The sequence below is a fragment of the Caballeronia sp. J97 genome (assembly GCF_905220305.1).
Classification (GTDB): domain Bacteria; phylum Pseudomonadota; class Gammaproteobacteria; order Burkholderiales; family Burkholderiaceae; genus Caballeronia.
Genome location: NZ_CAJMZL010000017.1, coordinates 56,262 through 154,423, shown reverse-complemented (window position 1 = coordinate 154,423; position 98,162 = coordinate 56,262). Strand labels below are relative to the sequence as shown.

Below are 98,162 nucleotides of genomic sequence, written 5' to 3'. Positions count from 1 at the left end.
TTAGGCGGCCGTATCCGCGTTCAAATCAAGCGAAGCAGATGGAGGCTGCGATGGTATCTGAACGTTTCGAAGATCCCTTTGTCATTTCGCAAGACGTCTAAATGCCAGCGCCTATTGCGTGTACAAGGCTGAGCGACGATCCAAGTCACTTGCGATGCTCTCCAATTCCTCCATCGTGATCGCATCCGTAGAATCCGCAGCGCGCAAGCTGACAATAATATCCCTGAGCCTTCTAAGCTGAATCTCAAGAACGCGTTGAGACTTCGCCGACGATGAATCTCGTCTCTCGACCGCTGCCCACCACTCGGAGAGCCGGCCAGCACCAAGGCGGATAATACGTGGCGACCGGACGAAGCAGTCGTAGCACAATACTGCCGCCAACCACACGTCCAAGTAGTCGTTGGCACCTGCTGTCGTACGTTCGATCAACTCGACATGCGAAATCAAAACCTCTCTTCTAAACTGCTTCAACTGGAGGGACTGGCGCGCGGCTCTGCTGCGCTTTAGGACGTCGTCGATCTCCCGACCGCCCTCTGCGTACCGCTGTGCGGCGCTTCTTAGGTTCCCGGCTCGCCTATCCATTTCGGCGAGTTGTTGATAAGCATCTGCACGGTTGATTAGGATATCTGAGGCAGGAATCTTGTCCTCGGTAAATTTAGTAATTTCTAGAAGACCTGTCCAATCTCCGAGTTCCGACTTCGCCGTGACCCAAAGGGGCAAAAGCTCCGCCCGCTGACAACCAAGCTCATGTGCTTTCCGGAGTGCGATCTCGCTCTTCTTGAAGTCAGGGGGTACTGTCATTTGATATGCACGACCTAACAGGCATTTGATGTCCCTGTTTTGATACTTTCGGTCGAGAAGTTCCGCAACGTCGAGTGCGTCGCTTGACTGACCCAGATTCCATAAGTCTGTCACCCGGCGAATTTCTGGACCCAAGTCAGATCGGACGACTGGCGCGGCTTTTCGAGCGCGAACACAGTCCGCCTCGATTTTTTTCGGGTTTCGAACTTTGAGTCTTAACAAGTCCCGCATCATCCTAATACTTCCCGGGATGGTCACAAGCGCCCCGCCAGGAAGATTTACGTCGGCATGCGACAGCAAATGGTACTTTCTAAGCTCTGCGAAATCATCACGGACCTGTTGCACGCTACGTGACAGCACCGTGCTGAGTTCAGCAAGAGTGCTTTGAGTCAGTACGCACAAAGCAAAGAGCACATTCCTTGTGGCGTCTGGAAGCTGATCGAGTTCCCGATCAAACGCAAAACGGCGGACGTCCTCCCCATCAGCACCTTTCCACTTGGTTAGCGCCTGGTCCAACGTCTCGCCCAGCGACACTAGCCGCAGAACAGATGATGCAAACGTGGGCGATCCCTCTGTGACTTCGTGAAACCGTTTAATCTGTTTGGAGTTCCGCTCAGCCACCGAGGGAAGACTGAGGGCAGCACTTGTGACTTCGACGAAGTCGCAGAAATCGTCAAGATCAAGACCTTTCACACGTAAAACTTGGCCCGGCGCTGCGCCAAGATCGAGTCGCGCTGTCAATACCGCTCGAGACCCGACGACCGATTTCCCCGCCGTATGAGCGAACAGGGAAATAAGCGTATGAAAGAGATCTTGCTGCAGATCGGGTTCAAGCGAGTCAATGTCATCCACCACCACCAAGGCTGGCAAGATGCGGAGCGCGTCGATCGCGCGATCCATGAGCGCCTCGCGTCCTGCCTCCAACGGCACGTCTTCCTGCAAAGCGCCAAGCTCCAAACAAATGGTTCGCAGCACGTCCTCGACGTCGGCGAAGTCCACTCGACTTGACGGAACGTATTGACCGTTCACCGCCGTATAAAATTGGCGCTTCGCGCTGAGCCATATTATTCGGTGAAACCCGAATGGAGAAGCGCTCGCGACTTGGTCACAAAACTCGTGCGCCAGTGTGGTCTTTCCTACCCCTCCGATGCCAGCAAGAAGTTTGACAGAGTTGTACTTGTCTAGGAACCATTTCCAAAGGGAGCCGAGGTAGTCTTCACGACCGACAAATTCAATGAAACCCGGGTCACGATCTGCAAGGTTCGAGGCCATAACTGCTACAGGCGTTTGCGCCATGGCCATATGGTGAATAGCACGCTTACCAGGCGCGAACAGAAAAGCAAAGTGTTCGGACGACTCTGCACGAATGCATTGATCTGCGAACCTGAAGTAGATGTCCCCTTTGCCATAAGGTCGCTTTCCGCTCGGCTTCTCGGGCGCATCCTTACCGAATTGAGCCGGAAGTTTCTCGTAGCCTCGCTGCGGTATAAATAGGATGCCCACGGCCCTATCAGCGGTCTCGCGTGTTGTGAAAGTTCTGAAGCAACATTCCACTTGTTGCCCAGTCGCAGCAAGAAACCGCTTATTCAGCTCATCGCAATCGAATCCGTCTGAGAAGCCCACAATGTCACGCGGTGAGTTCCGAACGCCTGCGACGATGTAACCGCCGAACGAGTTGTAGAAGGCGGCGACGTCTTTCATAACTTCCGCCATCGCACCGTTGAATTCCGCAAGTTCTTCTGCGGTCGGCTTGCGTGATGATGCCAAGCTTGGAAGCTTAAGCTTGTAGTCCCAAAGTTGGCGCTCGTACTCCAAAGGCTCGCCATTCGGAAGAAGAGCGCGGAGGACTTCCTCGTCCAACTGCCCGCACCGCACGAATCCATGTAGTCGCGCTTTATGCGCGAAGACGCTCTCGTTTGCCGTAGTCATTTTTCTTTTGAAAGATTGTCCTGAACTCGAGCAGCTAATTCTGGGGTTTGCGCCCGAGGCGCTGCATGTCTTGCTCTATTGTATGATATATGCTGACTTGGACCGGATTTTCTACGGCATAAACAGCTGTGATAGCAGGCTCGCACCATCGGAGAACGTGGCCGCCGGACGTGCGACACGCGATTGATCAGTGCAAGCGGCCATAAAGCGTCTCGCAGCCGTCCGACCATAAATCGCCCGCGAGCATCAACTGAGGCCGACTTGCTTCCGTCCCGAAGTCAGTAGCCTCCGAAGTGGAACGGTTCTTAGAATGGCGGCTTTCAGAGTTGCACGAGCGGCAACTATTGGCCGGAAGCGCCATCGGACCGTGGCTCTGCGGATCCGACGCTGAGCTCGGCGACGTCAGCTGTCTGGCGGGTGGTATCAACGCGAACTGACGGCCAAAAGTGGTCCTCGAAGATTCTTTGAAAGCCGACATCCATAGGGCTGAAGTATCCTTGATAGCGGCCATTCACGCCGTTAGAGCGACCACAGTGGCACCGTCGTCAACGGTCGCCAAAAGCAAGGTGGTAGGAGGACGAGATCATCTTAAGGATCAGCATGTCGCAGATCTCGGGGGAAACTGCACGCGGGGAAGATCTCAAAACTGAGGTACAGACGGAACCCCCACGGCTTTCGAACTTTGCCAGTCCGTTGTCCGTTGGAAGTGAACCAGCAACCCCCGTTCCGTCGCTAAAGGCGTAACCAGCTCATCGGCCCAAGTCGAAGCCCGTGAATCTGACTCTGGGAGTGGAAAATGGATGTCTTCCGTCGCTGCGGGAATTGCAAAAGACGATTCAAAGTACGGCCGCAATGCCCCAATCAGCTGTACTGCTCCAGTCACGAATGTCAGCTCACGCGACGAAGGCTCTGGCAGAAAGAGCGGATGCAGTCTGACGGCGACTATCGGGAGAATCAGCTTCGAGCCAGTGCTGATTGGCGAGCGCGAAATCCCGATTATTGGAGGTCTTATCGGGAAAAGCATCCGGATTATGTCGATCGCAACCGTGAGCACCAGAGGAAGCGGACATCAAATCGACGTGCTGCTGCAAACATGGACGTCTGGCGGCTCGACTCCTCCCTGCGATCGGGAACGTACATATTGACGGCCGCACCTAGCCTGTCGCACGCAAAAATGAACGGGTGGATTGTTCACCTCACAGTGCTGAGAGGCCCGGGGGCTTCGTACGGAACGATTGCAAATAGATGACTCGTGCCACCTAACGTTACGCGCTGCTACTCTGATTCCGACGCGAAGCGCTCCGGTCCGTAGGGCGTCGATTGGAAGTTCGCTCGGACGAACCTACGGTTCACATGAAGCGGGTCATCGGACTGGTGGCAGGAATGGCAGGCGATTCTGAAACAATGGTGTCTGAAGACGGCCTCCATACGAGAGCTGCCGAGTATGTTCGTATGTCGACCGAACACCAACAGTATTCCGCAGAGAACCAACGATCAAAGATTCGAGACTATGCCAATCAGCATCGGCTCAGGATCGTTGCGACTTATGCAGACGAGGGGAAGAGCGGCCTTAGGTTAGACGGGCGCGCAGCACTTCAGCGGCTCATCCATGACGTCGAAGCACGCACTGCCGACTTCCAACTCATACTGGTATATGACGTCAGTCGCTGGGGACGATTTCAGGATGCCGATGAGAGTGCCTATTACGAGTATGTGTGCAGGCGTTCCGGCATCAATGTTGTTTATTGTGCTGAGCAATTCGAGAACGATGGATCTCCTGTCTCAACTATCGTTAAAGGTGTCAAACGGGCGATGGCCGGAGAGTATAGCAGGGAGTTATCAGCGAAAGTCTTCGCCGGTCAATGCCGATTGATTGAGCTCGGCTTCCGACAAGGAGGGCCGGCCGGCTTCGGCCTAAGGAGAGTTCTTCTCGACCAAAGTGGGCTGGTCAAGTCGGAACTTGGGCGCGGAGAACGTAAGAGCTTGCAAACCGATCGGGTGGTCTTGATGCCAGGACCTGAGAATGAGACCGGAATGGTTCGTTTGATCTACCAGTGGTTCATCGAGGAATCTCTACCCGAAGCCCAAATCGCGGCGAGATTGAACTCTATGAATGTTCGGACCGACCTCGATCGTGTGTGGAGCAGGGCGACGGTACATGAGGTCCTCACCAACGAAAAGTACATTGGCAACAACATCTACAACAGGGTTTCGTTCAAACTCAAGAAACTCAGGGTGGCGAATCCGCCAGAAATGTGGATTAGAAAAGACGGAGCATTTAAGCCGGTCTTGTCGCCAGACATATTCTACATAGCCCAAGGGATCATCCGAGCACGTGCGCATCGATACTCTTGCGACGAATTGTTGGGGCGTCTGAGGGAACTCTATCAATCACGCGGCTTTCTTTCTGGAATTGTGATTGATGAAACCGAAGGGATGCCGTCGTCTTCTGTCTACTGTTATCGTTTTGGCAGTTTGGTTAGAGCGTATAAAGCCGTAGGATTCACTCCAGACCGGGACTATCAATATGTCGAGTTAAACCGACTTCTTCGCAGACTGCATCCAGAGATCGTAAATAACACGGAGCGATTGATCGCCGAGATTGGTGGTGAGACTGTGCGAGATCCTGCCACGGATGTGCTGTACATCAATCGAGAATTTACGGTTTCGATCGTCTTGGCACGCTGTCAATACGTGGGTTTGGCGAAACGAAGGTGGAAAGTTCGATTTGATGCGAGCTTGCTTCCCGATATAACTGTTGCCGTAAGAATGAAAGACGGGAACGAGTCGCCTCACGACTATTATCTGCTACCGCGTGTCGACTTTGGACAACGTGATATTCAACTGGCCGAGCGTAACTCGGTGGAACTCGAAACTTATCGCTTTGACACACTTGACTACCTTTATCGCATGGCTGAACGCGCGCTCCTTCGGAGAGTAGCATGAATGCATGCGTCAATCCACTCGTAATCCGAACTGTCCCGATCGAACGCATCGAGATACTCAATCACCGCGATCGTAACAGTCGAATATTTGAGGAGATTGTTGGGAACATTCAGGCGATCGGGCTCAAAAAGCCGATCGTAGTTACTTCGCGAATAGCATCAGACGGCACTGAGCGCTTCATCCTAATTTGCGGAGAGGGACGCTTGACGGCGTTCACGTCTTTGGGAGAGCGCGAGATTCCTGCATTAGTAGTCGATGTCGACGATGAAGACGCCCTTATCATGAGTCTTGCGGAAAATATCGCGCGTCGCCAATACCGTCCACTTGAACTCCTTTTCGGCATCCGGCAATTGGCTGAAAAAGGATACGGAGCCAGAGCAATCGCTGAAAAAACGGGCTTAGCTGCATCATACATCCAAGGAATTCTGACTTTGCTCAAGTACGGTGAGGAGCGCCTACTCGTATCGGTTGAGAGTGGGGCGATTCCATTGAATGCTGCGCTGTCGATCGTCCGTGCGGGCGACGATGATAACGCTGTCCAAAGCGCACTTCAAGAAGCATACGAAAACGGGCAACTTCGCGGAAGGCAACTAGTTCGAGCTCGGCATGTGATTGAAAAGCGGCAATTGCTTGGTAGGTCGATGATCCACAAAGCGCCAGGGAAAAGGTCCACGCTGACCGCGAGCGGACTGGTCAGAACATACCAAAACGAGGCCAAACGGCAGAAGGTACTCGTGCGAAAAGCAGACTTCACGCAACAGCGCCTGCTCTTCATTGTCGGCGCGCTGCGCCAACTGTTCGCCGACGAGAATTTCGTGAATCTGTTACGCGCTGAAGCAATCAGCTCCTTACCCAAATACTTGGCCGACCGTGTATGGCCCGGGAGCGCAGCATGAGCCGAATTCAACTGGCTTTCATTCCAGAGCCGATTAGTGTCCCGCTAGAATCGGTCCTACCGTCAAGACAGCCAACTGCTGGACTAACAAGCTCACGGAAGTTCAAGCAGATTGTCTCATCGATCCAGGAGGTTGGCCTCATTGAACCACTCTCCGTCATGCCTGAGGACAAGAATCTCGGAGGCTTCGTCCTTTTGGACGGGCATCTGCGACTTATAGCGTTACGATCGCTTGGTATTTCACATGCAGCGTGTCTGGTATCGACCGATGACGAAGGTTACACCTACAACAATCGGGTGAATCGACTATCGGCTCTGCAAGAGCACTACATGATTCGACGAGCGATGGAAAGAGGTGCGTCGCCCGAGCGCTTAGCTAAGGCACTTGGCGTCAATCTCTCTCATATCATCAGTAAGGCGACCTTGTTGGACGGAATCTGTCCCGAGGCGATCGATCTTCTCAAAGACCAACAATTCTCCCCAAGCCTTTCTCGGGTGATTCGGAGAATGAAGCCTACTCGGCAGGTGGAATGCATTGAGCTTATGCTCGCGGCGAACAACATTACTGCAGCCTATGCGGAGGCCCTGTTGGCCGCGACTCCGACCGATCGGCTAGTCGAAGGGAAGCGACGTCCTCGCCGCGTCGTTGTGAGTCAGGAGCAGATCGCGAAGATGGAGCGCGAAATGGGCAATCTGCAAAGCAGGTATAAACTCGCAGAACAGAGTTTCGGTCAGGATGTCTTGAACCTAGTGCTGGCTCGCGGTTACCTGGCAAAATTGCTCGAGAATGAAGACATAATGCGGTATCTCTTAGTTCATCATCCAGACTTGGTGAAGGAATTCGAGCTAATCCTCGAGTCGGTATCGCTTGAGCAAGCATGAGTATGCGCCGCCCGTGAACGAATCAGTTATTGCTATTTTCGCGTGCATTCGTTACGACTTTCGCGGTCTGAGCGCGTCACGACAGAGTGCCCACAATTCGATCACGTCGGAACTCGTTAAATTCAGCGCAAGTGTTTCGGTGAAGATATTTTCAACTTGGGGGCAGCGTCTCCTTTGTTTGACGTGTTCTTTGCAGAGTTTCAAAGCGAGTTGGCCAAGCTGAATGCGCGTCATCCAGTCAAAGGATATTTTCGACCGTGCATGCCACACGCGCGCAGATTCGACTAGGTGATAAAGTGACCATGATTGCGTAAGTCCATACGACACTAGCGTTGCACAGACTAGATAGCAGACGCAATGTACCCGCATGTCGTCGGTGTTGAGTTGAACGTTGGATTCGTGCATAGACCATCGTATAAGAAGTGACATTTAGGGACGACGCGTGAGCAATCGGCAGACGCACTGGCCTCGCCTCGGTAGTAGAGAGATTACGGCATCCTGCAAACTCCATCTACGATCGTGTTTGAAATGCAGCGTTTCGCTCGGACGAGGATAATCGTTCAAGGCGAATACACGCGATCCTGAGTTTCAGGCAATCGTCAGTCGAAATTTCGAGGCGAATGCGGATTGGTTGTGTCAGCGTCGAGTAACTGACCCGCACAAAGCGCTCGCGAATGACGCGAATCTCGTTGCGGGCCGGCCCCAACTTCGTGATCGCATTGGATGGTTCCGCTGCGCTAGCGGATTTTGACGGGTGCGGATTTCGTACTGAAGCATCGGTGCATCGTGTTTTCGAGCGTCGGCTCCGCTTCCCATGCCGGCCACCGAAGCTTCCGATTGGCGAACGGCGGCAGTGGGTCGCGTGTAGCCGTTCGCAGTTGGGGCGAGCATCGTTCGAACGTTCGGATGACGACTGGCGAGACTCGGCCAACTTCGGCTGCTCGCATGGGCAGAAGCACCGGACTCCGGCGTCGACTTTACGTTGGATAAGAGCCGGTATTGCAGCGTTTCGACGTCTTCTCAAAGGGGATACACTGAACTTCTTACCTCCGCTTGGAAGCCAACATGTCAACCGACGGAAAGATGACACCTCCGGTTACCGACGCAGTGCAGTTGTCACGCGTACGTATGGACGAATTGTTGACGCGTGTTGGGGCCGGTCTGCCACCCGACGTTCGACGCGAGCTCGCCGCTGGACTGGAAGCGATACTCGTCGACGCGATAAGCCAGTTCTCCTCGCACCGACCAGATACAAACGACTTCCTGTCCATCGCTGAGGCTGCTACGCAGCTATTCGTGTCGCGTCCGAACATCTCTAAGCTGCTGGAGCAAGGGAAGCTCGAACTTCATCATGAATCGGGGATCGACCGGTTTGTCACAAAGGCATCAGTGCTGGACTATCGTGCGGCGCGAAACGCGGCAGCAGACGCTTATCAAGCTTCGGCGTCCGGCGAAGAATGAGCTCGTCACCGACCACGTCACTTCATCAAGAGACGTGAGGTCGGTCGCGGGTCGAACGGCCGACCAGGGTCGATTTCGCGCGACCGCGTCGGTCAGTGACCGGCCAATGCGCGTTGTTCGACGCTCCGCCATCTGGTTCCGGCCACATCCCTAAGCGGTCGCTCACGGATCGGCGCCGGCCAAATCAAAGCAGATGGCCCTCAGCAATTCCCAGGGGAGAGGTCACCGCAAGCGGATCTGACAAAATCGCTTGCTCCGCACTGGCAAAACGCCGCCGACGCGACAGGCGTCGCTTATCGTGGCTATGCGACAGACCATCTGCCGATCGCGAAGGGATTGAGCGGGCGAGTGCAGCACGGCGAGTTCGCCGGCTCCCCGTCCCGACTCTGCTACAAGCATTCCTGCGCTTGCTCAGGTAACGCGCACAAACTCTCCTTCGGCGAAGAACCACGCCGACATCGTCCGTGCTAGTTCGAGCACGGCCTCCGCGTCGGTCCGGCCGGAGGACGCGCGCACGTGGAACGAATGATCGGCGTCGTCCACCACATGCAGCTTGGCGCGTGGCCCCAGCGTCTCGACGACCGACCTCAGTAGGTGAAGCTCGGCCAGCTTGTCGCGCGTGCCCTGCAGGAAGAGAATCGGCACCGTGACGTCCGTCAGGTGCCGTGCCCGCTCCACGCCGGGCGCGCCCGACGGGTGCAGCGGGAACGCGACGAAAGCGAGCCCACGCACGCCGTCGAGCGGGGAGATGGCCTGGGCTTGGGACGTCATGCGGCCGCCGAAAGACCTGCCGCCCGCGAAGAGCGGCAGGGCAGGCAGCCGCCGGCGGGCCTCTGCGACGGCTGCCTGAACGGTAGCATGTGCCACGGCCGGCGAGTCCACCCGCTTGGAGCTCCGCTCCATGTACGGAAATTGGTAGCGCAATGTGGCGACATTGGCCGCCGCAAGCGCGTCGGCCAATGACGACATGCCGGCGTGCTGCATGCCCGCCCCGGCACCGTGCGCGAAGACATACAGGGCTCGCGCGTTCTCCGGCACTCGGAGGAGCGCAGAGACCTTAGTGCCGTCGGGCAGTGCCAGGGAAAGCGATTCTGAGTCGTCCATCGTATTCACGTCGTGTCGTTGTGGCCTTTGCGCCGATTCTGTGTCAATGAGACATCGGGGAGCGTCTGTGGCGGCCTCCGGCAAGGCATCGGGCGGGTGGAGTTTGCCGGCCGATCCATGGAGCGCGCGCCCATCGTGAACGGCGCCGCAGTTGGGCTTTGCCGGTTGACGACCGCAAGCCCGACCTGTGGGCCGCAACGTGATCCGCGCGTTGAGACATCTGCGTAATAGCACGCCTGCATCATTGTCAGCGAGCTGTTACGACACTGCAATCAGCGTCAAAGGAAGTTCTCGAAGGCGCAGTTCATATATCTGGCTCTCTGGAAGAGCATGGCCGGCTGCAAGGTTCTGCGCCCGGCCACAATGCGACGTTCGACATTCGCGTGAAGATGGTTAACAATCTCGGCTTTAATAACTTACCAGACTGAACGCGGATACCGGTGCCGAAACATAGGACAGGTTTCTCCGCTCTGTTTCGATTGCATAAATATGAGTTCTCCCATATCTTCAAAAAAAATTGATGGGCCCTTCTGGCTGTTGGTCGTAGCTATCGTTGCCATGATCGGTGCGGGACAAGTGTCGGTCTGGCTCAACCAGCGTCCTGGGGAACGCTTAGTCAAGATGGTCGAAATTGGCGCCGCAATGTTGGCGGCGGCCGGTGTCATGCTTGCAACGTACATCAGCTATAGACAGTCAAAAGATGCCCTCGATCGAACTGCGGAAGAAAGGAAGCGTGACAAGCTGGAAGAAACATTTCGTCTAATCGAGAAGTGGGATGACCCTCACTTCCTATCCGCTCGAAAGCTAAGCGTGGCGCTCGGAAAAGAATCGAGCAAGCTTAGTCCGGAAGCAGTGATTTCCAAGGTGGACGAAGACCCTGAACTCCGCAGTTCCATTTCGCTGATGCTGAATTACTTCGACTTCATCCGGTTGTCGATCAAACATGGACGACTCGATCTCGAAATTATGAAAGCGCAGCTTGGCCCGGTGGCGCTCTTAACCCTTGACAGGTTTGACGCATGGATCAAGAAGCAAGCCCCAGTCTATCAGCAAGATATTGCTGAGTTCCGCAAAATCATGTCCTAAAAGTGACGGTGACGGATGCTGTCTCGATAGCCGCCATTAGGTGCGCGGCCCCGCGATCGTCCGCAGTGGGTCCGGCTCCGGCCGCGCCGCGTAGCGAATAGCCCTAGCAACTCCAGGCAATCTGCCCCGCAGCACCTTCGCCGGTCCAAATAGGCCGCCGGGTGTTTCAACAGCGCCGCAGTCGATCGTAAAGAAAGCGATGTACCCATACCGCTCACGCTGCGACAGACGCGCTTGCCTTGATTTTCGTCAAACAGTTAGAGCCCATCGGCTTGCTGCGGCGCCCACAGCGCGAGTGTCCTCACTCACCGTAGGCGAACCGAATCAATTGTTCGGCGGTCCATCCGTGGAATTGCATGCGCTCGTCGTCAGCGAGCAGCGCATCGAAACTCCGAAAAAAGGCGATGCAATGCGCCGTGTTGTCTTTATCGAAGGGCGCGTCGAACGAGGCGGCAACGGTGATTTCGGCCGCGCTCTTTGCAGATTCGTACAACTCGCGGGCTTGGTATTTTCCGATAAAGTAGTCCATGTTCGCTCTTATTGGCAGCGCGTCAGCGAACTTAAGTGCCGCCAAGACCGATGGATTAGGCACGGCACGCCCATTACAATGACGCCGGGCAATGGAGGGCGGTGCCCGCAATAATCTGAAACAATGCCCGACGAGGGGATCGGACGGTGGATAGTGGGAAGCAAAAGGAACAGTTCAACGTGGCGTACGTGCGCGCGATCGCAGCGCAGGCTGGGTTTAATCCATCTCAGCTCGATGTTGACGATGACAGCGTTGACCTCGAACTGAGTGGTCGCGGTTTTTGCGGGCGCGTTCGCAACCCAAAGTTGCAGTTCCAGCTGAAGAGCACGTCACGCGACTGCGTTTCTGGCAGCGTCATTCGCTACCCGCTTTCTCGAAAGAACTACGATGATCTGCGCGGCGACAACCTGATCTGTCCGCGGTACCTCGCCGTGCTGTTAGTGCCCGAAGAGCCTACGGAGTGGGTGCAGCATCATCCAGAACACATGAGTCTGCACAATGCTTGTTTCTATGTCTCCCTTAGAGACCTGCCTGATACCGCCAATACTTCGACCGTTACCGTCAGCGTGCCGCTATCGCAGCGTCTCACTACGGAGGCCCTCAAGGATCTGATGATGCTTGCGAGCTATTCGGAGAGCGAGCGATGAGGCGCGATGAATTGCTCAAACGGCTCGCCGACATAACGCCGGATCAGTTGGCGGCCTACTTGAACCTGCGCGGGTGGCGGAAGGACGCCGACTTAGGCGAGATTGCTTCCGTTTGGCATCGTCCGGAGGCGGAGCAGGAAGACGCAGAGGTTCTACTGCCATCACTTCGACAACGAGCCAGAGATTTCGCCAGCCGCCTTGTCGATGCCGTCCTTTCGATCGCTGATTTTGAGGGGCGGGCCGTGGCTGACATCGTTGCAGACGTCGTTGGACACTTCGCTGATCGCATTCGGGTTCGCGTTTTCCACTTTGATGTCGAGGGAGGGACCATCCCGCTCGACGACGGCGTTCTGCTGAATGAACGAGTTCGCGATTTGATCGAGGCGGCGGCATTCGCTTCGACATCAAAGCGTAGTCAGTACACCGGGCGCAAGCCCGACGAAACGTTGGAATATCTGCGGTCCTTGCGCTTGGGTCAGACGGAGGTGGGAAGTTATGTAGTGAACGTCATCGCGCCATTACCGCTGCAAGACACGACGCAGTTGGTCTTGCCGTTAATACCGGCTAGAAACATTGTGACGGCTACATTGGCGTCCGGCCTGTACGCGCTCGACGAGGCGATCGACAAGATTGCCGCGGGCGGTAGGAAGCATGCGCTGGACGAGGCGGTTCGGAATGGCGCAAGCGCAAACCTGTGCGATGCGCTCGTCGGACTGAGCGGCACGGACAAGAAGCGCGGTTTTGAAGTCGTCATTGCCTCGGCGGGCAGCGGTTCGGTGCCGACACCACCCGCCCGGTTCGTGTTCGATCCGGACAAAGTTGAGCGGGTTGCGGAAGCCGCGATGTATTACAAACGGGAAGACTTTACGCTCTACGACCGGACCATCACTGGATCGGTCGAGAGGCTAGACCGCCCCTCGGCAAACGATACCGGCATCGTCACCGTCAATGCAAGCGTTGACGGCCAAGCTAGGAATATCGCCGTCGCGCTCGGTAAAGAAGAGTATCAGCAGGCAGTGCTCGCACACTTCAACAAGCACCTCGTACGTTGCCATGGCGACGTCCGTATAACCGCACGGGCGGCCCGTTTGGTGGACCCGCGCGGCTTCCGCGTTATCAATAACGACGAGCTGCTGTAGCGCACGTCACGCTGGTCCGCGGCCGGGCTGGTGGCCGAGGGGCAATGCGATCTGCCAAATGAGTAGGTAGCTCCGCGCCGGAAGCTTATTCCCGCGATCTTGGAGACATATGTTCGCCGAGTTCAGATCGGTCCGCATGAAAAAGCGCTATTTGTATTGTTTTATGCCGACCGCGCGGCGCATTGTGACGGTGATGCCTTGTCGCGTGCGCCAGTAGCGTTCTCGTGGGTCCGCTCCAAGCGTGCGTTGTCGGTGGACAGCCTGCGCCATCGTCCACTGGTCACCGCTTTTAACGTCCTGCAACTTATCCCACGATATCGGCATCGATACCGCCATGCCAGGACGGGCGCGCACCGAAAACGCGGCCACGGTACTGGCGCTTCGGCCATTGCGCAGATAGTCGATAACGATCTTGCCGACTCTGTTTTTCGGACCGAGCTCGGCCGAAAACCGCTGCGGCACGAGGCGCGTCATCTGCTGTGCGACCGCCTGCGGGAAGAGCTTCACCTCGTCCCATTCTTGTCGACGAGCGAGCGGCACGACGATGTCAAATCCCTTGCCGCCACTAGTCTTTGCGAACGAGCGAAGACCCAGTTCATCGAGCACGACTTTGACGAGTGATGCTGCTTCCAACATCACGGTCCAGGGCAAGGCGGGATCGGGATCGAGGTCAGAGATGACGCGATCGGGATGCGCGGGATCGGGCGCCACGCCGTTCCATGAGTGAATCTCAACGACGCTCATCTGAGCCAGGCCAACCAACGCATCGGCGGTGTTGGCGACCAGCAGCGGCTTGTGTCCCGGATACACACTCACGGGCAGCTCTTCTACGCCGGGAATGCGGGCGTGCTCGAAATGCTTCTGAAAAAACAGTTCGCCCGCGATACAGTCAGGCGCGCGCACGAGCGGCCCGACGAAGCGACACATTCTCGCAGCGCTTCGTCACAATTTCGATTGCACACCTGACGGGCGCCGTCAAGGCGCAGAGGTGGCTGCGGGCTTTGCAGCCTTTTGTGCGTCCGCCTTCCGTTGGGCGTTCTGATAATTATTGGGATAGTCCACTTGGTTGCCAGCAGGCTGGTAGCCATTCTTCTCAAGCTCGCTAAGCTCCGCGTTCTTCTTGGCGCGCCGAGCTTTCCTATCCGCTTTCTTTTGTTCTTTCTGCAATTGTTTTGCTGATGGGGCACTCGCGCTATCCGTTGGCTGAGCGCCTGCTGGCGTCGCCGCTCCCGCGAAGAAGAGCGCACTTCCGGCAAGGAAGGTTGCTGCGAGGCGAATTGAAGGCATCTTGTTCTCCCGGGTTGAACGCGGCGCTGTCTGACGGCGGCACGCGTGATAACTGGAGTGTAGGTTATGGCTGCGTGGCTTGCTTCGTAGTACAAGCGGCGTCGCTCTGTGCGGGGAAATCTTCGCCGCTTGATTGCTCTCTTCTGCAGTTCGGAGCATCGCCCTTGAGTCAAATGTAGCCACCGTCTGATCGGCGCAGCGTGCTCGATCAAGGACCTTTTGTCATGAAACCAGACGTCAAGCGGCTTACGGGCTCCCCGTGGGCGCCCACGGCACCGATTCCTTATCCAAGGGGTCGCGGGCGATGCAACGCTCTGTGGAAGATATCGTATTTATTTGAAAAAGCAAGTAAAAATAAGTAGGCAAAACGCGCGGGCGTTTGGCTACCGTCGGACCGAAATGGCAGGCGGTAGGGTTTTCACCGCCTTAAATGCTTGATAAATCAAGTATACACTCGCGCGAGCATGCGTGATTATTCAACTAAAAAATGCGCCTTGAATCGGTGATTGCCCGTGGCGACTCAAGCTTGACAGCGCCCAATACCGTGAACTACCGTTACGTCTGTCTCGCAACAAAAGTTCGCTATCCGATCAACGAGGCTGGAATGACAAGACTAGAAGGGGTGCTGACCGCCCTCGTGACGCCCTTTTCCCCCACTGGCGATTTGTCGGTGCCTGAGTTGCGGCGCCAGGTCGAGCGTCAAGTGAGCTACGGAAATGGGATTTTCTGTGGAGGGACCAACGGCGAGTTCTTTTCTTTGCACACAGCGGAGAAATTCGTCCTTGCGCGAGAGTGTGTGGAAGCTGCTGCCGGTCGGGTTCCTGTGGTCGCTCATGTTGGCGCGATTACTCCGGCTGCGACGATCGCTCTGGGTAGAGACGTGGCGGCGCTTGACGTCGACGCCATTTCGGTAATCACGCCGTGGTTGGTGCCGCTTCGACAAGACGAACTCGTGGAGCACTTCTCACGCATTGCCGATGCGATTGACAAGCCGATCTACCTCTACAACATCCCGCCTTTCGCCAAGAATCGACTAGAACCCGAGACGGTCGCGACACTTGCGCAACACGGCAATATCCGTGGAATAAAAGACAGTTCGGGAGACTGGGACAGCATTGCCAGATTTTTAGACGTGGCCAAGGAAAGTCCCGACTTTAAAGTCATGAGCGGCCCCGATCATCTAGCTCGTGAAGGATTTATGGCTGGGTGTTCCGCCTGCGTTTCCGGCCTTGCCAACCTCGTGCCGCACTCGGTCAATTTGATTTGGAGCCGCTTCAAGGCTGGCGATTCGGAAGGATCGCTCGCGGCACAGGACGTCGTGTCAGCCCTTCGCGCCGAACTTCATGCACTCGGATTTGCCCCCGCTGCTGTCAAGAAAGCGCTGTCCCTTGCAGGCGAGAACGTGGGCAGCACACGGCATGTATCTAGATTTTCACTCGAAGCCACCGAGCAAATCAGACGCATCGTAGACAAGTATTTTAAAGATGCGGAGCACGGCTAGATCCCAGATTCGCTGCAGCGCGGCGGGCAGATAACAGAACGATTAGGAGACGACATGACTGATATGACAAAGCGAAGGGTACTTTGCAAGGCTCTGGCGGCCGCAGCGGTTTCTGCCCCTTTTGTAAGACCGGCTTGGTCACAATCGCAAAAGGTTTGGAAGATGACGATGGCCTCACCGCTGCCGAGCACCCATCCGGGATCGACCTTTACTGTTGCCGCGATCGAAGCGATTAAGAAGGAAACCAACGGAGCCGTCCAGATCGAGTATTTGGCAAACAGCGCTCTTGGTAGCGAGCAGAGCGTTTTCACTCAACTAAGATCGGGAGCAATCGACTTCGCGCTTAGTTCGTCGTCGTTCTTGTACACCGTTGTTCCCGTGGCCGGCACGCCGTGTCTTTCTTACGCGTACAACGACTACAAGACGCTTTGGGCCGCACTCGACGGCGACCTCGGTCAATACATCAAAGAAGCACTAAATAAGACCGGCGCTACTGCTTTCAAGATGATTGATAACGGGTTCCGACAGATCACCACCAGCACCAAGCCGATTGCCACTCCAGCCGATCTTAATGGCGTGAAGATCCGAATTCCTCCAAGTCCCCTGTACACGACGATGTTCTCGGCACTTGGTGCGTCCCCTACGACCATCACCGTCGGCGAAGTCTACAGCGCTTTGCAAACAAAGGTGGCTGACGGCATGGAAGGGTCGCTCATATTCTTGGAGTCGCTCAATATCGCGGAGGTCCAAAAGTATTGTTCGAAGACCTCTCATTGTTGGGAGGGCCTCTGGCTCATGGCCGGAAACAAGACGTGGAACAAGTTGCCCGAGGACGTGCGGGCAGTAGTACAGCGAAACCTCGAGGACGCAGCTGTGCGTCAGCAAAAGGAGTTTGCTAGGGCGAGCGGCGAAGCGGAGGCGAAGTTGAAATCGAAAGGAATGGTCGTAAGCGATCCGACGAAAGCACCTTTTCGCGAAAAGCTCGTGAGCGCTGGCTATTACAAGGACTGGAAGGCGAAATTTGGACCTGAGGCATGGGCCAAGATTGAGAAGTACACAGGGCCCCTCGGGGCGTGACAGGCGACCAGTCGTCGGTCAATACAGCCCAAGAAAGTGGAAAGGGATCGGCAGCGTGACCCGATTTGCGCGTCGTAGGCGATTTCCACGCCTGACGTCCCGATTGAGGTAATGCGGTCTACGAGCGATCTCGCGGTGGATTCTGATAAGGGTACTAAGGTCATGAAGAAGCGGAAAACGGCTGAGGAACTGAGAAGTCATCGCTGGTTTGGAGTCAGCGATCTTCGTTCCTTCAGCCAGCGGTCACGGATGAAGCAAATGGGTTTGGACATGATCGACTTCGCCGGAAAGCCGATCATTGCAATCTTAAATACCTGGAGCGGACTCGCACACTGCCATGCTCATTTTAAGAACCGCGTCGAAGACGTGAAGCGAGGGGTGCTTGAGGCCGGAGGCTTTCCGGTAGAGATTCCGGTGATGGCATTGCCAGAGAATTTCGTCAAGCCCACCACCATGTTGTACCGGAATCTGTTGGCAATGGAGGCAGAGGAGTCGCTGCGTTCATTGCCGATCGATGGTGCGGTGCTCATGGGCGGCTGCGACAAGACTACGCCCGCTCTTGTGATGGGCGCGATTAGTGCAAATCTTCCCGCGATTTTTATGCCGGCAGGACCCATGTTGCGCGGGAACTGGCGCGGCAAGATATTGGGCTCAGGTAGCGATATTTGGAAGTTCTGGGACGAAAAGCGGGCAGGCGAGATCAGCGACGCCGATTGGAGTGAGATGGAAGCAGGTATCGCTCGCTCGGACGGTGTCTGCATGACGATGGGCACGGCCATGACGATGACCTCACTCACGGAAGTCCTCGGCTTGTCGCTTCCAGGTGCGTCCTCGATCCCGGCTCCGGATGCAAATCATCGCCGTATGGCAGCGGAGTGTGGCCGGCGTGCAGTCGATCTTGTTTGGGAAGATTTGAAGCCCAGCGACATTCTGACGTCCACTTCGTTCGACAACGCTATCGTGACGAGCGCTGCGTTAGCCGGTTCCACCAATGCGATCATTCATCTCATTGCGATGGCGCGCCGGGCAAACATCCCGCTTGAGCTTGAGCGTTTTGATGCGTTGTCGCGAGATATACCCGTAATAGCAGACATCCGGCCGTCCGGGAAGTACCTCATGGAGGACTTTTACTATGCGGGCGGTTTGCAGGCTTTGCTTACAAGGATTAGCGATCGCCTGGATCTCTCTCAAAAGAATGTCCTAGGCGGAACTCTGGGCGACGCGCTGCAAGATCAAACGGTCTACAACGATGACGTTATTCGTACCGTTCAGAACCCCGTTTCGTCAGCGGAAGGCTTGGCTGTCCTTCGTGGCAACCTTGCTCCTGGCGGGTGTGTAATGAAGCCATCGGCGGCTGATCCCCGATTGCATAAGCATTGTGGCCCCGCGCTAGTTTTCGCCAATTACAACGAGATGGCGGCAGAAATTGACCGCGAGGATCTCGACGTTACCCCCGATCACGTCATCGTTTTGCAAAATGCGGGCCCAAAAGGCGGACCCGGAATGCCGGAGTGGGGCATGCTGCCGATTCCGACCAAGCTCGTGCGGCAAGGTGTACGCGACATGGTTCGTATATCCGACTCAAGGATGAGCGGAACAAGCTATGGCGCGTGCATTCTGCATGTGGCGCCGGAGAGCTTTATCGGCGGACCGCTCGCGCTTGTCCGCAACGGTGATCTGATCGAAATCGACGTACCGGCGCGCAGCATTCGGCTCGTAGTATCAGACGAAGAGCTAGAAGAACGAAAGGCTGAGTGGACGCCTCCTGAACGTATTTATCCACGGGGCTATGGAGCGATGTTCTCCGCGCACATTGGCCAGGCCGATAGTGGCTGCGACCTCGACTTCTTGCAGGCCCCCGGTACGGTACCAGAGCCCGAGATTCACTAAATGACTCGGGTTGGATCAGTTTATAAAATCCGCTAGCAAAAGAGATTCGTACTGCGAATTTCAAATTTGTCTTATTCAACCACTGACTGGAAGGAAACCATGGCGACGAATCGTTTGCGACAAATCCTTGAGAACAATGAGTTCGCGCTGGGAACGTTTATGCAGTTCCCCAGCCCTGAAATCGTTGAAGTGCTCGGATACACAGGCTTCGACTTCCTGATTCCGGATCTTGAACACTCGACCTATGAGACCTCGCAGATTGCCATGCTTGCGCGAGCAGGCAAGTCTGTCAATCTGCCGAGCCTAGTCCGGATGTGGGGCGTCGACCCTCGAATGATCATCCGCGTGCTCGATATCGGCGTCGAAGGTGTGCACTTCCCCCGCGTATCCAGCGAGGAGGAAGCGAAGTCGATCGTCAAGTACGTGCGGATGCCTCCTATCGGTGAGCGTGGCGTGTGCCCGGAGACCCGAGAAGGCCATTACTTGAGCTTGCCCCTTGACGACTACGAACGCAGAAGTACCGATGTTGTAATCGGCGTGATGATCGAAACGAAGGAAGGCTTGGAGAACGTCGAGAAGATTTTGGCGGTACCCGGAATCGACCTCGTGCAGATGGGCCCGTACGACCTTGCGTTCTCGCTCGGATTGCCGACGAAGGGGCGAAGCGTTGGGGACGTCTGTGCCGACCCGATCATCGTTGAAGCGAACGAGCGAGTGATTAAGGCGGCAGAAGCCAATGGAGTCAAGGTGATGCAGTTCACCAGCTCAGTTGAGGACGTCAGCAGAAAGCTGGAGGCGAACCCGCAGCACCGCATCTTCTGGTATCTGACGGACGGCATCATGATCACCCATGCATTCCGGGACGTAACGCGCAAATGCGAAGCACTGGGCTTTCGTAAGTGAAAGGGCGGTTGCGCTCGATCGCACTGACCGGAATGAAGTTGCACGGCCCGTCACGTATTCAAGGATGACGATGCGTGTACGTTCAGGCGTGTAGCGGCGCATTTCGTACGTTGCGCCTTTGGTAGGGGCGCAACGCATCACGAGATGATGTATGAGAGCGTGGTTAGAGCGAGTCGCTGCGGATGACGACCCAAGTTCCGAGAGTCCTCGTTCGCGGTGACGAAATCTCGAGATCAATGCCGCTTTCAGCAAATCTGAACCAGTAAACAATTCAGGGGTGGTTCATGTACGAAAATCTGCTCGCCAATATTCCGACCGAACTTTGGATCGGCGGCCAATGGCGGGAGTCCTCGGACAAATCGCGTTTTGACGTTCTGGATCCGGCAACCGAGGACGTCATCGCGTCGGTAGCGAGCGCCACCGTTGATGACGCTGCAGCGGCTGTCGATGCTGCGGCCGACGCTGCTGCCGAATGGGCTGCGCGTTCGCCACGTGAGCGCTGCGAAGTCCTTCGTCGCGCTTTCGAGTTGCTCACCGCCAACGCTGAACGCTTTGCCAGGCTAATCACCTTGGAAAACGGCAAGGCGTTGCCCGATTCCCGCAGCGAGGTTGCCTATGCCGCCGAATTCTTTCGGTGGTTCGGTGAAGAAGGCGTTCGCAACTTGGGGCAGCTCTCCCGCGCCCCCTCATCCGGCGCGCGTATCGTGGTTCAGCATAGGCCGGCGGGCGTCGCCGTGTTGGTGACGCCTTGGAACTATCCGGCTGCGATGGCGACTCGAAAGATCGCTCCGGCGCTTGCAGCAGGTTGCTCCGTGGTTCTCAAGCCCGCATCCGAGACCCCGCTTACCATGCTGGCACTCATGCCACTTCTGCAGGAAGCCGGTGTGCCGGCGGGTGTGGTCAACGTTGTACCGTCGCGACGGTCGGGGGCCGTGGTTTCCGGCATGCTCCACGATATGCGCGTGCGCGTGGTCTCATTCACTGGTTCCACGGAGGTAGGTGTCAAGCTTCTGCACGAGGCGGCTGATAACGTCGTGCGGCCGGCAATGGAGCTTGGTGGCAATGCGCCCTTCATTGTTTTTGAGGACGCAGACCTCGACGAGGCACTCGACGGCGCCATGATCGCCAAGATGCGTAATCAAGGCGAAGCCTGCACGGCGGCGAATCGCTTCTATGTGCACGAGTCTGTGCACGATGCGTTCGCTCAGAAGCTCTCTTCAAGAATGAATGCCCTCAAGATGGGTAACGGTCTTGAGAACGGCGTAACGCTTGGGCCGCTTGTCAACGGAGATACTCGCGACAAAGTGCAAGAGCTGGTAGAGGACGCCATCGCGAAGGGCGCTAAGGTCACCGCGGGCGGGAAGCGACCTGATGGAAAGGGCTTCTTTTATCCTGCCACTGTGCTCACGCATGTCCCGGTTTCAGCCAACCTGGTACGCGAAGAAATTTTCGGTCCCGTCGCTGCCTTGCAGACGTTCAGCACGGAGGCGGAGGTCATTGAACTCGCCAACAAGACTGAATTCGGCCTTATCGCGTACGTGTACACGCGAGACATGAAACGTGGTTTGAGAGTCTCCGAGAAACTCGACTTCGGTATGGTCGGTCTCAATCGAGGCGTTGTTTCCGATCCTGCCGCGCCGTTTGGCGGGATGAAGCAGTCCGGACTCGGCCGCGAGGGAGGACATGAGGGTCTGATGGAATTCCTGCAGACGCAGTACATTTCGGTCGAGTGGTAGTAGGGCTGCGAACAGTTGATCAAGGTCGACTGTTGGTCGACACATTCTTCTCAGCCAACTCAGCGTGTCCCGTGCAACGGCCCACTAGCGAGTCGAGCAAGCAAGTTCGGTAGCCGCCACACGAATGGCGTCGTCGGCACCTCGAGCGATCGTTGTCAGGAGCTTTACGAATGATTGAGCGCAAATTGGGCGGTAGCTTTATGGCGACGGGTCTGAGATTCCCAGAAGGTCCAATCGCGATGCCCGATGGAAGCGTGATCCTGGTCGAGATCGCAGCGGGCACGCTGACTCGCATTGAGACAAATGGCCATAAAGAGGTCATTGCGGACCTCGGAGGGGGGCCGAACGGCGCGGCACTTGGTCCCGATGGACACGTCTACGTATGCAACAACGGTGGTTTTGCTTGGCATACAGAAAGCGGATTTACGCGCCCTATCGGTCCCTCTGCAAATTATGTAAAGGGTAGCATTCAGCGGGTGAACCTTGCGACAGGAAAAGTCGACGATATCTACACCGGATGCGATGGTGAGCCATTGCACGGGCCCAACGACATCGTCTTTGATAAACACGGCGGCTTTTGGTTTTCAGATTTCGGAAAGATTTTCGAAAACAGAATTATGCGGGGGGCAATCTATTACGCCCGGATGGACGGATCGACGATCCGACGTGCAGCGTATCCCGTACTTACGCCCAATGGCGTCGGCCTATCTCCAGATGGCAAGACGCTTTACGTTAGTGAAACTGAAACCAGCCGTCTCTGGGCGTATGACGTAATGGAACCAGGCTTTCTCAAGCAGGAAGCTTGGCCATCCCCTAATGGGGGGCGCCTTGTACATGGGCTGGCAGGATATCAGCGCTTTGACTCGCTTGCCGTTGAAGAGGGCGGCAACGTCGCCGTGGCGACGTTTGTTCGAGGTGGTATCAGCGTTTTTTCGCCGACCGGCGAACTCACCGAATTTCATGAGGCGCCTGAACGCTTCTGTACGAACATTTGCTTTGGTGGCGATGATCGGCGCACCGCATTCATTACTTTATCAGGATACGGGAATTTGCTTGCCGCGCCTTGGCCTCGAGCTGGGCTAACGCTTGCCTAATAAATGAACTCACTTTGCAGAAAGCCCGTGCGGAGCCAAAAACTGAGCAAAAGGATGGAGACAAATGACACAGCTATATAGCCAAGCCGCTGAGTCGGCAGATGAACCTCGCAGCCATCGAGGCATCATCGAATTTCTTGACAGGTCGATCGGGTACGTGTCGGAAGTTCCGGCAGGAATGCTGGTCATCGCAGAGATCATCGTACTGTTCAGCGGCGTCACCAGCCGCTATGCATTTCATCAACCGTTGACGTGGTCTGACGAGCTAGCGTCTGCTCTGTTCGTATGGCTGGTGATGCTGGGGTCGGTCATCGCCCTTAGACGATCTTCGCACATGCGTATGACCGCTGTCGTTAATAATGCATCGCCGCGTACGAAAGCCTTTCTCGAACTCGTCGCCATCGTCGCGTCCGGCGTATTCCTCGTTATTCTTGCCTACCCAACCTTCGAGTTTGCAACTGAGGAGGCCGGCGTGACGATGCCTTCGTTGGGAATATCTGACGTATGGCGGGCAGCAGCGCTGCCCTGTGGCGTCACATTGATGTTTCTTTCCGCGCTTTTCAAGCTGGTTGTCGTCTCAAATTGGCGCATGCTGCTGGCAGCACTCGGCGTGGTTGGTCTCATCATTGCGTCTTTGTGCCTCGCTCAGCCATGGCTTCAGGGTTTAGGCAACGCCAATCTGCTGATTTTTTTCGTCGGCGTCGTCGCTCTTCTGGTGTTCTCGGGTGTACCGATCGCTTTCGCTTTTGGCCTTTCGACACTCGGATACTTGTCCCTCACAACTTCGACACCGATGACGGTGGTGGTCAGCCGTATGGACGAAGGAATGTCGCAGATTCTATTGCTGGCCATACCGTTATTCGTGTTTCTTGGGCTGCTGATGGAGATGACCGGCATGGCGAAGGCCATGGTCCATTTTTTAGCTTCGCTACTCGGGCACGTACGGGGCGGACTTTCCTACGTGCTCATTGGCGCGATGTACCTTGTGTCTGGCATCTCCGGCTCGAAGACTGCAGACATGGCGGCGATTGCGCCCGTGCTGTTTCCCGAGATGAAAAAGCGCGGAGCCCACGACGGTGACATGGTCGCGCTTCTTTCTGCCACGGGTGCTCAGACCGAAACTATTCCACCAAGCATCGTGCTCATTACGATTAGTTCGGTAACAGGCATTTCCGTTGCAGCTCTATTTACGGGAGGTCTTGTGCCAGGACTCGTGCTCGCGGCGACACTCGGAACAGTCGTGTGGTGGAGAGGAAGACGTGCTGACACGGCCGTCGTCGAGCGAGCGAGTTTGCGTGAAGTGGGCCGTAGTTTGGTCGTCGCCATCCCAGCATTGATCCTGCCCTTTGTCATCCGTGCGGCAGTTGTCGAGGGCATTGCCACTGCCACAGAGGTGTCGACGATTGGCATCGTCTACTGCGCGCTGATAGGACTGGTTGTGTATCGTCGATTTGAGCTCCGGCGTGTCTGGTCAGCGCTTGTCGCAACGGCCGCGTTGTCGGGCGCGATCCTCTTGATCATTGGTACAGCAACGGGCATGGCATGGTCGCTGACGCGTTCCGGATTCTCGGGGCAACTCGCGCAAGTCATGTCGACCATGCCGGGAGGATCATTAACGTTCGTTGCCGTTTCGATTCTAGCGTTCATCGTCCTTGGCAGTGTTCTTGAAGGCATCCCAGCTATTGTGCTCTTTGGGCCTCTGCTGTTCCCGATTGCGGCCCAACTAGGTGTCAACCCAGTGCAATATTCGATGGTCGTCGTATTGTCCATGGGCATCGGCTTGTTTGCGCCGCCGTTCGGGGTTGGTTACTACGCCGCATGCGCAATCAGCGGTGTCCATCCGAACGAGGGCATGCGGCCAATTATTGGTTACATGCTGGCGCTGGTGGCCGGAACCGTGCTCGTCGCAGTCGTGCCATGGCTGTCGACAGGTTTTTTGCCGAAATGAGGAAGAGTTCAAAGTCTCGGAGCTGGGTTGCTTTACAGATATAAAACGTGACGCCCTAAACTCTGCTCCGAGAATATAGTAAAGAAGATAATACGGCGTAAGACGCGTGTGAACGCTATCGAGATATCGATGACGTCGCATCTAAATGAAATCTACACATTATGTAGTATGCCTAAAAACATCGACGTGATTATATAAGGATATCGCATGAAAAAAATCTTGACGTTGTCGTCTCTCATGTTGGCGATGCCGTGCGCTTATGCCCAGAGTAGCGTGACGCTGTATGGCATCCTCGATGAGGGACTCACCTTCGTGAATAACGTAGGAGGACCGACAGGCGGCAAACGGTTTGCACTCGATTCGACCAGCGGTATTAGCGGTAGCCGGTGGGGTTTCACGGGAAAAGAAGACCTTGGGGGCGGGCTGAAGGCGATCTTCACACTAGAAGGTGGCATTAATCTGAATAACGGGCAGTCAGCGCAAGGTGGAACGTTTCTCGGACGGCAGGCGTTCGTTGGGCTTAGTAGCAGTCAGCTTGGTAGTCTGACGCTCGGTCGCCAGTACGACATGATCACTTATTTTCTGCAGCCTTTTACCTCGGGTGGGTCGCAGCAGGCCGGATCGGTTCTGTTTCTTCACCCTGGCGATATCGACAACACGGGAAATTCGCTTCGCGTGAACAACGCGATCCGCTACATGAGCGCGAGCTATGCTGGCCTGACCTTTGGTGGTGAATACAGCGTAGGCGGTCAGCCGGGCAACGTGACGGGAAACAGCGGGTATTCGCTGGGCGCTACCTACGCCAATGGCCCGTTGAGCCTCGGCGCTGGGTTTGCATACTTCAAAAACCCGACATCGGCTACGCCAGGTTCGGGGCTATTCACTAATAACGCCAATGGTGCATCTTTCCTTGCGAACTCGTTGAATCGCGGTTACTCCAGTGCATCTTCGTGGCAAGTCGTGGGCGCGGGGGCGGGCTACACCATCGGTGGACTGACCGTTACGGGTGCGTGGACCAATATCCAGTTTGCAGGGTTGGGTGGGACGTTCGGTGGTGCAATGGCGCGCTTCAACAATTACGACGTTACTGCACGATATCAAGCGACGCCAGCGCTATCATTTGCCGCTGCTTACGACTATCTCAACGGCGCGGGGGTAACTCAGACCAACGGCCAGACTGTGGGCAATCAGCACTACAACCAAGTCGCACTGTTGGGTGATTATCTGCTTTCCAAGCGCACGGATGTCTATGTTGAAGGCACCTATCAACGTGCATCAGGTACGTCGTCGACAGGTGCCGCGGCTGTAGCCGATATCGGCAATATTGGAGACTCCACCAACAACCACCAGTTCGCTGCGCGCATAGCGTTGCGGCACAGGTTTTGAATTTTGCGCTAGGTCACGGCTCGGATGACGGCCGCATCGGCGTTGGGAAGCCCACTCGCATCCGATCGAAAGAGTTGGTCTCGATACTCTGCCCGAACTTGTCGCTGTCGCTACATAATTAGCGGCTACGCAGGTACTCGGATCTTGACATAAGAGTCACGCGATCGGTAATGTTCGGAAACAGAACGTTCGCTCGCAATCCGAGCACTTGGGAGATGACTGTGAGCCAGACGCCGGCCAATCCAAAAAATGCAGTTCTTTCAGTCGTTAAGGCCTTTGCAGTGCTTCGGGCCTTCGTTCCCGGAAACGACCAACTCACTATTTCAGAGATTGCGACTCGCACCGATCTGGATCGAGGGACGGCCTTCCGTCTTGTGCACACGTTGCGCGAGCTTGGATACATAACCCCTGTGTCCGGGACGAAGCGATTCCGACTGACGCTCAAATGTCTCGAACTCGGCTACACCGCTTTGGCGCACCTGAACCTCAAGGACCTCTCCCGCCCGATTGTCGCAGAGCTTGTTGCTCAAGGGGCAGACGCTGCTTCGCTTGGAATGCTCGATGGGACCGACGTTGTCTTCGTGGAGCGCGCCCAGGCCACATTTGGACGCAATCTGGATCGCAACGTCGGAAGCCGTATCGGAATCTATGCTTCTGCGCTCGGCCAAGCGATCTTGGCATTTGAACCACCGGACTACCAACGGGAAGTTCTGGAGCGCTCTGATCGACGCCGTCTGTCGGAGAGAACGATCACAGATGTGGACGAACTGCTCAAAAAGCTTAGCGAAATCAGAGCGCGAGGTTGGGCCGCCTCGGACGGTGAGAACGCCTTTGGTCTAAGAACCATCGCTGCGCCGGTCTTTAACAAGGCGGGAGAGGCCGTTGCTGCTATAAGCGTTACGAATCAGGCGGGCGACACCACGATGGAGAGCTTCATCGAGGAGGCATTGCCGCACCTGCTTGCCGCTGTCGCGGAGCTGAGTCAAGCCGCCTGCTTGGGTGAACCGTCTTGAACCTTCGAAGCGTCAAAGCCGTGAAAGCGAAGCTGACGGAAAAGGACCTCAAGATGGTCGTGGCTTCCGAAAGCACGGCGCGTCCTAGGTGCAACAAGTACGAAGCGTTGACCCCTGAATCCTGGAGTTCTAACTAGAGGTGTGAGCGAGGTATTCAGAATCTTCGCCTGCCCTTTCCCTTTTTTTTGTTGGTAGAGCGACGATATGAACAGACAATCGATCCTTGTTACGCGCGAGATTTTCCCTGAGGTGCTCGATAAACTGCGCACACATTTTTCAGTGGAAGCCAACCAAGAAGACGTCGCATGGAGCCTCGAGCAGATTTGCGAGCGCGCGAAAGGAAAGGCCGGCCTTCTTACAAGCGGTGGGGAACGGATCGATGCAGGATTGCTCGAACAATGTCCCGACCTGAAAATCGTCGCCAATACCGCGGTCGGATTCAACAACTTTGACCTCGACGCAATGACGGCTTGCGGCGTGCTTGGGACTAATGCGCCAGACGTTCTGACAGAAACTACGGCGGATTTTGGATTTGCATTGCTCATGGCGACTGCTCGCCGTATCGGTGAGAGTGAGCAGTATATTCGAGCTGGAAAATGGAGCCGGGGCCGTATCGACTTTTTTGCAGGCTCGGACGTTCATGGGAGCACGTTGGGTATTCTGGGAATGGGACGCATTGGCCAAGCGATAGCGAAGCGCGGTGCTCACGGGTTCGGCATGAAAGTCCTATATAACAACCGTTCGCAACTTGAATCTCATCTTGAGCAAGCCTGTAGTGCGAGCTTCGTCAGTAAAGAGAAGTTGCTACGCGAAGCCGATCACCTTGTGCTCGTCCTGCCATACTCAGCTCAGGCGCACCATTGTATTGGTGAGGCTGAGCTGAGTCTGATGAAACCGACCGCAAATTTGATCAACATCGCGCGTGGTGGAGTTGTCGACGATGCCGCGCTTGCCCACGCTCTGCGCGAGAAGAAGATCGCGGCCGCTGGACTAGACGTGTTCGAAGGGGAGCCGAGTGTCCACCCGGACTTACTCGCCGTGCCCAACATCGTTCTCACGCCTCACATCGCGAGCGCTACGATTCGCACCCGTAAGGCAATGGCACACCTTGCCGCCGATAACCTGATCGGCTACTTGGTGCAAGGAAAACCGCTGACACCATTGAATCCGCAAGTCCTGCAGCGGTGCAGTGGGAATGATTGAAGCGACAGTCGCGTTAACGCATCCTGCCGATCGCCGGCGGTACGCCTCCTAGTCATTGACCAGGGCTTGCGCCGACAGGCCGCAAAGTAATTGCGAAATGGCGGTCGCTCGCAAGATGCGTCGCGTGCTCCGTGTCGAAGATCGCAGGGCTGTACCTGTCGTTCGGGCAAGGCTGGGCCGGAGCACTGCCTACGAAGGCCTACGCCCTACAGGAGATGAGCGAGGCCGCGCAATCCATTCGGCGCGATGAGTGGTCTTGATCCGTCCATGTTCTCACTAAGCGATAAGGTTGGCATTCGCGGTCTTCACCGGAATGCCGATTCCCAGTGTAGCGGAATCGAGCCGGTCGGACGAATTACAAAGTCTGTCGATGTCACTTGTGAGCGGTTGCTCGGGACGACCCGGGTGTACGGGTAGTGACGTTTTCTTTTTCAAGATCGACGTCGCCCATACCTTCGTTGAGGCGGTTAAGAAAATAGACGAGCGAAACTTTGTCGTCGAAACGAAAGCCTTCGAGCGACTGCCGATAGAACTCGTAGATCTTGGGCTGGAGGGCCTCCCAGAAAGTTCGTCCCTTTTCTGTCAGTACGACATTCTTCGCGCGCCTGTCCGCAGTGTCGGTGATGCGATGGGCGTGTCCGTCTCGTTCTAGTCGCTTCATTACGCCGTCAAGGCTCTGCCGGCTGACGACCAGATACTCCGCCAGATCAGAGAACGACATTCCTTCAGATGCCTGCGGGCGCGAAAGCGCGCCTAGGACAGCCCATTGCACAGTTGTAATGCCAAGGGTCTTCGTTGTCTGTCGGTCGAGCGTGTTGCCCGCTTGGAAAAGTCTGAAGAAAAGGCGATTATGGATCGAAGAAACCGATTCTTCGTACGAAGGGTCAAATTTGGTCATAAATGGGGCCCGGCTCAGCAACACTGTTGCGCATTCTGCAATTATAAAGCGCTGCGGATGCTCGACGATTCCTTACTACGTGCCATGTCGAGTCTAAGCGGCACTCGCTGGAATGCCCAGTTCGCAACGGATATTCTCGGCTCGTCAGAACTACCGGTATTTACCCTCGTTACCTATAGCAACTACTTGATATTTTACCAGAACAATGAGGTAGTCGCGTGCCAGAACATTGTCGTGCGTAATAAAAAATACGTCATGTACTTGACGTAGTTTGCGGGGTTGCATATGCTTGTCTCATGCAACACACCTAGAGAGACAAAATGGAGATGCTTCAGAAGGTACTTACACCAATTAGAGTCGGCGAAGTCGTCCTGTCGAATCGGATGGTCATGGGCGCAATGCACACGCGGCTCGAAACTCTCGATCGGCCAAACGAGCGTCTCGCGGCGTTTTATGCGGTCCGAGCCAAAGGGGAAGTCGGACTGATTCTGAGTGGCGGTTTCTCACCAAATCCCGAAGGCGTCATGGAAGAAGGCGGTCCGCTATTCAATAGCCCGTCGCAGCTCGAAGAACACCGTGTAGTGACACGGGCGGTACATGAAGCGAACGGCAAGATCATTCTCCAGATTCTCCATGCTGGCCGGTACGCCAAAGTGCCGGAATGCGTCGCGCCGTCTCCAGGCAAGGCGCGCATCAACACGTTTTCCCCCCGCGAGATGAGCGTGGAGGATATCGAGCGTACGGTGTCTGATTTCGTGCGGACCGCAGCCCTCGCCATTGAGGCTGGCTACGACGGCGTAGAGATTATGGGCTCGGAAGGCTACCTTCTTAACGAGTTCACTGCCGAGCGCACTAATCATCGCGTTGACGGATACGGCGGAGATTGTGAGGGGCGCATCAAGTTCCCGCTTGAGGTGATCCGCGCAGTACGCGAGTGTATTGGTAAACGGGCGATTCTCATCTATCGGATTTCTTCGATCGACCTCGTTGAAGGTGGTGCAACGGGCAACGAGGTTGCAGAGTTTGCGAGCAAGGTTGAAGCAGCGGGCGCGGACGTGATCAACACTGGGATCGGTTGGCACGAATCGGCAGTGCCTACTATCGCGGCGACAGTGCCACGCGCTGTCTGGCGTGAGGCGATCCGGAACGTGAAGTCTGCCGTGTCAATCCCGGTGATGGCTTCCAACCGCATCAACACGCCGCAGATTGCTGAGGAACTGATTGCTTCTGGCGTGGCTGACCTGGTTTCCATGGCGCGGCCATTGTTGGCCGATCCCGACTTTGCCAAGAAAACGCGCCTCGGCATTACCGATGAGATCAACACCTGCATTGCGTGCAATCAAGCGTGTCTGGACCGTATTTTCACGGAGCGGACAGCTACGTGTCTCGTAAATCCCCGGGCGGGCCGCGAAATCGAGTTCCCCGATGGTCGGTCCACGGAACCTAAGCGTATCGCAGTCGTTGGAGGTGGGCCCGCCGGGATGAGCTTCGCCATCAATGCGGCGGAGCGAGGGCACGAAATCACACTTTATGAAGCGGACCCCGAGCTCGGAGGGCAGTTAAACCTGGCCAAGGCTGTCCCGGGCAAAGCAGAGTTCCATGAAATGCTGCGGTATTTTCGCACGCGTATCGACAGGCTCGGCGTGAACGTGCAATTGGGCGTACGAGCCAGCGCCGAGCAAATTGCCGCGGCAGCGTTTGATGAAGTGGTAGTTGCAACGGGTGTTCGCCCTCGCATTCCTGACCTGGCTGGTGCGGACCACCCGAAAGCTGTGTCGTACATCGACGTCCTGACCCGCAAGGTACAGATTGGACAACGAGTGGCAATCATCGGTGCGGGCGGGATCGGATTCGACGTAGCTGAGTATTTGCTGGGCGAGTCGCGCGAGTCACTTGAGGCAACAGAATTTTTCCGTGCGTGGGGCGTCGATCCCACGAACGTCAAAGCCGGCGGACTTACAGCTCTTTCCGAACATACGAAGGCGAAGCGAAAAGTCTGGATGTTTCAAAGGAAGAATGAGCCTCTTGGCAAACGGCTCGGAAAATCGACCGGGTGGATCCTGAAAGCGAAGCTTCGCACCGCTGGTGTCGCCATGATTCCCGGAGCCGTCTACGAGGCGATTGACGATTCGGGCCTCCACTACTCAGTTGAAGGCGAGAAGCACCTCCTAGAGGTTGATCACGTTGTTCTGTGCGCTGGCCAGAATTCAAATCGTGATCTTTTTGAGCGTCTAACCGAGCTCGGACTGAGTCCACTGATTATCGGAGGGGCGGATGTCGCCAGCGAACTGGACGCGTTGCGAGCGATTGAGCAAGCGACTCGATTGGCGGTGAGCTTGTGAGGCCCATCGCGTAGGCCGGATACAAACAGTTTGACGCGCGCTTTCACATGGCGGGCCAAGCATCAGTTAGTAAGTTGTCCTATTGGAGAAAGGAAATGCGAGGTTTAAAGGAAAAGGTCGTCGTAATTACTGGCGCTGCCGGCGGTATCGGTAGGTCACTAGTTCGCCGGTTTTTGGAGGAGGGCGCCTTCGTCGTCGCAGTAGACGTGAATCCTGACGCGCTTGAGACGCTCGGTCGCGAACTTGAAGCGCACGCCGCAAATATCTCGCCTGTTCAGCTCGATATTACAAGTCACGAAGCCGTCGTGAAAGCAATGAAGGAAGTGGCTGCTCAGCGCGGTGGCATCGATGTGCTCGTCAACAATGCTGGTTGGGACGTTGCCATGCAGTTCCTCGAAACGGACCCGTCTTTCTGGCAGAAGGTGATTGCTATCAATCTTCTGGGCCCGCTGAACTTGCACCATGCAATCCTCCCTTTCATGACGAATCGGAAGCAGGGCAAGATCATCAACATCTCGTCGGATGCAGGCCGAGTTGGGTCTTCGGGTGAATCTGTCTACTCTGCATGTAAGGGTGGAGTGATCGCGTTCAGTAAGACCATCGCGCGTGAGTGTGCGCGGAACAACATCAACGTCAATGTTGTCTGCCCCGGTCCGACTGATACTGCTTTGCTGCAGTCCTTCCTCGGAGAGGGCGAGTTTGGCCAGAAGATTTACGAAGGGCTCAAGCGGGCTATTCCGCTCAAACGCCTGGGCCAGCCCGACGACATCCCCGGCGCAGTGGCATTCCTCGCCAGCGACGATGCGAATTTTATTACTGGCCAGGTGATCAGCGTCTCTGGCGGTTTGACGATGCATGGGTGAATAACATGTCCGAATACACTGACATTCTTTATGAAGTTCGCGATGGCGTTGCTCGTATCACGATCAACCGTTCCGAAAAATACAATGCGTTTCGCGGCAAAACCTGCGATGAGCTCATCAGCGCGCTGAATGCAGCGTCATGGGATAAGGCCGTTGGCGTTGTCGTGCTGACCGGGACGGGCGATAAGGCATTCTGCACCGGCGGCGACCAGTCCGCTCATAACGGCGGTTATGACGGTCGGGGCATTATCGGCCTGCCGGTCGAAGAGTTGCAGGGCGCAATTAGGGATTGCCCAAAGCCTGTTATCGCAAGAGTCAACGGGTATGCAATTGGCGGCGGCAACGTACTCGTTACGTGCTGCGATTTGGCCATCGCGTCAGATAAGGCGCAGTTGGGCCAAGTTGGCCCCAAAGTTGGCTCCGTCGACCCGGGATTCGGAACGGCGCTGCTGGCCCGAGTTGTAGGCGAGAAGCGGGCGCGTGAAATCTGGTATCTGTGCCGCCGATACACCGCAGCCGAAGCCTTAAATATGGGCCTGGTGAATGCAGTCGTTCCGCACGATCAATTGGATGCTGAGATCGACAAGTGGTGTCAGGAAATCCTGGCCATGAGTCCTACGGCGCTGGCAATTGCCAAGCGGTCTTTCAATGCAGACTCTGATTCGATCCGCGGAATTGCTGGTCAGGGAATGCAAGCTTTGTCGATGTACTACGAGACTGCCGAATCTCAAGAAGGCGTGCGAGCGTTCCTTGAAAAGCGTAAGCCAAGGTTTCGAGAGGTTTATCAAGGTAAGGGCGAGAAGGACGGAGGAAACAACCCATGACAATCCGTCTGCACTTTGTCGGCAGCGTCGCGGTGGTAACCGTCGACCGGCCGGGGGCCCTTAACGCTCTGAACTTCCAGATGCTTGAGGAATTCTCCCGGTCTATCGACGAGATCAGGGAATCTCACGCGGCCGGCGTAGTTGTCGTCGGCGCGGGCGACCGCGCGTTCTGCGCAGGTGCAGACGTGGTTGAACTGCGCGGAAGAACTCCCGAGCAACATCGCGGTGGCGCCGATTTCGGACAACAAGCGTTCGCCAAACTTGCGGACCTACCGCTTCCCAGCGTTGCGGTAATCCGCGGTCCTGCGCTTGGCGGAGGCCTCGAGTTGGCCATGGCGTGCACTTATCGTGTGGCGATCTCGGGGGCGAAGCTCGGGCTGCCGGAAATTAAACTCGGGCTTATCCCGGGTTATGGCGGCACGCAACGTCTGCCGAGGATTGTCGGTACCGAAAAAGCACTGGAAATGATTACTTCGGGGCGAGCGATCTCGGCGGACGAGGCACATCAAATTTCCCTTGTCGATGACGTCGTGCCGGAAGGAGACGCGGTCGAGATCGGTATCCGTTACTTGCACACCGTGTCTAACGGATATCCCGCCTCGGTGCATCTCGCGCGACAAGCCGTGAAAGCCGCGTCGACGCTCGACATCCAGGCAGGGCTGCAGTTGGAGGCAAAACTATTCGCTCGAGCCGTGGAAACGAGCGATGCGCGCGAGGGCATGCAAGCCTTCGTAGAGAAACGGGCTCCTGAATTCCAGGGCCGGTAGTTCAGGAAAAAAGCCTAGGTACCTAGCTTTTGCAGGCTGGGAGATCAGCTCCCCAATCTCCTTCAGCCTGGCCGACCCTCGAGAAGAAGCTATTCCATCTGTTTGCGCGGGTACCGTCCGATGCGGCGCGTACGTGGTGTTCCCACCACCGCGCGCTTTCAACGCCTTCCGGATGGTGACAGTCTGATATCCGACATCGTCCACCGTCCGAAGGCCCACCCTGACCGGCGTGTCGCTGTCTGGTCGGTCATGCATCAGAGACATCATGCAAGATCAAACGAACACTTTTTCCGGCCTGAAGGTGGTGGACTTCGCCAGCTATATCGCGGGACCGGCCGCGACGACGATCCTCTCGGATTTTGGCGCAGCAGTCATTAAAGTGGAGCCCCCGGGGACCGGCGACCCATATCGTCAGTTTTACAGATCGGCATCGAATCCAGTCAGCGAGGAAAATTATCCATGGCAGCTGACCAATCGGAACAAGAAAAGCCTCGCGCTCAATCTCAAGTCTGCTGAAGCCGCCGGCGTAGTTGAGCGCCTGGTTCGATGGGCCGATGTGGTGGTCGTTAATTTCCCGCCAAATGTACGCGAAAAGCTGGGCCTGTCCTACGAAAAGCTGTCAGAGCTGAACAGCCGACTGATTTACGCAGATCTCACCGGCTACGGTACTCGAGGACCGGAGGCGGATCGGCCTGGCTTCGATGGCACCGCCTATTGGGCGCGTTCCGGGCTGATGCATGTTACTCGCGACGGCAATAGTCCGCCGACGTTGCCGATTCCAGGTATCGGTGACCACGCGACCGCAAGCACACTTTACTCGGCTATTGTCACCGGTCTTTACCGTCGTGAAAAAACGGGAAAAGGCAGTCATGTAACTACATCTCTGATTGCTCAGGGCGCGTGGGCGTCGGCAGTGTGGATCGAAGGGGGCTTAAACGGCGCGCGGATCCATGGCTCACAGTCACGCGGTGCACCGCAGAACGCGCTTTTCAACTCATATCAGACGTCCGACGGCAGGTGGCTTCTGCTCGTCCTTTTACAGGATAAGGATTGGACCAACCTGGTCAGCGCGATGCAACTATCACCGTTGCTTGAGGGTCACCGTTTCCAGGATGCGACGGGAAGGGCGATATACTCAACTGCGCTGGTGGAGCTTTTGGATCACGCATTTTCCCAGCAGCCGCTTGAATATTGGAAAACGACGTTTGACGCAGCGAGAGTCATATACGGCGTTGTGCAGGTAATTGAAGAAGTGGTTCGCGACGAGCAAATGTACGCGAATGACATCATCGTGCCACTGGCCGAACCCACCGAGTATGCAACGCACACCGTCAGCAGCCCAATACAAATCGTTGGAGTAGACAAGGTCGTGCCACGTCGAGCTCCCCAGCTCGGCGAACATAGCGCTACGATTATGGAACAGCTTGGTTACAGTGAGCACGAGATCTCCCGATTCCTTAGGGACTCCGTTGTTCAGCAGCACAGCTGAGGCGCTCCTCGCGGTCAGGACGCAAACCCTTGTGCCCGATGTGCACAAGGGTAATTGAGCCTATTGCCCTGCGGTTATTGCTACTGGACCGAAACGCCCCCCGCGATCAAGCGAACAACGTGAAAGCGCGCGGCGCCGAGACGAGCTTGGTCGGTCTTAAAGCGCACCTCAAGCCGTGTACTGGTTGGCTTGCGCGAAGCGATATGCCTCGCGCTGTTCCTCGGCTAGTAGCGTCGGCAACGTTTGTCGTAAGTATTGAACCCAAGTGTGAATCTTTGCGTCGATATAAGTCCGGGAAAGATAAAGCGCGTACAGACTCATTTCTTGCGATCGGTAGTCCGGCAACACCCAGACTATGTCTTGATTGCGCAGTGCGTCCATGGCTGCGTAGATAGGTATGAGCCCAATGCCCATCCCATGCCGAACGGCTTCGACGAGCGACTCCGTGGTATTGGCCTCGAACTCTGAGGGACCTAGGTGAACAGTATTTGCATCGGGGGGGCCGTCAAACGTCCAGACGTTCATCGGAAAGACAGGTGAGTTAAGGCGCAAACATGTGTGACCCGATAAGTCTTGCGGACTAGCCGGAACTCCACGCTCTCTGAGATAGCTCGGAGAGGCGCAGGCTATACTGAACGCGGTTCCGATCTTTTGGGAAACCAAATTTGAATCGGAGAGAGAGACCGCCGCGACGAGAGCAACGTCGTAACCATCTTCGATCAGGTCGGGAAATCTTTGAGCCAACGTAAGTTGAATAGCCACGTCAGGATAAAGCTTTCGATATTCACTGATAGCGCGAACCACATAATGATGACCAAGGCCGGTTGGGGCCTGTATTTTCAGCCTGCCGGATGGCTGAGAAGAAGCATTACGTGCCTCTGCCTCAGCGTAATCGAGTTCCGGGATAACCTGCGTGATGCGTTGAAAATATCGCTCGCCCGCTTCGGTAAGCGACAATCTGCGCGTCGTGCGGTTTAGAAGACGAGTCTGTAGGTGCGCTTCAAGGCTTGAGACCGCACGGGACGCGTAAGCTGTTGTGACGTTGAGATCTTCGGCGGCGGCGGTAAAGCTACCAACCTCAACAATACGCATGAAGACACGCATATGTTGCAACATATCCATCTATTTCTCGCATCCTGCTGGTAATATGGCGCTTGGGGTTCTAGATTTGTGCGGGGGCAGCGACGCATATCAGTGCATCGGCCGGCCTTGGGTATTTCCGCTCGAAAAAGTCGCCTCATGTGGGAGAACTCGTTCAGGCATCGCTGTCGGAGTTCCTCCTGATGGTTACGCTGCTTTTTCGCTTTATGTGCGAAAATCGAGGGTTCGTTGCCAGGCTGACCCCCGCGGCGGTTATCAGTAGACCGATCACGGTGGTCGGCGATATCGGCTCTGAAAACAACAACCATGCAAACACAGCAGTCGTCGGTGGAACCAGATAGAACAGACTTGTGACCGAAGTCGCAACACCGCGATGTATAAGCATGTACAGAAGCGAACTGCCACCGAGAGTCATGCCAAACACGGACCACGTCATCGAACCGAGGAGTTCATATTTTAGGTGGCCGTGTTGAGACCACGAGAATCCTTCTGTCTCCAGGAGGCAAAGAGGAAGTGTCACGATAAACCGCAGCAGCCATCTGGATGATGCTGGCCGTCCTCACGTCACACTGCTTGATGAATCGCTTTTGATACAAAGTCCCTATGGTCATGGAAGTTAAAGCCGTGACGGCGAATATGACGGTCGGGAGACGAACTTCCCCGACATGCAACTTTTGGCTAACGACGAGTAGTAGGCCAGCAGATCCGAGCCCAATGCCGAACCATTGCACCGAAGTCATCTGATTGCCACGGCTCGACATCCACGCGGCGGTAAAAACCGGTTGCGAGCCCACAATTAGAGATGTTAGCTCGGCTCCCATTCGTCCTTTGATGGCTGCCCGACGCCACCCAGGTAGATGGCCTGCACCATTATTCCGACAACGGACAAGTGAACAAACTGCATTCGTTCCGTCGGGAACCTGACGTTGAATGATAGAGACCATATCAGGAAGCATGCAGCAGATAGGCCATAGCGGAACGTCAGAAATTTGAACGGCGGCGCGTACGGCATGCCGTAGCGTGCAACAAGGAAGCCTGTGCTCCAGATCAACACGAAGGCAGCCGGTGCAAATAAAGCAAGGCTCCGGGGCCACACCAGTCTCTCGCTTGTGATCATTGCAATCGACGAAGGGCTGGTCAAAAAATGCGAGCCCTTATGCAGTATGAGTTGGAATTCGCTCGTGGTTATTCGCGGGCTCTATTTGCGATTACTTTGGCTGCGTGGGAGCGGAGCCTGAACTTTTGCAACTTGCCTGTCGCCGTGCGTACCAAGGGCTCGAAGATAACATGGCGAGGTGACTTGAAGCCGGGGAGCTTCGTCCGGCAAAACTGAACGATCTCGTCTTCAGATAATGTGCCAACGTGTTCAGCCCTCAGTTCAATCACAGCGCAGACAACCTCTCCCCATTTTGGATCGGGCACTGCCACAACGGCTGATCCCGCGACAGCAGGGTGTGTCGACAGGACTTCCTCCACTTCAAGGGAAGAAACATTTTCGCCACCGGAGATGATGATGTCTTTTATCCGGTCCTTGATTTCGATGTAACCGTCATCATGTAGTACGGCAAGATCACCGCTGTGATGCCATCCGTTCAGAAACGCCTCGCGTGTCGCATCTGGGTTCTTCAAGTAGCCTTTCATCGCGAGATTTCCGCGAAACATTACCTCGCCCAAGGTCTTTCCGTCCCTCGGTACGGGCTGGCAGCTAACCGGATCCGCCACGATCATCTGGTCTGAAACAACGGATCTGACACCTTGGCGACCTTGGTGCGCGAGCCGTTCCTGCACGGGCATCTGATCCCAATGGTCTTGTGGCTCACACATTGTGTTGACACCGTGCTGCTCGGTCATACCATAAACATGGAGGAGGTCGAAGCCCAACTCCTGAATCTCGCGCAGGATACCTGATGGCGGCGACGCGCCTGCGCAACCGATGTAGATCGGGGTCTCGGGTTTGGTCCAGTGCTTGGGTTTCCCTGAAATGAGAAATCCAAGGACCGTGGGGGCGCCACAGAGATGAGTCACTTTGTGGGCCTCGATTGCGGCGTAGACGTCCTCTGCAATTACTTTGCGGAGGCAGACGCTGGTCCCAGCGACCGCCGCTAGCGCCCAGGCGAAACACCAGCCATTGCAGTGGAACAGCGGGAGCGTCCAAAGATATACAGGATTGCGGGCATTCAGCTTTGCGTATAGCGCCGTGCCGAGCGCATTCAAGTATGCGCCCCGATGATGATAGACGACGCCCTTCGGATTTCCCGTAGTGCCGGAAGTGTAATTCAGTGCAATTGCGTCCCACTCGTCGGATGGGTAACGAAGCTCCAGATCTTCCGGCGCACTATCCAGGAATTGTTCGTACTCGACCTTTCCAGCTGATCCGGCTTCAGGCAGATCGTCGTCACGAATGTCGACGATTTTTATTTCAAGGCCGGACAACGCTACTGCTTCCTGTGCTACGTCGGCGAATTGCTGATCGATGAGGAGGACCCGAGTTTCCGAATGCTGAAGAATGAACGCCATCGCCGCGGCGTCAAGCCTGATGTTGATGCAGTTCAGTACCGCACCTGAGAGTGGGACACCAAACTGCGCCTCAAGCATTGCGGGGATGTTCGAGGCGATGATCGAAACCGTGTCTCCCAGTACGATCCCCTGCGCGATGAGACCGCGGGCGAGTCTACGGCACCTGTCTGCGTACTGAGACCAACTGTATCTGCGCTCCTTGTAAATCACGGCCGTGCGAGCAGGGAAGATGTCCGCTGCGCGGTCGAGTAGCCTCAGGGGCGTCAGGGCCTGAAAGTTCGCGGCACATTTCTCCATGCCGAGCTCAAATTTGTTGCTCATGGTTGTCTCACATGTCGTCGTTATTTCGTTCGCCCGTGGCTGGCAAGACGGCCACGCGCATGCTGCGCAACTTCAAAACCGGTGATGTCATGCCATCGTGAATTCCCAGAGGGCGAAAGACTGCTCTGTAGCGTGTGTCGCTGCGGTCATACGCTTGTCTCCATCCCTTACTACAGAGCGTCAGCTTGCTAGCCGCTGGGCTTCACATACATCTCAGAAGAGGGCGCACAATCGGCAGTTTCGCGCGCAGGGAGAGGCGCGCACCGGATCTGTGGTTGAAAGGCCTCGGCTCCAGGGGTACTGTGGAACTAATGTAGGTCAGGGGCGACAATGTGTCAAGAACCTGATGTAAAAATCAGGCGATGTCGGGTTTGTACGCACAGAAATAGGTGAAAATGGCCGTAATAATGACAAGGACTAGTCATATCGACAGCGGGTTTCTTTTTTTTGCTGTGCAGCAATTTCCGGTTCTCAGAGACTTGTAGCGAGTGGAGTCAGACCGGAGTTGGGCGCAAGCGTAGTGGTCTGAGTCTCGGGAGTTCGCTACCTACCCACGAGGCTATCTTGTGCGGCAAGGTCAGTGATTAGTAGTGCAGATTTATGAAGTGACGGCCAAGACGACGGTGTGGCCAGCTGTCAACAAAAGGGGCGTCGAAGGGAATTTGACGGTCCCATTCGGAGGGGAAATCGCAATCGCCGCTGCTTGGCGACGGTGGACCTCGCGCGTAAATTAATATGGGAGGGCTAGGGAAATGCGACAGATAGACATCGACGAACTTGCGGATACGGCCAGATTCAATCGCTTCCACTTCACTGTACTGATGTGGTGCCTTGTGGTGATTATCATCGACGGCTACGACATTGCCGTTGCCGGTGCTGCGCTTCCGTCGATCATGAAGGACATGGGCGTGACTGCATCGACCGCGGGTTTCATGGCGAGCTCAGCCTTGTTCGGGATGATGTTTGGAGCAATATTCTTGGGCGTTATGTCCGACAAAATCGGTAGGCGCTGGACGATTTCTGTCTGCGTTTTTCTTTTTAGCGTTTTTACCGCGCTCGCCGGGGTTATGCATGATCCAATCTCGTTCAGCGTGGCTCGCTTTATCGCTGGTCTAGGAATTGGTGGCGTCATGCCAAATATTGTCGCGCAAATGACCGAATACTCGCCACGCAGAATCAGGAGTTTCATGACTACGGTAATGTTCTCCGGATATGCAATCGGTGGAATACTGGCGGCTCTGATTGGCAAGCAGTTCATAGCCGATTTCGGGTGGCAGATCGTCTTCTTTGCTGCGGGCGCGCCCGTCTTAATGATTCCGTTCATCTTGAAATTTATGCCGGAATCGCTTTCGTTTCTTGCAGCGAAAGGGGAACAAGAAAATCTCGCGGCAATTGCGGCTCGAATCGCGCCGGACGAAGCGTTCTCGTCTGGCGATTCGTTTTCTTCGCCCAGAAGGCAGCGCGCGCCTTCCGCCACGATGGCCGAGCTTTTTCAGAACGGACGGGGGCTGAGCACTGTGATGTTTTGGATCGCTTTCTTCACAGGTCTTTTCATGATTTATGCGCTCAGTACCTGGTTGACGAAGCTCATGGCAATGTCTGGCTATTCACTTGGATCGGCGCTAAGTTTTGTGATTGCACTGAACGTTGGGGCGGTTATCGGGTCCGTAGGGGGCGGCTGGCTAGCGGACCGATTCCACATCAAATGGGTCCTCGTATCCATGTATGCATTGGGAAGTGTCTTCCTGTACCTGATGACAATGAAAACCTCCACTGAGGTGCTCTATCTGATTATCAGTGCCATAGGTGCGTGTTCGACCGGCGCGCAGATCGTGGCATATGCGTATTGCGGGCAATTCTATCCGACCGCTGTGCGTTCCACCGGGGTTGGCATGGCCTCTGGCATCGGGCGCCTGGGCGCAATCACTGCGCCAGTAATCATCGGATTGATCGTGTCACTCAAGCTTCCACTGAGCCAAAACTTCCTCGTGATTGGTAGCGCAGGCATTGTGGGGGCTCTCGCGCTCGCCTGTATTAATCACCGAGTGTCCGCGTCCTCCACAACCGACGCGGAAACGGCCAACGTGCCCCTGCCGAGGCCTAACGAGCGAGCGCAAATTGACATGTCGTAGGGCTGGGACTGCATCCGCAGGTGTCATTCAAACAGGTACATGGCTCCAAAAAATGTCAATATCTTGACGAGAACGAGCCATGGATTTACAGTTCGGAATAGTCGGGATGATGCCATTGCCACCTTTCGGGGCTTGTGCAAAGCAGGCACCTTGGTGGTCGTCTAGCAAGTTGTCTCGACGCACCCGACGAGGAAGAGGGAAACAGGATATGAATGCCAGTGGTATTGAGCTAACTATCAAGGGAGCGATCGCAAGACTCGTTCTCAACCGACCCGAAAAGCTGAATAGTCTGGACGAGTCCGCGATGTTGGAATTCCAAACGGCGGTGGATGCTGTTCAAGCGGATAAGGAAGTGCGCGTCCTCGTGATCACCGGTGCCGGCCGGGCATTTTGCGCTGGCCAGGATCTCGCGGACCCAGCAATGCAGGTTGTTGACGGACGACTGCCGGACATCGGCAACCTGGTTGAGCGTCTGTTCAAACCGCTCGTGCTCAAGCTGCAGAATTTGAGCGTACCGACCATCGCTGCTGTCAACGGCCTTGCTGCCGGGGGCGGCGCTGCGATAGCGCTTGCATGTGACATCGTTGTCGCAGCGAAGTCAGCGTATTTCCTCCAGGCGTTCTCCAGGATTGGGCTCACGCCGGATACGGGCAGTACCTGGTTTCTCAGCCAGCGTCTCGGCGTGGCGCGAGCACTCGGTCTCACGATGTTGGCTGACAAGCTGCCTGCTGCCAAGGCAGCAGAATGGGGGTTGATCTGGGATGCGGTTGACGATTCCGACTTCAAGGCAGATGTCGACGCATTGGTCGGCCGCGTGGCTGCGCTGCCTACGAAAGCGCTCGTCCGGACGCGTCAACTCGTGCACGCCGCTCATAGTCATACCTTGGAACAACAGCTTTCGATGGAAGCGAGTTTCATCCGCGAAATGGGATGGACTGAGGACTATAAGGAGGGCGTCAAAGCGTTTGCTGAAAAGCGGACGCCTAACTTCAAAGGCAGTTAGCGCTTGTTTGCAGGCAAATGAGCGATCGAGGGTTTGTCAGCCGGTTCGACCGCTCAGGCAGATGCGGGAGCGGTTACGGCCTCTGTTCTGCGTCTTTCCATAATGTGTCTAAGATTTGAGCCGGGACTTGGTCGGCATACCGTGTCCCTGAGGGAGGAAAGGTCCCTGCCCGCCCTTCAACGTAGCCAAACGCTTCGTCGGCCGAGGAGCGCCAGTTTGGTGCGACGCCTCCATGTCTCGCTGTTTAGAGCGCCCGCTTTCCCGGCATCGCTGCATCAGCACTGCACACCCGATCTGGAATTCGCCCGACTCTCGGGCTAGCCCCGCAGACCTGAACTTGCCGAAACCGGCTCCCGAGGCCAGGTCTGGCCAGCCGCAGGCCATGAGAAGGGACTTCTTGCGCCCCCGTCGCAAGAGCGCAACGCCGCAACTGCTTCGGCACAAGAATTGAGGCTATCCAGAGGCTGTCCCCACATATTTTTCGGTATCCCGCCAATCGGCGCGCAGCAGTCGCATGCGGACGATACGGGGCGGTCGTCTCTCAAAAAGCCCCAAATTCGGCGATCCCAAACGCACAATATGTCAAGTACATGATACATTATCAGAAGGCTCGCTTGCGACTCCACTCAAAGGGCGCGCGTGCTTTATCGAGGTTAGCGAAACTTGGAGGAGATGAGATGGATATGGGGCGGATTCGTTGTGAGCGACTGCGCGGACGGGTTACGACTGCACAAACAGCGGCTGAATTCATTCAGAACGGCATGACTATCGGCATGAGCGGGTTTGGTTACGCCGGAGACTGCAAAAGTGTTCCCTTTGCATTGGCGGATCGGGCCAGATCTGAGCCTATCCACCTGACGGTCATCGCGAGCGCATCGCTCGGACACGATATCGATAAGACTTTGGCTGACGCGAAAATCACAGCTCGAAGAATGCCTTTCCAGTCGGATTCGGGCCTTCGTCGCATGATTAACGCGGGCAGCGTGATGTACTCAGATCTGCACCTTTCCGAGATGGTAGAGCAGATGCGCAGTGGATTCCTTGGGCAAGTTGATGTTGCAATGATCGAGGCTACGGCTATCACGGAGAGCGGTGGAATCATCCCTACAACATCTGTGGGTGCGTCCGCGGATTTCGTGTCGATGGCCAAACATGTGATCGTTGAGATCAACTTGAATATGCCCGAAGCGCTCGAAGGCATGCACGACGTTTATGTACCTGCGAGCCGACCTTTCCGCCAACCCATTCCACTTACCTCACCAGAGCAAAGAATCGGCTTGCCTTACATTCCGGTCGATCCAGAGAAGATTGTCGCAATCGTCTTCACGCAGATGAATGATAGTCCGGCCAAGGTATTGCCGAGCGATGTTGAGACACGGGCCATCGCACAGCATCTCAATCATTTCCTTCTCGATGAGGTCCGGACGGGCCGCCTCATGCCGTCATTGCAGCCGTTGCAGATCGGCGTGGGTACGCTCGCGAACTCAATGCTGAATGCGATGGCGGAGTCGCCGTTCTCGAACTTGAGTATGTATTCTGAAATCCTTCAAGACAGCACTGTTGAGCTGCTGGATGCTGAAAGATTGACATTTGCATCCGCCTGTGCGATCTCCTTGACGAGTTCCATTCAGCAACGGTTTCTTGACGAAATCGAGCGATACAAAGCGAAGCTTGTCTTCAGGCCACAAGAAATTAGCAATCACCCGGAGGTAATCAGAAGGCTTGGTGTCGTAGCAATCAACACAGCGCTCGAATGTGACATCTACGGGAACGTCAACTCAACCCATGTTGGCGGCACGCACATGATGAACGGCATAGGAGGGTCTGGAGACTACGCGCGCAATGCGCATTTATCGATCTTCGTAACCAAGTCGAACGCGAAGAACGGAGATATTTCCAGCATCGTCCCGATGGTGTCACACGTCGACCACACGGAACACGACGTCGACATCATTGTCACGGAGCATGGGGTTGCGGACCTGCGCGGCCTTGCACCTCGCGAGCGTGCTGTTCGCATCATCGAAAACTGTGCTTCTCTGCTATATCGCGAATCGCTGCGCGACTACTTCAAGCGCGCCAGTGCGAACGGCGGACAAACCCCGCACATGATCGAATACGCACACGATTGGCACGCCAGTTATCGGGACAGCGGCTCCATGCGTAGTGCGTCGTTGGTAGGCAACGAGGCCGTCTAATTTGTTCGAGAGCAAATGATTGACAGTGACCAGTTTCCGCCGGTCCTTCGCCGTCGCATTTGCTGACCATCACATCTTGTTCTATCAAAATCGGGCCTTCTCCAGGCTTGTAACCAAGAGGCGTCCGCTAAGGAGGAGATGAAGTGAATCCATATATCGATGAAGATCTCACGGCACTGGCAGAGCATGTTCGACGTTTTGCTGCGAAGCGCGTCGCGCCGGGCTTTCTGGACCGTGATGAGAATCGTGTGCTCGATCGCAAGCTGATGCGTGAGATGGGGGAACTGGGCCTGATTGGGCCAGAGCTACCAGTTGAATATGGCGGGCAGGGGCTCGGAAGTCTTGCGGCCGGAGTGATTCACGAAGAGATATCCCGCGCCGACATGAGTCTCTCATACATTAATCTTCTTGCCTCGCTTACTGGGCAGATTCTGGCGGCGCATGCCGCGCCGGATATTGCGCGTTCGTGGCTCGAGCGTGTTACGGAGGGAGCGGCTCTGCTATCTATCGCGCTGACCGAACCTGGCGGAGGCTCGGATGCTGCGAAGTTGCGTCTGCGAATGGAGCGGGTGGGCGGCGACTATATCCTTAACGGCGAGAAGACGTCCATCTCGGCGGCAGACCAGGCGGATGCGTCTGTTGTCTTCGCAAGAACAGGAAGTGCTGAAGACGGCGCTCGCGGTGTCTCGGCCTTGCTGGTACCTATGGATCTTCCCGGTATTACGCGAACGCGTTTCGATTGTCACGGCCAGCGGGCAATTGGACGTGGGTCGATCTTCTTCGAGAACGTTCGTGTTCCGGTTGACCACCTTCTGGGCGAAGAAAACAGAGGTTTTGCGCAGGTCATGCAAGGCTTCGACTATTCGCGCGCGTTGATCGGTTTGCAGGTCCTCGCGGTCGCGAAGATCAGCCTCGAGGAGGCTTGGGAATTCGCCGCGCAGCGCAAGGCTTTTGGAAGTCCGATCTCCGCCTTCCAAGGGGTGTCACACCCTCTCGCCGAATACGAGACGCAAATCGAGGCGGCGCGTCTTCTGTGCCTTCAGACGCTATGGCTCAAAGATCACGACTTGCCTCATACGGAGCAGGCCGCGATGTGCAAGTGGTGGGCCCCGAAGTTGGCGTACGACGCAGTGCATCAATGCTTGCTGTCGTTCGGCCATGGTGGCTATGACCGCGGTCCGCTGGAGCAGCGCATGCGCGACATTTTAGGTTTCCAGATCGGCGATGGGACGGCGCAGATCATGAAGACTGTCATTGCTCGCGCAAGGGCTGGGCGCGCTGCGGTGCCATTCTGAGGATATAAATTGCCGGGGGCGGATCCCTGTGAGATGGGCAGCACGGATCAGTCTGCACGCATCGGGACGATTTGCGCGTTGTTTCGCAAAACGTTTGACATGCCACGGACCTTCCCATCTTGCCCTACGGCTTGCTCTGCCCGTCGATTGTCCGCCTGCCGCTCCTTGTCTTAAGTGTCGCGTATTTCTATCGAAGCCGCGAGGATGTTGAAGATTATTGCAACTGGGTTGAATGACACTCGCAATGTGGCTGCTTATACCGCGGATTTGGTCGGTGTTAAATGAACAGGCGCCATTCGCTACGTTTCAATGATCGGCGAGACGGAGTGGTCCCAACGCAAGCTACCGGCTTGAGCATCAATATATCCGTTGCGCGGCGTACAAACCGCCTCAACATCGGTTAGAGCTTTAAGTTGCAGGGAGAACCGGTCCGTTTTGAACTTGTTTTCAGGAGCTTTCTCATGAAAGTCGCGTTTGTCGGCGCCGGAAACATGGCATCAGCGCTGATTGGGGGACTTATAGCAGACGGTGTAGTGGCGAGTGATTTGTATGCGATCGATCCTGGCGAGGTAGCGCGTACGCAACTCGAGAATAAGTTTCACATTAGAACTGGCCCTAGGCCGTGCACCAAACTTGCTGAATATGACGCTATCGTCTTAGCTGTCAAGCCGCAGATTGCGCGGAATGCCGCCCAAGCATTGGCGCAGTACCTCGGCGCGGGACAGTTGCTCATAAGTATCAGCGCGGGCGTGCGTTGCGCGGACTTGCGGCGGTGGCTGAATGGCCACGACTGCGTTGTGCGAGCGATGCCGAACACGCCTGCGCTTATCGGCTTGGGGGTGACCGGCCTAACAGGTACGCCCGGAGTTGACGAATCTAGCCGCCACCTTTCGTCCAAGATTCTCGGTGCGGTTGGCAGCATTATGTGGTTCGCCGACGAGTCGTTGCTCGACGCCGTTACCGCTGTCTCCGGTAGCGGTCCTGGCTATGTCTTCTACTTTATTGAGGCGCTCCAGCGAGCCAGCGAACTGCTTGGGCTTGATGCCAAGCAAGGGCGAGCGCTGTCTGTTGCAACGTTTGTTGGTGCAGCACAACTCGCGGCACGATGTGATGATTCAATGATGATGCTTCGAGAGCGCGTCACTTCCAAGGAGGGAACAACAGCATGCGCGGTGGAATCGTTCGAGGCGCACGGAGTCAAGGAAGCAATAATACAAGGCGTGTTGGCTGCAGCGGCAAGGGCGATGGCGATAGGCGAGGAATATGGCAGCGAGTGAAGGCTTCCAGCACCCTGGTGGCCGGCGGGTCGGCATTGCGTATATGTTACGTTCGTTGCCATCGAGACAGTGAAACATAGTTTTGCGCGTTTAATTCCCCGCCCAATGGTGATGCGCAGTTGCCGCTGAAGGAAAGCGACGCCGGTGCCAAGAGTGCCGTAGATAAAGGGAGCACACGTCGTCGATATGCACGGTCGACCATCGATTACGCCCGGAGTCGGTGAGACGCAGCGTCTTCGAGTGCCGCGCGTCAGCGACTAAAATGGGGATCTGATAGTTATCGCCGCTTAAATTCCTGCCGGTCCCCTTAGTCCAACGAGTCGCATACGACTAGACGTCGGACACCGTTTGCTTGATTCACTCTTAGATCAATAGCGAGTCCCGAGTACGCTGGTCGAGAGATCGACTACGCTGACATCTCCGGCCGGCTAGTAGTTGGGGACTTTGGGTGCCTGACGGATGTTGTTCGAGTTCGAGCAACTGTTGTTCGAACAGAACACGCTCCCCCTATTTTCGTTCTGTCAATCGATCTTCGCGGACGGTCCGAGTGCCTTGACGACGAAGTCTAGGAAGCTATTAAGCTTCGGAGTTACACGACGGTCGGCGGCGTAGTAGACATGAACGGCTCGCGATGGAGGCGGGTAATCTGGAAGTACGACCACCAGTCGGCCGTCGTCCAATGCCGCTTGTGCGAGTGCTAGAGGTTGTAGCATGAGTCCTGTTCCGGCGAGGGCCGCGCAGAGTTGTGTTTCGCCATTGTCGAATACAAGTCGGCTGGATATTGGGACCACGACGCGGCCGTCAGGACCATCGAAGGTCCACTTTCGTCGCATTTCCGTGAAAGCTGACCCGAGGCATTCGTGCTGCTGGACGTCCCAAGGCGTTCGAATAGCCGGTCTGCCGGCGAGATATGACGGCGCGGCACACAGGACCATAGGGTACGGTGCGAGCGGGCGCGCGATCAAACCGCTATCCGAGGGTTCTCCGGTTCGGAAGATTGCATCGTAGCCTTCCTCAATGAGGTAGACGTCGCGATTGGTGAGCGTGAACTCGACCGCAACCTTCGGATACGCCTTGAAGTATTCCGGTAATCGCGGGGCCAGGATGTGGAGGCCGTAAGTCACTTGCGCATTGATACGAAGGCGACCAGTGGGTACGCCGCGAGTCTCGGCTGCCAAGTTCTCAGCCATCTCGACCTCGAGCAGAATCGATTTCGCTCGGTCGTAAAACGAGCGGCCAAAATCTGTGACGCTCTGGCGTCGAGTTGTCCTATGAAGTAGCCGTACGCCGAGATGCTCTTCGAGTTTTTGAATCTGCTTGGCTACCAACTGGGGCGACATATTCAATGCATCCGCCGCGGCCGTGAACGATCCGTGTTCCACCGTTTTCACAAACACCGACATGCCCGCAAACCGGTCCATTTTAAACACACAGTTGTAAATGAAACGCCATTATAGCGGTTTATTCGGCTAATTTTGCATCGTAGAATTTGTCCACTAGTCGCAACGAGGCGATTCTGGAACTCGATCTTGTGCAGAAAGTGGGCGCAGCCCGTCGTGCTTTGAGCCTCGATGCACCGAGGTGCAGAAATGCAGCCGCGCAATGGGCGCCTCGACGACGACGCTCACATACGAAAGCGCCGCGCCTCGACAAACCTGGCCAGAGTAGGAAATTTAAGAACAGGTCTGCCTTCCGGCGGCCGAATAGTTGGGAGACACATCATGCATTTCACCGTTTATTGCCTGGACCAACCCAACATGGTCGAGCGCCGCCTCGAGAACTACGACGCTCACAAGGCGGTACCTCAAGACGTCGCCTATCAAGACGCTCATCTCCGGGCCGCTTACTCAGCTCGACGGCGAGACGATGATTGGCAGCTTCTTCCTCTATGAAGCTGAGCGCATTGAGCAGGTCCAGCAATTCCTGAAAGACGACCCGTTCAACAAGGCAAACATCTGGCAGTCCATCGACGTTCGGCCGTTCATCAAGCGAGTCGACAACCGATAACGGCTTTTCCGGGAAGCAAGACACGAATGCCAGCATGCGGCCGGCAGGGGAAAGCTCAACCTTACGGTGTCGGCGGCTGGGCAAAACGAGATACACGGTCATCGAAAATGCCGGTGACCCAAACTCAAATTCTTAAGATTGGACACAGCTATGGACACGGGTCTGGAAGGGAAAATCGTTCTGGTCACAGGTGGTGCGCAAGGCATCGGCCGCGCGACCGCGACAGCATTCGCGAAAGAAGGCGCTCGCCTGTGCCTGATTGACATCGATGCAAACGCACTGGAGGAAGTGCAAACTGAACTCCGAAGCCTTGGTACCAACGTCACCATCGCGCAAGCCGACCTCTCGAAGCCCGACGGCGTCACTGCAGGTATCGACTCGGCGCTGAAGTCGTACAACGGTCAGGTCGACGTGCTGGTGAACAACGTCGGCGCCGGCAAGGTGCGCACGTTCGAGGAGCTTTCGGATGAGGAGTGGGACTTCACCATGAACCTCAATTTCATGAGCTATGTGCGCGCTTGCCGCTATCTGCTGCCGGTCCTCCGCTCGCGGGAGGAGGCCGTCATCATCAACAACGCCTCCGACCTGGCGCGTCAGCCGGAACCCGTGCCCATCGATTACTCGGCTTCGAAAGCAGCTGTCCTCGCACTGACAAAGGGTCTCGCTCGCGCCGAAGCGCCGAAGATTCGCGTCAACGCAGTCGCACCCGGCCCGGTGTGGACCCCGTTCTGGACCAAGCAGGGTGGATTTGCAGACACGATGGGCGAGTTTCACGGCATGGAGCCACGCGAAGCGGTCGAGCACGAGCTGAAGCTGCGCAACCTTCCGCTGAACCGTCTCGGCACGCCCGAAGAAGTCGCAAACGTCGTCGTTTTCCTGGCGTCGGACCTCGCATCATTCGTAACCTCGGCCGTTTGGGGTGTCGACGGCGGCAGCATCCGCAGCCTCATCTAACGTACGCAGCGCCGCTATCAAGACGTGGTACGGCGCGAAGAAAACAGAGGCGATTCGGAAGTTCCGAAGCGCTCTCAGATTCAACAGGAGACATCCATGAACGAAACCCTGACTCTCGACGAGACGGCAACGCCGCCGAGGAAGTCGATGGCGGTCAAAGCGACCGCAGCCAGCACGATTGGTGCGGTGCTGGAAACCATCGACTTCACCGCATATGGTGCGGCGGCCGCCACCGTCTTTCCGAAGCTCTTCTTCCCGTCGGTCGACCCGAATATCGCTATCCTCGCAGCATTCGTCACGTTCGGTGTGGGCTTCTTCGCCCGCCCGCTTGGCGGCATGCTGTTCGGCTCCCTGGGCGACAAGATGGGCCGCAAGAAGGTCCTCATCTACACGCTCGGACTGATGGGTGTGTCGACCTTCTTGATGGGCTGCCTGCCAACGTACGCCATGGTGGGTTTCGCCGCACCTCTGGCGCTCACGCTCCTTCGGTTCCTGCAAGGACTCGCGCTTGGTGGCGAATCGACCGGCGCGCAGGTTTTGACTGTCGAGCACGCGCCCGATAACCGCCGAGGCTTCTACGGGTCCCTCATCAATATCGGTGCATCAATTAGCGCGGCACTGGCAACGGGCATGTTCTTTGTCCTATCCAGCAGCCTGAGTCCGCAGCAGTTCGAGTCGTGGGGCTGGCGCGTTCCCTTCCTCCTGAGTTTTCTGCTGGTGCCGGTCGGAGCGTACATCCGCTCAAAGGTTTCAGAGACGCCAGCGTTCGTGGAAACGCAAGCTCAGCATAAGGAAGAGCGGGTTCCGCTGTTCAAGGTGTTCAAACAATACCCGGGCCCCATCATCCGCCTGCTCATCATTTGGTGCGCCACACCGGCTCTCTATAACGTGGTCAATGTGTTCTCGCTGAGCTACATCACGAAGAACCTCGGTTTGTCTGGTCAGACGGCGTTTCTGGGTCTGATGGTCGCCAACATCGCCGCGACCGTCGTCCTGGTGTCTTGCGGCGCTCTGAGTGACCGCGTTGGCCGTAAGCCAGTGATGGTCGTCGCGTCCATCGTGATGTTTGCCATCGCCTTGGCGTACTTCCCGATGTTGCATACGAAGAACTGGTACATCATCTTCGCCGCAATGACCATCGCTGCCTGTTCAATTCAGGCACAAAACGGTGTGCAGCCTGCGTTCTTCGCAGAGCCGTTTCCGACTCGTGTCCGTTACTCGGGCTCGGCTATCGCCTACTCGGGCGGGGTGCTCATCGGCGGTGCACCGACGCCGTTCCTTCTTGCCTACCTGATTCAAAAGTCGGCAGGCGAGGTCTGGATTATCAGCGCCTTCGCTGCAGTCGTGGTCGGTGCCGCCTTCATCGCGATTCTCTGCAGCCCGGAGACGCGTCATCTCAGTCTCAAGCGATAACTCGCTCTCTGAGTTCGCTCGTCACTGCGGCGGACTCCGGTTCATCTTGGATAGTTGAGGAACACACGTGCGTACGATTGCCCTCGAAGAGCATTTCACCCACCCGGACATGTCGGTGTACAGCGCGAATACCGCGACGATTGCCGAGCCGCAGGTGTGGGAAGACGCGATGCGTCATCTGCTCGATTTCACCGAACTGCGTATTCCGGCCATGGATGCAGCCGGTCTCGACATGCAGGTCCTTTCGCTGAACGCCCCGGGCATTCAGGCGGAGAAGGACACGTCGGTTGCTATCAGCCGCGCGAAGTTGATGAACGACCGGCTGGCAGAGGTAATCGCAAAGCACCCGACGCGCTTCTCCGGCTTCGCCGCGTTGCCGACGCAGGACCCGAACGAAGCAGCTAAGGAGCTCGAGCGCGCAGTCACGGAGCTCGGTCTGAAGGGTGGTGTCGTGAACGCCCATACACAAGGGCGCTATCTAGACGACCCGTCATTCAACGTGCTTTGGGAGCGGCTGGTCGACCTCGACGTCCCGCTTTATCTCCACCCGGCCAATGGCGTTGACGCACCTCACGTGCTATCGGGACACCCCGAACTCGTCGGGCCAATGTGGAGCTGGGGTAACGATACCGCATCGCATGTGCTGCGTTGCGTCTTTGGAGGCGTATTTGACCGCTTTTCGGAGGCAAAGCTGATGGTGGGCCATATGGGCGAGGGCTTGCCGTTCGCTCTGTGGCGCCTCGATTCGCGCTGGTCGTGGCACTTCCACCACGGCATCGCGCTCAAGCGCGAAAAGCCGTCCGATTACATCCGTCAAAACCTGTACATCACGACTAGCGGTGTTTGCGACTACGCTCCCCTTCAATGCGCACTCTCCGCGATGGGCGCAGACCAGGTGCTCTTCTCGACCGATTACCCGTTTGAAGACCTGCCGACCGCGACCTCGTTCTTGCGCGACGCACCTATCGATGAAGAGGTAAAGGCAAAGATTGCCCACGGCAACGCCGAGCGACTGCTGAAACTCTGACTAACGCGCGGCACTTTAAAGAATCAATGAAGGAGTAGGTATATGAGAATCGGAATCATCGGAGCAGGGTTCATTGGACGCGAACATATCCGCGCTGCTAAAGCAGTGAAGGACCTCGAGGTTGTCGGCTACGTGGACCCCATGGCCAAAGCGGACCATCCGGGGCTGCAAGGGCTGAAGTACTACGACGGGCTGAAAGAACTCTTCAAGGACAAAGTCGACGGCGTCGTCATTGCACTTCCCGACCAATTCCACGTCCCGGTCGCCAAAGAGTGTCTCGAGAATGGTGTTGCGGTGCTACTGGAGAAGCCGGCAGCAACCAGTCTCGCGGAAGCGCTCGACCTTTCGCGTTCGCCCGGCGTCGAGACGCGACTGCAAGTTGCTCATCAACGTCGTCACCATCCGGCCTCTCGAGTCATCAAAGACGCTATCGGTCGTGGTGAGCTCGGCAAGCTCATAGGCGTAGGCGGAGTCTTTGCGCTTCGCAAAGACGACAACTACTTTGTTGAGCGCCCGCGTGGTGTCGGTCTTGTCAACCTAATTCACGACCTGGACTTGCTGCAATTCTACTGCGGTCGGATCACGAGCGTCAGCGCATCAGTGTCGCACGCGGCGCGCAGCGCTAAGGAGGAGGACACGATTGCTCTCGTCATGGACTTCGAAACGGGCGTTGTTGGAAGCTTCGTCGCAACCGACAGCGCGCCTTCTCCCTTCGGCTGGGACCAAGCTACCAAGGAACTGCCTTCGATTCCCTACGATGAAGACGGTACGACGTACACGCTGCTCGGTACAAAAGCGTCGCTGACTGTGCCCGACTTACGGTTGTACAAACACGGAGAAGGGCAGGCATGGCATCAGCCGCTGCAGCACGATCTGCTCGACGCGGCAGGCAGCAATGCCTACGAGAACCAGTTAAATCACTTTGTCGAGGTCATGCGTGGCGACGTCCGTCCCATCTGTGGCATTTCGGACGCGGTCGCTACGCAAGCGGCACTCGACGCCGTATTCGAGTCGGGTCGTCAAGGCTGTCGCATTTCGACGGACGAGCTCGTTGGTGCAGCAAGGTAAAGATTCTTTAGCCCAGAGACCCGGCGCGCAGATGCGCCGTCAACTGAACGCCGGGCTCCGTGCCCACCAATGTTAGATGGAAGAGGAGAGAAAAAATGAGCTTGAAGATTGTCGTTCTAAATGGCCCCAACTTGAATCGGCTCGGTCAGCGGCGCCCGGAGCGCTACGGTACACGTACGTTGCAGAACGTCGTAGACGATCTCACGGAGCTGGGCAAGCAGCTGGACGTTGAAATCGTGCACAAGCAGTCGAATTATGAAGGTGCCTTGATCGACTTCATGCACGAAAACATGGACGCCGACGGTGTGCTCGTGAACCCCGCCGGTCTGACCTTGTACGGTCGCCCGCTTCTTGACGCTGTCGGCGACTTGAAAAAGCCGGTTGCCGCGGTTCACATCGCCCAGTTGTACAAGATTGGCGACATCTATGGTCCGGATACGAAGGACTATTGGAAAGCAATGTCAGACATCTACGTGTGCGGCCTGGGAACGCATGGCTACACCGCGGCCCTGCTCCGTCTGGTGGAGCTGATTACCGGAAGAGTTGGCCAGTTTAAGATCACGCCGACGTTCGGTTGAGCCTTTGCAAACAGTCGAAGTCTGCATCCTCGCCAGAGTATTCCGCTTTCACGTGGGTGCATACGTTGACCGGCGCGGCAGCGGTCGCGCACATGGGCAATCTTGGTGGCACGACAAACAATCATCAGTTTGCTGTTCGCGCGGCTCGCTGGTACAAACTCAAAGCCGTGAAACGAGAGCGGCCGTGCGGATTTGGGCAGCACGGTCGCTGTTCGGGAAGCGCAATAGAAGCGTAGAGATTCGTACAATGGCAACGATGAACTTTCCCTGTTCGCAAATCCCGAGTAGATTCGCCAAGGCGGTGTGTGGCGAAACGTGTGAGTCTCAGAGACTACAGGCAGTCGTAGCTGGCGCTTGAGGTCACCGGCCCCGTTCCCTTGTATGTCGCCTTTTGCGGGTAGACGCAGATGGGAAGGGTCTGTTTGCCGTCTCCAGAGCTCAATTCGATGCGACCCGGTGCCGCGCCGTTCTCGACCCAGTTACTCATCGCCTTGAACAGCTCGTCGCGACCGACCGAACCTTGCGGCAAGGGAATTGTGTTTCCGTCAATAATGCCCAAGGTCGTGGGGTTGATCTGACCAGCGCGGCTTAACGTCGAGTCGTGCGCGAGGCCGGGGATGAGATAAAGGCGGTCGAAGTTTTGTAGCTGCGAGATGCCCCCCATCGCGGAAGCCGCACGGTTGTAGTAGTTCACCGATCCCTGCGAGAAGATCACTTCATCGGCCAGCCCGTGGTAGTGCAGAACCTTCACTCCGGCGTTACGGGCCGCAGTTAGATCCGGGTCGTCCGTGTTGATGTAGCTGAAGTACTGCGTGTTTTCCACCAGCGCTTGATCGTAGGCATTAGCGAACGCGCTGTACGTCAACGTCAAATACTTGCTCTGACCGTTGCCCGTTGCGTTTGTGAAGTTGCTGTAGCCGTAGGCCGGGATCTGAAGGGCAAGTGCGAGAAAGTCTGTCGACAGCGTAAGCGGTCCGGCAGCACTTGCAAGCGACAGACCGGGTGCTGTGGGAAGTACCCCTGCCACATTCACGCCTGTCAAGTTGGTTCCGCGTGTGTTCCCGTACCACAGTTGATTCGCTGCGACAGCAACGCCGTTGCCGTTGTCAACCGCTGGGTCCGGCGCGCTGCCGTCACGTGTCCAGCCATACCAGATCTTATTGAGCGTCTTCGCTTCAGCGAGCGTCATACAACTCGACGCATCCGCGTTCGTACCGACGACGTTTTCGCCCCGCACACCGGCGCACAGCGTCGTCGCATCTTTCGCGGGGTCATATTGACAGGAGTAGGGGTCTGTCAACAGTCCAAGCTTGAGCGTATCGCACGTCGTCACGGCGCGACCGCTTGCAAAGTTGATCTTCCTGCTGGCGATTACGTGGCCGAGATCGTTCTGCATCGCGACCTGTGCGTAATTTTCGCCGAGAAGCAACTTGGACCAGTTGAATGCCGGCGCGCCGACAAGGTAGCCATCATAGTCGGTCGGGAACTTCTGGATCAGCTTGTACCCCTGACGACCTCCGGTGGAGAATCCATCCCAGTACGCAAATTTCTGGACCTTGCCGTAGTACAGCTTTGTCATCGCTTTAACGATGACGGATTCAACGTGCAAACTGCGTTCCGAGAAATCCTCCCAAAGTACGGTATTAGGGGAGCCGTCGGCCTTCATCGCCCACGTTCCTTGTCCGCCGCCTTGGTTGCCGAGGGTGCCACCGACATGACCGTGATCGGAGTGACTAACGACATAGCCATTGCCGAACGCAGCAACCTGATTCGCCGCGCCCTGACCGGCGTTGGGCCCCAATTTCGTGATGTCGGTGTGGAACCCACCCGCGTAGCCTCCGCTACCGTAGGTACGGATACGTTCATTCCACGCAGATTTTTCCGGCAACCAAACTTCGATGCCAATGCCCTTCGAGTACGAGTCCGCAGTCTGTGGCTCCGAGGTCAGGCCAGGGCCGACGAGCACCTTTACAAGGCAAACGTCAGCCGAGGCGACCAACGGTGTCACGCTGGACGGCAGAGTCGAATTTGGAAGGATGAGCTTCTCGCCCTTGCTGAAATGACGCACGAGCAGGACAGACGTGTCGCCACCAACGTCCGTCGAACTAACCTTAAAGGCTGTCTTGATGCTGTCGTCACAACCGACTTGCGCCGTCGCCGGAGCAGTGTTGCTGTCATCGTGGCCACCGCAGGCAGAAACCAATGCGACCGCTGATAGTACGACGGGAATTGCAAGCCAACGCCTGGCCGATTGCCTCAGAGAGTGGAGAATTCTTGTTGCGCAAGGCGAGTCTGAGCGAGCCTCGATCCTCCGAGGATGGAAATACCCTTTCATACCGTCTCCTTAACCTGTGTAGTTATGCGAACAAAAGTCCTTGCGTTTTGACTCCGTTGCGCAACGACAACCGATCGTCAGGGCCGACCGGGCGTCAACGCTTTCGTAGGGATGCAAAGGCAACTCGTTCGCTACAACGAGGATAGGAGGCTGCGACAGCCGTCGTCTTTCAGTTTCCGGAGGCGTCGCTATCAAAAAAAGTAGTTAAGCAGCCGGCCGGTCGGCGCGAAAGGCTCCGGGGGTAAAGCCTGTTTGTCTTTTAAATGCCTGTGTGAAATGTGACTGACCGGAAAATCCTAGATCTAGCGCTATCAAGGCGGTAGGTTGGTCCGTGGACGTCAACATGGTCTTCGCCCGCTCGATCCTTTTCTTCAGTACATATTGATATGGGCTCTCACCGAATGTTCGCTTGAAGAGTTCGGTGAAGTGGTGAGCCCCGAGCCCAACTTGACTTGCAATCTCCGTAACGCTCAAGTTTCCCCCGAGTCTTTCCTCCACAAAATCGCAGATACGCTTGCGGCTTACGGAATCCAACGTGCCAGGTACCGGAGCCGACGTTTTGGTCGAGTATGCTTCGAAGAGTCCCGAGCAACGCGAGGGACAGCCCATCGCTGTATAGGAAGCCGTTGGGCGTTCCCCGGCGATTTTCTTCAAAGAGCTCGCGGACAATCCATTCGATCCTTGAATCCCAAACACAGTGACGCGTCTGAAGATCAAATGACGTTAGGTGCGGAGCCAGTCTGTTCACGGCCTCACGCGTCAGACGCACTCCAATGCTGAATCCGGCTACCCCTTCCCACCGCGCATATTCCCGCTCGAATGAACTGCCATACAGTTCGATCATTCCTTTCGCGGTCGCTAGCTGAAGGGTTTTCGAATTGTATCGATACCATCGCTGCCCCGATCCACTGAGTGCGAGCACGACCGTAGGAGCGTTCGTCCCTTCCGCTCCGCGTTCTTCCTGTGCAGGGATGTCGAACTTGCCAATGAAGAACGATGCTGGTTGCTTCTTAGTGGCTGACAGCGGAGCGTGTTCCAAGGATCGTGCGGGATCGCAAACGAGTCTGACTGGTGTATCTTCCACGAACGCCTCTTGATTGAGCCTGGAGTAGGGCAAGTGGCCCCAACGGGTACAAATTGGTCGTTCGGCCACCGCGTCCGAATGCCGCAAAGGGCACATCAGCCGGACGATGCCCTAAGGAGCCTCAATATGGAATCGATCAGATAAATACTCCTTTAATACGGCCTCGAGATCCTCTACGCTCGGACGCGTTCCCCAACCACTGGCTGTTGAACGTGCGGCAACGGCCACCGCCAGCCAAGAATCGGGCGGATGCAATGAGTGAATTGCCTTTGAGCCCTGCCGGATTCGCAGCTGACCAGTCGTCTCATCGAACGTTGCTGAGAACGCCCGGTCGGAAAAGCGGACCTTGGCCACTAGCTTAGTCGCACGCATGGCGCCCCTTTCGCGGGCTGTTTGGTCGGTTCAGCGTCCAAGCCTCCGCAGTAGCGCCTTCGAAAACAGAGCGAGGATAGCATGGTCCAAGAGCGTGGTTACTTGAGGCGGGGGCCGATGACTTCGAAGGTCACGCCGTCCGGATCACGCATGTAGGCGCAGTAAAGGCCCTTGTTCGGACCGTGGCTGACTTCGACCGGCGGGTTGATCGGTCTGACCTGATATTTCGCCGCGACGCTGATCGTCGCATCGATGTCGTTCACGTCCAGCGCGAGGTGAGCGAAGCCGGTGTCGCACGGGCGAACCACCACGACCTTGCGGTCAGCCGGTCCCTGATACTGGATCAGCTCGATGCGATGGCCGGGCGCCTGCACGAACGCGATGATCATGTCAGCGCCTTTGATACCAACGACCTTCTCGATGCCAGCCGGATCACGCGGGCTCTTGTCGAGCAGCTCGAAGCCGAGGCCATCGCAAAGGAAGCCGATCGTACGATCGAGATCCGTCACGGTGAAGCTGGTGTGGTTGACGCTTTTGACGAGGGGCTTAGCTTGCGTTGCTTGCGCTTCCATGATGAGAGATTCCTTTCGACTATAAGAGGGGGTTGAACGCTAGTCCTGATGTTCGAGAAAAGAGCAAAGCTCCTCGGTGAACTTGTACGGGTTTTTGAACATGAGAAAGTGGTCACCTTCTTCCGCCGCGCTGAAAATGTGGAGCCGGGAGCCCGGAATCACGGACTGAGCCCAACGTTGACAGGGGACGTTGTTCGTTTCCTCTCCCGTAAAGATGGCGGTTGGAACATCAATCTTGTTGCTCAGCACATCGCGCCAATCGTTGGTCGCATGGTCGAACAAGACAAGCCTCAAAAAATCCGGGTCATTGCTCACATACTCGTTCGCGAAGGCTTCAGAGTTCTCGTATGACTTCGACCCTTTTTCCAAGTAACGCTTCACTACCTTCGTATCCACGATCAAGTCATTAGTGGGAGCACCATCGACAAAAGCGGCGATCATCGATTCGACCGACGAGGTCATGCCGCCTGCCGCGCGACGTTCGTCTTCCGTCCAGTTCGAGTGTGAGTAGATCGAAATCGGCTCAGCAACGAACACAGCTTTTCGGATGGCTTTCGTTCCAAAGAGATCGATGTACGACCAGATCACTGATGCGCCCATCGACCAGCCACAATAATGGGCCTGTTCGACGCCCAAGTGATGCGCGAACTCCCTAAGGTCAACCGCGAAACGCGCTATGCGGGTCCCGAATTTGACTTGTTGAGACAGACCCTGATTGCGCGGATCAAGGACATACACGCGATATTTCTTCCTGAGCAGGAAGAGAACGTTCACGTAGTGGGCCCCACTTGCGCTCCATCCGGGAACGAAGATGATCGGCTCTCCCTCTCCGGCCACCCAGTAGGCGAGCTTCACGTTATCGCTCGTTTCGAAGTGTCCAATGCTGAGGTCAGGAAAGTCCGAGAGCCATGCTGGAAGCTGCTCGAGGACGTGGGGGAAAACAAAGTCTCCACCTAAGAACTCGATTGCGGGAGTGGTCATGGGTATCGGAAAAATACTGGCTCGCCGATGTGCCACAGGGAGCTGGGAGGCGAGCGGGGTCAAAGCTCAGTACCTCGCGCGGTACCGGCAGCCGCAAATTGGCGCTGTCGACGCGTGCGTTACGTCACAAGGGCTTCAGAGCTGTGATAAAGCCGGTTCAGCAACTCCTCAAATAAGGCCTTTTCCGCCTTGCTAAAACTTTGCAGAGCGACGTCTTCGGCGTGCTTCGCGAGCGGGACGATGCGCTCAGTCAACTCGGCGCCTTTTTCCGTCAAAGCGAGCCGAACAGCGCGGCCGTCGTGATCACTTCTCTCACGAGAGACGAGACCTTGATCGATCAATCGGTCAACGATGCGCGAAAGCGCGGACATATCGACGCATGCTCTATCGACCAACTCAGAAAGTCGCTGATGCGGATGCTTGCCGAGGGACGCACAGACCCTCCATTCGCTCAGGCTTAAACCGTAGGGCTTGAGGACCTTAGAGAAGGTCGTTCCCATCCGACTGCCCGCCCTTGCCACAAGGTAAGGGATTGCGTGCTCCAAGTCGTGATCGACCGTGATCCGCGGTGCTTGTTCTGTCCCCATGTCGCCCACTCTCGTCCGAGAAACTTACCTGTGCAAGTATATACGAAGTGCGTCGATAGGCAAATTGATTGAATTTCTCCGCCCTATATCGGCATTGTGACTGTTACCTAGGGGTTCTCCCCGATACTGATACTTGAAAAATCAAGCATATACTCGACTCGTAATAGATGATTTTTCAAGTAATTTCCGAGGCGCCAGCACCCCTGGACGCGTCGTCACCTGAGCAACGGATGCCATGAAAGACAAGATCGCACTGGAAGAGCATTTCGCCATTGACCTGACCATTGCCGACTCCCAGGTCTATGCACGCCCGGAAGTCTGGGAGGGCTTGAAGTCCAATTTGCTCGACTTCGAGCAGCAACGACTGGAGAAGATGGACGAGTTCGGCACTCGCTACTCGATCCTGTCGCTGAATTCGCCTGCAGTGCAGGGCATCCCGGACACGCAACGCGCCATCGAGGTTGCCAAGCGGGCGAACGATGTGCTGGCCGAACAGATTCAGCGCCATCCGACGCGATTTGGCGGATTCGCGGCGCTCCCGATGCAAGATCCCGAAGCTGCGGCTAAGGAACTGGAGCGATGTGTCACGCAGCTTGGCTTCCACGGTTTTCTCGTGAATGGGTTCTCGCAAGTTGGCGATCCCGAAACGGTGGTCTATTACGATGACCCGCAGTTCACTGATTTCTGGGCGCACGCGGCTAAGCTGAACAAGCCGTTCTACATGCACCCTCGCGATCCGCTGCTCTCGCGCGAGCCGATCTATGAAGGACGTCACTGGCTCACGGGTCCCACGTGGGCGTTCGCGGCGGAAACGAGCATGCACGCGCTTCGTCTGCTGTCCAGTGGAATGTTCGATCGTCATCCGCAGCTTCAAATGATCCTCGGACACTTCGGCGAAGGCATTCCGTTCAACATCTGGCGCATTGATCACATTCTTCGCAAGGGCCGTCGCGGTATGCCTGCCGAACGTCAAATTGGCGACTACTTGCGCGAAAACGTCTACATCACGACCAGCGGCAACTTCCGCACTCCGACCCTGCTCTCGACCATGCTTGAGATCGGTAGCGACCGGATCATGTACTCCGTCGACTATCCGTTTGAGAGGCACGAAGACGCCGCGCGTTGGTTCGACCACTGCGAAATCAGCGACAACGATCGCCGCAAGATCGGGCGCGAAAATGCGGCCCGCCTGTTCGGCCTGAAGTGACGAACCGATGAAAGGGGAGAGGGCGCAATTCAACGCGCCTCTCCGACGTTAAATGCGAGTCAACGGAAGCCAATCATGCACCACGTAGTTCATTGCCTGGACAACCCGAATGTGGGCGATCGCAGACAGGCCAATCAGGCAGACCATCGCACACACCTCCAAAGCGCGCCGGGGAAGCTGCTCGTCGCCGGCCCGCTCGTCGAAGATGACGCGCAAACCATTGTCGGAAGCTTCTTCCTGTACGAGGACGCAACGCGCGAGGAGCTTGACGGATTTCTGAAAAGTGATCCGCTCAACAAGGCGGAGGTCTGGAAATCCATCGAGATTCGTCCCTTCCTCAAGCGAATCGACAATCGGTAGTGGCCTACGCGTTACCGGCATGCAGTACTGATGGAAGGACAGAAGCCGTACGTTGCAGCGTTCCAGCGCGTTCGGCTATGGCGACAGCAATGGGTGAGACATCGTGACTACAGATAGATGGTCGCAGATCGAGTTTTTTGTACAGGTCGCCGATGAAGGCAGCATGTCCAAGGCCGCGGAAAAGCTCGACATGTCCAATGCCGCGGCAAGCAGAACGCTCGGTGCGCTGGAACAGCGTCTGGGTGCGCGTCTGGTCGAACGCACCACGCGTCGGTTGTGGCTAACCGAAGTCGGGCAGGCTTTCTATCAGCGTTGCACAGCAATGCTGGGCGAGATGGCCGAAGCCGAAGCCGCCGCCCGCGAGTTGACGCTTCAGCCCACCGGCGTGCTGCACGTCACCAGTTCGGTGTCGTTCGCCATGATGCACATCGCTCCCGCGCTCCCGGAGCTCAAACGGCGTTACCCCGAGCTGAGCGTGCAGATTACGGCGGCGAACCGGTACCTCGACTTCATTGACGCGGGTATCGATGTGGCGATTCGCACCCGCGAATATGAGAACGACTCCAGCATCACAATCCGAAAGCTCGCACATACGCGCCGTGTCCTCGCGGCCTCGCCAGCGTACCTGGAGAAGCACGGCATGCCGAGACATCCGAGGGATTTGAGTTCGCATCAGCTCCTTGTCTATAACCTGGCCAAGGATGCCCACGTCTTGCATATGAGTAAAGGCGACGAGCATGTCGATATCGATGTAGTTAGCACCTTGGAATCCAATGAAGGGCAGGTCATTGTCGCGGCCGGACTGGCGGGCCACGGGATCGTTGTTCAACCGCTCTACATCATCTACGACGAGATTGTCGCCGGGCGTCTGCGCCCGGTCCTCACGGATTGGGTTCTACCCGCACTCACGATCAACATCGCCTACCAAAGCCGACGGCACCTGCCCGCCAAAATCAGAGTGTTCACGGACTTCCTGATCGAGCGATTCGAAACGCTGCAACTTGAACACAAGTGGAGCTACATCCAGCCCTGTTGATCGCTCGCTAGCCGCACTTCGCAGTCGCCATCCGGAGCGCCATCAAGGTCGGGTTTTTCGTGGAGGGTGACGGCACCTGAGTACAGCAATAGTCAAAAAACGTTAGATCGCAGCTACAGAGATTTTGGAGGGCAGCTGAGCGGCATTAGCCGCCCGACTGGCCCCTGTGTGAACGAGTCTCGGCGCCCGAGTGCCGATATACTTAGGGAACGGCGATGGAAGATGTGACCAGGTTCGTATTGTTAAAGCGTCGAAGCGACCTAACGCACCAGCAGTTTTCGGACTACTGGAGCACGAAACACGTCGAAGTGCTATTGAGCGCGGGGCTGCGGAATTACAACGTTAGCTATACGCAGAACCATTTTGAGGCGCTGACCGATGGGGCGACCGAAAGCCTTCGATTCGACGGCGGCCCACAAATGCTGCAGAAAGACCCCAGCGTTATTCAGAAGGGATTCCAACAGGATCCTTTATACGCCTCCCTCGTTCGTCCTGATGAGGAGCATTTTCTCGACGCCGATAAAGGTGTCACCTTGTTCACGGACGTGGCGCCGATCAAAGCTGGCGCCAAGACGCCGGTCAAGCTGATGATTTTTGCGTCATTCAAAGATCGCAACGGTCACGGCAGCGAAGACGCGTTGCGCGAATGGGAAGAGGCGTTCATCCGGGACAACGCGGAGCTTATTCCGCTTTGCACTCACTATCACACGATCGAGAGTCGCGGACCGACCCCGCATTTTGATGTCGTCATCGAATATGGTGTGACCACCGACACGTCCGCGAAGGCTGTGTTCTCTTTGATCGAGGAAGATTGGCCTGCAGCAATTGAGCGGGAAAATGCTTTCCCCGTGATCTCGCACCCACGCACTTTCTATTGAACGTTAGTGGAAGGATGTCAGTAGCAAGTGCGTCGTTGGCCCGCTAACGCGCCCGCGCGTATAAGCCAAACAATAAAATAACAGTCGAAAAATCGTATCCGAAGAGACTGGTGGAGGAGTCAAAAATGTATACCTTCGATTTTTCTTTGGTGCTGAAATATTTGCCAGAGTTATTGGAAGGCTGTGCCGCAACCTTAGGATTGGCTTTGGCAGGCATGGCGCTCGCCTTGATCATCGGTCTAGTAGGCGTCGCCGCGAAAAGATCATCGAATCGAGTCGCTCGCGTCATGGCGACGTCCTTTGTGGAGGCAATTCGTAACACTCCGTTCTTGGTCCAGATCTTCTTTCTCTATTTCGCGCTTCCATATTTCGGAATTATGCTGAATCCGACCGCGACCGCGATTATCGCGTTGGGGGTTAATGGGGGGGCGTACTCGATCGAGATCATCCGTGGTGGTGTGCAGTCCGTTGCACATGGGCAAATCGAAGCAGGGGCTGCGCTCGGGCTGAGTCGTCAGCAGATCTTCCGCTGCGTGGTGCTGAAACCTGCGTTACGGGCGATCTACCCGGCGCTGACCAGTCAGTTCATTCTCCTGACGTTGACGTCCTCGGTGTGTTCCTCGATTTCCGCCCATGAACTAACTTCTGTCGGCCAGCACATTGACTCTCAGACGTTCAAATCGTTTGAGGTATATCTCACGCTTACCATGCTGTATCTATTGATCTCTTGGTTGCTTATGACGTTGTTTGTCACGATCAGCAGAACCGCCTTTAGCTACCCGACAAAATAGAGGTCTGTATGGAACCGTTCGGCTATCACGCCTTTATATTCCTGCTCATGGGTTTGAAATGGACGTTACTGTTGACGGCAATCAGTTTTGTTGGCGGCGGCGTCGTAGGATTGCTGGTTGCACTTGCACGGACATCGAAATGGCACGCCCTGCGTGTTATAACCTCGGCCTACATCGCCCTGTTTCAGGGGACACCTCTCCTGATGCAGCTTTTCGTTGTGTATTACGGCGTCGCGCTGCTCCAAATCAATATTGAACCTTGGTTGGCGGTTACCTTCGCCTTTACGGCACATGCAAGCGCGTTTCTTGGGGATATCTGGCGAGGTTCAATTCAGGCATTACCGAAAGGCCAAACAGAAGCGGCACAGGCCCTTGGAATTCCTTATATATCTCGAATTCGGCATGTCATCCTGCCGCAAGCGTTGAAGATATCGCTCCCGGCAACGATTGGCTTTGCCGTGCAATTGCTGAAGGGGACGTCTCTTGCCGCTATCGTGGGATTCATTGAATTGGCACGCGCAGGCCAGATTATTTCAAACCAGACCTTTCAGCCGATTTTGGTATTCGGGATTGTCGGATGCCTTTTCTTCGCCGTCTGCTGGCCGCTGTCTCACTATGGGTCGCGGCTTGAGCGACGCCTTGCAGTTGGGACCGCTGGTCCACGCTAACAGGTAGCCACATCTTACTTTGGTCAAACAACCTGGACATACACGACGTATGGTTACTGCGCTTGATGGTGGAGGAACGACAATGGCAACCGCGCCTGGTTCAGAAGGAGCGAAGCTGATTGAAATTTGTAACGTGAATAAGTGGTACGGAAACTTTCACGTGCTCAAGGACATTAATCTGTCTGTAACGAAGGGAGAGAAGATCGTCATTTGCGGACCTTCGGGGTCTGGCAAGTCAACGCTCATTCGATGTATCAATCATCTTGAGAAGTTCGAAAAGGGAACGTTGACGGTCACGGGCATTGGCCTCGACGACAGTTCAAAGACGATTGACGCCGTGCGCCGGGATGTCGGCATGGTGTTTCAAAGCTTCAATCTGTTCCCGCATATGACGGTCCTCCAGAATTGTGCGCTAGCTCCCATGAAGGTCTTGGGCGCAAAACGCGCTCAAGCTGAGGAAACGGCTCGGAAGTACCTTCAGCGCGTTCGAATTATCGAACAAGCGGATAAATATCCGGCGCAGCTTTCCGGCGGCCAACAACAACGCGTGGCGATCGCTCGTGCGCTCTGTATGGAGCCAAAAATCATGCTGTTTGACGAGCCGACCAGTGCCTTGGATCCCGAAATGGTGAAGGAGGTTCTCGACACGATGATTGGTCTCGCCCGCGACGGCATGACGATGCTTTGTGTCACTCACGAAATGGGCTTCGCCCGCCAGGTAGCGGACCGCGTCGTGTTCATGGCCGATGGGGAAATCCTCGAGCAAGCGCCTCCCAACGTATTTTTTCAGGCGCCTCAGCACCCCCGAGCAAAAGCTTTTCTAGGGGAAGTCTTGGCGCATCACTAAAGACGCCAGCGTCCGCCGCGAGCAAGCTGAATCTAGATCCACCAAAAAGAGGCGAAGAAGCATGGAACTAGGCATCAAGGGTAGAGTTGCTATTGTAACTGGCGGCGGACGCGGCATCGGCGCGGGCATTGCAGAGTCCTTGTCAGCCGAGGGGGCCGATGTGACCGTGTGGGACTTGGCGTTCGACGACCAGACGACTTCTACAGGATCGACGTGTCATACGCAGCGACACGTCGACGTCACCGATTATTCCGCTGTCCTTCGTGCCGCGAATGAGGTCTACGCGAAGAAAGGTCGTGTCGATATTCTTATCAATAATGCTGGCATCAACGGAAAGGTAGGTTCCGTCGAGGACTACGATATCGCGGAGTGGGAACGGGTGTTAAAGATCGATCTCACGAGCGTGTTTTACTGCACCAAAGCCATTGTTCCCTTAATGAAAGCGAATGGATATGGCCGTATCGTGAACATTGCGTCGATGGCCGCCAAAGAGGGCAATGCTGGAATTGCAGCATATGCATCGGCGAAGGCGGGCGTCGTGGCGTTGACAAAGTCTGTCGCCCGTGAACTTGCTGGTGACAATATTCTCGTGAACGCTATTGCTCCAGCTCTTACGGAGACGGAGCTTTTCGCGCAAATGACGCCTGAGCATATCGCGGCAGGAAAAGCCAAGATTCCAATGAACCGCTGCGTTCAAATCTCCGAGGTAGCCGAAATGACCGTTTGGGCAGCAAGCGAGCGCTGCAGCTTCACGACCGGCTTTACCTTTGACGTGTCGGGCGGTCGAGCGACCTACTAACGCCGCACGTCCTTGCGCTGCATGTGCGGCTTGCCCTTCACCGGCAAATGCACCAACGCTATAGCCTCAGCGCAGGTTCGGCAGCGGCCGCTGATAATTGAGCGCTCCTGCCAGCTGGCCTACGATCGATCGCAGGAGCGTCACCCTCTCTTATAGGTTCGAACCTGATGCATGTCCGTCGCGCCATCGGGACGCAGATTTGACCGGGCTTTGAGATATCGTGCGGGACGAGTGAGTGAGGAACGGAGCGCTCGCTTTGGCATCAAGCGAAATCGTCCGTCCCTCTTGGTCACGCGAGATGACGCGTCTTACAGTGCTTCAATTCGAGTCGACAACGGTGAAGGGAACCCCGTCAACTTTCTTTGCCAACGGTGCCATGTCCAAGCCCGACCACTTTTTGTAGATCTTGGCCAACGTGCCATCGGCCTCGGCCTTCTCAATAAATGCGTTAACGGACTCGTTCAACGCCTTCTCGCCCTTCTTCATTCCCGCGCCGATGTACAAGGTCGCGACCACGAACTTCATCTGAGCGGAGCCGGGCCGCGCTTTGTTTATCGTATCGAGCAGAGGAGTGCTGCATCCAACCGCATCGACCTGGCCCGACAGGTAGGCTTGCATGGTGGACGCCTCATCGTCAAAGCGCCTGATGACCAGCCCCGGAGGTGCTTGGGCGGTGATCAAGACGTCCATGGTTGAGCCCTTGGAAAACCCGATCGACTTGATCGACTTGTAATCGGGCATTGCCTTGTCCGGCGGACCCGCGACGATATTGAGATTGGGCTCGTAGGGACGCGAAAACTGGACCGCTTTGGCTCGCTCTGCGGTGAGCGTGAGCGCGCCGAAGATGATGTCCGCCTTGCCCGTCTGAATCGCCGCGATTCGGCTGTCATTGGTTGTTGGAATGAATTCGATTCCAACCCCGAGCGATTTCGCGTAGGCCTCGGCTACCTCCACGTCGCTGCCTTTGAACTTACCTTGCGAATCCATAAAGGCGAAGTAGGGTGAAGCCGCTTGTGTCGCGACAATGATCTTTCCACGCTGCTTGATGTTTTCCAGCACATCGGCGTGTGCGAAGGTCGCAACGCCGAACAGAATCGCTGTGGCAGCGGTCGCGACTATTTTGCTGATTAAGCGGTTGGGATGCTTCATGTCTCCTCCTGTAGAGCAATGGTTGTCTCGGGGTTTTCGCCCCTGTAGAGTGCAGAATTGTTACTTCGCAGCCGAGGCGGCTGCAGACACAGCGGCCCGCAAACCAAGCAAGTAACTATCGACACCGAAGCCAGCAATGTAGCCGCGGGCAATCTCAGAGATGACCGATTCGTGCCTGAAAGGCTCACGGGTATGGTTGTTGGACATGTGTACTTCTACAACGGGACACGTGAGGATGGCCAAGGCATCGCGGATGCCGTAGCTATAGTGCGTCCAGGCGCCTGCGTTGATTACCACTCCGTCCACGCCCTCGGAAAAGCCGTGATGAATGCGTTCCACCATGGCGCCTTCACTGTTGGACTGGAACGAGCGCACTTGGACACCAAGCTCTGTCGCCAGAGTTGTGACCGCGTCGTTGATCTGATCAAGCGTGATGGTCCCGTAATACTTCGGCTCGCGTTTGCCGAACATGTTGTGATTAACGCCATGCAGCATTAGAAAAGTCTTCATGCACTTTTGCTCCTAGAAAAAAGGTGGATGAACTAGCGAATGGCGACCGTTTTGCCGGATCGGGCCGACTCGATGATGGCCTCCACGATCCGCACATTTTGCAAACCGTCATGGGCTGAGACTTTCGGTTCGGCCTCGCCTTTGATGACATCGACGAAATGTTCCATCTGGCCCACTAACGGATCGAGCACGTCCAGAGGGACTTGTTCTCTGAGCAACGGTTTGTGCCAGGACTGGTCGGCCTTGCTGGTGTACCGGCTAAGGCGCATCGTGGGAAGTGACAGCGAACCCATTGTGCCCGCGACGTGATAGCAATTTTCGTCATCAACGTGCGCGACGTCGTAACGCGGATCCTCGCCCGAGGTGTGCTCCCAGTTCTGGCAGGACGCAGCGCAGTCGGATAAAAGCAGCGTGCCAAGGGCACCGCTGGTGAAACGCAGCGTGATGGAGGCGGTGTCCTCTACGACAAACTTCCGGGTGGCATTGGAAGAGAAGGCCTGAACCGCATCGATTTCTCCGCACAACGATCGCAGATTACCGATTTCATGGATGAGGTTCAGCAACATCGGACCACCACCTGGCAGGCGTCTCCACCCAAATTCGCCGTCGAAGTATCCTTCGTTTTCAGCCTTGTAGAAGAGTGTCGAGGCTTGCACAGCGACAATTTTCCCGAGGATTCCGCTTTGAACGATCTCAACGGCTTTCGCCATCACCGAACTGTGTCGCCGATTGTGTCCAACGAGAATTGGAACGCCCCGCGCGCTGGCGGCTGCACACAGCTCTAGTCCCGCCTCGACCGAATGCGCGATGGGCTTCTCGACGAGGGTCGGAATGCCCGCTGCAATGCACTCCATTGCATGAGCCAGGTGCAGCCCATTGGGCGTTGCGAGGACAATACCGTCTGGTCGGTCTTTGGCGATCAGCTCGGACAGCGACGGATAATGTGGAACGTCGTAGCGCTGCGCAAGCTCTGAGGATGACGGCGACGGATCGACTATCGCAGCGAGTTTTCCGGCGCGCAACTGTGAGATCACGGCGATATGGCGCTTGCCGATGAGACCTCCGCCGGCGACTGCAATACGAGGAGAAGCGGTACCCATGAACAGTGTCCTTATGAGACTGCAAATCAATCCGTTCGCGGTTGGCTTGCACCGACGAGCCGCGACGCAAACGGGCGGTGGAGCATTGGCTGCGATGTCGGATTGCACACGAAGAACAAACAGCGATCGCTTCGCGGAGCTTCGAAAATCAACAACCCAAGCAATATCTTTCGGTTTGGCAAGCGTCGATCCCTACGCCGCGACTCGGTGACCTAGCACAAATTAGTCAAGAGCAAGTGGCCCGATGGCCGGGCTCTTACCTGCTCTCTGCTTGGCAGAGGGAGGGAAGCAATGCGGCAAAGGCGTCCCGGCATTGACGGTGGCGCCTGCGCGCCACGTGGTGCGGAAACTCGAAGAGGCTGTGGCTGAGGAAAAGCATCCCTGCGATGAGACCGAAGACGCCATTGACGCAGCCGAGAACAGTGCAGACCCCAACGGTTGCGAAACTGATGTTCACAAGAGGGGCGCACGCGAGGAAGAAGAGCAGGCTCAAATATGGAACGGCGAGCCAACCCACCTTCTCCATGGTGGATTGTTTCGATGACATCACGTCTCCTTCACTCTATCTAAGTATTATTGGTCCCGTCCTTCTCGTTGATGCCAATGAGTCGGTGACCATGATTCAGCATAAGTGAGGGCCGTGTGATGAAAAACGCTGACGCGTGGAAATTACCCTTCCAGTAAGCGGAAATATCGCGCGCTTGGGGCAACCGCCGCGCGCGGACCCGTTGGCGGTTGGCCGGCTCTGGCGATTCAAGTGCTTGAAGTGGACGATGTGTACGGGCTGGGCCCGTCTCCAACCGTATAGCCCTTCTCTGAACTCCAGCCACCATCGACCGGAAGCATGATGCCGGTCACAAATTCAGCCATCGGAGACGACAGGTAGAGCACGGCCTGTCCCACGTCACGAGGGGTGCCTCCTTTACCCAGCGGCACCACATGATCGAGTCCTCTTTCGAAGGCGGGGTCATCGAAGTAGGGTTCCGTGAGCGGCGTGCGCAACAGGCCAGGCGCCACGGCGTTCACACGTATCTTCCACGGAGCGAGATCTTTGGCGAGATTCCTTGTCAGACCCATCAGTCCTGCTTTGCTCGCATTATAGGCAGGTCGATGGGGCATGCCCAGCATGGCGGCGACCGAAGAAATGTTGACGATGCTTCCGCCTCTGCTCTCGCGCATGCGCAGCGCTGCTTCGCGCGCGCAGTAGAACGGACCGCTCAGGTTGATCGCGATGACTCGATCCCATTCAGCCGCTGACAGCTCAAAGACGCTGCTTACTTCCCGCACTCCGGCGCAGTTGACGAGGATGTCAATGCGATCGACCAGACGGTCAACCTCGACAAACGCCCGTGCAACGGAGTCTGCTGACGAGACATCGATTTGCACGCCGTCGGATGGATCGAGTCCCTCGGCGAGAAGGGCATCACATGCGTGCTGGCAGGCCTCGGCGGTCATATCGAGTACGACGATGCGCGCACCCTGCTCAGCGAGAACCTTCGCGATGCCAATCCCAAGGCCACCGCCGCCTCCGGTGATCAATGCTGTTTTCCCGAATAACATCGTTCACATCCTCAAAAAGAAATGGCGCGGTAGCTGCACCGCGCCATCTGTTCATTACGCCAATACTCCCTCAGGAACGTATGCGACCTCGTAGGTAGCAGGTGGCGAGAATATTTAGACCATGCCCCGTCAGACGCTCAGCCCGCTCGACAGATGAAGCCACCGTCGACCACAAGATCTACCCCGGTGATGTAGGACGCTTCGTCGGATGCGAGGAACAACGCCGCGTTTGCGATATCGAAGGGCGTTGCATAACGTCCGAGCGGGATCGTTGCTTCCCGCTTCTTACGAAGCTCGTCTGCATTGACGTTTCCGAACACTGCACCGTACCCCGAATCGGTCGTCGCACGCTGCATTGGCGTGTCAACGACGCCAGGATGCACGGAGTTGGCTCGGATACCGGACTTCGCGTACTCCATTGCGATAGTGCGTGTGAATGCAGGGACCGCGCCTTTGGTCGTGGCATAGGCGAGAAACGGAAGACCCGTGAATCGCATGCCGGCCATCGAGCCGATGTTGGTGATGACGCCACGCTTCTGCTTTTCCATCACCGGAATCACGTACTTGGAAGCCAGAAACATCGTCTTCAAATTGACGGTGACAACCCGGTCCCAGTCTTCCTCAGAATGTTCGACGACACCGCCTTTTGCTAGGATGCCGATGTTGTTGTGAAGGATGTCGATAGTGCCACCGAGCGAGCGGAGGGCGACTTCCACCATCTCGCTTGCTGCCTTGGAATTCGTGAGGTCGCCGATGAAAATCTCACAGATGCCGCCTTCCTCGCGGATCTGCCGTTGGGTTTCCTTCACGGAATCGAGGTCACGGTCGACCGCCAAAACCTTCGCGCCCTCGCGAGCATAGGTCAAGGCCGCTGCACGGCCATTGCTCATTCCTTCGCCGATGGCACCCGCGCCAGCGACAATTGCAACTCGGTCTTTCAATCGTTCGGCCATGGTGACTTGTGCTGTGATGTGATGTAATTTGTGACGGACCTATTGATCGTCCGTGTGGGTAGCCCGTCTGAAGCACTCAGGCGAGCGACATGTTGACGATCCCGACGTGTTACTTGAGGCGCGGTCCGATGACCTCGAATGTAAGACCATCCGGGTCACGAAGGTATGCGCAGAAGAAGCCCACGTTCGGTCCGGCGCTGACCGGAAGCGGCTCGTGTACCGTCTTAAACCGGTATTCGGCCGCTCGAGCTACGGTGGCATCGATGTCCTTCACGTTGAACGCGAGGTGCGAGGAACCGGTGTCGCAAGGGCGAAGCACATAAATTTTGAGGTCGTCAGGCTTGAAGTACCTGATGAGTTCGATCCGATGTCCGGGTGCCTGTACGAAGGCGGTCTCGTTCTCAACACCTTTGACACCGACAATCAGTTGCATGGTCTTCGGATCACGAGGACTGCGGTCAAGCAGTCGTAGACCGAGACCGTCACAAAGAAAGCCGAGAACCCGGTCCAGGTCGGTGACGGTAAAACTAGTGTGGTTGATACTGTCCACAAGGGATTCGGTCAGCGTTTCAGAATTCATAATAGATCCGAGGTTGATTAAGGTCCGAAATCGACGCGCCCACGAGGAGACGGGGGAAGAGCGGATCGCGTGCGCAGCTTTACCACATCAGATCGTCTGGGGCCATGAGATCCGGCCAGAAGGTCGAGGGCCTCCGCGTGCGGCATCAAACCGGCGAGCGGCAATCTGCGATCGCTGGGACAGGGACACTAATTTTTTGCTTCATGCCCCTGTCCGGCGTCCTGCTGTCTTAGCTGACGTGCGATTAATGTTTCGCGACGAGCTCGGGTTCCGCATGAGGCGCGAAGGTTTCGCCTGCGGTGTTAGCGGAACCACCTCGCATGCGCAGCTCTCTGCGCAGCCACAGGGCGCCGACACCACCCAGGAAGCAAGCCAAGCCCATCAGCAGCATGCCGTTGGCAAAGTTGCCCGTCAGATCCTTCAAGACGCCAATCGCAGCCGGCGCAGCGTAACCCGTCAGGTTGGCGCACGAGTTGACCGCTGCGATCCCGACTGCCAGCGTGGCACTGGAAAAGACCATCGGCGGAAGCGTCCAATAGCCCGGGAGTGCGCCGAAGATCCCTGCCATACAGAAGGTGAGGGCGACCAAGACGAGCACCGGCGAATGTACCGTGAAATAGGCAACCACGAAGCCTGCCGCTGCGATCCATGCCGGGATCACGACGTGCCAGAAGCGCTCTCCGGTGCGATCCGAATGCCGTCCCCAGAAAACCATGAACACGCACGCTGCGAAGTAAGGGATGGCAGCAATGACGCCCGTCATCTGATCGCTATGACCAAGACTCTTGATAATCTGCGCGATCCAGAATCCGACACCGTACAGACCGAACACAACGCCACCTTGAATCAGAATCAGCTTGGCGGTCCGGCGCGTCAGAATGGCCTTCCACATGCCAGCGTGGTGAACCGGCGCGGATTTTCCTTCCAGTGCCAACGTCGACACGAGCCAGTCTTTCTGTTCAGCGGAGAGCCACTTGGCGTGCGCAGGCGTTTCGGGAAGATACAGATAGGTGACGAAGCCGAGCAGCACGGAGGGCAAGCCTTCCAAGACGAACATCCACTGCCAGCCGTGGAATCCGAGATGGCCATCCGTGATGCCCATCAGCCACGTCGACAGGGGCGCCCCGATGACCGACGAGGCCGGCATCATCATCATGAACAGCGCGATGGTTCGAGCACGGTACGAACCCGGCAGCCACTTTGAAAAGTAGTACATGATGGCGGGGGTGAACCCCGCTTCTGCCGAGCCGATGAGAAAGCGGAGGATGTAAAACTCAGTCGGGGTTCGGACAAATGCCAGGCCAGCAGCCAAGAAACCCCAGATCACCATAATGCGTGCAAGCGTGCCGCGTACGCCAAGGCGCGTCAGCAACATGTTGCTCGGGATTTCGAAGAGGAAGTAGCCGAGGAAGAACATCCCCGCGCCGAAGCCAAAAGCGGTATTGGAAAAACCAAGATCGATGTTCATTCGCAGGGATGCGAATCCAACATTTACGCGATCGATGTAAGCAACAAAGAAGAGCAGGCTCAAATATGGAACGATGAGCCATCCCACCTTCTTCATCGTGGATTTCTCTAAGGACATCATGTCTCCTTCACTGTTTCTAGAATCATGGGCCTACCCGTTCTCGTGGATTCATTGAGTCGGTGACCATGAATCGAGGATAAGGGAGGGCTGAGTGAAGAAAAACGCGTACAGGCGGAAATTACCCTTCCGTCAAGCGGAAATATCTCTTCGTCCTCTCAATCTTCCCGCACCGACCGCGCTGGCGGGATTAGGGACTGCCATCACTTCTCCGTGACGGCCAAAAAATATAAGGGAAAACCCGCGTTATTTTTCGTGTTATCTACGATTCGAGCGTGGCGGAGCACAGCGGCTCCGGAGTCGGTTCGATATCTTGCAGAAGTTCGGGTAGAAGCGAGCGATCCGCTGTCCGGATTAATAGATAAAATCAATCAGGCGCTTTGTTCGAGCGCCTTATTGACAGACACAAACGAAGCAGCCCCAGACGCAGTAACGTCTGGGGCTGGAGCCTTCGGAGTTTCAGATCGGTGCATCCTCGTCGGATGCGCGCGACGATCGCTCTTTCGTGAAACCGAACTACGCGATTAGCTGACGCGGGGGCCAATGACTTCGAAGGTCACGCCATCCGGGTCGCGCATGTAGGCACAATAAAGGCCCGCGTTCGGACCGTGGCTGACTTCGACCGGCGGATTGATAGGCTTGACCTGATACTTTGCCGCGACATTGATCGTCGCATCGATGTCATTCACGTCCAGCGCGAGGTGAGCGAAGCCGGTGTCGCACGGGCGAACCACCACGACCTTGCGGTCAGCCGGACCCTGATACTGGATCAGCTCGATGCGATGGCCGGGTGCCTGCACGAACGCGATGATCATGTCAGCGCCTTTGATACCAACGACCTTCTCGATGCCAGCCGGATCACGCGGGCTCTTGTCGAGCAGCTCGAAGCCGAGGCCATCGCAAAGGAAGCCGATCGTACGATCGAGATCCGTCACGGTGAAGCTGGTGTGGTTGACGCTTTTGACGAGGGGCTTAACTTGCGTTGCTTGCGCTTCCATGATGGGAACCATCTCCTTTGGAATAGTAAAGGCGAATTGCTGACAGATTCAGCGGGGGGCTCTGGGGACCACCACAATCATCCGCACTGTCATCGCTATCTGAATGGCGTTTTCTTGACTACATGTCGCAGAAGAACGCTTGAGTTGATAGTAATGAAGTCTGAAGCGAAGAAATACGCTTCTAGCGGAAATGACTCTTCCACAAAGCGGAAAACACCGGTACGTCACGCCAGGTAACCGCCGTCTACAGGCAAAGTGTGGCCGGTGATCATGGCGCTATCGGAGCCGAGCAGAAACGTGACAGCTGCGGCCACCTCTTCAGGCTCCGCGATGCGCCCAAGCGGCATCAAACCGGAAAGGTGCTCGATGAACCCCGGCTTCTTCTCGTGATCCGCAATCAGGGGCGTTCTAACCCACGTCGGTGCAACTGCGTTCACGCGTATGCCAAACCGTCCCCATTCAACCGCCATCGCGCGCGTCATGTTAATGACTGCGGCTTTGGTGCCTTGATAGGCCACATTCGGGATTTCCGGGCGACCACCTCGGAAGCCCATAATTGACGAGATACTGACGATGCTGCCGGGTATTCTGCGAGCCACCATCTCCCTAGCTGCGGCGCGGGACATGAGGAAGACGCTTGTCATGTTGACGTCGAGGGTGCGCTGCCAGTTTTCGACGCTTTGCTCGATCGCCTTTTCGCGCAAGGAGATGCCAGCGGAATTCACGACCATGTCGACACGTCCCCAGCGGTCTAGCGCAGCAGATAGCGTACTCTCCACCCGCTCTTCTTTCGAAAAATCCCCGCTGCTGGAGATACACATGCTCCCGCTCAGTTGCTGACCGACCGCTGCAAGCGCGTCTGCTGACGCATCGCAAAGCACGAGCCTTGCGCCTCTGGATGCTAAATCGCGTGCGCACGCCGCTCCAATGCCGCCTCCAGCACCAACCACAACGACAACCTTATCCTCAAAAAGCGCCGATTCCATGCTTTCGCTCTGTGGTAACAAGAAGGTATATGTCCCGACGTTGACCTATCGCTCTCGCTCAACGTCGGACCCGTGCTCTCTGAGCCACGACGCGTTGGCTCATGACGCCGCGTGAATTAGGATAGCTTGCCCGAGTATTTCTCAAGCCTAGCCCAGCCTTCGGCACCCAGCCTGCTTTGCAATTCGGAATAAAATCCGGCCTTCTGCAACGTCTGCCGGAAAGGAGCTGGGTCAACGTTGTTGAATCCCATACCCTGCTTTTTGAGGGTCTCGACGAGGTTGCTGTTCTCACTTGCGACAGCAGAGCGTGCCTTCAACGCGTGCGTATGAAAGGTAGTCGTGACAAGCTGACGAAGCTCGGGCGGAAGCGCTTCCCATGCGCGTTTGTTCGCGCCGATGTAATGGGCCTCCCATGAATGCGAGGTCAGCGAGCAAAATTTCTGTACCTCGTACAGTTTTGCGCTCTCAACAAGCGTAAGCGGGTTCTCTTGTGCGTTGACCAACTTCGTCTGCAAGGCAGAATAGACTTCCTGGAACGAAATAGGGGTTGGAGAGGCACCCAGCTTCGTGAACGTCGAAATTAGAATAGGAGACTGGGGGACGCGAATTTTTAGCCCGTTGAGATCTTGGGGTGTCACGATTGGCTTCGAGTTCGTCGTGATGTGGCGAAAGCCGATCTCCCACGGGGTGCCCAGTCCTACAAGGTTGATCGCAGAAAACGAACTTCCAATGTAGGCAGTTAGATCGCCGTCGAGCGCCTTCCATAGCGCGTCGTTGGTGGTGAACGCGAAGGGTACGCTCGGCAGACCGGCAGCGGGCACGAAGTTCCCCCATGTACCGACGAGTCCGGTAGATACTAGTTCGATGCTTCCCTGACGCAGCTGGGTAACCATGGAGGCGTCGCCGCCCAATTGGCCATTCGGAAACACCTGAATGTCCAGCTTCCCGCCGGAATCACGCAGAACGTCTGCAGCAGCCGCCCGCATTCCGATAACGATGGGCGAAGCGTCTGGCAGCGAGATTCCCAACTTGTAACGGAACTTGGCCGTTTGCGCGCGCACCAACTTTGGCATGCTGGCAGTCAAACCTACCCCGGCCAGTCCTGCTATACCGGCAAGCACGCGTCGGCGCGAGGCGCACTCAAGATCGGCGACCCGATGGGTGCCGCTTTTCTCTTTGGTCATGTCGTCTCCTGAATTATTGATATGGCGGGTGAAACCTGTCACGGCAGCACGCCTACTTGCGGATGCTCAAAATGAGTCCCGGTCAGCTCCAATCCGGTCAGACCTTACTTCGTCACCGCATCGGCAGCGACCGTTGCGCTCATGGAAGTCGCATGGATCCCTCCCGTAGTGAGCAGGCGCGGTACTGTGTCCGCGATCGATCGGTATTTCTCACGCAATGCGGTTGACAGTGCAGCTAGCCGTGGCGTTTCCGGGTGCCATGGTTCGTTGCTGTAGCGCAGCGCTTGATAATCGAAGAGGGTGACGGCACAGATCTGATCAAGACGAATAGGCTCCCCAAGATCAGCCAGGTCGTCGGCCATGGCCTCCAGTCTCTGTAGTGCCTCTCTCATGGTCCGGCAGCGCCGCTTCCCGACGAGGGTTTCATCAAAGGACAACGGCGCCGTGACCCTACGAGTGATGATGGTCTGAACAGAAGCCTCAATTGCTCCGAACGCGACGCCGGCTCGAGAGAGCACTCCGGCACTCTCTGCATCTGACGTACCGTACAAGCTGGGCCATTGAGGCGCTGGACGGGTCCGTTCAAGCCAACTCACGATTAAGAGAGCCTCAGTAAGCGCACGACCATCGTCTAGGATCAGGGTAGGAATGCGTGCGGCGACGTTAGCGGAGCGCAGATGAGGATCGTCCGCCCACGGATCAACTTCGGTAACCTGAACATCGAATCGTTTTTCGATGAGCGCAACCTGAGCGATTCGAACAAACGGGGACAATGGGTTAGATAGCAATTCCATGAAACTTCCTATTAGGATGACTGATTGGACTGAACTTGAGCGCCATGACCGGAAGGTATCTTGTCCACCGGAGGGTCGCGCTGCGAAGCGCTCTATCACGAGGCCAGTGCAGCATCAGCGCTGGCGTCGTATCGGTCGATCGACGCCAGTTGACGGCACACTTCGCCCAGCGATCTCAAAGGAAGGAGGTAGATAACCAGGGAATAGCTGCAACGAGCATAACGCCAACCGCAACAGCCCCCATATACGCGGCAATCGGTTTCATGCCCGCGCTGGGATGGATGCGGCAAATTGCACAAGCGCTGTAGTAACCGACGCCAAATGGCGGTGCGAACAAGCCGATTCCCATCGAGAGCACTGCAATCATCGAGTAGTGAACGTCGTTGATGCCAAACTGGCGCGCAATGGGAAAGAGAAGCGGGCCGAACACGACGATTGCAGGAATGCCTTCCAATACACTACCCAGGATCGTGAAGGCAATGATCGAGACTACGATAAATCCCGCCGAACCACCGCTGATATGCGACATGGCAGTTGCGAGCTGCGTTGAGAATCCCGATTGCGTCAAGGACCACGCCATTCCACTGGCCGTTCCAATGATTAATAGGATCGTGCCAGAGAGGGCAGCCGTGTCGACCAACGCAGGCCACAAGCGCTGCAACGGCAACTGCCGATACAGTAAGGCGCCCACGATCAGGCAGTACGCAATTCCGATGGTCGACACTTCGGTCGCAGTTGCAATGCCTTCGATGACCGCAGAGCGAATCACAAAGGGCAGCGCCAAGGCCGGCACTGCGAGTAAGAACGCTCGGCCGACTGTCGACCACTTCGCGCGCGCGGACTCCGCGGCAGCTGATTTTCTCGCTCGCCACCACGCCGTGGCCGCCAGGAGCAGCCCGCACACAAAGGAGGGCAGAAGACCGCCTGTAAAGAGTGCCGCAATCGACACGCTGCATACAGAACCGATTGTGATGAGAACGATACTGGGTGGGACAGTCTCGGTTTGCGCGCCGGTAGCGGCGATCAAAGCCAACATTTCCCCATCCTTGGAGCCTCTAGCACGCATCTCGGGTATGAGAACTGGCGCCACCGCGGCCATGTCTGCCGCCTTGGAACCCGATATCCCGGAGACGAGATACATAGCGCCGATCAGCACGTAGTCCAGGCCGCCGCGAAAGTGCCCCAACAGGGAGGCGAGAAATCGAACCATGACTTTCGCCATGGAGGTAAGTTCAAGCAACGCGCCGAGGAAGACAAACATTGGGACGGCCAGCAGGATGAAGTTCGACATACCCTCATCCATTCGACTCACAACGACGATCGGTTGCACCGTCGTTGATAAGGCGAGGTACCCGATCGTTGCAATGCCGAAAGAGAACGCGATAGGAACGCCCATGAAAACGACGCCCATCAGCACAGCAACGAAAAAAATCACCAGATTCCAACTGCCCAACTCCAGAAGAAAGGGCTGGAGCGCATACAGGCCTCCTGCGATGACGGCGACCGTAACCGCAGCCAGAACCACCCGGCGACCATTCGTCGCAATTCCGAGTTGGATCATGGTTGCCAGCAACATAAGGCCGACGCCCACCGGCAATGCTGACGCTCGCCAAACGTTCGATATTCCGAGCGTGGGCATCTGGATGTCGAGCTCACCTTGCGCAAATTCGAACGCCGGCCACATGATGATAAGAAGGAAAAGACCAGGAACGACAATTCCAAGCGTATCCAAAAACGCTCGCAACGATGGCCCAGCCTTATCGACGAGTGCGGTCATACGCATATGGGATGTCCGGCGCAAGGCGATCACCGAGCCAACCATTGCGAGCCAGAGGAATAGCGTCGACGAGACCTCATCGGTCCAGACGAGAGGGCTATGAAAGTAATACCGGCTTACAACGCCGACAAGAAGAACAACTATCTCAGCGAGCACCAAGAGGCCACCCACCGCGTCAACGAGGTGTCCTACAGTTCGGTCTATTGCCCGCAAAAAGGTGCGGTGGCCGCTTTCGTCCGGCGTGGGTTGCAAGGATGCATCGCCGTCGGATACAGCTTCAACAACATGGTCTGGAACCATGGTCTTCATCTTCGTCTCCTCCTATCGCTGATCGGACAAGAGTTAATTTTTATGCCGCTGATTGCTGGGCCTTAAGGCCAGCGAACGCGGCGATGTCATATTTGAATCACACGGGAAAGAGGAATCAGGGTATATACTAGGATCCCTATCGAACGTCCTGTTGGCGCCAATGGATCTGGATTTCGGACTCTCGACCCACGCGGTTTCTCTGTACCGCTCAACCTGGCATTGCGGCTTCATGCCAACTCGCATGCGCGCGCCTGCAGCGCTCACCAAGTCCGACGAAACGCCGTTGACGGCCATGCGACCCTTTTTATGCCTTGTGGTCGCTTGATTTGATACTAATGAAATCGGCGGACGCGAAATATACGCGAACCGGAAATAACTCTTCCGCGAATCGGAAAGGTCCGTTCGCCTGGCTTTTCCGTGCACGCGGGCAGTGGCATCGAGACTTGATACCTACGCAAAGCTCGCCGACCGCGTCGACAGTGCGCTGATCCGAACAGTAAGGAGCATCCGCAGACCGCCAGGGGCGTCGGCGGACGATCTTTCCGCACCGTGGAAATAAGATTTCCTTTTCTCACATTTCAATTCAGGTAGTGAGCCGGTAACGTTCGTTTCCATGTGCTTGACACGCAGAAATGGAGACGAGTAATGCGCAATATTAACGAAGACACAATAACGCAGGCAGTAATCGGGTCGCTCGACAAGTGCGAGAACCCGCGTTTGCGTCAGATCATGACGAGTTTGGTCCAGCATCTTCACGCATTCGCACGAGACGTTCAACTGACCGAAGATGAGTGGACAAAGGCGATTTCCTTTCTGACCGAAGTCGGCCACATCACCGACGACAAGCGGCAGGAATTCATCCTGCTCTCAGATACGCTTGGTTTGTCGATGCTCGTCATGTCTCAGAACAATAAGAAGCCGGCGAACTGCACTGAAGCGACGGTTTTTGGCCCGTTCTTCGTCGAGGGTGCGCCGGTTTATGAGAACGGCGATGACATTGCGAACGGGGCCGCAGGTGCGCCCTGTTACGTCAAGGGACAGGTCCGCGGTGCAGACGGCGAACCGGTGCCCAAGGCGTGGCTCGATGTGTGGCAGTCGGACGAAGACGGCTTCTACGATGTGCAGACGAGCACTGATGGGAACACTGATTTCCGAGCGCGCGGCAAGCTGCAGACGGATGAACAGGGCTTCTTCAATTTTCGGTCGATCCTAGCCGAAGCGTATCCCATCCCTCACGACGGTCCGGTGGGACGCATGTTGAATGCGATCGGTCGGCACCCTTGGAGGCCGGCGCATCTGCACTTCATGATCCAGGCGCCCGGATACGAAACCCTCATTACGCACGTGTTCCGAGAGGGCGATCAGTATCTCGACTCGGACGCTGTATTTGGTGTGCGTTCGTCGCTCATCGTTGACTGGGTAGAGCAGAAGCCGGGCATCACTCCTGACGGAAAGAAGCTTGACGTGCCGTGGTTCACGCTCGAATACGACTTCGTTCTCAATCCCACCGAGAGGCAAGCATGATCAAGCACATTGTGATGTGGCGCGTGCGGGGCGACACCCCTGCGGAACGCGACGCCGCATCCCATCTAGTCAAAAACAGCTTCGAAGGTCTGCGTGGCTTGATCCCTGGAATGAACTATATGGAGATTGGCCTTGACTCGAGCGGAGTCGATTACGCGTGCGACGTCGTCCTTGTCACGGAGTTTGAGTCGCGCGAGGCGCTCGAAGCATACGCGTCTCACCCGGAGCATTTGCGCGTCCGGAAGGAGCTAGGCGATGTGCGCACCGCTCGCTTTCAAGTGGACTATGCAGTCGAGCGTCGTGCGGATGCGAAACAATCTGAAGAGTTGACCTATGCAAAAGCTTGATTTTGTCTATCAGGCCCGTGCAGGCCGAGTGGTGTTTGGACCTGAAAGTCTGCAACATCTGGAACGGGAAGTTCTGAATCTCAAGTCCGAGCGCGCGCTCATCCTTTGTAGCCCAGAGCAGAAGGCGACCGGCGAGTTTGTTGCCGCGCAACTGGGCAGCAGAGCGGCTGGCATCTTCGACCGTGCCATCATGCACGTTCCAATGGAGCTGGCCAAGGAAGCTCGGAGCGTTGCGCGTGAGTTGCGCGCCGACTGCGCCATTGCGGTAGGCGGAGGCTCAACAGTGGGGCTCGGCAAGGCGATCGCGCTGGAGTCGGATTTGCCGATTCTCGCCATCCCGACGACTTACGCTGGTAGCGAGATGACGCCGATTTATGGAATTACAGAGGCGGGCTTGAAGCGCACCGGGACCGACCTCCGTGTCCTTCCGAAGACGGTGATCTACGATCCCACCTTGACTACGAGTCTGCCTGTTGGCTTGTCAGTAACAAGCGGCATCAATGCGATTGCTCACGCGGCCGAAGCGCTTTACTCGCGTGATGCAAATCCTGTGACAAGCCTGATTGCTGAAGACGGCATCGCCGCGTTGGCGCGCGCGATTCCGGGGATCGTGGCGAACCCCTCTGACATCGAAGCCCGGTCCCACGCGTTGTACGGTGCTTGGCTATGTGGGACCGTGCTTGGGAGTGTTGGCATGGCGTTGCACCACAAGCTGTGTCATACGTTGGGCGGCAGCTTCAATCTTCCTCACGCGCAGACCCACACCATCGTCCTGCCATATGCGCTGGCCTATAACCGGGAGGCCGCACCGGAAGCAATGAAGCGTATCGCACGGGCGCTCGGCACAGAGGACGCCGCTGTCGGGGTGTACCAGCTTGCGAAGGCCAATGGGGCACCGACGGCGCTCAAAGAAATCGGAATGAAGGCCGAGGATGTGGAGAAGGCCGCGGAGATCGCTAGCGCGAACCCGTACTGGAATCCTCGACCTGTGGAACGCGACGCGATCTTGTCGCTTCTGCAATCTGCCTATGAAGGCGTCTTGCCTCAGTAGGGAACGGCGAATGGTGAAGACGAAAGATTAGATGTTCGCGCTCAGCTGGCAAATTAGATGGGAGACAAAGTCATGAACTTCACAGTGTATTGCCTTGACCACCCCGACATGGTCGAACGCCGCCTCGAGAATTACGAGGCTCACAAGGCGTACCTCAAGACGACTCCCATCAAGACTTTGATCTCGGGCCCTTTGACGATGCTGGACGGGCAGACGATGATCGGCAGCTTCTTTCTTTACGAAGCAGAGCGCATCGAGGATGTTGAGGATTTCGTGAAAGACGACCCCTTCAACAAAGCAGGCATCTGGGGTTCGATCGACGTCCGTCCATTCATCAAGCGCGTCGATAACCGCTAGGGTGCAGTAGCGGATCGTAGAGCGCACCACAAAACCATACAGATCGGAGACAAAACATGGAAACGGGCCTGGACGGAAAAATCGTATTGGTCACTGGCGCAGCGCAGGGCATTGGTCGTGCGACAGCGACCGCGTTCGCGAAAGAAGGTGCACGGGTTTGCCTCATCGACATCGATGTCCATGCGTTGGAAGAGGTTCAGTCCGAACTGCGCGCGATTGGGACCAATGTGTGCATTGCGCAAGCAGACCTGTCGACGGCTGAGGGTGTCACAAGCGGCATCGACACCGCGTTGAAGTCGTATAACGGCCAGGTCGACATACTCGTGAACAATGTCGGATCGGGAAAGGTTCGCACGTTCGACGACTTGTCCGATCAAGATTGGGATTTCACGATGAATCTCAATTTCATGAGCTATGTGCGCACATGCCGTTACCTTTTGCCTCGGCTACGCGCCCGCGAAAACGCGGTCATCATCAACAACGCCTCTGACTTGGCCCGTCAACCTGAGCCGGTCCCGATCGACTATTCGGCGTCGAAAGCGGCGGTCCTCGCACTGACGAAGGGTCTCGCACGCGCTGAAGCACCCAAGATTCGTGTCAATGCAGTTGCCCCGGGTCCGGTCTGGACACCGTTCTGGACGAAGGAAGGTGGATTTGCTGAGACGATGGGTAAATTCCACGGAATGGAGCCGCGTGAAGCAGTTGAACATGAACTTTCATTGCGGCAGCTTCCGCTCAAGCGCCTCGGTACCCCCGAAGAAGTGGCGAATGTGATCGTCTTCTTGTCGTCGGACCTCGCTTCCTTCGTCACCTCGGCAGTTTGGGGCGTGGACGGCGGAAGTATCCGTAGCCTCATCTAACAAGGCTTCGGGCTGCAATCGCGATGACGGCAACCACGCCTCGTCGCCCGTTGCCGCACTAGCAACTTGCGTCAATCCGGTATCGGTACGCCGAAGGATTCTCGCCATTTCCATGTTAAGGACTGAAAATGCGTACGATTGCGTTGGAAGAGCACTTCACTCATCCGGACATGTCGGTGTATAGCGCGAACACCGCTACTATCGCTGAGCCGCAGGTGTGGGAGGACGCGATGCGTCATCTGCTCGATCTCACGGAATTGCGCCTTCCCGCCATGGACGCCGCCGGCGTCGACATGCAGGTTCTGTCTCTGAACGCGCCTGGGATACAAGCTGAGAAGGACACGGCTGTGGCGATCAAGCGTGCGCAAGCGATGAACGATATGCTCGCCGAGACCATCGCGAAAAATCCCACACGATTCTCAGGCTTTGCTGCATTGCCGACGCAGGATCCGAAGGAAGCGGCGAAAGAGCTGGAGCGAGCGGTGACGGAACTCGGGCTGAGGGGTGGCGTCGTCAATGCGCACACGCACGGTCGATATCTGGACGACCCTTCATTCCGAGTCCTGTGGGAGCGGTTGGTCGATCTCGACGTGCCTCTCTATCTGCATCCGGCGAATGGGGTTGATGCACCACACGTGCTTTCGGGGCACCCTGAGTTGGTTGGGCCGATGTGGAGTTGGGGCAACGACACGGCGTCCCACGTCCTGCGCTGCGTCTTTGGGGGTGTCTTTGACGATTTCCCCGACGCGAAACTGATGGTTGGTCACATGGGTGAGGGCTTGCCCTTCACGCTATGGCGCCTGGATTCTCGTTGGTCATGGCACTTCCACCACGGCATCAAACTCAAGCGCGACAAGCCATCCGATTACATCCGGCAGAACCTATACATCACGACGAGCGGAGTTTGCGACAACGCGCCGCTGCAGTGTGCGCTGTCAGCGATGGGTGCCGACCACGTGTTGTTCTCAACCGACTATCCGTTCGAGGATTTGCCGACCGCGACGGCCTTCTTACGTGACGCACCAATTTGCGAGGTTACGCGCGAAAAGATTGCCCACGGAAACGCTGAGCGGTTGCTGAGGCTGTAGTCTTCGCGCCGTCATCAAGCTCATATCCAGAAGTCTCGTACCGCCAGAAGAGCGACGGGACTGCAAGTAGGCTGTCGCTAGTTTAGGAATTTTTTGCAGCATCCCAGCAGGCACAATTAGTACAACGAATTTCGATTTTTGGACGATTTTTTGCAGTCTTCCGGAGGAGACAAATATGAAGAAGATTCTCGCATTTTCGGCGCTGGCGTTCGCCGTCCAGGGTGTCTACGCTCAAAGCAGTGTCACGCTCTACGGCATTCTCGACGAAGGTCTGATGTTCGTGAACAACGTCGGGGGCCCGACCGGCGGCAAGCGGTTTTCGCTCGATTCGACCAACGGTATTAACGGTAGTCGTTGGGGCTTGACCGGGAAAGAGGATCTCGGCGGTGGGCTCCGAGCCATTTTTACGTTGGAAGGTGGCATCAACCTGAATAATGGTCAGATGGCCCAAGGCAATACCTTCTTCGGTCGTCAGGCGTTTGTCGGGCTGAGTCACGACTCATTCGGGAGCCTCACATTCGGTCGTCAGTACGACATGATCACGTATATGTTGCAGCCCTTCACCTCGCAAGGCTCGCAGGCCGGCTCGGCGCCGTTCCAGCACCCCGGTGACATCGACAATACGGGCAACTCGCTGCGCGTAAATAATGCGGTCAGATACATGAGCGGCAACTACGCTGGTTTCACCTTTGGCGGTGAATACAGCGTCGGTGGTCAGGCTGGTAATGTGACCGGAAATAGCGGTTACTCGGTCGGCGCTAACTATGCGATGGGGCCGTTGAGCCTGGGCGCAGCCTATGCGTATTTCAAGAATCCCACTTCCGCTACGGCTGGGTCGGGCTTTTTCACCGGCAACGCCAATGGCACGAACTTTTTGGCAAACTCGCTGAACCGCGGCTACGTTAGCGCATCGGCATGGCAAGTCGTTGGTGCGGGTGCCGGATACAAATTCGGTTCTTTGTCGCTGACTGGCGCGTGGACCAATATTCAGTACGCTGGACTGAGCGGAACGTTCAGTGACTCGATGGCCCGTTTCAACAACTACGACGTCACTGCACGATACATGGCGACGCCGACCCTAATCTTCGCGGCCTCCTATGACTATCTCAACGGCGCAGGCGTCGCCTTGGCCAATGGGCAGACTGTCGGCAATCAGCACTACAACCAGGTGGCGCTGATGGCTGACTATCTGCTCTCGAAGCGCACCGACGTCTATGTTGAAGGCACCTATCAGCGCGCCTCCGGAACTTCTTCCACGGGTGCTGCCGCCGTCGCAGACATCGGCAACCTCGGCGACTCCACGAACAACCACCAGTTCGTTGCTCGCGTAGCGCTGCGGCACAAGTTCTGATTGATCGATGACCAGCACCCGCGCGGTTTCTCAGGTGTTTGCGCCGCGCGGCGCGGCGTTTAGGTCGAAGATGCGTTTCACGTCCTGTACCACTCGCGCGGTCCCATCCAAGGTAGCGATAGCCTTATCTCGCAGGTGGAATCGGAGTCGCGCGAGACCGAGGCTTGATGGCCGGCCATTTCTGCTCGGACGGCGATGGTCAGGAAACTCAGTAAGGAAATTATGCGTCTGAGAGAGCATGACTTGCTGCGAATGATCGCTGCTTTACTCAGCGGGGCGGCGATTCGAATCTGCGACTCGCTGTTGCCTAGCATGGTGCAGATCTTCAAGGTCGCTCCGGGACATGCAGCGCTCACGGTCACGTTGTTCGCCGTTACATATAGCTTGATGCAACTTGTCTACGGCCCACTCGGCGACCGTTTTGGCAAACCCCAATTGGTTCGACTGGCGCTCTTTGGAGCGTCAGCGGGCGCAGCTGTGTCTGCTCTCGCTCCATCCTTTGACATTTTGCTTGCAGGGCGCTTCTTCTGGGGGTGCGCGGGCGCCGGTGTCGTCCCCCTTTGCATGGCTTGGATTGGCGACGAGATTCCGTACGCTGAAAGGCAGGGAGCATTGGCGCAGTTCCTAATTGGTACGCTCTCTGGCATGGCTCTCGGCACTTTACTTGGTGGCGCCCTGGTTGATACCGTCCTTGGATGGAGAGGTGCGTTCCTCGTGATGGCGTTGGCTTATCTCTTCACAGCCATGAGGCTCACCGTTGTACTAAAGCGTCCGGAGCACGTCGCCGTGTCCGTGGCGGCCGGTGCGGGGAGGAGCCGCGAAGGCCGTCGACAGGCCGTTGCCACCTCCGCACGAATGATCTTCGCCGTCTTTCAACTAACGTGGCCGAGAGTGGTGCTTCTGACGACCTTCCTGGAGGGTGTCTTTCTACTAGGCCCGCTCGCGCTCGTGCCTTCGTGGCTGCATGCACGCTTCGGTCTCTCACCAGCTACAGCAGCGTTGTGTGCGTCGCTTTATGCGGTGGGCGGCCTCGTATATGCGTTGGTCGCTCGTACCATTGTCGCGAGGATAGGCGAGCAAAAAATGATCGCATCAGGGACCATTCTGATTGGCCTCTCCCTTGCTGGCATCGGCGAGCTGCCGGCGGCGATCTGGTCCGTCCCAGCAACCTTTGCCCTAGGATTTGGCGCGTACCTTTTCCACAACACGCTGCAAGTTCATGCCACTCAGATGGCGCCAAACGTCCGAGGCACGGCGGTCTCACTTTTCACATTGAGCCTCTACTTAGGTCAAGCAGTCGGGGTGATGATAGCCGGATGGCTGATCGATCGAATCGGTCAAGGCTACCTCGGAGTCTTTTTCACTGGCGCCGCAGCGATTGTACTGGTTGGCGCATGCTTCCTGTTTCTCTTAGTCCGGCGAGGTTCACAACACGCCGTCGCCTAATCAATCTGTCTTTGAAGACACGCGTAGGAGATATTTATGGCGCACGAATCGGAACGGGGTCAGTATCTGGACGACAAAGAGGAAATTCGTCAGTTGCTCGCGATCTACTGTTTTTCTCTCGACAACTACGACATTGACTCATTGGGAGAGACCTTCACTGAGGATGGTGTGATGGATCAAGGCCCCGGCCGTGGCGGCCCTATCCAGGGCAGAGCAGCGATCGTAGCCGGGGTCAAGCAACGGCAAGCACGCTTTGAGCGAACCTGCCATCAACTCGGCCAATCGATGATTTCGATCAAAGGTGATTTAGGTGAGGGGGTCACGTACGTAACCGCGATCCACAAAGATTGGAATGGGCATGTTGCGACGGCGTACCTGAGATATCACGACTCTTTTAAGAAAGTCGACGGTCAATGGAGGATCCTTCGCCGATCCTCACAAGCCATGCTCGTTCAAGGGTTCGAGGAAGCTCAGTGGAATTGGGTCGTCCGAATCAAGCCTGAGGGGATCTGAGTCCAAACGCTAGATCGCGAACTGACGGCGGCCAATGCGGTTCGACTCGGCGATGCGAACAGCATATACACCACACCAATTTACGAGGCGTCTCTCAGGGCCGTGCATGCGCGGCGCTTTAGCCTTGGTCCATGTCCCCGCATGGACCAAGGCTTTTTTTACTCCTCCCGATCTTTGGGTTGTAGAAGGTAAATCAGGAGAATGCTCACGAGGACTGGCGCTGCGGCGAGACTGAATAACTCCTGCGGCGTCCATCGCATCTGCAGTAACTGAGCGGCGATTAGCGGACCCGCTATCGATCCAGCGCGACCAATGCCTAGGCACCAACTTACGCCAGTGGCACGCAGATCGGCGGGATAGGCGTTCGCGCTCATCGCATTGATCGCTGGTTGCCCACCAACGATCGCGAAGCCGGTGGCGCTCACACTCAAAAGTGCAAGGCCAATAGATCCTGCCGGGAGGTGGGCAAGACCAACAATAGACGCGACTGCGATTAAATAAATCGGCGCCAAAACGCGAAAAAAACCTTGACGGTCAATCAATGGTCCCATCGCGAAGGTGCCGATAATGCCACCGACTTGAAGGGAGGTCCCGATCAGCGTCGAGGAGACGGCGTCAAACCCCAGATCAATCGCGATTGTTGGCAGCCAGTTGGCCAGGAAGAATAGGTTTAGGAGATTTAGAAAATTCGTTGCCCACAGCAGCAAAGTCGTTCGAGCCAACCGAGCGCGTAGAAGATCTAGCGGCGAAACGGGCCCATTTCTGCTTCGTCGGAAAACATACGTCGTGCAAGCCGAAAGACGGAGATCGGGATCGATCTTTTCCATCAGCGCTCGAAGGCGCGAGTGTGTCGCGCTGCCTTTCATCACCAAGAATGAAGGAGACTCCTGCAGGTAAGCCAGCATCAGAAGGCTTAGGAGCAGAGGTAGCGCCCCTCCGAATATGAAAACGCCACGCCATCCCGCGATTGGTAAAAGAACCGATGCGACGACCCCTCCGAACGCGGCGCCCATTGTAAAGCCTGCCGATACCCACATCATCAACGACGTTCGTTTGTGTTTCGGAGTCAGCTCTCCTACTAAGGCGATCGCGTTGCCCATAATCCCGCCGAGTGACGCCCCGGTGAGGAATCGCAGGACGAGCAATTGAAACAGCGTCTGGGTTGCTGCGGAAGCCAACATGCAAATCGAAACCAGCAAGGTGCTGGCGATCAGCACGGGGCGCCTCCCGATCCTGTCGGCGAGCGGCCCAAGAGCGATGGAGCCCAACATCATTCCAATGAGGCTTGCTGCGAAGACAGGGCCTAGATCGGCACGAGAAGTAGACCATGTCTTGATGATTGACGGCGCCACAAAGCCCATCGACTGTACATCAAATCCATCAATCACGATCGAGAACGCGACGAGGAGAATCGTGGTGACCTGCGTTCTAGACATAGGCACGCGGTCTATGACAGCGGTTACGTCCAATGACGACGTAATTGGGGTTAGTAGTGCGTTAGGAGGCATTTGCGGCTGACATGAGAGGATCGCCTGTCGAGCAAAGTCATTCTTTAATGAATCGTGCTAAGTCGATGCAAGGTGCCGTGCCAGCCAGTGGCAATCGGTAGCGAGAATTGGTTCGTATCTGGCCGTATCGCCGAGGTCCGTGGCTGGGCGGGTTCATCGATTTCGGAGTACGAGCAGGTTACGAGACGTGGTCACCGACGGAAAGTCGTTCAGCGGAAAACACTTTTCCGGACAGCGGAAATCGATCGTTCAGGTCTGCCACGGTGAGCAACCGCCGCATATGGCGGATAGGGATTAGAGGACCCGACGCACACGCGCAGACTGATCGCCAATTGTCCGCGGCCTCCTAGTCCGCAGCCTCATGGCGTAACCATTCATCCACTGGAATCGGGATCGGAGAGAAGTTCGATCGTCACGATCGACGTATTGTCGATGGCGGTCACCGTGAGGGCGACTTCATCCGCGATGGCCACGCCGTAGCCGTGCGCTAGGTCGACATTCTCCGCGCGGATGCAGCCCATTGTTGGGACAAGGTACGCCATTGTTCGCCTGGAGAGAGGGTAGGCCGGCGACTGGCCTGCGCGTAATGTCGCGCCGAGGAGGCGCGCGTAGGCATCGATTTTCAATGCGCCTGCGCTGACGTCAGCCCCGTCGCCGCTTGCGAGCACGGCGAATCGCCCCTGCGATCGCTTCCGCGTTCTCGTTCGCCAACTTTCGGCACACTCATACGCGCCCTTGCATCGGCGGCGGGGGCCTACGCGCATTTCGGCTCGGTTGGACATAGCGTCAGCTCCATGCCCGCACCATGGTCGCAGGATTGTAACTCGTTGAAACGACAGTAAAAACGCTTCGTTAAAAAAAGCACGTCGTTCGCGTTTTTTTCTTCTGCATGGCACGATGCGACCATCTTCAACAAAGAGAACGTCGATGACTAAACTGAAGGCAATACAAGACAAGATCGCAAAGCTTCAGGCGCAGGCGGAAGCGATTGTGAGGAATGAGTCGGCCGCCTTGAAAAAAATTCTAGCCCTGATGGACAGGCACGGTCTGACAACCGACGATATTGCAGTGGGTTTTCGCAAACCAGCGGCGCGTCGTAAGTTGACGACCGTGAAGGCTCCTACGACTCTCCCGGCGGCGAAGTATCTGGATCCGAAAACTGGGGCGACGTGGACCGGCCGCGGTCGCCCGCCCGCGTGGATCGCCAATGCGAAGGATCGCAGTGAGTTTTTGGTTGAACGGGCAAAGGCTTCACCGGCAGCTGCCAAAAAGACGCCGAAATCCGGTAACAACGCGCACAGACCTCAAACACTACTGTATCGAGATCCGCAAAGCGGTTCGACGTGGAACGGCCGCGGACGCGTTCCGGCTTGGTTGGCGGCCGCCGCGGATCCGATTCGTTTTCTGATTGAAACAGAGCGGGCTTTTCCGGAAAAAGGAGAGCGAACGCCTGCGATGGAATGCGCTAAGAAAGCGAAACAGGCCGGACGGACGACGAAGGGCGAACAAGAAAACGACGGTGTCGTCCGCCGTCAAACGAACAGCGAAGAAATCCGAGATCGGAAAGAGGATTGCGAAAGAGGAAGCTGGTCGTTGACGAAGAATGCGGCGGCTCAAATGGTCAGCGTGCGGCAAGCGCCGAGGGAAAACGTTGTTGCGGAAAGAGCCTCAGTGGTTAATGCATCGGTGCAAGCCGCTGAGCAGGGTATTGCTAAAGAGCTAGCCGCCTGATGGTCCGCACGAAGCGCTCGTCGCATACGCGGCCCACGCAGTCCGGAATGCTCCGATGCCACTAGCCGAACCAATAGCGTGCGGTATGGCGGACTTGGTTGATAGCGGGAACCTACATCCGAGCGCTGTAGAGCGCCTCAGGTTCGCGCTCCGCAATGGTTTCGCTTTAACTAACAAAGCTTAATCGCACGCGTCTCGCGGTTGATCGAACGCGTTTGTTGACCTTTGCCACTTCCCGCGTTTCAAGTCGAATTGAAGATGTCCATATGCAGGCTTTGTTGAAACCTTCGCAAACGCTATCAAAGAGCAAGACGGAGCACGCTCGCCTTGACACACCGGCCGCCGCGAGCGTTTGTGAAACTACCATTATTCACCGCCTGAACGCATTCACTGAAGAGCGTGAGACTTGTATCGGAAGCGCAGATGGCACTGAGGAGGTGAGAGCGTTCGTGGAGAGCTTTGCGCAGAGCGAAGGGTACGAGCGCACTTGCGAGCTGCTCGATCTGGCTGCCATGTACAAGGACTATGACAGAGTCGACTACGAGGTTTACAGGGAGTTGATTGCAACACCGAGTGCGGCAAACGTCATTGAGACGGGTGCGCTGCAGCTGTTGTCGCCGTTTCCAGTTCCGGAGCACAATGCCGGCGATTTATTTGATTGATGATGCATTTCTTGGAGTTTCTTCGCGCTATGCAGATTTGTTTGACCCCGTACCGACGACCGGCACTGACACTAGGGAAACCGGCGGGTCCCAAAAAAGAGACTCATGGCAAAGCAAAACGGGGTGAGTGAATAGATGGCGAATACAACCTGGTACAGCGTCTTCGTGCTTCCTCGTGGAGTAGTTCGGCCTTCTCATGATCATCAGGGCCCTGCAGAGTGATCGGAACCATCTTCGCACCCCTTGGTAGGGTCGCGGCGGTCGTGATCGGGGCTGGTCTGCTCGGTCTGTGGCATTTGGCGTGGAGCGGCAAGTCATCGAAGTAGTCAGGTGTAAGGGCGGAACATTGTTCCTGCACTGCGAAAGCTATTTGCAGTGCGGCCGCGCACGCGCAGTTGCGTTTCAAGTCGGTCCAGAGGAATACGACTGTGAAGTGTCCGGACCAGGTTATTTGTGATCGCGCATGGCTTGCGACGTAGTCGTACGTGCTGCGCAGTTCCAACAACCAGACCCGGTTATCAAAGAGAGCGTAATTGACAAACCCTTCCCGATGATGAGGGTGACGCAGCGCTTTCGGCTTGCACGTCTCGTAAGTGCGAAGGGCAACCGTTCTGCGTATTGATGCGCTTTGCAGTGGCGTGCAAAGAGAGATTTGCCTGGCCGGTGACCGCCTTCGCAGGTTTTCGGGCTACATGAAGGGGCGCCGCCGTAAAGCAGGGGCCGGATTTCGCCGCCTTGGGGCGCGCTGCCGCTTATGGCTCGAATGCCTCCGCCACGCGTCGATATCTTCGCGCGCTGCGCTACTTACGGATCAGATGTCTCAACGCCCTGACCGATGCGGTCGGCTCCGGTCGACGCGTTTGTGCTCCTCAGTTAGTATGTTGAGTGTCACACCGCGCACTTCGTTGACTTGCTTCGGGCCAACCCAGCATGTGTTGCCACGGAGTAGTGAGCGATGCAGCGTACTTTCCGTAGCATTTACTCGATGGACACTCGCTTTTACGGCCTCGGGGCTTTAATAGGGCTTCGCACGGACCCACTACCGCGAAGTCAGGCGCACATGGTATGCACAGGGAACTAAAGGTCGGATCGTAACGCGAGGTGCTGCGCGCTTTTTTGGGCATCCAGGTTACGGCGTCGCAAGAGTCGCGCGACCTTGGTTCCAAGTCTTTCATACTCCAATCCCACCGCGGCATTCTCAAGGCAACGCACGACTTCGAGCGCAACCTCCCCACAGGTATAGCCATCGCGCCGGGCGAATATTAGCTCAATCGCGAGGCCCCTTTTTTGAAGTTCCGCGAAAATCCATTCCGAGGTCGCTGCCCTGCCTTTGGGGCGGGCCTGAGGCGGTAGAGCCATCAGCATCTCTGCGTTAGCTTCGTCCAATGCATGGCAAAACACAATCGCTTCGACTTCGCACAACACGTCCTCCCCAGTCTGCTCAGCATTCTGAACCGCAGAGCGCCAATTAGGAAAACGCTCCGAAATAGCCTGGACTACCCCGGTGAGATCGAAATCGCGCCAGAACCTTAGAAGCGGCTCATACGCGTACTCGAAGGCGAGTGAGAGATGGCCTGGATCCAGGTTGGCGTCTTTGAGTCCGCAGTCGACCAGGAATTTGACGACCATCCGAGCGACTTCGTTGCAGGTTGTTGATGAGACTTGCTGATTACGTTCTACGGCGCTCATGTTGTTGTGCCCGAGTTGTTGTAAATGTCCGGTGACTTCGTTGCGCGGTTTAGTATAGGAAGAGAGGTCCAAGATGACGCGACGAAAAAGGCATTAATTCTTCGATTGATTTGAGTTGCTTGAAACTCGGGCTAAACAGATGACATTTCGAGTGTTGCATACTCGGGAGGCTCGCCTTAGCCAGCGCCGATGTGGGGGGGAGAATCGGAGAAAATGGGCCGGAGGGGTCTGTGGGATCGCGCCCAACGTCAGTTAGAGAAAAAGCCCGCTCGCCGCAAACGGCTATTTAGCGATTAAAGCCGAGATCACTTCGTCGGCCTTAGCCGACATTTGACGCGGTGCGCTGCTAAGTCCGAAACGTGTCGAGTGGCAGACGTTGGCCGCCTCGAGTTACCGGGCCCATTCGACCCCTTCAACTGACTAAGGCCGAAGAGCTGATGAGATTCATCGAGCGGCTCGCATCTGCTTGAGGTTCGAGCGCAAGCCCGAAGGTTGATGGCACAGTCACAAACTCGTCTCAATCAGCCGGCAAACGCACGCAGCAGGCGCTCGGGTTTTCCTAGGCTTCTATCGTGTCGAAGCACTCGCCCTAGATAGAAAAGCCGCCAAACGGAAAATCGGCTGTCATCCATACGTTGCAGTTACGAAAAAGCAATGCTTCTCTGCTTAACCGAGACGCACGCGTATTCTGCGCCTACCAGCAGAGCCGGGGTCAGCTGATACTCGGAGTCGGTTTCGGCCTTGTAGAACTTGCCCTACCACCCGTATGGCAGCCGGGCTCAGGCCCGCGCACGCTTTACCACCGCCTCGCCGTTGAGCCAAGCGCTTTCGACTGACAGCGCCTCACATTCGCACGCAGCCGCGGCATGCGCTCCGTCTAATCACGCCCATTGCGCCTGATTAGCGCAACGTCTCCCAATTTGACACGCGCGAGCATCCGGTAGCCGTCGAACTTGATCTCGTACGACCAGTCACCGTCTGCGGGGTGGCGCTCGACCAGCGTTGCCAAATGAGGCTCGATCAGTTCAGACATATCGCCCGGCGGTGTGTCCGGCGCTCGCACCCGCGTCGCGCGCGAACCGCTCCAGCGCCCACTTCAGTCGTCCGCGTCCGGCGGCACGTCACCGCCGTCATCGTCCTTGCAATAAAGATTCGGCGGATGAAGCGCCTGGGTCGTGTCGCTCCCGGCCATCTGGCAGGCTGCATCGATGCACTCAAGTTCGAGATCCAAGCACATCTACCAGCGCGACGGCGGTTCATCGCCGCCTAGCAACGTCATTCCGTGGTGTATGACAAGCGCATATTGTGCAACCAGCAGGGCATCGACGAGCTGTGCTTCGCGTTTGGCTTGTTCCAAGAATGTGGTCGCTTTCATAACGCCGCCTCCCGGACCCGGTTTCGCAAGCGTTGCGCCCGCGGAGCGCCCGCGATTGGCCAGCCATTGCCCCTGTCAGACGGGTGGAGCTCACTTACGGTTGAGCGAACTCCGGGTCGATGCTAGCAAGACGTCCTATAGTTCACCTTACAGGGGCAACAAACAGGTTACGAGCGCTGTGCCTCAGACGTCGCATTACGCTGGAACCGCAACCCTATCCAGCGCTGGATCTGCTCTCACGTTCCGGAACGCGGCGATAGCCTCTTCCATTTCTTTCGCAGATTCGCGGACGTAGAACAATATCCGGCTAACAGCCTCAGATTTCTCATCGATCGATAGTCTCCTAATCCTTTCTGTATCCATCTCCAGGTCGTTGGTAAGTGTCAGCAACAGCGAGCTGAGTTTCACAGCTGCCTGAACCGTGTCAAAAGCGCCCAGTTCCTCCCAGGCAAGATGAATGTACGGGCGAAGGCTCTCCGGATTTTTGTGACCAGTTATTTCGGCGACTTTCGCCAGTATAGTAGAGTAGTTGCTATCATTTAAAGCGTGCATTGCCATGTCCAAGCGGTCACTGCAGAACTCTTTCAGATGGATAGCTACTAAACATGTGATCGTGCGATGCCTAAACATGCTCAAGCAGGTGCGGGTTGGTATTGCCGCATATTTGCAAAGCCTAGAAAATCCTCTTGTGAGAGTTTCTTTAGTCAACGGATTCCCATGCTCGTTAAGGAACAAGAAATCGTTGGGATTCGGGTACTTACCAGCAGCACGAAGACGCCTGAGCAAGGCAGCCCTATACTTGCTCACATAGACGCCTAGCTTGATAATGACGGTCATTGTAACGGGTATCTGCCGATTCGCGCCCGCTTCACGTTTTCTAGTATCGAGTTCTAGCTTTTTTTCGCATTGCATCAATCGCAGGTTCGCTTCCAAACGCATTGCAGTCAGTTCGGCGGGGCGACAGCCTACCGCCATACAAACAGTCAAAATGGCATCCCAAGTCGCTCGCTGATAGTCCAGATATTCATCGAGTTCGCTTCGATTTGAGAACCGAGCGATGAATCTCGGGTGTCGAAGCGCGGCATCACTCCTTTGCTTCACGGCGTCGAAGATGGTAGTTATGCTCTCGTTTGGCATTGGAGTCTTTTCCCGTCGGATCGACGGGGGAGGATTCCCTCCGAAGTGACGAGAGCCATGAACAACTCCTCGGCTATCTTTTTTCTTCGATACTGAGAGCCAGATTTGATGCCGATTCGACCTTACGTCTACAATTTTGCGGTGAGGTAGAAGATACGCCTGCATCCAGGTAAAGAACCGCATGCACGAGTCAGAAATCTCGATAATCTGGTTCGCTTCTCGAGCGCGCTGACCGCTGGCCAGTTTTTCTTCCTGAAGGGCTTGAATGAATCTAGTGAAATGGTGTGACCAAAGGTCCCAAAAGTTTAACCTTGTTTTAAAACAAAAGCGAACCAAATGCGACAGCTTAACCGCCTCTTGGCGTACCGATCCACCGTTAGCGTCTAGTTTCAATTTACTCTGCACAAGGTGAAGAAGGTATAGCTCCATCTCGACACAAGGGGCTCCATTAGGCCACGCCATGAAGACGAATGACGCGTGACATTGTGTTGTCGATGCTTCGAGCTCCTGTGATAGGACATCCAGAACCGGCTCCCCAACCAAGCTAACATCGCGCAGCACTGTAAAGAGTTGACGATCTCTAGCCGGCCCACTGCCTGAAGCGCTCTCAGTGCTAGGTATTTTCATGAGTCGCCTCCACATCCGCGAACAATCCGATGTCAAACATAACCTCGTGATTCCGCAAGCGTGCGTCGAGTTGTGCATCCAAGGTTCGATAGGCTCGAAGAATGTCGATGATGTCGCTATAGGCTTGTAGCAAGACAACTCGACTGCGGAGCAATTTCTGAATACGTGACTGTGACGCCTCGAGTTCCTCACTGACCTTGGCCAGTCGAAACCCGAAGCCGCGTCTTGTTTTTTTTGCGGCATGAGTACACGTAAGACTAGCTACGTACAGTTTCTTACGAATGTCGTTCAACGCTTCCCATCCTCCGGGTTCGACCACTTTGTCGGCTGCCCCCTTCAGGGTATTGAGCGACAGGGCGTTTATTT

At 56.3% G+C, this 98,162-nt stretch carries 88 protein-coding genes (1 of these 88 only partly in view); 53 read left to right on the top strand and 35 right to left on the bottom strand.

Going from position 1 to position 98,162, the window contains the following annotated elements; translation table 11 throughout:
- Positions 1 to 111: 111 nt before the first annotated feature.
- Positions 112 to 2,661: an AAA family ATPase gene (locus tag U4Y90_RS21760; protein WP_321797607.1), complete on the bottom strand. Its 2,550-nt coding sequence runs from the start codon at positions 2,659 to 2,661 to the stop codon at positions 112 to 114.
- 869 nt (positions 2,662 to 3,530) lie between these two features.
- On the opposite strand from U4Y90_RS21760, the gene U4Y90_RS21755 reads away from it, so the two are divergent.
- The 5 genes from U4Y90_RS21755 to U4Y90_RS21735 all read left to right on the top strand — a co-directional run bounded on the left by U4Y90_RS21755 (position 3,531) and on the right by U4Y90_RS21735 (position 8,914).
- Positions 3,531 to 3,875: a hypothetical protein gene (locus U4Y90_RS21755; RefSeq protein WP_321797606.1), complete on the top strand. Its 345-nt coding sequence runs from the start codon at positions 3,531 to 3,533 to the stop codon at positions 3,873 to 3,875.
- A 238-nt stretch (positions 3,876 to 4,113) separates the two neighbouring features.
- The gene (locus tag U4Y90_RS21750; RefSeq protein WP_321797622.1) at positions 4,114 to 5,676 is read left to right on the top strand and encodes a recombinase family protein; all 1,563 of its coding nucleotides are present in this window, start codon (positions 4,114 to 4,116) and stop codon (positions 5,674 to 5,676) included.
- Positions 5,673 to 6,572, top strand: coding sequence for a ParB/RepB/Spo0J family partition protein (locus U4Y90_RS21745; protein ID WP_321797605.1), 900 nt, complete (start codon positions 5,673 to 5,675; stop codon positions 6,570 to 6,572). Before U4Y90_RS21750 ends, U4Y90_RS21745 begins: the two co-directional genes overlap by 4 nt.
- On the top strand, positions 6,569 to 7,453 hold the full coding sequence (locus U4Y90_RS21740) for a plasmid partitioning protein RepB C-terminal domain-containing protein (protein WP_321797603.1): 885 nt from the start codon (positions 6,569 to 6,571) through the stop codon (positions 7,451 to 7,453). The genes U4Y90_RS21745 and U4Y90_RS21740 overlap by 4 nt, the downstream gene beginning before the upstream one ends.
- Before the next feature lie 1,065 nt (positions 7,454 to 8,518).
- The gene (locus U4Y90_RS21735; RefSeq protein WP_321797601.1) at positions 8,519 to 8,914 is read left to right on the top strand and encodes a hypothetical protein; all 396 of its coding nucleotides are present in this window, start codon (positions 8,519 to 8,521) and stop codon (positions 8,912 to 8,914) included.
- 411 nt (positions 8,915 to 9,325) lie between these two features.
- Here U4Y90_RS21735 and U4Y90_RS21730 read toward each other — a convergent pair whose 3' ends face one another.
- Positions 9,326 to 10,018, bottom strand: coding sequence for an alpha/beta family hydrolase (locus U4Y90_RS21730; protein ID WP_321797599.1), 693 nt, complete (start codon positions 10,016 to 10,018; stop codon positions 9,326 to 9,328).
- Positions 10,019 to 10,507: 489 nt separating this feature from the next.
- On the opposite strand from U4Y90_RS21730, the gene U4Y90_RS21725 reads away from it, so the two are divergent.
- Positions 10,508 to 11,104 carry a hypothetical protein gene (locus U4Y90_RS21725; RefSeq protein ID WP_321797597.1) on the top strand — a complete coding sequence of 199 codons (597 nt, stop codon included), beginning with the start codon at positions 10,508 to 10,510 and terminating at the stop codon, positions 11,102 to 11,104.
- A gap of 301 nt (positions 11,105 to 11,405) precedes the next feature.
- On the opposite strand, the gene U4Y90_RS21720 is transcribed toward U4Y90_RS21725, so the two are convergent.
- Positions 11,406 to 11,633 (bottom strand): hypothetical protein, encoded by a 228-nt coding sequence (locus U4Y90_RS21720; RefSeq protein ID WP_321797595.1) that lies wholly within the window; start codon positions 11,631 to 11,633, stop codon positions 11,406 to 11,408.
- A gap of 146 nt (positions 11,634 to 11,779) precedes the next feature.
- On the opposite strand from U4Y90_RS21720, the gene U4Y90_RS21715 reads away from it, so the two are divergent.
- On the top strand, positions 11,780 to 12,280 hold the full coding sequence (locus U4Y90_RS21715) for a DUF4365 domain-containing protein (protein ID WP_321797594.1): 501 nt from the start codon (positions 11,780 to 11,782) through the stop codon (positions 12,278 to 12,280).
- Positions 12,277 to 13,419: a hypothetical protein gene (locus tag U4Y90_RS21710; protein ID WP_321797593.1), complete on the top strand. Its 1,143-nt coding sequence runs from the start codon at positions 12,277 to 12,279 to the stop codon at positions 13,417 to 13,419. Before U4Y90_RS21715 ends, U4Y90_RS21710 begins: the two co-directional genes overlap by 4 nt.
- Positions 13,420 to 13,566: 147 nt before the next feature.
- Here U4Y90_RS21710 and ligD read toward each other — a convergent pair whose 3' ends face one another.
- Both ligD and U4Y90_RS21700 read right to left on the bottom strand, forming a co-directional pair.
- The gene (gene ligD / locus U4Y90_RS21705; RefSeq protein WP_321797592.1) at positions 13,567 to 14,346 is read right to left on the bottom strand and encodes a non-homologous end-joining DNA ligase; all 780 of its coding nucleotides are present in this window, start codon (positions 14,344 to 14,346) and stop codon (positions 13,567 to 13,569) included.
- A 48-nt stretch (positions 14,347 to 14,394) separates the two neighbouring features.
- Positions 14,395 to 14,706, bottom strand: a complete 312-nt coding sequence (locus U4Y90_RS21700; protein ID WP_321797590.1) for a hypothetical protein — start codon at positions 14,704 to 14,706, stop codon at positions 14,395 to 14,397.
- A 526-nt stretch (positions 14,707 to 15,232) separates the two neighbouring features.
- Here U4Y90_RS21700 and U4Y90_RS21695 point away from each other — a divergent pair.
- From U4Y90_RS21695 to U4Y90_RS21650, 10 genes are all read left to right on the top strand, one after another.
- Complete coding sequence (locus U4Y90_RS21695) at positions 15,233 to 16,207, top strand: dihydrodipicolinate synthase family protein (protein WP_321797588.1); 975 nt, start codon at positions 15,233 to 15,235, stop codon at positions 16,205 to 16,207.
- 54 nt (positions 16,208 to 16,261) lie between these two features.
- The gene (locus U4Y90_RS21690; protein ID WP_321797586.1) at positions 16,262 to 17,284 is read left to right on the top strand and encodes a TRAP transporter substrate-binding protein; all 1,023 of its coding nucleotides are present in this window, start codon (positions 16,262 to 16,264) and stop codon (positions 17,282 to 17,284) included.
- Positions 17,285 to 17,446: 162 nt separating this feature from the next.
- The gene (gene araD / locus U4Y90_RS21685) at positions 17,447 to 19,174 is read left to right on the top strand and encodes an L-arabinonate dehydratase (RefSeq protein ID WP_321797620.1); all 1,728 of its coding nucleotides are present in this window, start codon (positions 17,447 to 17,449) and stop codon (positions 19,172 to 19,174) included.
- A 99-nt stretch (positions 19,175 to 19,273) separates the two neighbouring features.
- Complete coding sequence (locus tag U4Y90_RS21680) at positions 19,274 to 20,077, top strand: HpcH/HpaI aldolase family protein (RefSeq protein ID WP_321797585.1); 804 nt, start codon at positions 19,274 to 19,276, stop codon at positions 20,075 to 20,077.
- A 284-nt stretch (positions 20,078 to 20,361) separates the two neighbouring features.
- Complete coding sequence (locus tag U4Y90_RS21675; protein WP_321797583.1) at positions 20,362 to 21,813, top strand: NAD-dependent succinate-semialdehyde dehydrogenase; 1,452 nt, start codon at positions 20,362 to 20,364, stop codon at positions 21,811 to 21,813.
- Between the two features lie 170 nt (positions 21,814 to 21,983).
- Complete coding sequence (locus U4Y90_RS21670) at positions 21,984 to 22,907, top strand: SMP-30/gluconolactonase/LRE family protein (RefSeq protein ID WP_321797581.1); 924 nt, start codon at positions 21,984 to 21,986, stop codon at positions 22,905 to 22,907.
- Positions 22,908 to 22,971: 64 nt separating this feature from the next.
- Positions 22,972 to 24,855, top strand: a complete 1,884-nt coding sequence (locus U4Y90_RS21665) for a TRAP transporter large permease subunit (protein WP_321797580.1) — start codon at positions 22,972 to 22,974, stop codon at positions 24,853 to 24,855.
- 207 nt (positions 24,856 to 25,062) lie between these two features.
- Positions 25,063 to 26,241 (top strand): porin, encoded by a 1,179-nt coding sequence (locus tag U4Y90_RS21660; protein WP_321797578.1) that lies wholly within the window; start codon positions 25,063 to 25,065, stop codon positions 26,239 to 26,241.
- Between the two features lie 221 nt (positions 26,242 to 26,462).
- Positions 26,463 to 27,254 (top strand): IclR family transcriptional regulator, encoded by a 792-nt coding sequence (locus U4Y90_RS21655; RefSeq protein WP_321797577.1) that lies wholly within the window; start codon positions 26,463 to 26,465, stop codon positions 27,252 to 27,254.
- A 204-nt stretch (positions 27,255 to 27,458) separates the two neighbouring features.
- The gene (locus U4Y90_RS21650) at positions 27,459 to 28,457 is read left to right on the top strand and encodes a D-glycerate dehydrogenase (protein ID WP_321797575.1); all 999 of its coding nucleotides are present in this window, start codon (positions 27,459 to 27,461) and stop codon (positions 28,455 to 28,457) included.
- A gap of 373 nt (positions 28,458 to 28,830) precedes the next feature.
- On the opposite strand, the gene U4Y90_RS21645 is transcribed toward U4Y90_RS21650, so the two are convergent.
- Positions 28,831 to 29,355, bottom strand: a complete 525-nt coding sequence (locus U4Y90_RS21645) for a MarR family transcriptional regulator (protein WP_321797573.1) — start codon at positions 29,353 to 29,355, stop codon at positions 28,831 to 28,833.
- 320 nt (positions 29,356 to 29,675) lie between these two features.
- Here U4Y90_RS21645 and U4Y90_RS21640 point away from each other — a divergent pair, with 320 nt between their 5' ends.
- The 5 genes from U4Y90_RS21640 to U4Y90_RS21620 all read left to right on the top strand — a co-directional run bounded on the left by U4Y90_RS21640 (position 29,676) and on the right by U4Y90_RS21620 (position 35,640).
- Positions 29,676 to 31,697, top strand: a complete 2,022-nt coding sequence (locus U4Y90_RS21640; protein WP_321797572.1) for an NADPH-dependent 2,4-dienoyl-CoA reductase — start codon at positions 29,676 to 29,678, stop codon at positions 31,695 to 31,697.
- 95 nt (positions 31,698 to 31,792) lie between these two features.
- A complete protein-coding gene (locus U4Y90_RS21635) occupies positions 31,793 to 32,560 on the top strand; it encodes a glucose 1-dehydrogenase (RefSeq protein WP_321797570.1) in 768 nt (255 codons plus the stop codon).
- Between the two features lie 5 nt (positions 32,561 to 32,565).
- Positions 32,566 to 33,384 (top strand): 2-ketocyclohexanecarboxyl-CoA hydrolase, encoded by an 819-nt coding sequence (badI, locus tag U4Y90_RS21630; protein WP_321797568.1) that lies wholly within the window; start codon positions 32,566 to 32,568, stop codon positions 33,382 to 33,384.
- Positions 33,381 to 34,151, top strand: a complete 771-nt coding sequence (locus U4Y90_RS21625) for an enoyl-CoA hydratase/isomerase family protein (protein WP_321797567.1) — start codon at positions 33,381 to 33,383, stop codon at positions 34,149 to 34,151. The genes badI and U4Y90_RS21625 overlap by 4 nt, the downstream gene beginning before the upstream one ends.
- Positions 34,152 to 34,416: 265 nt before the next feature.
- Positions 34,417 to 35,640, top strand: coding sequence for a CoA transferase (locus U4Y90_RS21620; RefSeq protein WP_321797565.1), 1,224 nt, complete (start codon positions 34,417 to 34,419; stop codon positions 35,638 to 35,640).
- Between the two features lie 168 nt (positions 35,641 to 35,808).
- Here the strand turns inward: U4Y90_RS21620 and U4Y90_RS21615 are convergent, their stop codons facing one another.
- The 3 genes from U4Y90_RS21615 to U4Y90_RS21610 all read right to left on the bottom strand — a co-directional run bounded on the left by U4Y90_RS21615 (position 35,809) and on the right by U4Y90_RS21610 (position 39,579).
- A complete protein-coding gene (locus U4Y90_RS21615) occupies positions 35,809 to 36,762 on the bottom strand; it encodes a LysR family transcriptional regulator (RefSeq protein ID WP_321797563.1) in 954 nt (317 codons plus the stop codon).
- Positions 36,763 to 36,895: 133 nt separating this feature from the next.
- Positions 36,896 to 37,273, bottom strand: a complete 378-nt coding sequence (locus U4Y90_RS36175) for an EamA family transporter (protein WP_415749397.1) — start codon at positions 37,271 to 37,273, stop codon at positions 36,896 to 36,898.
- A gap of 653 nt (positions 37,274 to 37,926) precedes the next feature.
- Positions 37,927 to 39,579 carry an AMP-binding protein gene (locus U4Y90_RS21610; protein WP_321797561.1) on the bottom strand — a complete coding sequence of 551 codons (1,653 nt, stop codon included), beginning with the start codon at positions 39,577 to 39,579 and terminating at the stop codon, positions 37,927 to 37,929.
- Positions 39,580 to 40,331: 752 nt separating this feature from the next.
- On the opposite strand from U4Y90_RS21610, the gene U4Y90_RS21605 reads away from it, so the two are divergent.
- The 5 genes from U4Y90_RS21605 (at position 40,332) to proC (ending at position 47,481) form a co-directional block, all read left to right on the top strand.
- A complete protein-coding gene (locus U4Y90_RS21605; RefSeq protein WP_321797560.1) occupies positions 40,332 to 41,711 on the top strand; it encodes an MFS transporter in 1,380 nt (459 codons plus the stop codon).
- A gap of 208 nt (positions 41,712 to 41,919) precedes the next feature.
- A complete protein-coding gene (locus U4Y90_RS21600) occupies positions 41,920 to 42,714 on the top strand; it encodes an enoyl-CoA hydratase-related protein (protein ID WP_321797618.1) in 795 nt (264 codons plus the stop codon).
- A gap of 677 nt (positions 42,715 to 43,391) precedes the next feature.
- Complete coding sequence (locus tag U4Y90_RS21595; RefSeq protein WP_321797558.1) at positions 43,392 to 44,909, top strand: succinate CoA transferase; 1,518 nt, start codon at positions 43,392 to 43,394, stop codon at positions 44,907 to 44,909.
- A 143-nt stretch (positions 44,910 to 45,052) separates the two neighbouring features.
- The gene (gene aliB, locus U4Y90_RS21590; RefSeq protein WP_321797557.1) at positions 45,053 to 46,204 is read left to right on the top strand and encodes a cyclohexanecarboxyl-CoA dehydrogenase; all 1,152 of its coding nucleotides are present in this window, start codon (positions 45,053 to 45,055) and stop codon (positions 46,202 to 46,204) included.
- Positions 46,205 to 46,665: 461 nt separating this feature from the next.
- Entirely contained in the window at positions 46,666 to 47,481 is an 816-nt protein-coding gene (proC, locus tag U4Y90_RS21585) for a pyrroline-5-carboxylate reductase (RefSeq protein ID WP_321797555.1), read from the top strand.
- 521 nt (positions 47,482 to 48,002) lie between these two features.
- Here proC and U4Y90_RS21580 read toward each other — a convergent pair.
- Positions 48,003 to 48,902, bottom strand: a complete 900-nt coding sequence (locus tag U4Y90_RS21580; RefSeq protein ID WP_321797553.1) for a LysR family transcriptional regulator — start codon at positions 48,900 to 48,902, stop codon at positions 48,003 to 48,005.
- Between the two features lie 286 nt (positions 48,903 to 49,188).
- Here U4Y90_RS21580 and U4Y90_RS21575 point away from each other — a divergent pair, with 286 nt between their 5' ends.
- From U4Y90_RS21575 to U4Y90_RS21550, 6 genes are all read left to right on the top strand, one after another.
- The gene (locus tag U4Y90_RS21575) at positions 49,189 to 49,488 is read left to right on the top strand and encodes a YciI family protein (protein ID WP_321797551.1); all 300 of its coding nucleotides are present in this window, start codon (positions 49,189 to 49,191) and stop codon (positions 49,486 to 49,488) included.
- Between the two features lie 150 nt (positions 49,489 to 49,638).
- Positions 49,639 to 50,442, top strand: a complete 804-nt coding sequence (locus U4Y90_RS21570) for an SDR family NAD(P)-dependent oxidoreductase (protein ID WP_321797549.1) — start codon at positions 49,639 to 49,641, stop codon at positions 50,440 to 50,442.
- 96 nt (positions 50,443 to 50,538) lie between these two features.
- Entirely contained in the window at positions 50,539 to 51,855 is a 1,317-nt protein-coding gene (locus tag U4Y90_RS21565; protein WP_321797547.1) for an MFS transporter, read from the top strand.
- A gap of 67 nt (positions 51,856 to 51,922) precedes the next feature.
- Positions 51,923 to 52,882 (top strand): amidohydrolase family protein, encoded by a 960-nt coding sequence (locus U4Y90_RS21560; RefSeq protein WP_321797545.1) that lies wholly within the window; start codon positions 51,923 to 51,925, stop codon positions 52,880 to 52,882.
- Between the two features lie 42 nt (positions 52,883 to 52,924).
- Positions 52,925 to 53,950, top strand: a complete 1,026-nt coding sequence (locus U4Y90_RS21555) for a Gfo/Idh/MocA family oxidoreductase (protein ID WP_321797544.1) — start codon at positions 52,925 to 52,927, stop codon at positions 53,948 to 53,950.
- 95 nt (positions 53,951 to 54,045) lie between these two features.
- Positions 54,046 to 54,528: a type II 3-dehydroquinate dehydratase gene (locus U4Y90_RS21550; RefSeq protein ID WP_321797542.1), complete on the top strand. Its 483-nt coding sequence runs from the start codon at positions 54,046 to 54,048 to the stop codon at positions 54,526 to 54,528.
- Between the two features lie 331 nt (positions 54,529 to 54,859).
- On the opposite strand, the gene U4Y90_RS21545 is transcribed toward U4Y90_RS21550, so the two are convergent.
- The 5 genes from U4Y90_RS21545 to U4Y90_RS21530 all read right to left on the bottom strand — a co-directional run bounded on the left by U4Y90_RS21545 (position 54,860) and on the right by U4Y90_RS21530 (position 60,459).
- The gene (locus tag U4Y90_RS21545) at positions 54,860 to 56,863 is read right to left on the bottom strand and encodes a tannase/feruloyl esterase family alpha/beta hydrolase (protein WP_321797540.1); all 2,004 of its coding nucleotides are present in this window, start codon (positions 56,861 to 56,863) and stop codon (positions 54,860 to 54,862) included.
- Between the two features lie 204 nt (positions 56,864 to 57,067).
- On the bottom strand, positions 57,068 to 57,472 hold the full coding sequence (locus U4Y90_RS36170; protein WP_415749396.1) for a helix-turn-helix domain-containing protein: 405 nt from the start codon (positions 57,470 to 57,472) through the stop codon (positions 57,068 to 57,070).
- A 945-nt stretch (positions 57,473 to 58,417) separates the two neighbouring features.
- A complete protein-coding gene (locus U4Y90_RS21540) occupies positions 58,418 to 58,891 on the bottom strand; it encodes a VOC family protein (RefSeq protein WP_321797538.1) in 474 nt (157 codons plus the stop codon).
- A gap of 39 nt (positions 58,892 to 58,930) precedes the next feature.
- On the bottom strand, positions 58,931 to 59,872 hold the full coding sequence (locus U4Y90_RS21535) for an alpha/beta hydrolase (protein ID WP_321797535.1): 942 nt from the start codon (positions 59,870 to 59,872) through the stop codon (positions 58,931 to 58,933).
- A 119-nt stretch (positions 59,873 to 59,991) separates the two neighbouring features.
- Positions 59,992 to 60,459: a MarR family transcriptional regulator gene (locus U4Y90_RS21530; protein WP_321797533.1), complete on the bottom strand. Its 468-nt coding sequence runs from the start codon at positions 60,457 to 60,459 to the stop codon at positions 59,992 to 59,994.
- 235 nt (positions 60,460 to 60,694) lie between these two features.
- On the opposite strand from U4Y90_RS21530, the gene U4Y90_RS21525 reads away from it, so the two are divergent.
- The 8 genes from U4Y90_RS21525 (at position 60,695) to U4Y90_RS21490 (ending at position 67,045) form a co-directional block, all read left to right on the top strand.
- The gene (locus U4Y90_RS21525; RefSeq protein ID WP_321797532.1) at positions 60,695 to 61,666 is read left to right on the top strand and encodes an amidohydrolase family protein; all 972 of its coding nucleotides are present in this window, start codon (positions 60,695 to 60,697) and stop codon (positions 61,664 to 61,666) included.
- 75 nt (positions 61,667 to 61,741) lie between these two features.
- Positions 61,742 to 62,026 (top strand): YciI family protein, encoded by a 285-nt coding sequence (locus U4Y90_RS21520; protein WP_321797530.1) that lies wholly within the window; start codon positions 61,742 to 61,744, stop codon positions 62,024 to 62,026.
- Positions 62,027 to 62,129: 103 nt separating this feature from the next.
- Positions 62,130 to 63,062, top strand: coding sequence for a LysR family transcriptional regulator (locus U4Y90_RS21515; protein WP_321797528.1), 933 nt, complete (start codon positions 62,130 to 62,132; stop codon positions 63,060 to 63,062).
- Positions 63,063 to 63,277: 215 nt separating this feature from the next.
- Positions 63,278 to 63,940: an EthD domain-containing protein gene (locus U4Y90_RS21510; RefSeq protein ID WP_321797527.1), complete on the top strand. Its 663-nt coding sequence runs from the start codon at positions 63,278 to 63,280 to the stop codon at positions 63,938 to 63,940.
- 125 nt (positions 63,941 to 64,065) lie between these two features.
- Positions 64,066 to 64,731, top strand: a complete 666-nt coding sequence (locus U4Y90_RS21505) for an amino acid ABC transporter permease (protein ID WP_321797526.1) — start codon at positions 64,066 to 64,068, stop codon at positions 64,729 to 64,731.
- Positions 64,732 to 64,739: 8 nt separating this feature from the next.
- Positions 64,740 to 65,399, top strand: a complete 660-nt coding sequence (locus U4Y90_RS21500) for an amino acid ABC transporter permease (protein ID WP_321797525.1) — start codon at positions 64,740 to 64,742, stop codon at positions 65,397 to 65,399.
- An 82-nt stretch (positions 65,400 to 65,481) separates the two neighbouring features.
- The gene (locus U4Y90_RS21495) at positions 65,482 to 66,246 is read left to right on the top strand and encodes an amino acid ABC transporter ATP-binding protein (protein WP_321797523.1); all 765 of its coding nucleotides are present in this window, start codon (positions 65,482 to 65,484) and stop codon (positions 66,244 to 66,246) included.
- A 61-nt stretch (positions 66,247 to 66,307) separates the two neighbouring features.
- Positions 66,308 to 67,045, top strand: coding sequence for an SDR family NAD(P)-dependent oxidoreductase (locus U4Y90_RS21490; protein ID WP_321797521.1), 738 nt, complete (start codon positions 66,308 to 66,310; stop codon positions 67,043 to 67,045).
- 318 nt (positions 67,046 to 67,363) lie between these two features.
- Here U4Y90_RS21490 and U4Y90_RS21485 read toward each other — a convergent pair whose 3' ends face one another.
- The 13 genes from U4Y90_RS21485 to U4Y90_RS21425 form a co-directional block, all read right to left on the bottom strand.
- Positions 67,364 to 68,194, bottom strand: coding sequence for a transporter substrate-binding domain-containing protein (locus tag U4Y90_RS21485; RefSeq protein WP_321797519.1), 831 nt, complete (start codon positions 68,192 to 68,194; stop codon positions 67,364 to 67,366).
- Between the two features lie 60 nt (positions 68,195 to 68,254).
- Positions 68,255 to 68,704 carry a type II 3-dehydroquinate dehydratase gene (gene aroQ / locus U4Y90_RS21480; protein WP_321797517.1) on the bottom strand — a complete coding sequence of 150 codons (450 nt, stop codon included), beginning with the start codon at positions 68,702 to 68,704 and terminating at the stop codon, positions 68,255 to 68,257.
- Positions 68,705 to 68,736: 32 nt separating this feature from the next.
- Positions 68,737 to 69,804 (bottom strand): Gfo/Idh/MocA family oxidoreductase, encoded by a 1,068-nt coding sequence (locus U4Y90_RS21475; protein WP_321797515.1) that lies wholly within the window; start codon positions 69,802 to 69,804, stop codon positions 68,737 to 68,739.
- 256 nt (positions 69,805 to 70,060) lie between these two features.
- On the bottom strand, positions 70,061 to 70,351 hold the full coding sequence (locus U4Y90_RS21470) for a hypothetical protein (protein WP_321797514.1): 291 nt from the start codon (positions 70,349 to 70,351) through the stop codon (positions 70,061 to 70,063).
- A 206-nt stretch (positions 70,352 to 70,557) separates the two neighbouring features.
- A complete protein-coding gene (locus U4Y90_RS21465) occupies positions 70,558 to 71,364 on the bottom strand; it encodes an SDR family oxidoreductase (protein ID WP_321797513.1) in 807 nt (268 codons plus the stop codon).
- A gap of 137 nt (positions 71,365 to 71,501) precedes the next feature.
- The gene (locus U4Y90_RS21460; protein ID WP_321797511.1) at positions 71,502 to 72,317 is read right to left on the bottom strand and encodes an SDR family NAD(P)-dependent oxidoreductase; all 816 of its coding nucleotides are present in this window, start codon (positions 72,315 to 72,317) and stop codon (positions 71,502 to 71,504) included.
- Positions 72,318 to 72,426: 109 nt separating this feature from the next.
- The gene (locus U4Y90_RS21455) at positions 72,427 to 72,897 is read right to left on the bottom strand and encodes a VOC family protein (RefSeq protein ID WP_321797509.1); all 471 of its coding nucleotides are present in this window, start codon (positions 72,895 to 72,897) and stop codon (positions 72,427 to 72,429) included.
- Positions 72,898 to 73,141: 244 nt separating this feature from the next.
- A complete protein-coding gene (locus U4Y90_RS21450; protein WP_321797507.1) occupies positions 73,142 to 74,461 on the bottom strand; it encodes an MFS transporter in 1,320 nt (439 codons plus the stop codon).
- Between the two features lie 545 nt (positions 74,462 to 75,006).
- A complete protein-coding gene (locus U4Y90_RS21445; RefSeq protein ID WP_321797506.1) occupies positions 75,007 to 75,480 on the bottom strand; it encodes a VOC family protein in 474 nt (157 codons plus the stop codon).
- A gap of 224 nt (positions 75,481 to 75,704) precedes the next feature.
- Complete coding sequence (locus tag U4Y90_RS21440) at positions 75,705 to 76,466, bottom strand: SDR family oxidoreductase (protein WP_321797504.1); 762 nt, start codon at positions 76,464 to 76,466, stop codon at positions 75,705 to 75,707.
- Positions 76,467 to 76,582: 116 nt separating this feature from the next.
- On the bottom strand, positions 76,583 to 77,650 hold the full coding sequence (locus U4Y90_RS21435; protein ID WP_321797502.1) for a TRAP transporter substrate-binding protein: 1,068 nt from the start codon (positions 77,648 to 77,650) through the stop codon (positions 76,583 to 76,585).
- A 104-nt stretch (positions 77,651 to 77,754) separates the two neighbouring features.
- Positions 77,755 to 78,444 (bottom strand): glutathione S-transferase N-terminal domain-containing protein, encoded by a 690-nt coding sequence (locus tag U4Y90_RS21430; RefSeq protein ID WP_321797501.1) that lies wholly within the window; start codon positions 78,442 to 78,444, stop codon positions 77,755 to 77,757.
- A 175-nt stretch (positions 78,445 to 78,619) separates the two neighbouring features.
- Complete coding sequence (locus tag U4Y90_RS21425) at positions 78,620 to 80,521, bottom strand: TRAP transporter large permease subunit (RefSeq protein ID WP_415749395.1); 1,902 nt, start codon at positions 80,519 to 80,521, stop codon at positions 78,620 to 78,622.
- 654 nt (positions 80,522 to 81,175) lie between these two features.
- On the opposite strand from U4Y90_RS21425, the gene U4Y90_RS21420 reads away from it, so the two are divergent.
- From U4Y90_RS21420 to U4Y90_RS21380, 9 genes are all read left to right on the top strand, one after another.
- Positions 81,176 to 82,054, top strand: coding sequence for an intradiol ring-cleavage dioxygenase (locus U4Y90_RS21420; protein ID WP_321797497.1), 879 nt, complete (start codon positions 81,176 to 81,178; stop codon positions 82,052 to 82,054).
- Complete coding sequence (locus U4Y90_RS21415; protein WP_321797495.1) at positions 82,051 to 82,401, top strand: Dabb family protein; 351 nt, start codon at positions 82,051 to 82,053, stop codon at positions 82,399 to 82,401. The genes U4Y90_RS21420 and U4Y90_RS21415 overlap by 4 nt, the downstream gene beginning before the upstream one ends.
- Positions 82,388 to 83,452: a maleylacetate reductase gene (locus tag U4Y90_RS21410; protein ID WP_321797494.1), complete on the top strand. Its 1,065-nt coding sequence runs from the start codon at positions 82,388 to 82,390 to the stop codon at positions 83,450 to 83,452. Before U4Y90_RS21415 ends, U4Y90_RS21410 begins: the two co-directional genes overlap by 14 nt.
- A 72-nt stretch (positions 83,453 to 83,524) precedes the next feature.
- On the top strand, positions 83,525 to 83,809 hold the full coding sequence (locus tag U4Y90_RS21405; protein WP_321797492.1) for a YciI family protein: 285 nt from the start codon (positions 83,525 to 83,527) through the stop codon (positions 83,807 to 83,809).
- A gap of 56 nt (positions 83,810 to 83,865) precedes the next feature.
- Positions 83,866 to 84,669: an SDR family NAD(P)-dependent oxidoreductase gene (locus tag U4Y90_RS21400; RefSeq protein ID WP_321797491.1), complete on the top strand. Its 804-nt coding sequence runs from the start codon at positions 83,866 to 83,868 to the stop codon at positions 84,667 to 84,669.
- 128 nt (positions 84,670 to 84,797) lie between these two features.
- The gene (locus U4Y90_RS21395; RefSeq protein ID WP_321797489.1) at positions 84,798 to 85,757 is read left to right on the top strand and encodes an amidohydrolase family protein; all 960 of its coding nucleotides are present in this window, start codon (positions 84,798 to 84,800) and stop codon (positions 85,755 to 85,757) included.
- A gap of 175 nt (positions 85,758 to 85,932) precedes the next feature.
- Positions 85,933 to 87,108, top strand: a complete 1,176-nt coding sequence (locus U4Y90_RS21390) for a porin (protein WP_321797487.1) — start codon at positions 85,933 to 85,935, stop codon at positions 87,106 to 87,108.
- A 195-nt stretch (positions 87,109 to 87,303) separates the two neighbouring features.
- A complete protein-coding gene (locus tag U4Y90_RS21385) occupies positions 87,304 to 88,554 on the top strand; it encodes an MFS transporter (RefSeq protein ID WP_321797485.1) in 1,251 nt (416 codons plus the stop codon).
- A gap of 36 nt (positions 88,555 to 88,590) precedes the next feature.
- The gene (locus U4Y90_RS21380; RefSeq protein WP_321797483.1) at positions 88,591 to 89,067 is read left to right on the top strand and encodes a nuclear transport factor 2 family protein; all 477 of its coding nucleotides are present in this window, start codon (positions 88,591 to 88,593) and stop codon (positions 89,065 to 89,067) included.
- 158 nt (positions 89,068 to 89,225) lie between these two features.
- Here the strand turns inward: U4Y90_RS21380 and U4Y90_RS21375 are convergent, their stop codons facing one another.
- Together U4Y90_RS21375 and U4Y90_RS21370 are read right to left on the bottom strand one after the other, a co-directional pair.
- Positions 89,226 to 90,503, bottom strand: a complete 1,278-nt coding sequence (locus tag U4Y90_RS21375; RefSeq protein WP_321797482.1) for an MFS transporter — start codon at positions 90,501 to 90,503, stop codon at positions 89,226 to 89,228.
- A gap of 446 nt (positions 90,504 to 90,949) precedes the next feature.
- On the bottom strand, positions 90,950 to 91,339 hold the full coding sequence (locus U4Y90_RS21370; protein ID WP_321797616.1) for a hypothetical protein: 390 nt from the start codon (positions 91,337 to 91,339) through the stop codon (positions 90,950 to 90,952).
- A 163-nt stretch (positions 91,340 to 91,502) separates the two neighbouring features.
- On the opposite strand from U4Y90_RS21370, the gene U4Y90_RS21365 reads away from it, so the two are divergent.
- Complete coding sequence (locus U4Y90_RS21365) at positions 91,503 to 92,306, top strand: H-NS family nucleoid-associated regulatory protein (protein ID WP_321797480.1); 804 nt, start codon at positions 91,503 to 91,505, stop codon at positions 92,304 to 92,306.
- 218 nt (positions 92,307 to 92,524) lie between these two features.
- Complete coding sequence (locus U4Y90_RS21360) at positions 92,525 to 92,968, top strand: hypothetical protein (RefSeq protein ID WP_321797479.1); 444 nt, start codon at positions 92,525 to 92,527, stop codon at positions 92,966 to 92,968.
- A 1,077-nt stretch (positions 92,969 to 94,045) separates the two neighbouring features.
- Here the strand turns inward: U4Y90_RS21360 and U4Y90_RS21355 are convergent.
- The 5 genes from U4Y90_RS21355 to U4Y90_RS21335 all read right to left on the bottom strand — a co-directional run.
- Positions 94,046 to 94,729 carry a hypothetical protein gene (locus tag U4Y90_RS21355; RefSeq protein WP_321797478.1) on the bottom strand — a complete coding sequence of 228 codons (684 nt, stop codon included), beginning with the start codon at positions 94,727 to 94,729 and terminating at the stop codon, positions 94,046 to 94,048.
- A gap of 1,024 nt (positions 94,730 to 95,753) precedes the next feature.
- Positions 95,754 to 95,888 (bottom strand): hypothetical protein, encoded by a 135-nt coding sequence (locus U4Y90_RS21350; RefSeq protein ID WP_321797477.1) that lies wholly within the window; start codon positions 95,886 to 95,888, stop codon positions 95,754 to 95,756.
- A 6-nt stretch (positions 95,889 to 95,894) separates the two neighbouring features.
- The gene (locus U4Y90_RS21345; RefSeq protein ID WP_321797475.1) at positions 95,895 to 96,032 is read right to left on the bottom strand and encodes a hypothetical protein; all 138 of its coding nucleotides are present in this window, start codon (positions 96,030 to 96,032) and stop codon (positions 95,895 to 95,897) included.
- Between the two features lie 195 nt (positions 96,033 to 96,227).
- On the bottom strand, positions 96,228 to 97,796 hold the full coding sequence (locus tag U4Y90_RS21340; protein WP_321797473.1) for a tyrosine-type recombinase/integrase: 1,569 nt from the start codon (positions 97,794 to 97,796) through the stop codon (positions 96,228 to 96,230).
- Positions 97,783 to 98,162, bottom strand: the 3' portion of a protein-coding gene (locus tag U4Y90_RS21335) for a hypothetical protein (RefSeq protein ID WP_321797472.1). It continues 160 nt past the right edge of the window; the window shows 380 of its 540 coding nt (coding positions 161-540); the start codon falls outside the window, past its right edge; it ends in the stop codon at positions 97,783 to 97,785. Before U4Y90_RS21335 ends, U4Y90_RS21340 begins: the two co-directional genes overlap by 14 nt.

Bases quoted from the DNA above. Each gene is read 5' to 3' on its own strand.
- U4Y90_RS21565 (WP_321797547.1), top strand. From the start codon at position 50,539: ATGAACGAAACCCTGACTCTCGACGAGACGGCAACGCCGCCGAGGAAG.
- U4Y90_RS21340 (WP_321797473.1), bottom strand. From the start codon at position 97,796: ATGAAAATACCTAGCACTGAGAGCGCTTCAGGCAGTGGGCCGGCTAGA.
- U4Y90_RS21710 (WP_321797593.1), top strand. From the start codon at position 12,277: ATGAGGCGCGATGAATTGCTCAAACGGCTCGCCGACATAACGCCGGAT.
- U4Y90_RS21405 (WP_321797492.1), top strand. From the start codon at position 83,525: ATGAACTTCACAGTGTATTGCCTTGACCACCCCGACATGGTCGAACGC.
- U4Y90_RS21500 (WP_321797525.1), top strand. From the start codon at position 64,740: ATGGAACCGTTCGGCTATCACGCCTTTATATTCCTGCTCATGGGTTTG.
- U4Y90_RS21650 (WP_321797575.1), top strand. From the start codon at position 27,459: ATGAACAGACAATCGATCCTTGTTACGCGCGAGATTTTCCCTGAGGTG.
- U4Y90_RS21460 (WP_321797511.1), bottom strand. From the start codon at position 72,317: ATGGCCGAACGATTGAAAGACCGAGTTGCAATTGTCGCTGGCGCGGGT.
- U4Y90_RS21345 (WP_321797475.1), bottom strand. From the start codon at position 96,032: ATGAAAGCGACCACATTCTTGGAACAAGCCAAACGCGAAGCACAGCTC.
- U4Y90_RS21370 (WP_321797616.1), bottom strand. From the start codon at position 91,339: ATGCGCGTAGGCCCCCGCCGCCGATGCAAGGGCGCGTATGAGTGTGCC.
- U4Y90_RS21570 (WP_321797549.1), top strand. From the start codon at position 49,639: ATGGACACGGGTCTGGAAGGGAAAATCGTTCTGGTCACAGGTGGTGCG.
- U4Y90_RS21720 (WP_321797595.1), bottom strand. From the start codon at position 11,633: ATGGACTACTTTATCGGAAAATACCAAGCCCGCGAGTTGTACGAATCT.
- U4Y90_RS36170 (WP_415749396.1), bottom strand. From the start codon at position 57,472: ATGGGCTGTCCCTCGCGTTGCTCGGGACTCTTCGAAGCATACTCGACC.
- U4Y90_RS21740 (WP_321797603.1), top strand. From the start codon at position 6,569: ATGAGCCGAATTCAACTGGCTTTCATTCCAGAGCCGATTAGTGTCCCG.
- U4Y90_RS21530 (WP_321797533.1), bottom strand. From the start codon at position 60,459: ATGGGGACAGAACAAGCACCGCGGATCACGGTCGATCACGACTTGGAG.
- U4Y90_RS21430 (WP_321797501.1), bottom strand. From the start codon at position 78,444: ATGGAATTGCTATCTAACCCATTGTCCCCGTTTGTTCGAATCGCTCAG.
- U4Y90_RS21615 (WP_321797563.1), bottom strand. From the start codon at position 36,762: ATGGATATGTTGCAACATATGCGTGTCTTCATGCGTATTGTTGAGGTT.
- U4Y90_RS21540 (WP_321797538.1), bottom strand. From the start codon at position 58,891: ATGGAAGCGCAAGCAACGCAAGCTAAGCCCCTCGTCAAAAGCGTCAAC.
- U4Y90_RS21750 (WP_321797622.1), top strand. From the start codon at position 4,114: ATGGCAGGCGATTCTGAAACAATGGTGTCTGAAGACGGCCTCCATACG.
- U4Y90_RS21365 (WP_321797480.1), top strand. From the start codon at position 91,503: ATGACTAAACTGAAGGCAATACAAGACAAGATCGCAAAGCTTCAGGCG.
- araD (WP_321797620.1), top strand. From the start codon at position 17,447: ATGAAGAAGCGGAAAACGGCTGAGGAACTGAGAAGTCATCGCTGGTTT.
- U4Y90_RS21640 (WP_321797572.1), top strand. From the start codon at position 29,676: ATGGAGATGCTTCAGAAGGTACTTACACCAATTAGAGTCGGCGAAGTC.
- U4Y90_RS21665 (WP_321797580.1), top strand. From the start codon at position 22,972: ATGACACAGCTATATAGCCAAGCCGCTGAGTCGGCAGATGAACCTCGC.
- U4Y90_RS21690 (WP_321797586.1), top strand. From the start codon at position 16,262: ATGACTGATATGACAAAGCGAAGGGTACTTTGCAAGGCTCTGGCGGCC.
- U4Y90_RS21725 (WP_321797597.1), top strand. From the start codon at position 10,508: ATGAGTTCTCCCATATCTTCAAAAAAAATTGATGGGCCCTTCTGGCTG.
- U4Y90_RS21375 (WP_321797482.1), bottom strand. From the start codon at position 90,503: ATGTCTAGAACGCAGGTCACCACGATTCTCCTCGTCGCGTTCTCGATC.
- U4Y90_RS21745 (WP_321797605.1), top strand. From the start codon at position 5,673: ATGAATGCATGCGTCAATCCACTCGTAATCCGAACTGTCCCGATCGAA.
- U4Y90_RS21580 (WP_321797553.1), bottom strand. From the start codon at position 48,902: ATGGACCGGTTTGCGGGCATGTCGGTGTTTGTGAAAACGGTGGAACAC.
- U4Y90_RS21610 (WP_321797561.1), bottom strand. From the start codon at position 39,579: ATGAGCAACAAATTTGAGCTCGGCATGGAGAAATGTGCCGCGAACTTT.
- U4Y90_RS21395 (WP_321797489.1), top strand. From the start codon at position 84,798: ATGCGTACGATTGCGTTGGAAGAGCACTTCACTCATCCGGACATGTCG.
- U4Y90_RS21605 (WP_321797560.1), top strand. From the start codon at position 40,332: ATGCGACAGATAGACATCGACGAACTTGCGGATACGGCCAGATTCAAT.
- U4Y90_RS21545 (WP_321797540.1), bottom strand. From the start codon at position 56,863: ATGAAAGGGTATTTCCATCCTCGGAGGATCGAGGCTCGCTCAGACTCG.
- U4Y90_RS21495 (WP_321797523.1), top strand. From the start codon at position 65,482: ATGGCAACCGCGCCTGGTTCAGAAGGAGCGAAGCTGATTGAAATTTGT.
- U4Y90_RS21420 (WP_321797497.1), top strand. From the start codon at position 81,176: ATGCGCAATATTAACGAAGACACAATAACGCAGGCAGTAATCGGGTCG.
- U4Y90_RS21380 (WP_321797483.1), top strand. From the start codon at position 88,591: ATGGCGCACGAATCGGAACGGGGTCAGTATCTGGACGACAAAGAGGAA.
- U4Y90_RS21680 (WP_321797585.1), top strand. From the start codon at position 19,274: ATGGCGACGAATCGTTTGCGACAAATCCTTGAGAACAATGAGTTCGCG.
- U4Y90_RS21475 (WP_321797515.1), bottom strand. From the start codon at position 69,804: ATGGGTACCGCTTCTCCTCGTATTGCAGTCGCCGGCGGAGGTCTCATC.
- U4Y90_RS21400 (WP_321797491.1), top strand. From the start codon at position 83,866: ATGGAAACGGGCCTGGACGGAAAAATCGTATTGGTCACTGGCGCAGCG.
- U4Y90_RS21670 (WP_321797581.1), top strand. From the start codon at position 21,984: ATGATTGAGCGCAAATTGGGCGGTAGCTTTATGGCGACGGGTCTGAGA.
- U4Y90_RS21385 (WP_321797485.1), top strand. From the start codon at position 87,304: ATGGTCAGGAAACTCAGTAAGGAAATTATGCGTCTGAGAGAGCATGAC.
- U4Y90_RS21470 (WP_321797514.1), bottom strand. From the start codon at position 70,351: ATGTCATCGAAACAATCCACCATGGAGAAGGTGGGTTGGCTCGCCGTT.
- U4Y90_RS21535 (WP_321797535.1), bottom strand. From the start codon at position 59,872: ATGACCACTCCCGCAATCGAGTTCTTAGGTGGAGACTTTGTTTTCCCC.
- U4Y90_RS21755 (WP_321797606.1), top strand. From the start codon at position 3,531: ATGTCTTCCGTCGCTGCGGGAATTGCAAAAGACGATTCAAAGTACGGC.
- U4Y90_RS21600 (WP_321797618.1), top strand. From the start codon at position 41,920: ATGAATGCCAGTGGTATTGAGCTAACTATCAAGGGAGCGATCGCAAGA.
- U4Y90_RS21550 (WP_321797542.1), top strand. From the start codon at position 54,046: ATGAGCTTGAAGATTGTCGTTCTAAATGGCCCCAACTTGAATCGGCTC.
- U4Y90_RS21445 (WP_321797506.1), bottom strand. From the start codon at position 75,480: ATGGAAGCGCAAGCAACGCAAGTTAAGCCCCTCGTCAAAAGCGTCAAC.
- U4Y90_RS21730 (WP_321797599.1), bottom strand. From the start codon at position 10,018: ATGGACGACTCAGAATCGCTTTCCCTGGCACTGCCCGACGGCACTAAG.
- U4Y90_RS21510 (WP_321797527.1), top strand. From the start codon at position 63,278: ATGGAAGATGTGACCAGGTTCGTATTGTTAAAGCGTCGAAGCGACCTA.
- ligD (WP_321797592.1), bottom strand. From the start codon at position 14,346: ATGTGTCGCTTCGTCGGGCCGCTCGTGCGCGCGCCTGACTGTATCGCG.
- U4Y90_RS21635 (WP_321797570.1), top strand. From the start codon at position 31,793: ATGCGAGGTTTAAAGGAAAAGGTCGTCGTAATTACTGGCGCTGCCGGC.
- aroQ (WP_321797517.1), bottom strand. From the start codon at position 68,704: ATGAAGACTTTTCTAATGCTGCATGGCGTTAATCACAACATGTTCGGC.
- U4Y90_RS21465 (WP_321797513.1), bottom strand. From the start codon at position 71,364: ATGTTATTCGGGAAAACAGCATTGATCACCGGAGGCGGCGGTGGCCTT.
- U4Y90_RS21425 (WP_415749395.1), bottom strand. From the start codon at position 80,521: ATGGTTCCAGACCATGTTGTTGAAGCTGTATCCGACGGCGATGCATCC.
- U4Y90_RS21410 (WP_321797494.1), top strand. From the start codon at position 82,388: ATGCAAAAGCTTGATTTTGTCTATCAGGCCCGTGCAGGCCGAGTGGTG.
- U4Y90_RS21520 (WP_321797530.1), top strand. From the start codon at position 61,742: ATGCACCACGTAGTTCATTGCCTGGACAACCCGAATGTGGGCGATCGC.
- U4Y90_RS21450 (WP_321797507.1), bottom strand. From the start codon at position 74,461: ATGAAGAAGGTGGGATGGCTCATCGTTCCATATTTGAGCCTGCTCTTC.
- U4Y90_RS21625 (WP_321797567.1), top strand. From the start codon at position 33,381: ATGACAATCCGTCTGCACTTTGTCGGCAGCGTCGCGGTGGTAACCGTC.
- U4Y90_RS21700 (WP_321797590.1), bottom strand. From the start codon at position 14,706: ATGCCTTCAATTCGCCTCGCAGCAACCTTCCTTGCCGGAAGTGCGCTC.
- proC (WP_321797555.1), top strand. From the start codon at position 46,666: ATGAAAGTCGCGTTTGTCGGCGCCGGAAACATGGCATCAGCGCTGATT.
- U4Y90_RS21620 (WP_321797565.1), top strand. From the start codon at position 34,417: ATGCAAGATCAAACGAACACTTTTTCCGGCCTGAAGGTGGTGGACTTC.
- U4Y90_RS21675 (WP_321797583.1), top strand. From the start codon at position 20,362: ATGTACGAAAATCTGCTCGCCAATATTCCGACCGAACTTTGGATCGGC.
- U4Y90_RS21490 (WP_321797521.1), top strand. From the start codon at position 66,308: ATGGAACTAGGCATCAAGGGTAGAGTTGCTATTGTAACTGGCGGCGGA.
- U4Y90_RS21505 (WP_321797526.1), top strand. From the start codon at position 64,066: ATGTATACCTTCGATTTTTCTTTGGTGCTGAAATATTTGCCAGAGTTA.
- U4Y90_RS21440 (WP_321797504.1), bottom strand. From the start codon at position 76,466: ATGGAATCGGCGCTTTTTGAGGATAAGGTTGTCGTTGTGGTTGGTGCT.
- U4Y90_RS21555 (WP_321797544.1), top strand. From the start codon at position 52,925: ATGAGAATCGGAATCATCGGAGCAGGGTTCATTGGACGCGAACATATC.
- U4Y90_RS21390 (WP_321797487.1), top strand. From the start codon at position 85,933: ATGAAGAAGATTCTCGCATTTTCGGCGCTGGCGTTCGCCGTCCAGGGT.
- U4Y90_RS21595 (WP_321797558.1), top strand. From the start codon at position 43,392: ATGGATATGGGGCGGATTCGTTGTGAGCGACTGCGCGGACGGGTTACG.
- U4Y90_RS21455 (WP_321797509.1), bottom strand. From the start codon at position 72,897: ATGAATTCTGAAACGCTGACCGAATCCCTTGTGGACAGTATCAACCAC.
- U4Y90_RS21485 (WP_321797519.1), bottom strand. From the start codon at position 68,194: ATGAAGCATCCCAACCGCTTAATCAGCAAAATAGTCGCGACCGCTGCC.
- badI (WP_321797568.1), top strand. From the start codon at position 32,566: ATGTCCGAATACACTGACATTCTTTATGAAGTTCGCGATGGCGTTGCT.
- U4Y90_RS21435 (WP_321797502.1), bottom strand. From the start codon at position 77,650: ATGACCAAAGAGAAAAGCGGCACCCATCGGGTCGCCGATCTTGAGTGC.
- U4Y90_RS21645 (WP_321797573.1), bottom strand. From the start codon at position 29,355: ATGACCAAATTTGACCCTTCGTACGAAGAATCGGTTTCTTCGATCCAT.
- U4Y90_RS21735 (WP_321797601.1), top strand. From the start codon at position 8,519: ATGTCAACCGACGGAAAGATGACACCTCCGGTTACCGACGCAGTGCAG.
- U4Y90_RS21660 (WP_321797578.1), top strand. From the start codon at position 25,063: ATGAAAAAAATCTTGACGTTGTCGTCTCTCATGTTGGCGATGCCGTGC.
- U4Y90_RS21415 (WP_321797495.1), top strand. From the start codon at position 82,051: ATGATCAAGCACATTGTGATGTGGCGCGTGCGGGGCGACACCCCTGCG.
- U4Y90_RS21525 (WP_321797532.1), top strand. From the start codon at position 60,695: ATGAAAGACAAGATCGCACTGGAAGAGCATTTCGCCATTGACCTGACC.